At 72.3% G+C, this 113,102-nt stretch carries 102 protein-coding genes, 1 tRNA gene and 2 pseudogenes (2 of these 105 running past the window's edge); 43 read left to right on the top strand and 62 right to left on the bottom strand.

All coding sequences use genetic code 11. The annotated features are described in order from the left end of the window. Positions 1-1,414, bottom strand: partial view of a LuxR C-terminal-related transcriptional regulator gene (locus AB0E62_RS06410; protein WP_362188918.1) — the 5' portion only. It extends 1,385 nt beyond the left edge of the window; the window shows 1,414 of its 2,799 coding nt (coding positions 1-1,414); the start codon lies at positions 1,412-1,414; its stop codon lies off the left edge, out of view. A 195-nt stretch (positions 1,415-1,609) separates the two neighbouring features. Between AB0E62_RS06410 and AB0E62_RS06405 the strand changes: the two genes are divergently transcribed. Beyond that, positions 1,610-2,296, top strand: a complete 687-nt coding sequence (locus AB0E62_RS06405) for an alpha/beta fold hydrolase (protein ID WP_362188916.1) — start codon at positions 1,610-1,612, stop codon at positions 2,294-2,296. A gap of 272 nt (positions 2,297-2,568) precedes the next feature. On the opposite strand, the gene AB0E62_RS06400 is transcribed toward AB0E62_RS06405, so the two are convergent. Next, the gene (locus AB0E62_RS06400) at positions 2,569-2,772 is read right to left on the bottom strand and encodes a hypothetical protein (protein ID WP_362188913.1); all 204 of its coding nucleotides are present in this window, start codon (positions 2,770-2,772) and stop codon (positions 2,569-2,571) included. 654 nt (positions 2,773-3,426) lie between these two features. Between AB0E62_RS06400 and AB0E62_RS06395 the strand changes: the two genes are divergently transcribed. Next, on the top strand, positions 3,427-4,101 hold the full coding sequence (locus AB0E62_RS06395) for a lytic polysaccharide monooxygenase (RefSeq protein WP_362188911.1): 675 nt from the start codon (positions 3,427-3,429) through the stop codon (positions 4,099-4,101). Between the two features lie 119 nt (positions 4,102-4,220). Beyond that, on the top strand, positions 4,221-5,414 hold the full coding sequence (locus AB0E62_RS06390) for a cellulose-binding domain-containing protein (protein ID WP_362188908.1): 1,194 nt from the start codon (positions 4,221-4,223) through the stop codon (positions 5,412-5,414). A 160-nt stretch (positions 5,415-5,574) separates the two neighbouring features. Here the strand turns inward: AB0E62_RS06390 and AB0E62_RS06385 are convergent, their stop codons facing one another. The 4 genes from AB0E62_RS06385 to AB0E62_RS06370 form a co-directional block, all read right to left on the bottom strand. Next, positions 5,575-6,966 carry a TQXA domain-containing protein gene (locus AB0E62_RS06385; protein WP_362189179.1) on the bottom strand — a complete coding sequence of 464 codons (1,392 nt, stop codon included), beginning with the start codon at positions 6,964-6,966 and terminating at the stop codon, positions 5,575-5,577. A 287-nt stretch (positions 6,967-7,253) separates the two neighbouring features. After that, complete coding sequence (locus AB0E62_RS06380) at positions 7,254-7,730, bottom strand: single-stranded DNA-binding protein (protein ID WP_362188905.1); 477 nt, start codon at positions 7,728-7,730, stop codon at positions 7,254-7,256. A gap of 399 nt (positions 7,731-8,129) precedes the next feature. Then, complete coding sequence (locus AB0E62_RS06375; protein WP_362188902.1) at positions 8,130-10,637, bottom strand: GTPase; 2,508 nt, start codon at positions 10,635-10,637, stop codon at positions 8,130-8,132. A 3-nt stretch (positions 10,638-10,640) separates the two neighbouring features. Continuing rightward, the gene (locus tag AB0E62_RS06370; protein ID WP_362188899.1) at positions 10,641-12,248 is read right to left on the bottom strand and encodes a dynamin family protein; all 1,608 of its coding nucleotides are present in this window, start codon (positions 12,246-12,248) and stop codon (positions 10,641-10,643) included. A gap of 321 nt (positions 12,249-12,569) precedes the next feature. Here AB0E62_RS06370 and AB0E62_RS06365 point away from each other — a divergent pair. Continuing rightward, positions 12,570-12,645, top strand: a tRNA-Arg gene (locus AB0E62_RS06365). A gap of 177 nt (positions 12,646-12,822) precedes the next feature. Here the strand turns inward: AB0E62_RS06365 and AB0E62_RS06360 are convergent. Further along, positions 12,823-13,038, bottom strand: coding sequence for a hypothetical protein (locus tag AB0E62_RS06360; RefSeq protein ID WP_362188896.1), 216 nt, complete (start codon positions 13,036-13,038; stop codon positions 12,823-12,825). A 307-nt stretch (positions 13,039-13,345) separates the two neighbouring features. Continuing rightward, positions 13,346-13,738, bottom strand: a complete 393-nt coding sequence (locus AB0E62_RS06355) for a hypothetical protein (RefSeq protein WP_362188893.1) — start codon at positions 13,736-13,738, stop codon at positions 13,346-13,348. A 124-nt stretch (positions 13,739-13,862) separates the two neighbouring features. Between AB0E62_RS06355 and AB0E62_RS06350 the strand changes: the two genes are divergently transcribed. Continuing rightward, positions 13,863-14,486, top strand: a complete 624-nt coding sequence (locus AB0E62_RS06350) for a hypothetical protein (protein WP_362188889.1) — start codon at positions 13,863-13,865, stop codon at positions 14,484-14,486. A gap of 320 nt (positions 14,487-14,806) precedes the next feature. Here the strand turns inward: AB0E62_RS06350 and AB0E62_RS06345 are convergent, their stop codons facing one another. The 3 genes from AB0E62_RS06345 to AB0E62_RS06335 form a co-directional block, all read right to left on the bottom strand. Beyond that, positions 14,807-15,001: a hypothetical protein gene (locus tag AB0E62_RS06345; protein ID WP_362188886.1), complete on the bottom strand. Its 195-nt coding sequence runs from the start codon at positions 14,999-15,001 to the stop codon at positions 14,807-14,809. 60 nt (positions 15,002-15,061) lie between these two features. After that, positions 15,062-15,457, bottom strand: a complete 396-nt coding sequence (locus tag AB0E62_RS06340) for a hypothetical protein (RefSeq protein WP_362188883.1) — start codon at positions 15,455-15,457, stop codon at positions 15,062-15,064. 106 nt (positions 15,458-15,563) lie between these two features. Continuing rightward, on the bottom strand, positions 15,564-16,043 hold the full coding sequence (locus tag AB0E62_RS06335) for a hypothetical protein (protein ID WP_362188880.1): 480 nt from the start codon (positions 16,041-16,043) through the stop codon (positions 15,564-15,566). A 354-nt stretch (positions 16,044-16,397) separates the two neighbouring features. Between AB0E62_RS06335 and AB0E62_RS06330 the strand changes: the two genes are divergently transcribed. Further along, positions 16,398-16,709, top strand: a complete 312-nt coding sequence (locus AB0E62_RS06330; protein WP_362188877.1) for a chaplin — start codon at positions 16,398-16,400, stop codon at positions 16,707-16,709. Positions 16,710-16,784: 75 nt separating this feature from the next. Here AB0E62_RS06330 and AB0E62_RS06325 read toward each other — a convergent pair whose 3' ends face one another. From AB0E62_RS06325 to AB0E62_RS06295, 7 genes are all read right to left on the bottom strand, one after another. Further along, complete coding sequence (locus AB0E62_RS06325; RefSeq protein ID WP_362188874.1) at positions 16,785-17,651, bottom strand: tyrosinase family protein; 867 nt, start codon at positions 17,649-17,651, stop codon at positions 16,785-16,787. Further along, positions 17,635-18,129, bottom strand: coding sequence for a tyrosinase family oxidase copper chaperone (locus AB0E62_RS06320; RefSeq protein WP_362188871.1), 495 nt, complete (start codon positions 18,127-18,129; stop codon positions 17,635-17,637). Before AB0E62_RS06320 ends, AB0E62_RS06325 begins: the two co-directional genes overlap by 17 nt. A 126-nt stretch (positions 18,130-18,255) precedes the next feature. Further along, positions 18,256-18,774 carry a hypothetical protein gene (locus AB0E62_RS06315; protein WP_362188868.1) on the bottom strand — a complete coding sequence of 173 codons (519 nt, stop codon included), beginning with the start codon at positions 18,772-18,774 and terminating at the stop codon, positions 18,256-18,258. Positions 18,775-18,950: 176 nt separating this feature from the next. Beyond that, positions 18,951-19,454, bottom strand: coding sequence for a DUF5949 family protein (locus tag AB0E62_RS06310; RefSeq protein WP_362188865.1), 504 nt, complete (start codon positions 19,452-19,454; stop codon positions 18,951-18,953). 137 nt (positions 19,455-19,591) lie between these two features. Continuing rightward, complete coding sequence (locus tag AB0E62_RS06305) at positions 19,592-19,876, bottom strand: hypothetical protein (protein ID WP_362188862.1); 285 nt, start codon at positions 19,874-19,876, stop codon at positions 19,592-19,594. A 129-nt stretch (positions 19,877-20,005) separates the two neighbouring features. Next, entirely contained in the window at positions 20,006-20,728 is a 723-nt protein-coding gene (locus tag AB0E62_RS06300; protein WP_362188859.1) for a hypothetical protein, read from the bottom strand. A 172-nt stretch (positions 20,729-20,900) separates the two neighbouring features. After that, positions 20,901-21,140: a chaplin gene (locus AB0E62_RS06295; protein ID WP_362188856.1), complete on the bottom strand. Its 240-nt coding sequence runs from the start codon at positions 21,138-21,140 to the stop codon at positions 20,901-20,903. A 443-nt stretch (positions 21,141-21,583) separates the two neighbouring features. Between AB0E62_RS06295 and AB0E62_RS06290 the strand changes: the two genes are divergently transcribed. Genes AB0E62_RS06290 through AB0E62_RS06255 form a run of 8 tightly spaced genes read left to right on the top strand, consistent with a single transcriptional unit; the run spans position 21,584 to position 31,134 of the window. Next, positions 21,584-22,861 carry a glycosyltransferase gene (locus AB0E62_RS06290; protein WP_362188853.1) on the top strand — a complete coding sequence of 426 codons (1,278 nt, stop codon included), beginning with the start codon at positions 21,584-21,586 and terminating at the stop codon, positions 22,859-22,861. Then, a complete protein-coding gene (locus AB0E62_RS06285) occupies positions 22,858-24,285 on the top strand; it encodes a sugar transferase (protein ID WP_362188850.1) in 1,428 nt (475 codons plus the stop codon). The genes AB0E62_RS06290 and AB0E62_RS06285 overlap by 4 nt, the downstream gene beginning before the upstream one ends. A gap of 3 nt (positions 24,286-24,288) precedes the next feature. Then, on the top strand, positions 24,289-25,650 hold the full coding sequence (locus AB0E62_RS06280; protein ID WP_362188847.1) for an O-antigen ligase family protein: 1,362 nt from the start codon (positions 24,289-24,291) through the stop codon (positions 25,648-25,650). After that, a complete protein-coding gene (locus AB0E62_RS06275; RefSeq protein WP_362188844.1) occupies positions 25,647-27,476 on the top strand; it encodes a lipid II flippase MurJ in 1,830 nt (609 codons plus the stop codon). Before AB0E62_RS06280 ends, AB0E62_RS06275 begins: the two co-directional genes overlap by 4 nt. After that, complete coding sequence (locus AB0E62_RS06270; RefSeq protein ID WP_362188841.1) at positions 27,460-28,203, top strand: polysaccharide deacetylase family protein; 744 nt, start codon at positions 27,460-27,462, stop codon at positions 28,201-28,203. Before AB0E62_RS06275 ends, AB0E62_RS06270 begins: the two co-directional genes overlap by 17 nt. Continuing rightward, the gene (locus AB0E62_RS06265; protein ID WP_362188838.1) at positions 28,200-29,357 is read left to right on the top strand and encodes a glycosyltransferase; all 1,158 of its coding nucleotides are present in this window, start codon (positions 28,200-28,202) and stop codon (positions 29,355-29,357) included. Before AB0E62_RS06270 ends, AB0E62_RS06265 begins: the two co-directional genes overlap by 4 nt. Beyond that, the gene (locus AB0E62_RS06260) at positions 29,354-30,010 is read left to right on the top strand and encodes a lipopolysaccharide biosynthesis protein (RefSeq protein WP_362188835.1); all 657 of its coding nucleotides are present in this window, start codon (positions 29,354-29,356) and stop codon (positions 30,008-30,010) included. Before AB0E62_RS06265 ends, AB0E62_RS06260 begins: the two co-directional genes overlap by 4 nt. Beyond that, positions 30,007-31,134: a GNAT family N-acetyltransferase gene (locus AB0E62_RS06255; RefSeq protein ID WP_362188832.1), complete on the top strand. Its 1,128-nt coding sequence runs from the start codon at positions 30,007-30,009 to the stop codon at positions 31,132-31,134. The genes AB0E62_RS06260 and AB0E62_RS06255 overlap by 4 nt, the downstream gene beginning before the upstream one ends. Before the next feature lie 23 nt (positions 31,135-31,157). Here AB0E62_RS06255 and AB0E62_RS06250 read toward each other — a convergent pair whose 3' ends face one another. Continuing rightward, positions 31,158-32,267, bottom strand: coding sequence for a glycosyl hydrolase (locus tag AB0E62_RS06250; protein ID WP_362188829.1), 1,110 nt, complete (start codon positions 32,265-32,267; stop codon positions 31,158-31,160). Between the two features lie 145 nt (positions 32,268-32,412). On the opposite strand from AB0E62_RS06250, the gene AB0E62_RS06245 reads away from it, so the two are divergent. Next, positions 32,413-33,669, top strand: coding sequence for an FAD-dependent oxidoreductase (locus AB0E62_RS06245; RefSeq protein ID WP_362188826.1), 1,257 nt, complete (start codon positions 32,413-32,415; stop codon positions 33,667-33,669). A 58-nt stretch (positions 33,670-33,727) separates the two neighbouring features. Here the strand turns inward: AB0E62_RS06245 and AB0E62_RS06240 are convergent, their stop codons facing one another. The 3 genes from AB0E62_RS06240 to AB0E62_RS06230 all read right to left on the bottom strand — a co-directional run bounded on the left by AB0E62_RS06240 (position 33,728) and on the right by AB0E62_RS06230 (position 35,505). Beyond that, the gene (locus tag AB0E62_RS06240) at positions 33,728-34,531 is read right to left on the bottom strand and encodes a chaplin family protein (protein ID WP_362188823.1); all 804 of its coding nucleotides are present in this window, start codon (positions 34,529-34,531) and stop codon (positions 33,728-33,730) included. 114 nt (positions 34,532-34,645) lie between these two features. After that, positions 34,646-34,873, bottom strand: coding sequence for a chaplin (locus AB0E62_RS06235; protein ID WP_362188821.1), 228 nt, complete (start codon positions 34,871-34,873; stop codon positions 34,646-34,648). Positions 34,874-35,112: 239 nt separating this feature from the next. After that, a complete protein-coding gene (locus AB0E62_RS06230) occupies positions 35,113-35,505 on the bottom strand; it encodes a rodlin (protein WP_362188818.1) in 393 nt (130 codons plus the stop codon). A gap of 246 nt (positions 35,506-35,751) precedes the next feature. On the opposite strand from AB0E62_RS06230, the gene AB0E62_RS06225 reads away from it, so the two are divergent. Further along, positions 35,752-36,150 carry a rodlin gene (locus AB0E62_RS06225; protein ID WP_362188815.1) on the top strand — a complete coding sequence of 133 codons (399 nt, stop codon included), beginning with the start codon at positions 35,752-35,754 and terminating at the stop codon, positions 36,148-36,150. A 67-nt stretch (positions 36,151-36,217) separates the two neighbouring features. Here the strand turns inward: AB0E62_RS06225 and AB0E62_RS06220 are convergent, their stop codons facing one another. From AB0E62_RS06220 to iolC, 15 genes and pseudogenes are all read right to left on the bottom strand, one after another. Then, positions 36,218-37,072, bottom strand: coding sequence for an ABC transporter permease (locus AB0E62_RS06220; protein ID WP_362188812.1), 855 nt, complete (start codon positions 37,070-37,072; stop codon positions 36,218-36,220). Further along, a complete protein-coding gene (locus AB0E62_RS06215; RefSeq protein ID WP_362188809.1) occupies positions 37,069-39,720 on the bottom strand; it encodes an alpha/beta fold hydrolase in 2,652 nt (883 codons plus the stop codon). Before AB0E62_RS06215 ends, AB0E62_RS06220 begins: the two co-directional genes overlap by 4 nt. Positions 39,721-39,933: 213 nt before the next feature. After that, a complete protein-coding gene (locus AB0E62_RS06210) occupies positions 39,934-41,415 on the bottom strand; it encodes an APC family permease (protein ID WP_362188806.1) in 1,482 nt (493 codons plus the stop codon). Between the two features lie 399 nt (positions 41,416-41,814). After that, positions 41,815-42,117 (bottom strand): annotated as a pseudogene (locus AB0E62_RS06205) (aldehyde dehydrogenase family protein); the annotation flags it as partial. Positions 42,118-42,132: 15 nt separating this feature from the next. Continuing rightward, on the bottom strand, positions 42,133-42,879 hold the full coding sequence (locus tag AB0E62_RS06200) for a SprT family zinc-dependent metalloprotease (RefSeq protein ID WP_362188803.1): 747 nt from the start codon (positions 42,877-42,879) through the stop codon (positions 42,133-42,135). Between the two features lie 7 nt (positions 42,880-42,886). Continuing rightward, a complete protein-coding gene (locus AB0E62_RS06195; protein ID WP_362188800.1) occupies positions 42,887-46,240 on the bottom strand; it encodes an HsdR family type I site-specific deoxyribonuclease in 3,354 nt (1,117 codons plus the stop codon). A gap of 54 nt (positions 46,241-46,294) precedes the next feature. Next, positions 46,295-47,554 carry a restriction endonuclease subunit S gene (locus tag AB0E62_RS06190; protein ID WP_362188797.1) on the bottom strand — a complete coding sequence of 420 codons (1,260 nt, stop codon included), beginning with the start codon at positions 47,552-47,554 and terminating at the stop codon, positions 46,295-46,297. After that, entirely contained in the window at positions 47,547-50,027 is a 2,481-nt protein-coding gene (locus AB0E62_RS06185; RefSeq protein WP_362188794.1) for a class I SAM-dependent DNA methyltransferase, read from the bottom strand. The genes AB0E62_RS06190 and AB0E62_RS06185 overlap by 8 nt, the downstream gene beginning before the upstream one ends. A 71-nt stretch (positions 50,028-50,098) precedes the next feature. Further along, the gene (locus AB0E62_RS06180; protein ID WP_362188791.1) at positions 50,099-50,773 is read right to left on the bottom strand and encodes a restriction endonuclease subunit S; all 675 of its coding nucleotides are present in this window, start codon (positions 50,771-50,773) and stop codon (positions 50,099-50,101) included. Continuing rightward, entirely contained in the window at positions 50,770-51,453 is a 684-nt protein-coding gene (locus AB0E62_RS06175; RefSeq protein WP_362188789.1) for a hypothetical protein, read from the bottom strand. The genes AB0E62_RS06180 and AB0E62_RS06175 overlap by 4 nt, the downstream gene beginning before the upstream one ends. 334 nt (positions 51,454-51,787) lie before the next feature. After that, on the bottom strand, positions 51,788-53,290 hold the full coding sequence (gene mmsA, locus AB0E62_RS06170; protein ID WP_362188786.1) for a CoA-acylating methylmalonate-semialdehyde dehydrogenase: 1,503 nt from the start codon (positions 53,288-53,290) through the stop codon (positions 51,788-51,790). 16 nt (positions 53,291-53,306) lie between these two features. Then, positions 53,307-55,187 carry a 3D-(3,5/4)-trihydroxycyclohexane-1,2-dione acylhydrolase (decyclizing) gene (gene iolD / locus AB0E62_RS06165; RefSeq protein WP_362188784.1) on the bottom strand — a complete coding sequence of 627 codons (1,881 nt, stop codon included), beginning with the start codon at positions 55,185-55,187 and terminating at the stop codon, positions 53,307-53,309. Further along, positions 55,184-56,002: a 5-deoxy-glucuronate isomerase gene (gene iolB, locus AB0E62_RS06160; RefSeq protein WP_362188781.1), complete on the bottom strand. Its 819-nt coding sequence runs from the start codon at positions 56,000-56,002 to the stop codon at positions 55,184-55,186. Before iolB ends, iolD begins: the two co-directional genes overlap by 4 nt. A gap of 7 nt (positions 56,003-56,009) precedes the next feature. Further along, on the bottom strand, positions 56,010-56,879 hold the full coding sequence (locus AB0E62_RS06155) for a deoxyribose-phosphate aldolase (RefSeq protein WP_362189176.1): 870 nt from the start codon (positions 56,877-56,879) through the stop codon (positions 56,010-56,012). A 92-nt stretch (positions 56,880-56,971) separates the two neighbouring features. Further along, positions 56,972-57,922: a 5-dehydro-2-deoxygluconokinase gene (gene iolC, locus AB0E62_RS06150; protein WP_362188778.1), complete on the bottom strand. Its 951-nt coding sequence runs from the start codon at positions 57,920-57,922 to the stop codon at positions 56,972-56,974. A 327-nt stretch (positions 57,923-58,249) separates the two neighbouring features. On the opposite strand from iolC, the gene AB0E62_RS06145 reads away from it, so the two are divergent. Then, positions 58,250-58,450, top strand: a complete 201-nt coding sequence (locus tag AB0E62_RS06145) for a MerR family transcriptional regulator (RefSeq protein ID WP_344351723.1) — start codon at positions 58,250-58,252, stop codon at positions 58,448-58,450. A 12-nt stretch (positions 58,451-58,462) separates the two neighbouring features. Here the strand turns inward: AB0E62_RS06145 and AB0E62_RS06140 are convergent, their stop codons facing one another. Next, positions 58,463-59,506 (bottom strand): zinc-dependent alcohol dehydrogenase family protein, encoded by a 1,044-nt coding sequence (locus AB0E62_RS06140; protein ID WP_362188775.1) that lies wholly within the window; start codon positions 59,504-59,506, stop codon positions 58,463-58,465. A 147-nt stretch (positions 59,507-59,653) separates the two neighbouring features. Between AB0E62_RS06140 and AB0E62_RS06135 the strand changes: the two genes are divergently transcribed. Both AB0E62_RS06135 and AB0E62_RS06130 read left to right on the top strand, forming a co-directional pair. Next, complete coding sequence (locus AB0E62_RS06135; protein ID WP_362188772.1) at positions 59,654-59,872, top strand: heavy-metal-associated domain-containing protein; 219 nt, start codon at positions 59,654-59,656, stop codon at positions 59,870-59,872. Positions 59,873-59,958: 86 nt separating this feature from the next. Then, the gene (locus tag AB0E62_RS06130; RefSeq protein WP_362188769.1) at positions 59,959-62,211 is read left to right on the top strand and encodes a heavy metal translocating P-type ATPase; all 2,253 of its coding nucleotides are present in this window, start codon (positions 59,959-59,961) and stop codon (positions 62,209-62,211) included. A gap of 655 nt (positions 62,212-62,866) precedes the next feature. On the opposite strand, the gene AB0E62_RS06125 is transcribed toward AB0E62_RS06130, so the two are convergent. From AB0E62_RS06125 to AB0E62_RS06115, 3 genes are all read right to left on the bottom strand, one after another. Beyond that, entirely contained in the window at positions 62,867-64,156 is a 1,290-nt protein-coding gene (locus AB0E62_RS06125; RefSeq protein WP_362188766.1) for a citrate synthase, read from the bottom strand. A gap of 197 nt (positions 64,157-64,353) precedes the next feature. Then, complete coding sequence (locus tag AB0E62_RS06120) at positions 64,354-66,609, bottom strand: ATP-dependent RecD-like DNA helicase (protein ID WP_362188763.1); 2,256 nt, start codon at positions 66,607-66,609, stop codon at positions 64,354-64,356. A gap of 55 nt (positions 66,610-66,664) precedes the next feature. After that, entirely contained in the window at positions 66,665-66,904 is a 240-nt protein-coding gene (locus AB0E62_RS06115; protein ID WP_362188761.1) for a hypothetical protein, read from the bottom strand. A 303-nt stretch (positions 66,905-67,207) separates the two neighbouring features. Here AB0E62_RS06115 and AB0E62_RS06110 point away from each other — a divergent pair, with 303 nt between their 5' ends. The 3 genes from AB0E62_RS06110 (at position 67,208) to AB0E62_RS06100 (ending at position 69,347) form a co-directional block, all read left to right on the top strand. Then, positions 67,208-67,996 (top strand): GAF domain-containing protein, encoded by a 789-nt coding sequence (locus AB0E62_RS06110; protein WP_362188758.1) that lies wholly within the window; start codon positions 67,208-67,210, stop codon positions 67,994-67,996. A gap of 60 nt (positions 67,997-68,056) precedes the next feature. Beyond that, a complete protein-coding gene (locus tag AB0E62_RS06105; RefSeq protein ID WP_362188755.1) occupies positions 68,057-68,965 on the top strand; it encodes a hypothetical protein in 909 nt (302 codons plus the stop codon). Between the two features lie 103 nt (positions 68,966-69,068). Continuing rightward, entirely contained in the window at positions 69,069-69,347 is a 279-nt protein-coding gene (locus AB0E62_RS06100) for a hypothetical protein (protein ID WP_362188752.1), read from the top strand. A gap of 811 nt (positions 69,348-70,158) precedes the next feature. On the opposite strand, the gene AB0E62_RS06095 is transcribed toward AB0E62_RS06100, so the two are convergent. Next, positions 70,159-70,935 (bottom strand): DUF2637 domain-containing protein, encoded by a 777-nt coding sequence (locus tag AB0E62_RS06095; protein WP_362188749.1) that lies wholly within the window; start codon positions 70,933-70,935, stop codon positions 70,159-70,161. Between the two features lie 579 nt (positions 70,936-71,514). Here AB0E62_RS06095 and AB0E62_RS06090 point away from each other — a divergent pair. The 7 genes and pseudogenes from AB0E62_RS06090 (at position 71,515) to AB0E62_RS06060 (ending at position 78,669) form a co-directional block, all read left to right on the top strand. Further along, a complete protein-coding gene (locus AB0E62_RS06090; protein ID WP_362188746.1) occupies positions 71,515-72,540 on the top strand; it encodes a LacI family DNA-binding transcriptional regulator in 1,026 nt (341 codons plus the stop codon). Further along, a complete protein-coding gene (locus AB0E62_RS06085) occupies positions 72,537-74,108 on the top strand; it encodes a sugar ABC transporter ATP-binding protein (protein WP_362188743.1) in 1,572 nt (523 codons plus the stop codon). Before AB0E62_RS06090 ends, AB0E62_RS06085 begins: the two co-directional genes overlap by 4 nt. Beyond that, on the top strand, positions 74,098-76,047 hold the full coding sequence (locus AB0E62_RS06080; RefSeq protein WP_362188740.1) for a substrate-binding domain-containing protein: 1,950 nt from the start codon (positions 74,098-74,100) through the stop codon (positions 76,045-76,047). The genes AB0E62_RS06085 and AB0E62_RS06080 overlap by 11 nt, the downstream gene beginning before the upstream one ends. A gap of 87 nt (positions 76,048-76,134) precedes the next feature. Next, complete coding sequence (locus tag AB0E62_RS06075; protein WP_362188737.1) at positions 76,135-77,037, top strand: ribokinase; 903 nt, start codon at positions 76,135-76,137, stop codon at positions 77,035-77,037. Further along, positions 77,034-77,423 (top strand): D-ribose pyranase, encoded by a 390-nt coding sequence (gene rbsD / locus AB0E62_RS06070; protein WP_362188734.1) that lies wholly within the window; start codon positions 77,034-77,036, stop codon positions 77,421-77,423. The genes AB0E62_RS06075 and rbsD overlap by 4 nt, the downstream gene beginning before the upstream one ends. 14 nt (positions 77,424-77,437) lie before the next feature. Beyond that, positions 77,438-77,578, top strand: a pseudogene (locus AB0E62_RS06065) (RbsD/FucU domain-containing protein); the annotation flags it as partial. Between the two features lie 224 nt (positions 77,579-77,802). After that, positions 77,803-78,669: an alpha/beta fold hydrolase gene (locus tag AB0E62_RS06060; RefSeq protein ID WP_362188731.1), complete on the top strand. Its 867-nt coding sequence runs from the start codon at positions 77,803-77,805 to the stop codon at positions 78,667-78,669. 12 nt (positions 78,670-78,681) lie between these two features. Here AB0E62_RS06060 and AB0E62_RS06055 read toward each other — a convergent pair whose 3' ends face one another. Next, the gene (locus AB0E62_RS06055; protein ID WP_362188729.1) at positions 78,682-78,984 is read right to left on the bottom strand and encodes a hypothetical protein; all 303 of its coding nucleotides are present in this window, start codon (positions 78,982-78,984) and stop codon (positions 78,682-78,684) included. Further along, positions 78,981-79,202 carry a hypothetical protein gene (locus AB0E62_RS06050; RefSeq protein ID WP_362188726.1) on the bottom strand — a complete coding sequence of 74 codons (222 nt, stop codon included), beginning with the start codon at positions 79,200-79,202 and terminating at the stop codon, positions 78,981-78,983. The genes AB0E62_RS06055 and AB0E62_RS06050 overlap by 4 nt, the downstream gene beginning before the upstream one ends. A 110-nt stretch (positions 79,203-79,312) precedes the next feature. On the opposite strand from AB0E62_RS06050, the gene AB0E62_RS06045 reads away from it, so the two are divergent. Both AB0E62_RS06045 and AB0E62_RS06040 read left to right on the top strand, forming a co-directional pair. Beyond that, positions 79,313-80,140, top strand: a complete 828-nt coding sequence (locus AB0E62_RS06045; protein WP_362188723.1) for a helix-turn-helix transcriptional regulator — start codon at positions 79,313-79,315, stop codon at positions 80,138-80,140. Continuing rightward, positions 80,127-80,357 carry a DUF397 domain-containing protein gene (locus AB0E62_RS06040; protein ID WP_362188720.1) on the top strand — a complete coding sequence of 77 codons (231 nt, stop codon included), beginning with the start codon at positions 80,127-80,129 and terminating at the stop codon, positions 80,355-80,357. The genes AB0E62_RS06045 and AB0E62_RS06040 overlap by 14 nt, the downstream gene beginning before the upstream one ends. A gap of 16 nt (positions 80,358-80,373) precedes the next feature. Here the strand turns inward: AB0E62_RS06040 and AB0E62_RS06035 are convergent, their stop codons facing one another. Continuing rightward, positions 80,374-80,808 carry an Rrf2 family transcriptional regulator gene (locus tag AB0E62_RS06035; RefSeq protein WP_362188717.1) on the bottom strand — a complete coding sequence of 145 codons (435 nt, stop codon included), beginning with the start codon at positions 80,806-80,808 and terminating at the stop codon, positions 80,374-80,376. Positions 80,809-80,935: 127 nt separating this feature from the next. Between AB0E62_RS06035 and AB0E62_RS06030 the strand changes: the two genes are divergently transcribed. Then, complete coding sequence (locus AB0E62_RS06030) at positions 80,936-81,691, top strand: SDR family oxidoreductase (RefSeq protein ID WP_362188714.1); 756 nt, start codon at positions 80,936-80,938, stop codon at positions 81,689-81,691. 3 nt (positions 81,692-81,694) lie between these two features. On the opposite strand, the gene AB0E62_RS06025 is transcribed toward AB0E62_RS06030, so the two are convergent. Then, entirely contained in the window at positions 81,695-82,123 is a 429-nt protein-coding gene (locus tag AB0E62_RS06025) for an ArsI/CadI family heavy metal resistance metalloenzyme (RefSeq protein ID WP_362188711.1), read from the bottom strand. A 79-nt stretch (positions 82,124-82,202) separates the two neighbouring features. On the opposite strand from AB0E62_RS06025, the gene AB0E62_RS06020 reads away from it, so the two are divergent. The 3 genes from AB0E62_RS06020 to AB0E62_RS06010 are packed head-to-tail and all read left to right on the top strand — an operon-like array spanning position 82,203 to position 84,119. Next, the gene (locus AB0E62_RS06020; protein WP_362188709.1) at positions 82,203-82,610 is read left to right on the top strand and encodes a metalloregulator ArsR/SmtB family transcription factor; all 408 of its coding nucleotides are present in this window, start codon (positions 82,203-82,205) and stop codon (positions 82,608-82,610) included. Next, the gene (gene arsB / locus AB0E62_RS06015; protein ID WP_362188706.1) at positions 82,607-83,704 is read left to right on the top strand and encodes an ACR3 family arsenite efflux transporter; all 1,098 of its coding nucleotides are present in this window, start codon (positions 82,607-82,609) and stop codon (positions 83,702-83,704) included. Before AB0E62_RS06020 ends, arsB begins: the two co-directional genes overlap by 4 nt. Then, positions 83,697-84,119: an arsenate reductase ArsC gene (locus AB0E62_RS06010; protein WP_362188703.1), complete on the top strand. Its 423-nt coding sequence runs from the start codon at positions 83,697-83,699 to the stop codon at positions 84,117-84,119. The genes arsB and AB0E62_RS06010 overlap by 8 nt, the downstream gene beginning before the upstream one ends. 24 nt (positions 84,120-84,143) lie before the next feature. Here AB0E62_RS06010 and AB0E62_RS06005 read toward each other — a convergent pair whose 3' ends face one another. The 4 genes from AB0E62_RS06005 to AB0E62_RS05990 are packed head-to-tail and all read right to left on the bottom strand — an operon-like array spanning position 84,144 to position 87,800. Continuing rightward, a complete protein-coding gene (locus AB0E62_RS06005; protein WP_362188700.1) occupies positions 84,144-84,662 on the bottom strand; it encodes a hypothetical protein in 519 nt (172 codons plus the stop codon). A gap of 8 nt (positions 84,663-84,670) precedes the next feature. After that, positions 84,671-85,504 carry a sugar phosphate isomerase/epimerase family protein gene (locus AB0E62_RS06000; protein WP_362188697.1) on the bottom strand — a complete coding sequence of 278 codons (834 nt, stop codon included), beginning with the start codon at positions 85,502-85,504 and terminating at the stop codon, positions 84,671-84,673. After that, complete coding sequence (locus tag AB0E62_RS05995) at positions 85,501-86,652, bottom strand: dihydrodipicolinate synthase family protein (RefSeq protein ID WP_362188694.1); 1,152 nt, start codon at positions 86,650-86,652, stop codon at positions 85,501-85,503. The genes AB0E62_RS06000 and AB0E62_RS05995 overlap by 4 nt, the downstream gene beginning before the upstream one ends. Then, positions 86,649-87,800, bottom strand: coding sequence for a Gfo/Idh/MocA family oxidoreductase (locus AB0E62_RS05990; RefSeq protein ID WP_362188691.1), 1,152 nt, complete (start codon positions 87,798-87,800; stop codon positions 86,649-86,651). The genes AB0E62_RS05995 and AB0E62_RS05990 overlap by 4 nt, the downstream gene beginning before the upstream one ends. A gap of 214 nt (positions 87,801-88,014) precedes the next feature. Between AB0E62_RS05990 and AB0E62_RS05985 the strand changes: the two genes are divergently transcribed. From AB0E62_RS05985 to AB0E62_RS05975, 3 genes are all read left to right on the top strand, one after another. Beyond that, positions 88,015-89,064 (top strand): LacI family DNA-binding transcriptional regulator, encoded by a 1,050-nt coding sequence (locus tag AB0E62_RS05985; RefSeq protein WP_362188688.1) that lies wholly within the window; start codon positions 88,015-88,017, stop codon positions 89,062-89,064. Between the two features lie 1,181 nt (positions 89,065-90,245). Next, entirely contained in the window at positions 90,246-91,046 is an 801-nt protein-coding gene (locus AB0E62_RS05980; RefSeq protein ID WP_362189174.1) for a sugar phosphate isomerase/epimerase family protein, read from the top strand. 87 nt (positions 91,047-91,133) lie between these two features. After that, positions 91,134-92,381, top strand: coding sequence for an MFS transporter (locus AB0E62_RS05975; RefSeq protein WP_362188685.1), 1,248 nt, complete (start codon positions 91,134-91,136; stop codon positions 92,379-92,381). Between the two features lie 262 nt (positions 92,382-92,643). On the opposite strand, the gene AB0E62_RS05970 is transcribed toward AB0E62_RS05975, so the two are convergent. Beyond that, on the bottom strand, positions 92,644-93,237 hold the full coding sequence (locus AB0E62_RS05970; protein ID WP_362188682.1) for an alpha/beta hydrolase: 594 nt from the start codon (positions 93,235-93,237) through the stop codon (positions 92,644-92,646). Positions 93,238-93,288: 51 nt separating this feature from the next. Between AB0E62_RS05970 and AB0E62_RS05965 the strand changes: the two genes are divergently transcribed. Together AB0E62_RS05965 and AB0E62_RS05960 are read left to right on the top strand one after the other, a co-directional pair. After that, positions 93,289-94,212: a LysR substrate-binding domain-containing protein gene (locus tag AB0E62_RS05965; protein ID WP_362188679.1), complete on the top strand. Its 924-nt coding sequence runs from the start codon at positions 93,289-93,291 to the stop codon at positions 94,210-94,212. Positions 94,213-94,597: 385 nt separating this feature from the next. Continuing rightward, a complete protein-coding gene (locus AB0E62_RS05960) occupies positions 94,598-96,445 on the top strand; it encodes a glycoside hydrolase family 3 protein (protein WP_362188676.1) in 1,848 nt (615 codons plus the stop codon). Here AB0E62_RS05960 and AB0E62_RS05955 read toward each other — a convergent pair. The 5 genes from AB0E62_RS05955 to AB0E62_RS05935 form a co-directional block, all read right to left on the bottom strand. Next, on the bottom strand, positions 96,442-97,863 hold the full coding sequence (locus AB0E62_RS05955; RefSeq protein ID WP_362188673.1) for an aminopeptidase: 1,422 nt from the start codon (positions 97,861-97,863) through the stop codon (positions 96,442-96,444). The genes AB0E62_RS05960 and AB0E62_RS05955 overlap by 4 nt on opposite strands. A 105-nt stretch (positions 97,864-97,968) precedes the next feature. Continuing rightward, the gene (locus AB0E62_RS05950) at positions 97,969-98,358 is read right to left on the bottom strand and encodes a hypothetical protein (protein ID WP_362188670.1); all 390 of its coding nucleotides are present in this window, start codon (positions 98,356-98,358) and stop codon (positions 97,969-97,971) included. A gap of 109 nt (positions 98,359-98,467) precedes the next feature. After that, a complete protein-coding gene (locus tag AB0E62_RS05945) occupies positions 98,468-102,187 on the bottom strand; it encodes an ABC transporter ATP-binding protein (protein WP_362188667.1) in 3,720 nt (1,239 codons plus the stop codon). Positions 102,188-102,309: 122 nt separating this feature from the next. Then, positions 102,310-103,335, bottom strand: a complete 1,026-nt coding sequence (locus AB0E62_RS05940; RefSeq protein ID WP_362188666.1) for an esterase-like activity of phytase family protein — start codon at positions 103,333-103,335, stop codon at positions 102,310-102,312. A 52-nt stretch (positions 103,336-103,387) separates the two neighbouring features. Next, positions 103,388-104,311, bottom strand: a complete 924-nt coding sequence (locus AB0E62_RS05935) for a serine hydrolase (RefSeq protein ID WP_362188663.1) — start codon at positions 104,309-104,311, stop codon at positions 103,388-103,390. Between the two features lie 272 nt (positions 104,312-104,583). Between AB0E62_RS05935 and AB0E62_RS05930 the strand changes: the two genes are divergently transcribed. Further along, positions 104,584-104,940: a peptidase inhibitor family I36 protein gene (locus AB0E62_RS05930; protein ID WP_362188660.1), complete on the top strand. Its 357-nt coding sequence runs from the start codon at positions 104,584-104,586 to the stop codon at positions 104,938-104,940. A gap of 277 nt (positions 104,941-105,217) precedes the next feature. On the opposite strand, the gene AB0E62_RS05925 is transcribed toward AB0E62_RS05930, so the two are convergent. The 5 genes from AB0E62_RS05925 to AB0E62_RS05905 all read right to left on the bottom strand — a co-directional run bounded on the left by AB0E62_RS05925 (position 105,218) and on the right by AB0E62_RS05905 (position 110,376). Further along, the gene (locus AB0E62_RS05925; protein WP_362188658.1) at positions 105,218-105,349 is read right to left on the bottom strand and encodes a hypothetical protein; all 132 of its coding nucleotides are present in this window, start codon (positions 105,347-105,349) and stop codon (positions 105,218-105,220) included. Positions 105,350-105,530: 181 nt separating this feature from the next. Then, the gene (locus AB0E62_RS05920; protein WP_362189171.1) at positions 105,531-106,106 is read right to left on the bottom strand and encodes a UTRA domain-containing protein; all 576 of its coding nucleotides are present in this window, start codon (positions 106,104-106,106) and stop codon (positions 105,531-105,533) included. A gap of 90 nt (positions 106,107-106,196) precedes the next feature. After that, a complete protein-coding gene (locus AB0E62_RS05915) occupies positions 106,197-107,882 on the bottom strand; it encodes a thiamine pyrophosphate-binding protein (protein ID WP_362188655.1) in 1,686 nt (561 codons plus the stop codon). Further along, a complete protein-coding gene (gene speB, locus AB0E62_RS05910; RefSeq protein ID WP_318203416.1) occupies positions 107,879-108,859 on the bottom strand; it encodes an agmatinase in 981 nt (326 codons plus the stop codon). The genes AB0E62_RS05915 and speB overlap by 4 nt, the downstream gene beginning before the upstream one ends. A gap of 56 nt (positions 108,860-108,915) precedes the next feature. Continuing rightward, positions 108,916-110,376, bottom strand: a complete 1,461-nt coding sequence (locus AB0E62_RS05905) for a sodium:solute symporter (protein WP_362188652.1) — start codon at positions 110,374-110,376, stop codon at positions 108,916-108,918. 175 nt (positions 110,377-110,551) lie between these two features. Between AB0E62_RS05905 and AB0E62_RS05900 the strand changes: the two genes are divergently transcribed. Further along, positions 110,552-112,081 carry a PucR family transcriptional regulator gene (locus AB0E62_RS05900; protein WP_362188649.1) on the top strand — a complete coding sequence of 510 codons (1,530 nt, stop codon included), beginning with the start codon at positions 110,552-110,554 and terminating at the stop codon, positions 112,079-112,081. A gap of 78 nt (positions 112,082-112,159) precedes the next feature. Next, a complete protein-coding gene (locus AB0E62_RS05895; RefSeq protein WP_362188647.1) occupies positions 112,160-112,948 on the top strand; it encodes a phosphatase in 789 nt (262 codons plus the stop codon). A 116-nt stretch (positions 112,949-113,064) separates the two neighbouring features. Here the strand turns inward: AB0E62_RS05895 and AB0E62_RS05890 are convergent, their stop codons facing one another. Next, a protein-coding gene (locus tag AB0E62_RS05890; protein WP_362188644.1) for a hypothetical protein crosses the window boundary here: on the bottom strand, positions 113,065-113,102 show its end. Its footprint extends 346 nt past the window's final position; 38 of the gene's 384 nt are visible here — the last part of the coding sequence; the start codon falls outside the window, past its right edge — the gene reads right to left on this strand; its stop codon occupies positions 113,065-113,067.

Below are 113,102 nucleotides of genomic sequence, written 5' to 3'. Positions count from 1 at the left end.
GGCACGCCTGCGCCGGCGCACCGTCGCGCAGCAGGCGTTCTCCCTCGACCAGGTTCCACAACGCACGCGTCCCCTCGGGCACGCCGTGCGGTGACACGCGGCACAGCAGGCTCCGGGCACGGATGTCCTCCCCGGCGAGGAAGGCGTGCCGGGCCGCCAGCGTCAGCCACCGCTCGCGAAGGTGTCGCCGTGGCGCGAAGTCGGCCGCCTCCTCCAGCACTTCCCCGGCCGCGTGATGGCCGGCATCACCGACCGCCCGCTCCAGGTCCGCCGCGCCCTGCTCAGCGGGACCCGTACCGCAGGCCAGCCGGTGCAGCGCCCGGCACAGACCGGCCCGGCCGGGGTCGAGCACTTCGGCCAGCAGCCGGTGCGCGGCGTGGTGTGCCGCCAGCGGAATCTCCGCGCGCAGCACCTGGCGCAACAGCCGACCCGCGACCGCCGCCGTTCCGTCGTCGCTCAGCACGATCAGCCCGCCGGCGGACGCCGTGTCGACCGCGCCCGGGTGCCATCCCGCCCGGCGGGCGGCCGTACGCAGCACATCCGGGGCGAGGGGGCCGCCGACGAGGACGGTGGTGATCACCGCTCGGGCCCCGTCCGGCAGCTGCCGGAAACGGCGGGCGTGGTCGGCCCGCCACCTGCTGCCCGGTGGCAGGACGAGGGGGCCGCACCGGTCGTCCGCATGGGCAGCGGCCGCGAGTTCGGTCAGTGCCAGGGGATTGCCGGCCGCGAGAGCGAGCGCTTCCGCCTCGGTCTCCGGGCGCAGGCCGACCGCCCGGCCCGGGGGCGCCGCGTCCGCCAGCAGCCGGCGGGCCGCCGCGTCGTCCAGCGGCGACAGTGGCAGCGTGTCGATCCCGTCCAGTACCGCGAGGGCCGGATGCCCGGTGACCACGGTGAGCAGCAGGCCGACCCGCAGGGCCTCCACCCGACGGGCCAACAGCCCCAGTACGCACAGCGAGAGGTGGTCCAGCCGATGCGCGTCGTCCACGCACAACAGCACCGGCCGCCCGGCACCCGAGGCCTCCAGCGTCCGGCGCAGCGCCGATGCGACGGCGAGGACCGCCTCAGGCGGACACCGGCCCGCGAGGATCCCGGCCAGGATCTCCGCATCTCCCGCGGAGGGCGTCGGCGGGTCCGCGGTCAGTCGCAGCACCAGCCGCTGGCACCAAGCCCACGGCACCGCGCCCTCCGAGTCGACACCGTCGACGTGGTGCACGGTGCACCCGGCAGCCGCGCGCGCGGCAGCGGCCAGGAGCGCGGACCGCCCGCTGCCGAACTCACCCGACACCACCACGGCGGCTCCCCGCCCGGCGCCCAGCCCCTCGACCGCGTCGCGCAGTGTCCGTTGCGCCTGGGAACGGCCATGGAGGCGGCCCGGAACGCGGGACGCCGCGTCGCTGTCGCTGTCGCTGTCCATGACGGCAGTGTGGAACGGGAGTTGTCGAAACGGAAGGGAGTTGCCCACGTCCGCCGCCCCGCCACGGCGGTGTGCGACGCCACCGCGCCACGTGGATGACTGGTGGTTCCACCGGTCCACGACCGGTCCGGCCCGCGCACACTCCTTCCCGATCGTTCCCCTCAACCAGGGGAGCACGGAGAAGGGACTCACCCCATGCGACGCCTGCGCACCCTCTTGCTCGCCGTGCTCTCGGCCGTGGCGCTCGCCGCGTTCGGGACGTCAGGCGCCAGTGCCGCCGACGCGGCGACCAGCGCCCGCACCCCAGTGGTCTTCGTCCACGGCTTCACCGGCAACGCCACCCACTGGATCACCGCCGAGGCCGTGTTCCGGGCCGACGGCTACTCCGACAGAGAGCTGTTCGCCTACGAGTACAACTGGACGCAGTCCAACGCGATCAGCGCCGGCGGCCTGGCCGCGTACGTGCGGCAGGTCCTCGCCACCACCGGCGCACACCAGGTCGACATCGTCAACCACTCCATGGGCGGCCTGGTCAGCAACTGGTACGTCAAGAAGCTCGGCGGCCAGCCCTACGTCCGCCACCTCGCCTCCATCGCGGGCGCCAACCACGGCACCACCGCGGCAGGTGCCTGCCTGGTGAACCTGTCCTGCGTGGAGATGTTCCCCGGGTCCGCCTTCCTCGCCGCGCTCAACGCGGGCGACGAAACCCCGGGCAACACCCAGTACGCCACGTGGTACTCCCCGTGCGACGGCGTCATCCTCCCCTTCACCAGCACCCCGCTCGCAGGCGCCGCCAACCATCTGGTCCCCTGCCAGACCCACCTCGGATTCCTGGCCGACATACCGACCCTCCAGTCCGTCGAACGCTTCCTCATGAGCTGAGCCACCCGTCCCGGCGTCCGGTGGATCCCCGCGACGGGCCCAGCCGTACGAGGCCCTGTCGCCGCGGCCCGCGGGAGCTGCCCGGTGGCGACAGCACGGGAAAGGACATCAGGGCGTCGCCGTCGACGAGCCGGGACCCGGCGAGCCAGGACCCGGCGAGGCGGGGGTCAGCGAGGGCGTCTTGCGTCGACGGGCCGAGCAGCGCGAGCGACCCGCCGCCGCTGTCCGTCGCCGCCCGTACGAGCAGCGTGCGCAACTCGTCGAGGCGGTACTCACTCCCGCCGAGGCGGACAGGGGCGTCGGTTCAGCTCGCCGAAGTCGGAGCCAGCGTCGAAGTCGGAGCCGGAGCCGGAGCCGGCGTCGGCGCCGAGCGGCACGTGCCCGTCGACATTGCGGGCGTACAGGTGCACGAGCAGCGGTTGACATCGCTCACCGACCTCGAGGCACTGACCGACGAACACACCGAAGCCGGACAAGCCCCCGGGCAACCCCGTGGCCGGCAGCGCCGGGCACGGACAGGACTCCAGCCCAGCCCCTCGGGCGGGGAGCCGGGTGACAGGCGCCGGAGACGAACGGCCGCCCGCACCCGATCCGGTCGGGGCCGACCGGCCGTCGCTCAACAACCGCGTCACCCGCGCCGGGCCATCGTTCCTCGCGCCTCGTCCTGGCCGCTCGCACGGCGCGCAGCGGACGGATGAACGACGACGCGACCGTCCCCCACCGGAACATGCGGTAGCACTTCGCCGCAGGTGCCGAGCGACGCCACCTTCCTCTCCGACAGTTCTCGTCTTGACGTGACGCCGTTCGTACGGAGCTACCGGGTCCCTTCTCTCCCGTCTCCCCCTCGGCGTGGCACCCCCTGATGCGCCTTCGCCCCCTCCCAACCGAAGCTGATTTCGCCACTTGTCTCCCACAGGCGGTCACCGACGGCTTACGGGCATCCGGCGGGGGCCGTGGCGTGCGGTTCGACGCTGTTTGTCGGCATTTGATCCACAGGTCGAACCTTCAGGTTTGGCGGAAACAAGGCGTTGCCGCCTTGTTCGGGGCCGCGCAGCCTGGAGGGCGCGGGAGCGCTCCCACGCATCCGGCACCCGCAGAGCGAAGACGTCCCCCACAGGAAGAAACCCGCAATGAATTGTCATGAGCATGTACATCGCCGCACCGGTCGTCGGCCGGCGCTCGTCCTGAGCACCCTCGTCGGCGTGCTGATCAGCCTGATCACCTGGGGCGGCACGGCCTCCGCGCACGGTTCGGTGATCGACCCCGCCTCCCGCAACTACGGCTGCTGGCAGCGCTGGGGCAGCGACTTCCAGAACCCGGCGATGGCCCAGCAGGACCCCATGTGCTGGCAGGCCTGGCAGGCCAACCCCAACGCCATGTGGAACTGGAACGGCCTGTACCGCAACGGTTCGGCCGGCAACTTCCAGGCCGTGATCCCCAACGGACAGCTGTGCAGCGGCGGCCAGACGGAAAGCGGCCGCTACAACGCCCTCGACGCCGTCGGCCCCTGGAAGACCACCGACATCAGCTCCAACTTCACCGTGAAGCTGTACGACCAGGCGAGCCACGGCGCCGACTACTTCCTGGTCTACGTCACCCGGCAGGGTTTCGACCCCACCACCCAGCCGCTGACCTGGCAGGACCTCCAGCTGGTCACCAAGACCGGCAAGTACGCGCCCAGCCAGAACTACTCGATCCCCGTCAGCACGTCCGGCTACACCGGCCGCCACGTCGTCTACACCATCTGGCAGGCCTCGCACATGGACCAGACCTACTTCCTGTGCAGTGACGTGAACTTCCGCTGACCCCGGCCGTCACCCGCCCGACCGCCCACCGGACGCGACCCGACGCCGACCGGGTCGCGCCCCCCATTTGGGAGCGCTCCCATACGAGAGGGGCCGCTCCCCTTCCCCAGGAGGCGTACATGCCCCTACTGCCCGCGCGGTGCCCGCGATGGGTGCGCACACCCTGGACGGCAGCCGTGGCCCTACTCGGGCTGGCGGTGTCCCTCCTGGCCGCCGCGCCCGCCAGCGGCGCCGGTACCGGGTCCGCCGCCGGATGCCGGGTCGACTACACCGTCAACGAGTGGTCCGGCGGCTACACCGCCCAGATCCGCGTGACCAACCTGGGCGCCGCGCTGAGCGCCTGGCGGCTGACCTGGACCTACGGCGGCGACCAGCACATCACCTCCGCCTGGAACGCCACCGTCACCCAGACCGGCCGCTCCGTGACCGCCGCCGGAACGGACTGGAACGCCGCCCTGCCCAGCGGCGGCGCCGCCGACTTCGGCGTGCAGGGCACCTGGCAGTCCGCCGACCCGGCACCCACCGACTTCAGCCTCAACGGCGTCTCCTGCGGCGGCGACGCCACCGAGCCCCCGACCACTCCGCCCACCACTCCGGGCACCCCCACACCCACCCAGCCGCCGGCCGGCTGCGGCGGCGCCGTCCTGTGCAGCGACTTCGAGAACCAGACCGGCACCTCCCCGTCCGGCGACTGGCGCTTCACCGCGCCCGACTGCCAGGGCACGGGCGCGGCCACCGTGGACACGGCCGTCGCGCACAGCGGCACCAAGTCGCTCCGGGTGGACGGCCGGGCCGGTTACTGCAACCACGCCTTCGTCGCCGCCACCACCGACCTGTCGACGGTCGGCCCGGTGCTGTACGTCCGTATGTGGGTGCGGCACACCACCGCGCTCCCCTCCTCCCATGTCACCTTCGTCTCCATGCCGGACAGCTCCCAGGGCGGCCGGGCGCTCAGGGTGGGCGGCCAGAACGGCGCCCTCCAGTGGAACCGGGAGAGCGACGACGCCACGCTCCCCGCCCAGAGCCCGGCCGGAGTGGCGCTGAGCAAGCCGCTGCCGACGGGCAGCTGGCAGTGCCTGCGGTTCGCCATCGACACCTCCGCGCCCAAACTGGACACCTGGCTGGGCGATCAGCAGGTGCCCGGCCTGCACGCCGACGGCGTACCGACGCAGGACATCGACCAGCAGTGGCTCTCCCGCACCACCCCGCCCCGGCCGACCGCGCTCCGGCTCGGCTGGGAGAGCTACGGCTCGGGTGACGACACCCTGTGGTTCGACGACGTGGCCGTCGGCTCGGCACCGATCGGCTGCTGAGAGGGGCGCCGGGTTCTCTCTTTCACCGGGAGCCCGGCCGCCGGGCTCCCAGCGGCCGGGCTCCCGGCGGTCGTTTCCCCGGCGGCCGGCTTCCCTGTCCGCCGTCCCTCTGCCGCCATCCCGGCCGCCATCCCTCGACCGCCGTCCTCACCCGGCGCTCTCACGCGTCCGGTGTCGTGTCCTTTCGGCGCAGGACGACCAGGACCCCGCCGCCGATCACGACCAGGCCTATGGCCACTCCGGTGATCAGGGGGGTGAGGGCGGAGGCGCCGGTCGCGGCCAGGTCGGTGGTCTGCGCGGCGCTGCCGCCGACCGAGGCGGGGCTGGGCGCGTTGGGAAGCTGGGCCACCGTCTGTGTCGTGACCGCGCCCTGGGTCTTGCAGTCCAGGACGCCGGTGAAGCGGTGGCTGAAGCCTTGGGAGCCGGTGATCGTGAAATCGTAGGCCTGGTCCTCCTGGAGCGGCACGGTCACCGTGCGGGTGGCGCCCGCGGGGATCGTGTGGCCGGCGCCCATCAGCTGGAAGGCGAACGGCTGGTCGCCGTTGTTGACGGCGGTGATGTCCACCCTGCCCTTGGCGCAGTTCTCGCGGGCCGACACCGCCGGTATCGGACCCTGGGAGGCCCAGCCGGCCGTCGCGGTGGCGGAGACGGTCGACTCGCTGGAGCCGGCCAGGATCTGCGTCTGGCTGCGGCTCTCGGAGGCGAAGGCCCGGCCCACGGGTACGGTCGTGGACGCCTGCACGGTCAGCTCGGCCGTGCTCGCCCCGCTGCCGAACGCGTCGGCCGAGTCCCCGGCCGGGTCCTCGGGGATGTCGAAGTACAGCCGGCTGCCGTTCTTCGCCGAGGTGATCGCCTTGCCCTTCTTGTCGACGATCCGCACTCCGCTGGTGGCCGCGTCGGCAGGCGGGCTCACCGTGACCGCGTTCGCGGTGGTGTGCACGGTGACCGGGCCGAGCCGGTGCCCCGGCCGGCCGGAGACCGCGGGCGGGTCCAGGGTGAGCGAGGCACGCGGCTCGCCGGCACCGCGGGCGCTCTTCTCCAGATAGTCGGCGAGCTTCTCGGCCTGCGGGTCGACGGCGTTCACGTCGGCGCCGTCGGAGTAGCGCCAGATGGCCACCTGGGTGCCGGCCGCGGCGTCCTGCTCGGTCAGCCCGTGCGTGCCCGCCTTCCGCGCCAGTGCGGCGAGATCGTTGACCTGGGGGTAGGAGTGCCGCAGTATCCAGCGGATCCGGCCCGCGTTCTTGTTGGTGCCCAGCGAGGTGCCGCTCCAGGGCGTCTCCTCGTATCTGGCGTCCCGCTGGGCCGGGTTGTGCAGGTCGACGCCGTACGTCTGGAGGGTGCCGCCGCCGTCCACGGACATCTCGAACAGGCCCGCCGAGACCCGCAGGTCGCCGCCGTCCTCGTGGATCACGGCCTCGCCGTAGGTCTTCAGACCGTTGTTCGTGGCCGTCGCCCCGCCCTCGGTCAGCGGTGTCCCGTCGGCCACCGCCGTACCGGCGCCGGACAGCACGCCGGCCGCCACGAGGCCGGACACCGTGGTGACGGCGGCCAGGCGGGCCGTACCGGTGGACCGGCGCAGCCCAGAGAGCGCAGCAAGCACAGAATTCCCCTTCGAGCAGGACCCGTTGGACGTGGGGGACGGTCCCACCAGCAGAAATCGGCAGCCCCTAGGGGCACGCCCGGCATCCTATGGATCATCGGGAGCCCGACCCGCCGGTCGGATGATCGGACGGCCGATCCGATCCGTAATCGTTATCGCGAAGGCCGTCCGTGAGCTGGTCATATCGACAAATCCACCGGTTGAGGCCACTGGCGGCTCGCCATCGGCAGCGTGTGACGTCACGTCACGGACGCCGCGTGCGGGGCCTGTTGGTCCGCTTCGTCGTCGGAGGGTGCCGGTGGGCGCGGTGTCTCCCAGTCGGGTTCCGGGCGGGCCGCCGCGGGTGGTGCGTCCGGCCTGGCCGCGCGCTGGAAGAGTGCCGTACCACGGGCCAGGTCATGGCCGATCGCCACCGCGTCGATGTCGGCGGAGGCCCACGGCTGCTGCCCCTCCCGTGTCTCCGTGCGGACCTTCAGCCGGCCCTGGACGAGGACCGGCTGGCCCACCTCCACGCATGCCGCCACGTTCACCGCGAGCTGGCGGTTGGCCCACACCGTGAAGAAGTTGGTGTGCCCGTCGGTCCAGGCGCTCTTCTCCCGGTCCCAGTAACGCGCGGTCACCGCCAGCCGGAACCGGGCCGACGGACCCGCCACCGACTCCCGGTAGACCGGCTGGGTCGCCACGTTGCCCACCACACAGACGATGGTCTCGTTCATGACTCGCTCCCCTCCCCCGCCCGCGCGCTACCGGCCGGGCGGACACACGTACGGGCCCGTCCCGTACGGCTGCGTCTGCCGTGCCGGTGCGTACGTCCGCCGTACGCACCGGCACCTGCCGCCGACCGCTCGCGCCGCCCGCCGCCTGTGCGGCCGGGCCCCGCGGTGCGATCGCCGTGGCCTCAGACTGCCTCCGCCGGGCCGAGCCCGCTGAGCGCTGTGGACGGCCGCCCGCCTGTGAACAACTCCGTCACCCGCGCGGGTGAACCCCGCCCCCGCCCCCCGGTCCACCCCTGGCCCCCCGGTCCGCCTCCGTCCCCGGTCCATCCTCGGCCCCCGGTCCACCCTCGACCCCCGGTCCGCCCCCGTCCCCCGGTCCGCCCCCGTCCCCCGGTCCGCTCACACCACCCCGGCCCTGCTCCGGGCGACCCTCCCGTACTGCTCCCGTACCTCCCGGTACCGCAGCAGCTCCGCCGCCACCGGATCGAGCACCCGGGCCCGGCCGCAGCTCGCCGCCGCCTCCCGCAGCCGCCGTTCCGCCTCCTGGCCGTAGCGCCGTGCGGGCCCCCGGGCGGCCATCCGGCACCCCCACTCCACCAGTGGCCCGCCGACGATCCCGCACACCATCAACAGCACCGGTACGCCCAGGTTGGGCGCCATCAGCCCGGCGATCTGCCCCGCGAGCCAGCCGCCGCCCACGATCTGCAGCAGGGTCATCGCGGCCTGGACCAGTACCGCCACCGGCCACCAGCCCGGCCGGGGCGGGCGGCCCGGCGGCAGCCCGGCCCGCGCGGACAGCGCGTCCAGCGCCTCGGACAGCCCCTGCGAGCCGCGTGCGGCCGCCTCGCGCACCGCCTGCGCCCAGGGCGCGGGCAGCCCGGCCGAGGCCCGGTCGGCGACCGTGCGGACCGCCTGTTCCACCCGCTGGCGAGCCGTGGCCTCCTCGTCGGCCTGGGTACGGACCGCGTGCCGGCCCGTCGTGGAGTCGCCACGGCCCTGGTACCAGCGCCACAGCCGCAGCCAGGGCGTGCCGCAGGCCCGGTTGGCGTTGCGCAGCCAGGCGCGTTCGGCGGCCTCCCCCGCCGCGGTGGCGCCCACCGCGTCCGCGAGCCGCGCGGCGAACTCCTCGCGCGCCTGCTCGGTGAGGCCGGCCCGCCGCCGGGTGGCGTACACGGGCCGCAGTCCGGCCGCGGCGGCGTCCAGGTCGGCCGCCACCCGGCGGGCCGCCGCGCCGCGCTCCGCGACGAACTGACCGAGCGAATCGCGGAGTTCGTCGACTCCCTCGCCGGTGAGCGCGGAGATCGCGAGGACGGTGGCGCCCGGCTCGCCGTGCTCGCCCAGCGCGATGCCGTCCTCGTCGAGCAGCCGCCGCAGGTCGTCCAGGACCTGGTCGGCGGCGTCCCCGGGCAGCCGGTCCACCTGGTTGAGGACGATGAACATGACCTCCGCGTGACCGGCCATGGGCCGCAGATAGCGCTCGTGCAGCATGGCGTCGGCGTACTTCTCGGGGTCGACCACCCAGATGACCGCGTCGACCAGCTTCAGGATCCGGTCGACCTGTTCACGGTGCTGTACGGCGGCGGAGTCGTGATCGGGCAGGTCGACCAGGACCAGCCCGCGCAACTGCCCCTCGTTGTCCGGGCCGTGCAGAGGACGGCGGCGCAGCCGGCCGGGGATGCCCAGCCGGTCGATGAGGCTCGCCGCGCCGTCGCTCCAACTGCACGCGATGGGCGCGGCGGTGGTGGGGCGGCGTACGCCGGTCTCCGAGATGGCCACCCCGGCGAGCGCGTTGAACAGCTGGGACTTGCCGCTGCCGGTCGCGCCGGCCAGGGCGACGACGGTGTGCCGGCCGGACAGCTTGCGGCGGGCGGCGGCCTCGTCCAGGACCCGGCCCGCCTCGGCCAGCGTGTGACGGTCCAGCCGGGTGCGGGAGAGCCCGACGAGTTCCCGCAGGGCGTTCAGCCGGGAGCGCAGCGGGCCGTCGTACGCCAGCGGGACAGGCACGTGAGCGCCCGGCCCGCGGTGCGGCTGCTCCCCCGTGGAGCCGCGTTCGGCGGCGGAGGCGGATTCGCTGACGCGGCGGGCGATGAGTCCGTCGTCCCACGCCTCCTGGGCGGCGCCGCCGGGTTCACCGTCCGGGACGGGGGCGGTGGCGGCGGTCGTCCTGGGGGGCGTGGCACCGGACGTGGGGTGGGGCTTCGGGGACTGGGCGGCGTGGGGGTGGGGGCGGGGTACCGAGACGGCTTGCGCGGCGCCACGCTCGCGTGCGGAACGATCGGCATCACGCTCGCGTGCGGAACGATCGGCGCCACGCTCGCGTGCGGAGCGATCGGCGTCACGGTCGCGTGCGGAGCGATCGGCGTCACGCTCGCGTGCGGAACGATCGGCATCACGCTCGCGTGCGGTGTCACGGTTGTGCTCGCGGCCACGGTTGTGCTCGGGGTCGGTGTCATGGCCCCGGCCCCGGTCACGGTCGCCGTCCTCGTCGCGTACGCGCGCGGGACGCTCGCGGCCGGTGTCCGGGCTGCCCTCGGCGTTCCCGGCCGGCACGCGCGCGTGCAGGACACCGGTATCGTCCCTGCCGCCGTGCTTCTGGCGCCCGGCACCGTCGCCGCCACCGCCCTGCTCATGACCGGTGCCGTCGCCGCCGCCGTCCCCGGCACCCGTGTCGTCGCCCCGTCCCTCGGGGCGGCCACCGCTGCCGGAGCCGTCGTCCCCGGGGCCCTCCTTGTCGGGGCCCGGACGCGCGTGCGCGAGGCCGCCGGCGCGTTCGGTGCCGTCCAGGGCGCCCGCGCCGGCGCGTCCGCCGTGCTCCAGGGTCCCGGTGTCGCCGCTCCCGCTGCCGCTGCCGGTGCGCCTCATGTGGTCGGTGTGCTCCGTGTGGTCCTGGTCAGTGACGGCGGTCACCGGTCACCTCTCCTTCTGCAGTACGGACAGCGCGGCGATGAGTTCGGCCTGGGGTTCCGGATGGACGTCCAGGGCGTCGAGCGGGGCGAGGCGCCGTTCGCGTTCGGTGTGCATGACACGGTCCACGTGCTCGGTGAGCAGCCGTCCGGCCCGGTCGCGCAGCCGCAGTACGCCGTGGGCGCCGAGCCGTTCGGCGAGCCCCTCTCCGGCGGTGCGCGCCCGGCGCCCGCCCAGCACCGCCGTGGCGACGAGGGCGGCGACGACCTCGGGGTCGGGGGCGCCGGTGCGCTCCAGGACCCGTACCTCGTCCTCTGCGTACTCCTCCAGCTCGCGCCGCCAGCGCCGGGCCGCGAGCCCGATGCGGTGCTCGGCGCTCTCCAGGGAGGTGTCGCGGGCGGCCAGCTCGGGGGCGCGGGCGGCGGGCTCGCGCCGCCAGGCGTCGTCCACGCGCTCGTCGGCGGCGGTCACGGCGCACAGCAGCAGGGCGGCCAGGCTCTCCACGAGGGCGTCGAGGAGTTCGGCGGCGGTGCAGTCCAGCGGGAAGGCGCGCCACCGCTTGAGGGCGTCCCCGGCGAGGACGGCGCCGGACTGCAGGCGGCTGCGCACGCGCGCGTGCTCGCTGTCGTAGGCGGCGTCCACGGCGGAGGTGAGCCGGAGGGCCGCCGCGTACTGGGCCGCGGCGGCGCCGGCCAGCTCGGGCATGCGGGACTTCAGCGAGTCGAGCAGGCCGTAGGCGGTACGGGCCATGACGTGCTGGCGGGCGGCGGGGTCCTGGGCGTGCTGGACCAGCCAGCTTTTCAGGGGCGCGACGGCGGTGGCGGGCAGCAGACCGGCGCCCCAGGCGGACTCCGGCAGCTCGGGCACGGTGAAGCGGGGTACGTCCCCCAGCCCGGCCTTGGTCAGCAGGGCGCCGTACTGCCGGGACACCTCGGAGACGACCTGGTGGGGCACCCGGTCCAGGACGGTGACGAGGGTCGCGTCGTACTCCTTGGCGGTGCGCAGCAGGTGCCAGGGGACGGCGTCGGCGTAGCGGGCGGCCGTGGTGACCATGATCCAGATGTCGGCGGCGCAGATCAGTTCCGCGGCGAGGACGCGGTTGTCCGCGATCAGTGAGTCGACGTCGGGGGCGTCGAGGAGGGCGAGGCCGCGCGGGAGGGTGTCGGCCGTCTCGACGCGCAGCACGCGCGCGTGCTCGTCGTCGGTGGGCGGGAACTCCTCGGCGGTGTCGCGGTCCGGGTCCCACACGCGGGTGAGGGCGGGGAGCACGCGCATGCCGCTGAACCAGTGATGATCCTCCGGATGGCAGACGAGGACCGGTGTCCGGGTGGTCGGCCGGAGCACGCCCGCCTCGCTCACCCGTCGGCCGACGAGGGAGTTGACCAGCGTGGACTTCCCCGCGCCGGTGGAGCCGCCGACGACGGCGAGCAACGGCGCCTCGGGGTGCCGCAATCGGGGCACGAGATAGTCGTCGAGCTGCGCGAGGAGTTCGTCGCGGTTGGCACGCGCGCGTGGGGCCCCGGCCAGGGGCAGCGGAAAGCGTGCGGCGGCGACACGGTCGCGCAGAGCGGAGAGTGTGTCGAGCAGCTGAGGCCGTACGTCCAAGGTCACCACATGCGAAGAATGCCCAATTTTAGGGGAATTCTGAAGCATATAGACATGTCTGCGCGCCGACAGGACAGAACGGACGGAGGGGACGAGTGGGACACCGACACGGTCCAGGCATAACGAGTGCACAACACCCGGTGCGTCGGCCGCCAAAAGCGATGCACGATTCGCACCTGCCTGCGATTATCAGGACCGCTTCACCGAACCTCCACATCGAGCCACGGAGGGGAAGCGACAGGGTCAAGGAACCGGGAGCCCTATCCTTGACCCCGGCAACGTCACGGATCGGCCCCCACCAGGCCACCAGGCACGAGGCCACCCCACCCGGCCCCCGTAGCTCAGTGGATAGAGCAGGCGCCTTCTAAGCGCTTGGCCGCAGGTTCGAGTCCTGCCGGGGGCGCCAGGCTCCACCCTCCCGCTCGGGAGGGCTTTTCGCTGGTCAGAGCGGCTTTCAGCGGCACGACAAAGCCCCGAACGCCCCCTTGATGATCAAGGGCTGACTTCGGGGCCGCCCGGCTGTCACCGGGTTCTCGCGGGTGGCCGTGTCGAATACGTGTCGAAGTGCTCGACCGGTGGGAGATCAGCCGGCGCCGGGCACCTCCGCCTCCGCCTCCGCCTCGGGAAGATCACCCGCGGCCTCCAGCCGCCGCTTCAGGTCCGGCAGCTGCCCGTCGACGCACCGGGCGTACGTCGCCAGCAGCACGGCGACGCTGTTCCCGGCCCACTCGGCCACCTGGGCGGGCGGGATTCCGTCGTTGAGCCACTTCGTCAGGCGCGTGTGCCGGATGTCGTACACGCGCCGTCCAGTGGGTGACTCGAAGACGTGCGGGGGCACTACGGCCTTACGCGCGCTGCGCCACGCCCGGCGGATGACGGAGCCGGCGAGGATACCGCCGGACTCACCCTGGAAGACCAGATCACCCGGCTGGAGCTGTTCGTCCTCGATGTGCTGCCGCAGGATGCGTGTGACAGCCGACGGCAGCGGCTCTGACGGGGACAGTACGAGCCCTTCGCCCGCGCCGCCGACGGCAAACGAATCCGCAGGTCAGCGGTGGCCGGGGCGCCCTGCAGAGCCCCGACCCGCGCTGTAGAATCGGCCTGCGCTACAGCACGAAGTAGGCCCGGTTAGCCGAAAAGATGGCGCTGGCCACGGTCGTCAGCCAAGGGTCAGGTGCGGGTGTTTCCCTCTTGCATCCGTCTGCCAACTCAGCTGCGAACTCGGTGACGATCTCAGTCGATGCGGGCTTCGCAACAGTCTCACCGCTGGAGTCGTGGTCGTTATTGCGCTCGGCCTGAAGCAGTTCTCGCGCGGCCTCTCTTCGCATAGCAGTGTCGTCACTGGCCAGGTACTCGGAGCAGGGCATCGCCCCGTAATGCGGACCATCCGACGTCGCTTCCCCGTCTTGCGTGGTGAGTACGACGGCCAGTGCCGCCCCCGCCAATGCCACGGCGGCAATGCCGAGGGCTACGGGTCTCGTCATTTGAAAGGCGCGCATGAGGTTCCCTCCCCTAGAACGCGCCACCTCCCCAGGCGGCGCCGAAACATGCTAGGCGGGCACTCGGCTTTAGGCAGGGGCAGGGGCAGGGGCAGGCTACAAAGCAGATGTATCGTTCGGCGCCATGAGCGAGCCCACTCCCTGGCCTGACATAGTCAACGCGATAGCCGCCGGAGCCAGCGCCGTCGCGGCCGGCGCTGCTCTTTTTGCTGCTAAGCGCGCGAACACCGCAGCGGAGCGTGCCAACGACACAGCTGATGCCGTCGCCCGGATCGAGCGTGACCGCTGGCATACGGAACTGACTCCTCAGTTCGAGATCACCGCCACCAGGCTAGGACCGGGTTCGAACCGGGTGGCGCTACTCATGACGCTCACCGGCCAGGCAGGCCTCCCTCAGCTTGATGCTGTAACGATCACCATCCGGGACGACGGCTACACCCATCTCCCGGGTGTCGGGGTCACGCAGGAGATGCTTGATGCCACCATCTTCGGGCCCTACCAGTTTGAACCCGGCATAGACGACGCCGACCCGGACGGCCGGAGGGTAACGACCAATCCCATGCAGATCGGAGATTGGGTCAAGCACTCCCTCTCAGTGACCCCCGTGCCAGCGTGGAGCAATCTTGAGTACTGGCGTGAGCAGTACCGCAACGAGCCCATCCGACTGCGCCTCGAGTGCAAAGCTGCGGGCTTCAAGCCGTGGTACATCGCCACCGAGGTACGTGTGGCTGAACCGACGGCCGGATGAACTGGCTGACAGCCCATGGCGCGCTGGATGGAGGCACCGAACAGCCAGGGCAGAATCCTTGCCTACGGTGAACGCGCGGAGAAGTCAGGGAGCCAGAACACTGGGGCATGTAGAACACGCAGGTCAGGCACGTTGCGGATCGGTACGCAGCAGTCTCTTCTAAAAGCACTTGGCCGCAGGTTCGAGTGCTGCCCGGGGCGCGTACGGCCTCTCACCTGAGGAGACGGGAGAGAGGCTCTTTCACGTCCGGCTCGCCTTCGCTCCGAGACCAGGCCCTTTTCCTCCGGCCCATGCGATCCGGCTCCGCGGCCGGTCGCCGTTCAGGGGCGGTCGTCGGGGAAGATCAGACTCGGTGCGCTGCTGATCAGCGCCAGGGAACCCAGGCCGAGGGCCATCCGGCCGAGGGTTCCGGCGCCGTGCCAGTCGTGAGGGGGGCCGAAGACCACCCAGATGCCCAGGCCGATGCCCGCGATCATGATCGCCAGGCCGCCGAGGCGACGTAAGCCGTGACTCATGGGTGCATCCTCGGCCCTCCCGGACCGGCGCTCAAGACGGTTGTGTGCGCCGGGAACGGATCAGGCCAAGGCCGGCAGGAAGCCGCCGTGGGTCGTGCCCGAGGAGAGCAGGACGGGCCAGTCGAGGGTCTCGGGGAGCCGGTCCAGGGAGAGGACGACCGCGCCGCCGGCCCGCTCGGTGTCGTCGCACCAGTCGGCCATGTCGCCCGGTGCCGTGCCGTCAGCGGTGTCGCCGACCACCGGCGCGGCGAGCGCGGGGACGAGGATCCCGTGGTCGCCGGGGCCGTCCACGACGCACAGGGTGAGCCGGGGCACGATGCTCCAGCCCTCGCACCGGGGTATCTCCCCGCCGGGCGCGGTCAGGGGCGGCAGGGCCTCGTGGACGGGGGCTCCCGCCAGCAGCAGTACGGGGGTGGCACCGCGGACGAACAACGTGTTCTCGGGATCGAGCAGCATGGCCCCACTCTCTCAGCCCGTCGGCGCGTCGCGGCTGCCGGGCGGCGTCACCGTTCCTGGCGTGCACTACGGCTGCCGGCCGCGGCGTCACCGGGCCTGGTGTGCCCTACGGCTGCCGGCCGGCTTCCTCGGGTCTCTCCCCGCGGTTCAGTTTCCGCAGTGTCTCCCTGCTCCAGCCGGAGATGCGGGCCAGTTCCGACTGGCGGACGCCGCCCGTGGCCGCGTCGCGCAGTGAGGACTGGAGCGCCTCCGTCGCCTCCTCCAGCCGGGCCAGGGCCTCGCGGCGGCGGCCGGCGTCCCTGCGCACCTTGTGTTCCAGGACGCTCCGCAGGGTGAACGCCACGGGCCGGCCACCGGCTCCCTGGACGCGGACGAGTATGCGCAGGCCGGGGGCGTCCGGGGCGGCCAGGGCCGCCGCGGTGTGCCGGTGGTGGGCCAGGTAGCGGTCGAACGCCTGCACGGCGGCGTCGGCGGCGTGGTAGCCGTAGAACCAACTGGGTGTGACGGCCTGTGTGTTCCAGCCGTCCGCGCCCTCGCGCTGCACCTCTACGGCGAACACCAGCCGCTGCGGACGCGCCTCTTCCATGGCTTCCCCTTTTTCCGCTGGTCGGCAGGGGGCTTACCAGGATCCCTCACTTCGGTGAAACGTGCCACTGTTCGTGCGTCAACAACCCTGTCGCCCGGACCGGTTGGCACATCGATCGGGCAGATGGGCCGCGAACGGACACGGCGTCAGGCGGGTCAACACGGTGACGCGCGGGCGTCACACGAACAGTCCAGTCGCCGTCGGGGTGTCCGCGTGGGACGGCACGGCGCCCTGCCGTTGAAAGGGTGATCCGCGGCCGATCGGCGTGACCCGCCCCGCACGGCGCCGTTGAACGGGAAGTGCGGCGGCTGGCCTGCCGCCGCGCGTTTCCCCCAGCGACAAAAGGAGAACGTGATGTCTCGCATCGCGAAGGTGGCCGCTGTCGCCCTCGGCGCCGGCGCCGTGGTGGTCAGTGGGGCCGGGCTCGCCCTGGCCGACGCGGACGCCCACGGCGCGGCCGTCGGCAGCCCGGGCGTGGTGTCCGGCAACCTGATCCAGGTCCCGATCGGCATCCCGATCAACGTGTGCGGCAACACCATCGACATCGTCGGCCTGCTGAACCCGGCCTTCGGCAACACCTGCGCCAACGTCAGCGACCACACCAAGCCCGCCAAGCCGCGCCACCACGACGACGGCGGCTACGGCAACGACGGCTACGGCCACTGAGCCGCCCGGCACCCCACGGACAAGAGCCCCGGCACTCCGAGCGCCGGGGCCTTGCCGCGTCCACCGCGCACCCGCTCAGGCGTACCGGTACACCCGGCTCATGTCCTCCAGCTGGTCCGGTGTCTCGTCCCACGGCGGCAGCTTCTGGTGCCGGGCCACGACCCGGCCGTACTGGGCGTCGCCGGCGCGGGGCGGCTCGGCCGGCAGATAGCGGTGCGCTCGGTGGGCCCGCTGCCAGCGGTACCACTGGAGGTCCAGGAATGCGTGGTGCAGCCAGAACACCGGGTCGTTGACGGACGCGCCGCCGAGCATGACCCCGCCGACCCAGCGGTGCACCCGGTTGTGGTTGCGCCAGGAGGCGCTGCCGCTGCCGCTCCCCCAGCCCTCCAGCTTGTTGCGGAAGCCCTTGCGGACGGTCGAGTCCCAGGGCCAGGCGTCGTAGACCGGGTCGTCGAGCGCCCACTGCAGCTCGCTCCTGGTGGGCAGTTGGAGGGGGGCGGCCGCGCGGCCCAGGTCCCGGGTGAGGAACCGGCCGTCGGTGACACCCTCGTTGATGGTCCAGTGGCCCGCCGCGTAGGCGAACGGGCCGGTCGTCACCTGCCGGTCGGAGCGCCGCCCGTTGCCGCCGAGGAGGTCCTTCGTCCACGGCACGGACGTCGTCGTGCGGTCCCGGGTCCAGTCCCAGTACGGCACCGTCACCGCGGAGTCGACCCGGCGCAGGGCCCGTTCCAGCTCCAGCAGGAACCTGCGGTGCCAGGGCAGGAAGGACGGCGCCATGTGGGCGCTGCGCAGGCCCGCCTCGCCGTCGGCGCTGTAGTAGTGGATGTGCATCCGCACGAACTCGTCGTACTCGCCCCGCCGTTTGAGCGCCAGCAGGGCGTTCACGAACCGCCGCCGCTCCCCCGCGGTGAGCGCGCCGACGTTCTTACGCACGTACGTCATGCCGTCCCCCCGTCCGCCCGTGGCCGCCGGAGTGGCCGGTGGCGGGCCCGGGCGCCGTCAGGTCGCGCAGCCTCCGGCCGGGCCCCATCTCGTCCACGGCGGCCCGGGTCGCCTCCAGCGGCGTCCGGTACGACGTGTAGTGGTCGACCATGCTCAGCCAGGTGCCGTCGGCCCGGCGCATCAGGTGCAGCGGGCGGCCGTCCACGGTGATCCGCCAGGTGCCGCCGGCCGCCTGGCGGCCCGTCGCGGGCACCAGGACGCCCTGGATACGGCGGCCCCGGTACGTCTCGTCAAAGAGGCCGCCGTCGGCCGGTCCGGCCGGGCGCTCGGGCCGGGAGGCGGCCACGACCGGGGTCAGCGCCAGTGCGGCGGCGGAGGCCAGCAGCCCCCGCGCCACCTCTCTGCGGGACCGTCCGGCCCCTTTCTCCCCGGCCTCCCGATGGGCACCGACCGCCACTTCGCCGACACCGACGACCATGCTCGCTCCTCGTCCGGGTGCAGATGTTCCGTACCGGCTAACCGGCCGAGGGCGCGCGGGGTCACCGCCGTAGAGCCATACGAGCCATACGAGGCATACGTTTCGTGGGAGCCGTACGGGCCTCGGTCAGCGGCCGGGGCCCGTGGCCAGGTTGCCGCCGGCGACGCTGCGCAGGACCGGGGCGACGAGGCCGGCCTGGGGGAGCTTGGTGGACGGCAGGCCGAAGCGGTCCGCGTCCGGCGCGGTCAGGGGGGCGTCCAGGGCCAGGCCGGGGGTGAGGGCCCGTACGTCGCCGGCGGGCGCGTCCACGTCGAGGTGGTCGAAGTCGTCGCCCATCAGGCGCGGCAGCGGGGCCCTGCCGTCCAGTCCGGGCAGCCCGCCGCGCACCGGCAGCTGGGGCAGGGTCCGGTCGGGCAGCAGCCGGCCGGTGACGTAGCGGGGCCCGTCGGGGGCGCCGGGCCGGATCAGCGGCGCCTCGGCGCGGACCTTGGGCACCTCCATGCCGAGCGGCTGGGAGACCCCGCCCAGCGGCACGGGGACGGGGACCGTACCGGCCGCGGCGGCGGGGCCGGCGGCTCCCACGGTGGCCGCGAGGCCCGCGACGACGGCGGCGAGGGTGCCTCGGGTGAGGGTGATCGGCTTCATGACAGGTACGGGCCCTTTCGGAATGCGGGGGTTCGACGTCCGTACCGCGTAACGAGCGGAAAAGGCCCGCATTTCACATTTCCCCCGAGTGCCGTAATAGTCAGCTCGTCCAGAAGTCCCACCAGCGGTCGGTACGAGAATTCCGGCCGGGCTGCTGGGGCCCGGGGGCCGGGGTGTCAGGTGCGCAGGCCTCGGGCGGGCAGATAGACGTGCGCGGCGGCGTTCGTGGTCTCCGGGGAGCCGGCGAACGCGGCCAGTTCCGCTCCCTCGGCCGAGCGGCGGGGACCGGCCGACGGGCAGATCCGGGTGGTGAACATGAAGTAGGCGTAGCCGAGCCGCCCGACCGCCTCCAGCCAGTCCGCCGGCGGGGTGGCCTGGCGGCTGATCTGCGGCATCTGCAGGACGACCTGTCCGGCGACGACCAGCATGGTGACCTTCAGGCCGGGCCGGGCCATGCCGATCACGGGCTCGCCGCCCACGGGCAGGTCCATGTCCTCGAGGAGCCGGGCGACGGCGGCGGACGCGGCCTCCGGACCGTCGGGGCCGTCGCCCAGGGAGCAGGCCAGCAGGCAGGGGGTGTGCCCGTTGCCCTCCTCGTTCCTCGCCATCCAGGCGAGCAGCGCGAGCGTGCCGAGGTCGGCGGCGCGGAAGGGGCGGGTTTCGCTTGATGCTGAGGTCATCGCGCGACCATATCGACGGGCCGGGGCACGGCCCGTTGCCCTCTCACCCGTCCGGAGCAGCGTCCGGGACCTCGCCACACGATCGAGCGACGTGGCCCCGGACGCGCGCCGGGGGGCGGGCCGGGAGCGGGGCGTCGTCAGCGCAGGGGCAGACCGCCGAGCAGTCCCCGCTGGTTGAGCGTCGTGGTGGCGCCCTTGACGCTGCTCAGCACGGAGTCCTTGTTCTCGGTGTCGAGCGCGTCCGACTGGTGCTTGAGCGGCATCAGGTCCTTCATGCCGGGCGGGTGCTCCATCAGATGGTTGAGCCCGCCGTTGAGGCTCATGGGCGGCAGGTGCTGGGCGTCGTGGGCGAACGCGGGTGCGGTGACGCCGGCGAGGGCCACGGAACCGGCGACAACGGCGGCGGCCTTGAGGGACTTCATCGTGTTCCTTTCTTGGCAACTCACGTCACCCCGGAAATGCGGACGCCCTGCTCAACGATTTCCGGCCGGGCCGGAAACCCCGCCCCGAGAAGACATATGAGATCCCCCGCGTACCCGGGGACGCGCGCGTCAGCCGGCCGGTGTGGCCGCCGCGGGCAGGTCGGTCGCGGCGATCCGGGAACCGCCGAGGCCGAAGAGGCCCGTCAGCAGGTCGAGCAGGCCGGACAACAGGTCGTCACCGACCGGCAGCAGCTGATCGGAGTCGTCGGTGGTGGCCGCGTCAGTAGCGGTGGACGCTTCTGCGGCGGTGGACGCGTCTGCGGCGGTGGACGCGTCTGCGGCGGTGGCCGCTTCTGTGGTGCCCGCCGCGCCGGTGATGGCCTTCACCAGGTTGTCGAGGGCGGTCCGCAGCGCGTCGAGCGCGTCGTCGAGGGCGTCACGGGCCACGGGCGCACCGGCGTGCGCCTGACGCGTGGTCACCGGGGCGGCGGGGGAGGCGGTCGTCACCGCCGTGGCCGACTGGGCCGCGGCGGTCCTGGTGATCGCCTCCTTCGCCGCCTCGCCGAGCCTTCTCGCCTCGTCGGCGGGGAGCCTGCCCTCCTCCAGCGACCGGCCGAATAGATCGACGACCGGGCTCAGCCCGGGGTGGGCCCGGCCCAGGGCCCTGACCTGGGCGAGGAGATCCTCCTTCGCCGTCGCCGGGAGAGACGACGCCGGGACAGACGCCCGGGACGCGGTACGCCCGTGCTCCCCGGCCGCGTCGGCGGCGAACGCCACCGGGCCGGTGAGGCCGGCCAGAACGGCGGCGCAGAGGACGGTGGACGCGAGGCGCCGGGCGGGCAGATCACGCATGGGGGTTCCTTTCGGTGAACGGTGGGACCTGAGCCCACCGTCCGTTCACCGATGGCCCGCCGCAACCGCTCGTCCACGCGGCGTGATCCGTACGAGGGAGCGCGAACCGGCCGCCCGTCCCGCGCCACGAGCGCGGGCCGGACGGCCGGCCGAAGGGGGTGCGTTCCCGGCGTCAGTGGTTGACGCAGGTGTTGCCGAAGGCCGGGTTCAGCAGGGCGATGATGTCAATGGTGTTGCCGCACAGGTTGATCGGCACGTGAACGGGGACCTGGATGACGTTGCCGGAGATGACACCGGGCGAGCCGACAGCGGCGCCGCTCGCACCGGCGTCGGCGGAAGCCACACCGGCACCACCGGCGACGGCCGCGGCGGCGGCGGAGGTCAGGACCAGACCCTTCGCGATACGCGACATGGAGAGGTGCTCCTTGGGATCGACACAACATCCGGGCGGATACCCGGCGTTGTGTCAACGCCCGGCGCCGCCGGGAGTTGTGCCGCCGAAGGGGTGATGTCCGGCGATGCCCGGGTGACGCCGCGGGAGGTCCCGCGCCGCGGCCGGCGGTGCCCGGGCGGGCCGGGTGCTCCCCCGCACGGCGTAGCGGGCCCACGCTCGGCGCACCGGGTGCCGTACCGGTTCCTGCGGAGGCGGGCCTACGCCGACGGGCTCGGCACCGCCGGTGATCCGTCCGATCCCGGCCCGGCTCCCCGGTCCGGCGGTGACCCGCCGGGCTCCCGGCTCGTTGGCCACGCGGACGCGGCGTGGGCCCGCGCGCTTCGCGCCGCCGTGAACGCCCCGGACCGAGGGCGCGTTCACGACCGCAGTCCCGAACGCCCCGTGAGCGAGGTACCCCGCGCATGCACCAGTCAGCCCCCGCCCCGCGGCCCCGGGTCCTGCACCTCGCGCAACCCGTGGACGGCGGTGTCGCCCGGGTCGTGCTCGACCTGGTGCGGGCCCAGCTCGCGGCGGGCCTGCCGGTCACGGTCGGCTGTCCGGGCGGCGCGCTCGCCGAGGGGCTGCGGGAGCTGGGCGCCGAGGTGCGTCACTGGCCCGCGCGCCGGTCCCCCGGGCCCGGGCTGCCGGGCGAGGTACGGCGGCTGGTCCGGCTGGTCGAGGAGGTGCGGCCCGAACTGGTGCACGCGCACAGTGCCAAGGCGGGGCTGGCCGCGCGGCTCGCCGTGCGCGGGCGCGTGCCGACGGTGTACCAGCCGCACGCCTGGTCCTTCGAGGCGGCCGGCGGGCTCACCGGGGCGCTCGCCCTGCGCTGGGAGCGGTGGGGGGCGCGCTGGGCGGACCGGGTGGTGTGCGTCAGCGCGGCGGAGCGCGCGACCGGCCTGCGCGCCGGGGTACGCGCCGCGTACACGGTCGTCCCGAACGGCATCGACACCACCCGCTTCTCCCCGGGCCCCGCCCCCCGTGAAGGGGACCGGCCGCTCGTCGTCTGTGTGGGCCGCCTGTGCCGGCAGAAGGGCCAGGACGTGCTGCTGCGCGCCTGGGACACCGTCCTCGGCACGCTGCCCCGGGCCCGGCTCGCGCTGGTCGGCAACGGCCCGGACCACGAGGCGCTACGGGCGCGGGCGCACCCCTCGGTGGAGTTCGCCGGTGCCGTCGCCGATGTCGTGCCCTGGTACCGGGCCGCCGACCTGGTCGTGCTGCCCTCGCGCTGGGAGGGGATGGCGCTCGCCCCGCTGGAGGCGCTGGGCTGCGGACGGCCCGTCGTCCTCACCGATGTCGACGGCGCCCGGGAGAGCCTGCCGCCCGCGCTCGCCGCGCGCTGCCTGGTGCCGCCGGAGGATCCCGGGGCGCTGGCCCGGGCGATCACCGGCCTGCTGTCCGACCCGCCCCTGCGCGCGGCGCTCGGTGAGCAGGGGCGCCGGCACATCGCCGCCCGGCACGACGTACGGCACACCGCCACCCGGGTCACGGCCGTCTACGCCGAACTCCTCACGGGCGCCGGGCAGAACGGAACGCGTCAGCCACCGCTCCCCCGGCACGGCGAACCGCACGAGCCCTCCGAGCAGAACGCACCACACGAGCCCCCGGAGTACGACAGGACCCTCCGGCCCCCGCCCCCCGAACGCGACGCCACCGGTCGGCCCGGACCCGCGCGGAGCAGGGGGGCCGGCCGCCCGTGACCACGGAAACCACCGTTCCCTCGCCCGGTAAGCAATCGCGGGCGCCCGGGATCCCGCCCGGCCCGCGCCGCCCGGCGCGCCCGGCCGGCGGCCTCCGGTTCCCGTCGCGGCACGCGCCCGCGCCGGCCGCCCCGCCGCTGCCGCTGCTGGCCGCCGACCTGCTCGCCGCGCTGGCCGGCGCGGCCGCCCTCGGGGAGGCCGCCCGCCGGCCGGTGCCGGTCACCGCGCTGGTGGCCGGCGCGCTGCTGCTGCGTCCGCGCTCCCGGCCGCTGCCCGGCGTGCCCGGCGCGCTCGACGAACTCCCCGCCGTGTGCGGGCGGATCGCGGTGACCTGGCTGGGCCTGGCCGCGCTGCTCGCCACGTACGATCCCGCGCGCGCCCTGACCGCCCGGACCCTGGTACTGGGCTGGGTGCTGCACACGGCGGTGGCCGGGGCGGGCCGGGGCGCGGTGTACTGGCGGCGCCGGGTCGCGCTGCTGCGGCGCCCGCGGACCGCCCTGGTGATCGGGCCCGCCGCGACCGCGCAGCGGGTGGCCGCCGCGCTGCTGCGCCACCCGCGCTGCGGGGTACGCCCGGTGGCCGTGGTCGCCGAGCACCCGGCGGACGCCGCCGCGCTTCCGGTCCTCACCACCGGGGAGGAGGTGGAGCGGGCCCTCATCCGGAACGGGGTGCGGGTCGTGCTCACCGTCGACCCGGGCGTACGGACCGCGAGGGCGCCGCTGCTGCGGGCGCTCGCCGAGTCGGGCTGCGGGGTCTGGGAGCTGGACGCGGACTCCCCGGCGTACGAGACGCGCGACCAGCTCGCCGGGTTCGCCGTGCGCCGCCTGGACCCGGGTGCGCGGCGGCGCGGCAGTGCCGGCAAGCGGCTGCTGGACGTGGCCGTGTCCGGGACGCTGCTGGTGCTGGCCGGCCCGGTGCTGCTGGTGTGCGCGACGGTGCTGCGGCTCACCGGCGGGCCCGGCGTGGTGTTCCGGCAGGAGCGCGTCGGCAAGGACGGCCGCCCCTTCACGATGCTGAAGTTCCGCACCCACCGACCGGCCGACGAGCAGGAGGCGGCCACCCGGTGGAGCGTGGCCGGCGAGCAGCGGATGCGCCCCTTCTGCCGGTTGCTGCGGCAGACCTCGATGGACGAGCTGCTCCAGCTGTGGAACGTCTTCCGCGGCGACATGAGCCTGGTCGGCCCGCGTCCCGAACGCCCGTACTTCGTCGACCGGTTCAGCCGCGTCCACCCGGGCTACGCGGCCCGTCACCGCATGCGGACCGGTGTCACCGGGCTGGCCCAGGTCAACGGGTTGCGCGGGGACACCTCCATCGAGGACCGGGCCCGGTTCGACAACGCCTACATCGACAACTGGTCGATGTGGCAGGACATCTGCATCCTGCTGCGCACCGCCGCCGCGGTCGTGCGGTCCACGGGGAGCTGATCCATGGCCCTCGCCCCGCCGCCCGGCCGCCTTCTCCGGCCGATCCCCCTGCTGCCGGTGCTGGCCGTGGTGGCGCTGCTCGCGTTGCCGGTCGCGCCCGGCACGGCCGGCGGCGCGGGCCCCGCCGACGCGCTGTCCGCGCTGGTGGTCGTCTTCTGCGCGGTACGGCTGCTGCGCGCGCGCCGCCGCCCACTCACCCCGGCCGCCGCGGTGATCCTCGGTCTGCCGGTGGCCGGACTGGTGCCGGCCGCGCTGCACGCGGTCCCGGCCGACGCCGCGGTCACCGGCCTGGGCCGGTACCTCCAGGTGTTCGTCCTGGTCCCGGCCGCCGTCCTGCTCCTGCTCCGCGACCGGTCCGACTTCCGGCTCCTGGCCTGGTCGTTCGTGGCGCTCGCGCTCTGGCAGGGCGCGGTCGGCGTGCACCAGTACGCGACCGGGACCGGGGCGTCCTACCAGGGCCGGGACGTCCGGGCGGTCGGCACCTTCGGGGTGGCGGACGTGATGGGCATGGCCACGGTGGTCTCCTTGGGGCTGGTGTGCGCGGTGGGGCTGGCGCTGGGCCGTGGCACGCCCCGGGAACGGGCCGTGGCCCTCGCCTGCGCGCTCGCCCTGCCGGTGCCGCTCGCCCTGTCCTTCAGCCGGGGCGCCTGGATCGCCACCGCCGTCACCCTCACCGTCCAGCTGCTGCTGGCCGGGGTGCGCCGGGCGGCGCGGGTCGTGGCGGCCGTGCTGGCGGCGGGGGTGGTGCTGGTGGGCGGACTGGGGGTGGGTACGACGATGCTCCGGGAGCGGATCGACAGCATCACGCGGGTCGCCGATGCACCGGACCGGTCGGTCACCGACCGGTACACGATGTGGGCGGCGGCGGTCGACATGTGGCGGGACCGGCCGCTGACCGGAGTCGGGCTGAAGGCGTTCCCCGAGTACCGCGACGGGCACGCCTCGCTCGCGCTGTCCTCGGGCAGCGACACCGAGGGCGCGGGCGCCGCCTTCCGCAGGCAGCCGCTGTTGTCCCCGCACAACATGTACCTGCTGGTCCTCGGCGAACAGGGGCTGACCGGGCTGCTGTGCCTGGCGGGCGGCTGGCTGGCCCTGCTGGTGTGCGCGCTGCGCGGGCTGTACCGGGACCGCGCGGCCGGCGGCCGGGGCCTGGACTGCGCGCTGGTCGCCTGCGGGCTGCTGGTCTGGCAGCTGGTGGACTTCGTGTACGCGGACATCGGCGGCCCGTCGACCGTGCTCACGGCGGTGTCCCTCGGCCTGGCCGCGTGGTGGGCCCTGCCGGCCGCCGGCCACCCCGGCCCGGCGGACTCCCCCACCGCCCCGCCCGCGCGTACGGCGGCACGGGGGGAGGCGGCCACGCGATGAGCCGTACGACCGGCGAGACCCCGGGACCGGAGACGGACCCGGCCACGTCCGCCCCGGCAGCCGTACGGGAGACAGCCACGGGCCCGGCCGCCCCCGCAGCCGTACGGGAGACAGCCACGGGCCCGGCCGCCCCCGCAGCCGTACCGAAGACAGCCATGGGCACATCCGCCCCGGCAGCCGTACCGAAGACGGGCGCGGGCCCGGCCGGCCTGGCAATCGTCTCCCCCGCCCCCGGCCCGCTCGACCGCCCCGGGCTCCCCTCCCCGGAACCCGCTCCCCCCACCTCCCGGCTCCTGGCCCGGGCCGCGCTGCTCACCGCCTGTCTCTCCGGTGTGGCGGCGCTGCTCGGGCTGGTGCGGGACCAGTCGCTGGCGCGGCTGTTCGGGGCCGGGCGGGACACGGACGCCTTTCTGGTCGCCTGGACCGTGCCGGAGTTCGCGGCCACGCTGCTCATCGAGGACGGGCTGGCCTTCGCCCTCATCCCGGCGTTCAGCGCGGCCCTGGCCCGTCGCGCGCGGGGCGCCGCCGGAAACCCGGTGCGCTCGCTGGTGGCCGGCACCCTGCCCCGGCTGGCGCTGGCGTTCGCGGCGGGCGGGGCACTGCTGGCGCTGGCCGCGCCGTGGTGTGTGGCGGTGCTGGCGCCGGGCCTGCCCGATCCGGACCTGGCCGTGGACTGCACCCGGCTGACGGCGAGTTGTGTGCTGAGCTTCGGCCTCGCCGGGTACTGCAGCGCGGCGCTGCGGGCCCACCGGCGGTTCCTGGCCCCGGCCGCCATCTACATCGTGCACAACGTCGCCATCATCGCGGCGATGTACGCGCTCGGCGGCCGGTGGGGCGTACGGTCGGCCGCGGTCGGCGTCGCGGCGGGCGGCCTGCTGATGGTGGCGCTGCAAGTCCCGTCCCTGGCCGCCCAGTTGCGGGGCGGCGGTACGGACCCGCGGCCCGCCGCCCCGGCGCCCCCGCTGGACGTGCCGCTGCTGGCCAGCGTGCTGCTGTTCGCGCTGTGCCGGCAGTCGCAGGTGCTCATCGAGCGGTTCCTGGCCTCCGGGCTGCCCGCCGGGGCGATCTCGCACCTGAACTACGCGCAGAAGGTCGCCCAGATCCCGATGACGCTGTCCATGATGCTGTCCACGGTCACCTTCCCGGTGGTGGCGCGGGCGCTGGCCGACGGCGACACCGAGCGGGCCCGCGGCCGGGTGGAGCGGGACGTGTCGGTGGCCGCCCGCCTGGTGCTGCTCGGCACGGCCGTCGTCGTGGCGTGCGCCCCGCAGCTGATCGGGCTGCTGTTCCAGCGGGGGGCGTTCACGGCCCGGGACACCGCGGCGACCGCCGGTGTCATGCGGGTCTACGCGCTCGGGCTGCTCGCCCAGACGCTGACCGGGGTCCTGGTCCGCTCGTACTTCTCGGCGGGCCGCGCCACCTGGTACCCGGTGGCCGCGATGACCGCGGGGATCGCCGCGACCTGGGGGATCGGCGTGTGCACGGCCGGTTCCCGGGGGGCCGTCGGGATCGCCGCCGCCAACGCCGCCGGGATCACCCTGACCGCCGCGCTGCTGCTCGCGGGCACCGGCCGCCGCGGTGTGCCGTTGCGGGCCGGTGCCGTGCTGCGCGGGCTGGGCCGTCCCGTGGGGGCGGCCGCCGGGGCCGCCGTCGCGGGCGGGCTGGTGGCGGCCTCGGCCGGGCCGGCCGGGCTCGCCGCCGGTGCGGCCACGGTGACCGCCGTCTTCCTCCTGCTGGGCGGCGCCCCGGGCGTCCGCGCCCTGGCCCCCGCCCTCCGCCCCGTCCGTTCCCTCCCCCAAAGGCTCGCCCATGCCCTCACCCGTTAAGTCCCCGGCGGCCGGTCCGGTCCCGTGGATCGCCATGTACCACTCGGTCGGCGACTGCTCCGACGACCCGTACCACGTCACGGTCTCCCCCGGCCGGCTGGAGCGGCAGCTGCGCTGGCTGGGCCGGCGGGGGCTGCGCGGGGTGTCGGTGGCCGAGCTGCTGGCCGCCCGGGACCGGGGCGAGGGCCGGGACCTGGTGGGCCTCACCTTCGACGACGGGTACGCCGACTTCCTCGTCCACGCCCTTCCGCTGCTGGCCCGTTGGAAGTGCACGGCCACCCTGTTCGTGCTGCCCGGCCGGCTCGGCGGCGACAACGCCTGGGACCCGCTGGGCCCGCGCAGGCCGCTGCTGACCGCCGACGGCATCCGGCGGGCCGCCGCCGAGGGCGTGGAGATCGGCTCGCACGGCCTCACCCACGTCGACCTCACCCGGGCCGACGACGCCCGGCTGAAGGCCGAGACGGTCGAGAGCCGGGCCGCGCTGGAGGAGTTGACCGGCACGGCCGTCAACGGCTTCTGCTACCCGTACGGCACGGTCGACCGGCGCGTCATGGCGGCCGTGCGGGAGGCCGGTTACGCCTACGCGTGCGCCGTCGACCCTGGTGAGCTGAGCGGCCGGCACGTGCTGCCGCGGGTGCACATCGGGCAGCGCGACACCGGCGTACGCCTGGCGCTGAAACACCGGCTGCACCGGTGGCGCCGGCGGCCGGTGGAGGGGCTGCGATGAGGGTCCTGCACATCATCACCGGGCTCGGGGTGGGCGGCGCCGAGCAGCAACTGCGGCTGCTGCTGCGGCATCTGCCGGTCGAGTGCGAGGTGCTGACGCTGACCAACCCGGGGCCGGTGGCCGCCGGGCTCGCGGCCGACGGGGTGCGGGTGACCCACCTCGGCATGACCGGCAACCGGGACCTGGCCGCGCTGCCCCGGCTGACCGGAGTCATCCGGCGCGGCCGGTACGACGTGGTGCACACCCATCTGTACCGGGCCTGCCTGTACGGACGGATCGCCGCCCGGCTGGCCGGGGTGCGCGCCGTCGTCGCCACCGAGCACTCGCTCGGGGACACCCAGACGGAGGGCCGGCCGCTCACCCCGGGCGTCCGCGCCCTGTATCTGCTGGGCGAGCGGCTGGGCCGGACCACCGTCGCGGTATCCCCGGCCGTCGCCGCGCGGCTGGCCCGCTGGGGCGTGCCCGAGCCGCGGATCACGGTCGTGCCGAACGGCATCGACCTCGCGCGGTTCGCCTTCGACCCGGCGGCCCGTCGCCGTGCCCGCGGCGAACTGGGGCTGGCCGAGGACGCGTTCGTGATCGGCGGCATCGGCCGGCTGGTCCCCGGCAAACGCTTCGACGTGCTGGTCCACGCCCTGGCCCACCTGCCCGCCGACTGCCGGCTGCTGCTGGTCGGCGGCGGCCCGCAGGAGGGCGCGCTGCGGCGGGCCGCGCACCGGGCGGGGGTCGCGGGCCGGGTGGTGTTCGCCGGGGAGCGGCCGAATCTGCCCGACGGTTCGCCCGGGCCCCCTCTGCCCGCGCTGGCCTCGGCGATGGACGTGCTCGCCGCGCCCTCCCCCGAGGAGGCGTTCGGGCTGGCGGTGGTGGAGGCGCTCGCGGCCGGGCTGCCGGTGCGCTACACCTCCTGCCCGGCCCTGGAGGACCTGCCGCCCGAGGCCGCTCCGGACGCGGTGCGGGTGCCGTGCGAGCCCGGCGCGTACGCCCGCGCGCTCGCCGGGGTCCGCGCCGCCGGCCCCGGTCCGCGCGCCCCCGCCGGGGCGGCCCGCCACTACTGCGTCACCCGCAGCGCCGCCCGGCTCCTGGCCGTCTACGCGGCGGCGCTCGCCCACCCGGCCCCGACCCCCAGACCCCCGCAGAAAGCCGTCCTCTCATGACCGAGAACCACACCCGGCGCCACCGCGGCCCCCGCCTCGCCCCGCCCCGCGCGCTCCCGCCCTGGTCGCTGGTGGCGGCCGGGGTCCTCGCGGGCGGACTGCTCGGCGGCGGCTACGGCGTGCTGCGGCCCGCCCAGTACACCGCCACCAGCTATCTGGTCGTCGTGCCCGGCGAGCGCTCCGACGCGGCCGGCGCGCTGGGCTTCGCGCAGGCCTTCGGCCGTATCACCACACAGCCCGCGGTACTCGCCGACGCGCAGGCGCTCGCCGGGGTGCCGGTGGCCGAGCTGCGCGCCGGCGTGCGCGCCGCGACCTCACCGGACGCGCCCATGGTCGCCGTCTCCGCCACCTCGGCCCGCCCGGCGGAGGCCGCCGCCATGGCCAACGCGGTCGCCGGGGCGCTGACCCGGCACGCCGAGGCCGGCCGGGCCGACACCCGGGTGTCCCTGGTCCGGTTCAGCCCCGCGGTCCGGCCGACCGAGCCGTCCTCGGCCTCGGCCGGGGTGACCGGACTGGTCGGGGCGGGCGGGGGCGGGTTGCTCGGTGCCCTCGCGCTGCTGGTGCGGCCGAGGCGCCGGCCCGAGGCGGAGGTCCCGCGCCCGGCCCCGGTACCCGGACCCGCCCTCACCGCCGATCCGCGCGGCCGACGGTGACCGCCACCGTCACGGCGCGCGCCCGGGGCGTCCGCCTCACCGCCGAACTCGTCACCGCCCCGGACGCGTTCGCCGGGCTGGGCCCCGCCTGGGGACGGCTGTTCGGGCGGTGCGCCGCCGCGACCCCGTTCCAGAGCCACGCCTGGCTGCACTCGTGGTGGCTGTCGTACGGCCGGCCGGGGCGGCTGCGGCTGCTGCTGGTACGGGCCGGCCATGATCTGGTGGCCGCCGCGCCGCTGATGCTGGTCCGCCGGCCGCTGCCCGCGCTGCTGCCGCTCGGCACGGGGATCTCCGACTACGCGGACGTGCTGCTGGACGACGCCGACGACGGGCGGGCGGCCGGCGCTCTCACCGCGGCGCTCGCCACCGCGGCCCGCACGGCGCTGGTGGACTTCCGCGAGGTGCGCCCGGGCGGGGCGGTGGAGCGGGTCTACGACCGCTGGCGCGGACCGCGCGGCGCGGTCCCCGACTCGCCGTGCCTGGAGCTGCCCGCGCTGCCCATGGACGGGCTGATCGCCCGGCTGCCGTCGGGCAAGTCCGGCCAGCGGGCGCGGGCCCAGCTGCGCAGGCTGGCCGCGCTGGGCGTGTGGCGGCGCACGGTGGGCCCGCAGGAGGTGGAGACGGCGCTGGTCCGGCTGCTGGCGCTGCACCGGTTGCAGTGGCAGGGCCGGGGGGTGACGAGCGAGCATCTGCGGCCCCGGTTCCGGGCGCATCTGCTGCGCGCGGTGGGTCCGATGGTGCGCTCGGGCAACGCGGTGGTCACCGAGTTCCGGATCGGCGACGAGGTGGTGGCCGTCGACCTGACCCTGCTCTCGGGCGGCATGGCCGGCGGCTATCTCTACGGCGCCCATCCGGGGCTGCGGGAGCGCCGGGCGGACGTGGCGGTGATGCTGCTGGACGCCTGTGCCGGGCTGACGGGCGGCGGCGGGCCCGGCACGCTGAGCCTGCTGCGCGGCGACGAGCCGTACAAGCGGCACTGGCGGCCCGAACGGGTGGTCAACCAGCGGCTGCTGATGGCGCGCCCGCACACCGCCCCGCTGCTGACGGCCGCGCTGTGCGGGGCGCGGACCCGGCAGCGGGGCAGGGAGGTGCGGCGCCGGTGGCGGGAACGCGGCCAGGGCTGAGTCCCGGCCCGCCGCGCCCCGGGTCACCAGCCCGGAAACGGGCACGGCAGGCGGCCGGACCAGTACACGGCCCAGTCACCCAGGTCCAGCGGCGTACAGGCGGGCCAGAGCGGGGTGGGCCGGCCGGTGCCGCCGGACAGGGCGGTCCGGTAGACCCGTGCCGAGCGCGGGTTGGCGGGGCACTGCCACACGCCGTGCGGGCAGTAGTCGGTCAGCGTGTGGTACACCGGCCGGTGCTCGTCGATCCAGGCGAGCATGCGCCGCATGTACGCGGCGTTGTCGCCGTTGCGGAACAGGCCCCATTCCGGGTACGACACGGGCTTGCCGTGGGCCTGGGCGAAGTCGACGTGCCGCTGGAGGCCGTAGGGCTCGCTCACCTGCTCGTCGAAGGTCACCCCGGCCGGCTGGTCGTAGGAGTCCATGCCGATGATGTCGACCGTGTCGTCGCCGGGGTAGCACTCGGTCCAGGGCACGGCGTCCCGGCCGCGGCTGGGCGCGAAGTCGAACCGGAACCGCTGGCCCGGCACCGCGCGCATGGCGGCGACGATCCTGTTCCAGTACGCCTTCCAGGCCGTGGGGTCGGGTCCGCAGCGATGGGTGTAGGTGGTGCCGTTCATCTCCCAGCCCAGCACGATCACCGTGTCCGGCACCCCGAGTGTGACCAGCCGTTCGGCCAGGGTCCTGAAGTGCCCGTCGAACGCGCCGGCCGCGCCCTGCCGCAGCAGTCCGCGCACCTCGTCGTCCGGGACGTCCTCCTCGTTGCGTTCCTGCATCGGCACGTTGAGGACGAGGGTCCGGTCCGCCCGCTCGTGCCGCCAGCCGGCCCAGGGCTCCAGGAAGCCGGGCGGGCCCTCGATGTCCTCCCAGAGACCCCCGGGCAGATAGGTGTGGCCGACCGTCAGATCGGCCCCGCCGAGCCAGTGGCTCAGCCCGGCCATCCGCGCGACGCCGTCCGCGCCGGAGTCGAGGAACGCCCCGAAGGGCGCGGCGGCCGGCGCGGACGCGGGCACGGCCGGGCCGTCCGCGGCGAACCCGGGACCGGCCGCCGGCAGGAGGCAGGCGACGGCCGCGACGACCGACGCGAGGGCCGAGGTCACGCGCCCGGCCGTCGCCCGGCACTGGTGTGAGGCCATGTTCGTCGCCCCTCTCTCGTGTCATCACACGACATGTCCATCTGACACTCAGTCATGTTCATACGAAAAACGCCAGTGCGGTCGCCGCGTCCGACCCCGGAACCCCCCGCACGGGCCAACGCGAGCGAAAGCGAGCACATCGCCGATGTACGACCTGCTGGTGGTGGGCGCCGGACCGTACGGCCTGTCCATCGCGGCACACGCCGCGGCGGCCGGACTGCGCGTCCGCGTCTTCGGACGGCCCATGGGGTTCTGGCGCGACCACATGCCCCGCGGCATGCTGCTGACATCGCGGCCGTGGGCGTCCGACCTGTCCGACCCGGAGGGCCGCTGGCGGCTCGATGTCTTCCGCGCCTTCCGCGGCCTGACCGCCGGGGACGCCGAACCGGTCCCGCTGGAGGTGTTCACCGGGTACGGCATGTGGTTCGCCCGCCACGCCGTGCCCGGGACCGACGAGCGGACCGTGACCCGGGTGGCGCCGCGCGCCGGCGGCTTCGCGGCCGTCACCGAGGACGGGGAGACGTACACCGCGAGGACGGTCGCGCTGGCGGTGGGCCTGCTGCCGTTCGCCGAGTTGCCGGCCGCCCTGCGCGGGCTGCCCCGGACCCTGGTCTCGCACAGCAGCCTGCACGCCCGGCTGGACCGGTTCCGCGACCGGGACGTCACCGTGCTCGGCGGCGGCCAGGGGGCCCTGGAGACGGCCGCGCTCCTCGCCGAACAGGGCACCCGGGTCCGCCTGCTGGTCCGCGCGGACCGGCTGCGCTGGGAGAAGGCGCCGCCGCCCCGGGAAGGTCCCTGGTGGCACTCGGCCCGCTCCCCGGACGGCGGACTCGGCCCCGGCCGGCGCGACCGGTGGTACGCGGAGCGGCCCGGGCTGTACCGGCGGCTGCCGGAGCGTGCCCGGTCCCGGATCGGGGCGCGGGCGCTCGGCCCGGCCGGCTCCTGGTGGGTGCGCGAGCGGGTGGAGCACCGGGTGGAGGTGCTGTACGGGCGGGAGGTGGCGGGAGCCCGGGAGGTGCCGGGCGGGCTGCGCCTGGAGACGGTGGTCCGGCGGGGCGGGTCCGCGGTGCTGGAGACGGGGCACGTCATCGCGGCGACCGGTTTCCGGCCCGCGCTGGACCGGCTGCGGCCGCTCTCTCCCGAGCTGCGGGCGCTGCTGGCGACCGGGGCCGACGGGGTGCCGGAGGTGGGGCCGGAGTTCGAGTCGTCGTACCCGGGGCTGTTCCTGGCCGGTCCGGTCACGGCCGGGTGCTTCGGCCCGGCGATGCGGTTCGTGCAGGGAGCGGCCTTCACGGCGGGCACGCTGGTCCGCGGGGTACGGCGGCGGCTCCGCACGGGCCCGGCCGGCTGGCCCCTCCCGGCCGCCCGCGACGGCGGGGCCCCGCACCCGGCCCGCCGCTGAGGAAGCCGCACGGTACGGGAGCGCGGGGTGCCGGGCGCTCGGTCCGGCACCCGGTGCGCTAGCGACGGCAGGCGGAGCGGCTGCGCCGGTACAGGATCGTCCCGGCGCCGATCAGTACGGCACCGGCGCCCGAGGCCGCGATCAGGGTCCGGTTCTCCCCACCGGTCTGCGCGAGCACGGGCGGCTGCCCGCCCGCCTCGGGAGGCGTGGTGCGGCCGGTGTCCGGGGGCGTGCTGTGCTCACCGCGCGGCGGGGTCGTCTCCTCACCACCGTAAGGGGGCGGCGTGGTCTCCTCACCACCGTACGGAGGCGGGGTCGTCTCCTCACCACCGTACGGAGGCGGCGTCGTCTCCCCACCACCGTACGGAGGCGGCGTCGTCTCCCCACCACCGTACGGAGGCGGCGTCGTCTCCCCACCACCGTACGGAGGCGGGGTCGTCTCCTCACCACCGTAGGGAGGGGGCGTGGTCTCGCCGCCGCCACGGGGAGGCGGGGTCGTCTCCTCGCCGCCGTACGGCGGTGTGGTGTGGGTGCCGCCGGGGCTCGGCCGGGCGCCCGAGTCGTCGGAGTCGCCGTACCCGCCGGGGTGCGGGGTGCTCTCCTGGGGCCGCGGGCTGTGGCCCACGTTGGCGCAGGAGTTGCCGAACGCCGGGTTCAACGCGGCGGCCGCGTCGACGGAGTTGCCGCAGACGTTGACCGGGACGTTCACCGGGACCTGGACGTTGTTCCCGGACAGCACCCCGGGAGAACCCTGCGTGGTGCCGTGCGCGTGGGTGTCGGCGAGCGCCGTGCCGCCGTACCAGGAGAGCACGCCGGTCGCGGCGGCGGCCACGGCCAAGCCCTTGCTCAGAGTGTGTCGCAATGTCGTGGTCTTCCTGCTCGGAGAAGTGGGAAGGCCGGCCCCGGGACGACGAGTCGACGGTCCGGGGCCGGCCAGTACACAGCCGGGGAAGCTGGTGAATCGCGCGGGCGAACGTCAGTCGTTGACGCAGGTGTTGCCGAACGCGGGGTTCAGCAGCGCGATGATGTCGATGGTGTTGCCGCAGAGGTTGATCGGCACGTGCAGCGGGACCTGGATGACGTTGCCGGAGATGACACCCGGGCTGCCGACGGCGGCTCCGTGGGCATCGGCGTCCGCGAAGGCGGGGCCGGCCAGGCCCAGTGCCAGAACTGCGCCCGTGACGGCGGCGGCGGTCTTCTTCATGATTTTTCCCTTCTCGGGGGCGACGCCCCGATGACGGCCAGTACCGTGCGAGCGCGACGTGAACGGTCGCGGCACGGAAGAGGAATTGACGCGAGAGGAGGCTGCGGAACACGGACCGCGCGATAATCACTCGATCGCACCGCTTCCTCGTGCGTTCTTCCCTCACCTGAGGTAATTGGAAAAAGGCCCGGGCGGCCCGCAGACGACACAGCGGACAGCCCGGGCCCGGCCGGTCCGGCTCAGCCTTCGCCGTTGGCCGAGAGGACCGAGAGGTCCTCCAGGATGTGCGAGAGCGCACCGTCGCGCTTGATGTTCGACGAGTTCTCGCTGCACTGCTGGACCAGCTCGTCCGACAGGATCGGGACATCGTCGATCGGAACGATGTTGATGATCGGGACGTTGATGTCGTTCAGGGCGAGGCACGGCTTGTTCAGCGAGCCCTGGACCAGGGACAGCTGCGGGCTCTGGTCACCCTTGGTGGCCGAGTTGCCCCACGACGAATTGGCGCCGTTGCCATTCGCGACGGTCGGGCCGTCGTCGTTGCCGATGGCAAGCGCCTGCGGCGCGGCCGCCACCGCCATTCCCACGACAGAAGCGGCGGTCGCGGCGGCGACCATTGCCTTCTTGAGCACTTCGCGTTCCTTTCCTCGTAGCGACGCATGCCCTACGGCCTCATCAACCCGGCGCAACGGGAATGGTTCCGCCTATTCACTCGGTTGGCTCCCATCCGTTGGAGAGGTGACGGCAGACGCCAATCGGAAAAACGCACCAGCAGTCCGGTGTATCGGCCGTCGGGGTGAACGGCAGAAACCAAGCGGTGCCGGGGGAGTTGACCAATGCGCTCCGGTGGACGGGGTTTTCTCAGAAAGGACTGGCCAGTGATCAAGAAGATTGTTGCCACCGCGGCCGTCGCCGCTTCGGCCGTGGGCGCCTCCGCTGCCGTGGCACCGCAGGCGCTGGCGATCGGCAACGACGACGGCCCGACCGCCGCCAACGGCAACGGCGCCTGGCAGAGCTACGGCAACTCGGCGACGTACGGGAACATGAGCCCGCAGATCGCCCTGATCCAGGGCTCCTTCAACAAGCCGTGCATCGGTCTGAACGACATCAACGTCCCGGTCCTGAACATCGTGCCGATCAACGACCTGCCGATCCTCTCGGACGAGATGACGCAGCAGTGCACCGAGAACTCCTCGAACATCAAGCGCGACGGCGCGCTGGCGCACCTGCTGGAGGATGTGTCGATCCTGTCCCTGAACCGGGAGTCCGGCAGCTGATCCCGCGGTACGGCACGGAGCGGGCCACCGGGTGCTCCCGGTGGCCCGCTCGGCGTGTCGGGGGATGCTAGGAGACGACGTCCTTGCGGGAGAAGGTGCGGAAGGCCAGGGCGAACAGCACCAGGGCGTACGTCACGGAGACCGCGGCGCCCTGGATCATGCCGGACCACTCGGGGGTCGGCTGGACGGCGTCCACCCAGGCGAACTGCCAGTGCGCGGGGAGGAAGTCGCGCCAGTGGCCGAGGGCGGTGACGGCGTCGAGGACGTTGCCGACGATGGTCAGGCCGACCGCGCCGCCGACCGCGCCGAGCGGGGCGTCCGTCAGCGTGGACAGCCAGAACGCCAGGCCCGCGGTGACCAGTTGGGACACGAAGAGGTACGCCACGGCCACCAGGAGCCGCTGGGCCGCCGTACCGGTGTCCAGCGCGCCGCCGGTGGGGATCCGCAGCGGTCCCCAGCCGTAGGCGGCCGTGCCGGCGGCGAGCGCCACGAGCGGCAGCAGCACCATGGTGGCGAGCGACAGCCCGAGCGCCACGACGAGCTTGGACCACAGCAGCCGGGCGCGGGGCACGGGCGCGGCGAGCAGATAGCGCAGCGAGGACCAGCTCGCCTCGGAGGCGACCGTGTCCCCGCAGAACAGGGCGACCGGGATGACCAGCAGGAAGCCCGCCGACACGAAGAGGTTCACGGCGGCGAAGTTGGCGCCGGAGGCGGTGGCCGTGTCCATCAGCGTGACGCGGTTGCTCCGGCCGCCCGGGTCGCCGCCCACCGCGAAGGCGACCAGCAGCACGAACGGCAGGACGGCCAGGACCGCGCCCATGACCAGGGTGCGGCGCCGCTTGAGCTGGCGGAGCAGTTCGACGCGCAGCGGCAGGGTGCGCCCCGCCTGATAGCCGGAGGCGACCTCGGTGAGCGTGCTCATGCGGAACCTCCGATCAGGGTGAGGAAGGCGTCTTCCAGGCGGCGGTGGGGGCCGACGGAGGCGACCGGCAGTTCCAGCCGCACCAGCTCGGCGATCAGCCGCTCGGCGGTGCCGCCGGGGGCGAGCCGGACCAGCAGCCCGTCGTCGGTGCGCACGGCGGAGGCGACGCCGGGCAGCGCGGCCACCTTCTCCGCCACCGGCTCCTCCACGGGCCGGGCGGTGCCGACCAGCAGGGTGTCGCCGGAGCCGACGATGTCCCGGACCGGTCCGGCCTGGACGAGCCGGCCGCGGTCCATCACCACCAGGTGGGTGCAGGACTGTTCGACCTCGGCGAGCAGATGGCTGGAGACGATCACCGTGCGGCCCCCGGCCGCGTAGCGGATCATCACCTCGCGCATCTCGCGGATCTGGGGCGGGTCGAGGCCGTTGGTGGGCTCGTCCAGGATGAGCAGGTCGGGCAGGCCGAGCATGGCCTGGGCGATGGCGAGGCGCTGGCGCATGCCCTGGGAGTAGGTGCGCACCGCGCGGGCCAGGGCGTCGCCGAGCCCGGCGATCTCCAGTGCCTCGTCCAGGTGGGCGTCCTCGGGCGGGCGGCCGGTGGCCCGCCAGTACAGCTCCAGGTTCTCCCGCCCGGACAGGTGGGGCAGGAAGCCCGCGCCCTCCACGAAGGCGCCGACCCGGGAGAGCACCGACGCGCCGGGCCGGACGGCGTGGCCGAAGACCCGGATCTCGCCGTCGTCGGGGCGGATCAGGCCCATCAGCATGCGCAGGGTGGTGGTCTTGCCGGCGCCGTTGGGCCCGAGCAGTCCGAGGACCTGGCCCTTCTCCACCCGGAAGGAGAGGTTCTGGACGGCGTACCTGTCCGTGGACCTGGCGTAGCGCTTGCTCAGGCCGTCGATGACGAGGGGGACCTCGGCGAGGTCCGGGTCGGGGACGGGGGCGGCCGTGCGGCGGCGGGCGGTGAGCAGCAGGGCGAGGGCGAGGGCGGCGCCGGCCGCGGGCAGCCACCACACCCAGGCGGGCAGGGGCGCGGCGGCGGTGGTGACCTCGGGGGCCGTCGGCACGCTCAGGGCCGACTTCAGGGAGACGGTGTAGCCGGCCGGGGCGACCGGTGAGGCGTAGCCGAGGTCGGTGGAGGCGAGGACGAGGCGGAGGCGGTGGCCCTTGCGCACCTCGTGGTCGATCGCCGGGAGGGTGACGGTGACGTCCTTGCCCGCCTTGGCGCCGGTCACCCGGAAGGGGGTGACCAGCTGGGCGGGCAGCACCTGGCCGGTGCCGTCGGGGCCGACGTCGTAGACCTTGCCGAACAGGACGGCGTCGTCGCGGGTGGACGTGATGTGCACGGTGGCCGTGGGGGTGCCGGTGATCCGCAGGTCGCGGGTGAGGGGCGCCGAGTCGAAGCGGGCGTACTGGCCGGGGAAGTCCATGGAGACGCCGGCGCCGAGCGCGGACAGCCGGGCGAGGCCGCCGAAGCCGCCGAGGCCGGGCAGCGCGGAGACGCCGGGCGGGCTGGCGCCGGCCGGGTTGGCGACGCGCTGGACGGGGCCGGTGAGGGCGATGGCGCGGGGGTGGCCGCGCAGGCCCGGGTAGGTGCCGGCGCTCGCGCCGCGCAGCTGGGCCGTGCCGTCGGTGGAGTCGACGCCACCGGTGCGGGTGACCCGGAAGGCCGGGCCGGTGTCGGCGTCCTCGTCGCCCTTCAGAAAGCGGTCGAACCAGGCGCGCGTGCGGGCCTCGATCCGGTCGGTCTCCATGTCGCCGCCGTCGTGTCCGCCGGCGATCCAGTCGACGGCGACGGGGGCGCCGTTCGCGCGGATGGCCCGGGCGGCGGCGTCGGCCTGGGAGAGGGGGAACAGGGAGTCCCGCTGCCCCTGCACCAGCAGGGTGGGCACCTTGACGCGGTCGGCGACGGCGGACGGCGAGCGCTCGGTCAGCAGCGCGCGGGCGGCCGCGTCGGGGGTGCCGGAGGCGGCGACCCGCTCGTACATCCGGCACAGCGCGGGCTCGAAGCGGTCGCAGCCGCCGCCGGTGTTGACGAACACGCCGGCCCACAGCTTCTTGAACACGCCGTTGGGGAACAGGGCGTCCGCGAGGTTCCAGTAGGTGATGGCCGGGGCGATGGCGTCGATCCGCCGGTCGTGTCCGGCGGCCAGCAGGGAGACCGCGCCGCCGTAGGAGCCGCCGGCCATGCCCACGCGCGGGTCGCCGGGCCGGTCGAGCCGGACCTCGGGGCGCTCGGCGAGCCAGTCGACGAGCCGGGAGACGTCGGCGACCTCGGCGCCGGGGTCGTTCAGCCCGATCTTCCCGGTGGACCGGCCGAAGCCGCGCGCGGACCAGGTGAGGACCGCGTACCCGGAGCGGGCGAGGTCCTCGGCCTGCCGGAGCATGTCGTCCTTGCTGCCGCCGAAGCCGTGCGCGAGCAGCACGGCGGGGTGGCGGCCGGTGCCGGCCGGGGTGAGGTACGAGGTGTCCAGGCGCGCCCCGCCGACCGCGAGGACGTGGTCGCTGCGGCGCACGGCGGGGGTGTCGTCGGAGGCGACGGCCGCCGTCCACGTCCCGGCACCGGCGAGGACCACGGCGGCGGCGACGGCGGCCACGAGCCGGCGCGGCCGGCGCCACGGCGTCCGCGGTGCGCGAGGTCGAAGATCCATGCGTCAACGGTACGGGGCCGCACGGACAATCGCCGCTGCCGTCGGGGGGAGGGGCGGGCCCTCCTTGCGGCGTACGGAGGCGTTCGCGCGTACCGCGCCCGTGGTACGGGGGCGCGGTGGCGGGCCGGGGGCGGTGCGGGGACGCCGTGCCGGGGGCGGGTACGTCGTGGCGTGTCGCGCGGTTGTCCGCGCGACACCCTTCGGGGTGCTCCCTCAGGCCTGTGCCTCGCCGGTGACCGGCGCGGGGGCCGGGGCCGCCGGGCCCGCCTGGGCCGGGATGGTGGCCAGGGTGTCCGCCGGGTCGGTGACCCGCGCGTCCTCGGGGATGGACACCAGCCAGCGGGTGTCGCGGCGGGGCCGCAGGTACAGGGCCCAGTAGAGGGTGGCGACGGCGGTGATGCCGCCGGTCCACAGCAGGTAGCTCGCCTCCTGCTGGGTGAGGATGTAGGCCAGGACGGCGATGAGCAGCACCGGCACCGCGGGCCACAGCGGCATCCGCCAGGCGGGCGTGTGCTTGTGGGAGCCTCGGCGGGCGAGCAGCGCGGCGACCGCGACCAGCAGGTACATGGCGGTGACCGAGACGCCGGTGACGCCGTAGAGGGTGTCCAGGTTGACGAAGCAGAGCACCGCGCCGGGGACGCCGACCGCGAGGGTGGCGACCCACGGGGAGCCGAACCGGCCGAGCCGGGAGAAGACCGTGTTGACCGGGCCGGGCCAGGCCTTGTCGCGGGCGGAGGCGAACAGCACGCGGGAGTTCTGGATGACCATGACGATGCCCGCGTTGATGATGGCGAGGGCCACGCAGAGGCTGACGAAGGTGCCGACCGCGGAGTTGGACCAGGCGGTGACCATGGAGCTGATGTCGCCGCCGGTCAGCTCGGAGAGGTCGGAGGCGCCGAGGGTGATGGCGGCGACCGGCACCAGGATGACCACGGTGGAGATGGCGAGGGTGGCGAGGACCGTGCGGGCGACGTTGCGGCGCGGGTTCTCCAGTTCCTCGGAGAGGTAGACGGCGGTGGAGAAGCCCTGGGTGATGAACAGGGCGATGGCGAGTCCGGAGACCACCAGCATGGCCGTCACGGTGTCCGTGTGGCCGTGTTCGCCGGCCACCTGCAGGGAGACCAGGCTGCCCATCCCGCGGTGGCTGTGCGAGAAGCCGAGCACGGCGACGACACCGGCGGCGATGACCTCCAGGACCAGGAAGATGCCGGTGATCCAGGCGTTGGCGCGCAGGTCGAGCAGGCCGGCGAGGGTGGCGAGCAGCATCACGCCGGCGCCGGTCATGGACGGGTCGAGGTGGACGATCGGGGCGAGGTAGTCCGCCGTGCCCATCGCGATCACCGGCGGCACGATCATGACGACCAGCAGGGAGAGCACGAAGACGAGCCAGCCCGCGAGCCGCCCGGCCATCGTGGACACCATGGCGTACTCGCCGCCCGCGCTCGGGATGAGCGTGCCCAGCTCCGAGTAGCAGAACGCCACGGCGATGCAGAGCAGGGAGCCGATGGCGATGGTCAGGGCGGTGGCGGTGCCGAGGGAGCCGAACAGGTCGGGAACCACGACGAAGAGCGTGGAGGCGGGCGTGACGCAGGACAGCGTCAGCAGAGTCCCGCCCACGACACCGATGGAGCGCTTCAGCCCGGGGGCGGGGGCCGTCGCGGCGTCGGCCACGGTCTTCTGGTGCGTGTCGGTCATGCGGCGGTTCCGATCGACTGGTGCGAGTGAGGGTGGGCTCGGGAGCGCTATCGCCTCCGGCGGATCGTCGTCTGTTCGTCTCGTCCGCTCCCGGCGCTGCATAGAACCCTGACGAAAACCCCCACGTCAATGGCCGTTTACCTTCGGAATCCGCAGCTCCGCTTTTTCGTGGGTGGGATCACTTTCCCAGGCCGTTACGCCCTACAGGTGCATCCAGCAAGCCCAGACCGGTTGTGACCTTGCTTTCAAAGGCGCTGTCGCGGCAACCCCTTCGTCACCCGTTTCGTCCGCAGTGCACGGGAACCGCAGCCAACGTTTCAAAAAAATGTCAGGCGTCCGCTATCCGGACGTGCCGGTGCCCCGCCCCCCATGGCGCGGGGAGCGGGGCACCGGGCCGGCTCAGTGGTTGCGCGGGAATCCCAGGTCCACGCCCGCCGGGGCGTCGGCCGGGTCGGGCCAGCGGGTGGTGACGACCTTGCCGCGGGTGTAGAAGTGCGTGCCGTCGTTGCCGTAGATGTGGTGGTCGCCGAAGAGGGAGTCCTTCCAGCCGCCGAAGGAGTGGTATCCCACCGGCACCGGGATCGGCACGTTCACGCCGACCATGCCCGCCTCCACCTCCAGCTGGAAGCGCCGCGCCGCACCGCCGTCCCGGGTGAACACCGCGGTGCCGTTGCCGAACGGCGAGGCGTTGATCAGCGCCACAAGACTTTTACTCCCTCACACGTCGGTCATTGAACGAACACCAACAGAAGTGGGGGGCAGCCACACCCCCGCTCCCCACTCCTCCAGCCGTTGACGCCGAGAGTCGTAGTCTGGCAACGCGCGAGCCACTGTGCGCCAGAACTCCGGTGAGTGGCTGCGGACGTACAGATGGGCCAGTTCGTGTACGAGAACGTAGTCCACGAGGGCTGGGGGCAACTGCATGACCGCCCAGTGGATGTTGAGCGCTCCCCGAGCCGAACAGGAACCCCATCGATAGCCCAGTGGGCGAACGATCAGGTCGACGGGCGGAGCGTCCAGGGTCTTCACCCAAGGGCCGACGCGTCGGGGAAGCCACTGCCTCCCCCGCTCCAGGTACCAGGCCACCAGTACGTCACTGGCGGTGTCTTTACAGTCCCGCCGCAAACGAAGCCTGCCTTGGGCCAGCGCAACCGGTCGGGGCGCCGCGTCCACGATACGCAGCCGGTGACTACGCCCGAGGTAGAAGAAGCCCTCCCCGTCCACGAACCGGCGGTATGGTCGCTGTTCCGCTTCTGCCTCACGGCTGCGGACCTTGGAGTAGAGCCAGGGTAGACGACTACGGAGAAGCTGTTCCAGGGCTGTGCGGTCCGTGCCGACGGGCACGGCCGCGATGATCCGTGCGTCACGTTCCACCGTGACCCGGACGCTCCTGCGTCCGGGTGCGGGGCGGACCTCGATGACCAGACCGCCAAGATGCAGCGGTTCAGCCAGGGTGTCGTGCATGGACGGGTCACAGATCTTTCTTGTTGTGCTGGATGATCTCCCGCACTGCCGGAGCCAGACTATCGACCGCGGGGAGTGTCCTGTCGTTGACGGCGAACAGCATCCAGATGTCGCTCTGCAGATCGTGCAACGCCGCCATATTGAAGAAGAGGTCTTTCCGCGCGCTGTAGCGCACGGCGATGGACCGCACTTCACGTGCCAGTCCGATCAGGTCCTGACGCACTTCGTCACTGACGACACCGTCCGTAAGGACAGTGGTCAGCTGTTGGTAGACGGCCTGCTCCAGCTTGCTGAGCGCGCGTACGTCCTCCGGCAGGCCAGAATCACGGCCGTACGTCACGTCCTCGACCTTCTGAGAAAATTCCTTGAAAGCCTCCACCTGACCCGTCCAGTTCTCCGCGTACTTCTTAAGGATTTCCTCCAGGCGCTGGCGGAGCTTGTCGTAGGCGACCGGGTTCTCCTGGAAGTGGAGTTCGATGTGGTTGCGCAGGGCGTGGGCCATCATTGACGCCTTGGCACGGGCACTCGGCATCTGCTCGACTTTGATGTGAAAGTCATCGGAGGTGAGTCGAGTGGGTTCTATCGCGCGTTCGACACCGAGAGCCTTGACGTGTTCGTCGATCAGTTCCGCAACTCGGGCACCGTAGGCGGCAGGGTTGAAGCCGTCGTCCTCCTCACCGAACCGCTGCTTCGCCACCTGAGCGATGAACGCGAAGAGTTTGGCCGGCTTCTGGAAGTCCCGGGTGGCCTCGCGTGGCATCAGAAGAGCAAGGGTGCTCAAGAACTGACGGAGCAGCTTGCGGTACTCGATGCGCCGCTCCTCGTCCTCCAGCGTGTCGATCACTCGATGGACAGCGGCGGTGTCGTCGGGGTCGACGAGTGTTCGGGTCAGACCGAGGTGATGCCGGAGTGCCTCGTACTGGTTCTCCAGCTTGTCCTCCTCCGTCTTGAAGTCGATGGGCTCCCCCTCGGCTTCGTCGGAGGCATAGGCATCCATGGCGTCCCGGAGCGCCTGCGCCACACCGGCATAGTCGACGACGTACCCGGCCTTCTTCGTCTCCCCATAGGTACGATTCACACGCGCCACAGCTTGAAGAAGCTCTGCCTCACGCATCCGGCGGTCCAGGTACATCACCTGCTCAATGGGCGCGTCGAAGCCGGTGAGCAGCATGGTGCGCACGATGAGCATGGCGACCGGCCTGGAGTCCGCGGTGAGCTCGGGGGGGGCCGGAAAAGGCGTACGGAACGCCTTGATCGCGTTCTTGTGTGCTGTTGCGTCGGTCCAGGACGCCCATTCCTTGTCGTTCTCCGCGTCCGGGGAGATCACCGGAACGAAGTCCATGACTCTGAGCAGCGCGAGCTGTTTGTGGGCAGAAACGAGCAGCCGCTGCCTGGGCGTGCGTTCTTCCGCAGGTGTCTCCTGTGCTTTGAGAAGCGTGCGGGCAGGTGATGCCACCGCTTTCTCCACCTCAGCGACAAGCTCGTTCCGCGCATCGCACAAGGCTTCCCGATAGCGAACGGCGATGCCCCGGGAGTGGGCGACGACCTGGGCCTTGAAACCGTCCTTCATAGCTCCTTCCACGTAGTGGCGGAGCATGTGCCGGGCCTTACGCCGGATCATGTCGTCGGCGGAGAGGACCGCCGATGAGTTGGCGTAGCGCTTCTGTAGTTCGTCGTACTGCTCGTCGGTGAGTTCCTCGAACTCCTCCTGAATCGTTTCGTCCAGTGCCTCGCCGTCGACGACCACGCCCTTCGCGACGTGCCCTTCGTAGTAGATGGGGACGATCGCCCCATCATTCTCGGCGTCCTTGATCCGGTAGGTGTCGATGAACTCACCGAAGGTCGTGGTGGTGAGCTTGCGGCGGTTCATGATGATCGGTGTGCCGGTGAAGCCGATACGGGCCGCGTTGGGCAGGGACTCCATCAGGTTCTGGTGGAGTGTGGAGCTGTGCGAGCGGTGTGCCTCATCAACGAGGATGAGGATCCCATCGCGGTCGTTGACGAGTCCCCAGCCTGGTGTGCCCTCGTGAGCAAGGGAGTCGGCGGCGTTCTGCCGAGCCTTCTCCACGTCCTGCTGCTTCTGGATCATCACGAAGACGAGGCCGGCGTTCTCCAGTCCCAGGACCTTCGGCACCTGGGAGGCACGCGTGATGACGTCCGGCTTCTCACCGGCAAGGGTGGCCGTTTCGGAGAGTTGATCCTGGAGCTGCTTTCGGTCAGTGACCACGACGACCTTGAAGTGGCCCAAGCCCGGCGTGGAGCGCAACTTCCGCACCAGGAAGACCATGGTCAGGGACTTGCCCGACCCCTGGGTGTGCCAGACGATCCCGCCGCGCTTGTCCTCCTTGCCATGGACCTTCTTGGTCTCACCGGTCCGGAGCCGCTCTATCGCCTTGTACACGGCCCGGTACTGCTGATAGCGGGGGCCAATCTTCACCCGGGCCGTACGCCCGCCAGCTGCCTCCACATCCTTGAAGACGACGAAGTTGCGCACTATGTCGAGCAGACGGTGCGGGTGAAGCACTCCTGCGGCCAACACCTTCTGAGCTTTTGCGAAGGCGTCGTCGGGGTGGTAGGTGGTGGCGATCACCTGCTTGGTGTCAAGCGGATACGCGTCCCGCCAGACCACGTAGTCCTGGGGGCGCGCGGTGAACGTGCCCAAGAGCGCGGTGTCCCCCGTGGTGGCGACCGTCAACTGAACCGTACGGAAGAGCTGTTCACTGCCCTCAGGGGTAGTCGAGTCTCGTCGCTGGTTGGCGTACCGGCGGAGCTGCTGGATGGCCCTGTGCGCATCTCCCTGACCGGCTTTGAGCTTCTTGCACTCGATGACGACCAAGGGGATGCCGTTCACGAAGAGGACGAGGTCAGCGATCAGCTTCCTGGGCTTGCCCCCGTCATCCCGCGCCCCAGGGATCGTCATCGGGAACTGAGAAACGACAAGGAAGTCGTTGTTCTCCGGAGTTTCCCAGTCGATGAACCGCACCTTCTGCGCCCGCCCACCGTTCCAGCCCTCGACACCGGGTACGGCGACACCCTCGAGCAGCGCCTCCGTCGCCGCCTCGTTGGCTGCGACGAGTCCACCGCCGGGTGAGCCACCCTTGCTGAGGGCGGCGATCGCGGTGGCCACCCGCGCGTCGTCCAGCCATGCCGCTCCACTCGGTGTCCGGTTGAGCCGGTCCAGTCGCCGCCGGAGAATTCCGGCGAGCAAAGCGGTGTCCGTCCCATGCCGGACGTACGGCTCCTCACCGGGCTCCTGCAACTCCGCGCCCTGAAGACCTACGACATGGCGCCAGCCCATGGTGGGGTGGGTGAGCTGAGCGATCAGCGGCGCCTCTACGTACTTGTACTCGGGGCCGGACATGGGCGGTGCGGTCTCCTTTGCTGAGCGGCACGCGGGTGGGGCGGGATAATGGGTTCAGAGAGCTGTAGGAATGCGGACCTGACCAGCAAAGAGGTCATCCACAAGGGCTTTCCTGACAGATTCCAGCTTGACCACCTCGCGCCGCAGCAGGTCTCGCTTTTCTTGAATCGAGACTACGGGAGCAAGGATGGAAGTTTGCACGGACGGGTCCGCCCATGGCACCACGAACTTCCGAATGGATTCCTGGCTAATATTTTTCATACTGTTACTCGTGCCAGTCGCCGCGATTTCAATCTGTCTACGCAGCGCCGACTGCCGCAGAATCGCATCCAAGAAGCGTGGGTCATCATCTCGGCACGCGAGGTTCAACCGCAGCGTCTTATCGCTCAGCATCAACCCCGGACGGACCTCGCCTACTACGCAGGACAGACCGACGAGCCCAGGGGTATTAGCCCGGGTCATCAATAGATCCCCCTTGCGCACTTCAAGCGAGGAGTCAACTAGATCAGCGGCTTCAACGCGTTTGTTTTCCAGCGGCCGGAAACCTTCGCGACCCACTGCGCTGACCTTGAGAACACCCCACTGCCCCGCACCAGCGGGCTTGTCTTCAAGATCCGGACTGTGGCCCGCATCGATGGCAGAAAGTAGAGAGCCGAGAAGAACAAACCTGAAGCACCCCATGGTCTGGTCGACACGTTCAGCCATGTGGGATACCTCGGTCGCTTCGAGGACTTCAAGAGCACCACGGAGCTTCGCATTCAACACAGACTCACGCAGGTCTCCGAGCTTCAGGTCCTCACTGCGCAACCTCTGAATTTGTGCATCGACCTCGTCGAGTACTTCAGCGATACGACGCTGCTCCAACAGCGGGGGAAGGTCGATTTCAATATCCTTGAAATCGCTGTATCGAACCGCCCCCCGACGGTCTACAGAAGCCTGATCATGCAACCCGTAAAGGGCTAGCAGACGGTCACTTTTGAGCACCCGAATCATGAACCCCTTATCCACCTCTGGGGAACACGAAAAGACTGTATAAACCGGGCTTACACATCCATCATCGACCAGATCCTGTAGGCCAATCGACCCTTCAGTCAGGTGATTCGTGGCGTATGAAAACCACCCTCTTCTGACCAGTTTGTAACCCGAGATGTCGTCACTGTAGATCTGCCGATTTTTGAAGTACTCGTCCGAGCGAACCAAACCGTGGTGTTTCGTGGACGACAAAACCACCACGCGCTCTGACAGATCACCCACACGAAGGTTCTGCTCTTGAGTCACTTCTCCGAGAGTTACTCGCCGCCAGCCCTCACGCATACCCCAGCTCCTTCAGGTAGCCCCGGAGCCGTTTCGCGGACGCTTCGCGTTTCTGCTCCAGATCCGTCAGGGTTACCGCATACTTCTCGCCCCAGTTTCGGAACGCGTCCACCAGTACCCGGCGGTCCGCGGTGACGAAACGGTTCATGCGCGCGTACAGGTCCTCGCGCAGGAAGCCGAGCACGACCTCCCGCGCCTGCTCGGAGGACAGCTCCGTCGCCGCCTCCTCCAGCTTGGTCACGAACGACGCCTTGATGCCGACGAGTTCGATCTTCGCTTCCTTCAGCTGCTTACGCAGTGCGGCCAGCTCCTTGCGCGGCAGTACCTGCGACAGGTCGATTTCTTCCTCTTCGCCCTCATCCGCACCGTCCGCGCCGGCCTTGGACGTCTTCTTCGGCGGAGAGCCCGCCTTAACTTCCGCGTCCAACTTCGCGACCAGCGCCTCGGCCTGCTCCAGCTGCTCGACATACTCCGGGATCAACGCGGGGACCAGCCGGTGTTCGCGGGCCTTCCGCATCGCGGCGCGATAGCGTGCCTTCGTCTTGGCGTCTGCCTTCTCCGAAGGCTCCTCGAACGCCGAGGCGATGCTGCGCACCCACCCGTCGATCAGGCCCTTGAAGTTCTTGGCCATCAGCACGTCAAGGTCGTTCCTCGCGTCGAACCACCAAGCGGCGACCGCGCCTGCGAGCTGGTGCTTGTCGAGGACTCCCACCGGCTCCAGCGCCGCGACGAAGGTGCTGAGCAGCTCCTGGCGGGCCTGCGCCTTCTGCCGGTGCACGGGGAGCTGTGCCAGACGCTCTTGGTGCTCGTTCCACCAGGTATGGAAAGCGCGCCCCAGGAGGGCTTCCTTCTCCTGTGCGAGGTCCGGGATCCGCGACGCCGTCGCCTCGTACCCTTCCTCAAGAAAGTCGACGTAGTCAGCGTCGCCGTCCCGCCGCTGGAAAAGCTGGCCCCCGACATCGATACCGAAGGCCTCGAACTGCCTTCTGCGCGCCGCGATCTCACTCCTCGGCACGCCCCCGTACAGGTGTGCCCGCACGTCCTGCGGCTCCGGAGCAGGAGTGTTGTCCACATAGCGGCGGATGTTGAGGTTGTAGTCGTTCTCCGCCAGTTCGTCGAACGGCACTACGCGGGCGAACCCAGGGATCTCCTCCCACCCCTCGTACGCGGAGACGATCTTCTCCGCGTGCTGAGCCTCCAGCAGGTTCTGCGTGCGGCCGGCAGTGATCTCGCGGTCGGCATTGATGAAGATCACGCCGTCGCGTCGGCCCTCGGGGGCACCGCTGCGGCCGCGCAGCACGAGGATACAGGCCGGGATACCGGTGCCGTAGAAGACGTTGGGGCCGATACCGATGACGGCCTCCAGCCGGCCTTCCTCGATGATCCGCGCGCGGATCTTCTGCTCCTCACCGCCCCGGAAGAGCACGCCGTGCGGCATGACGACCGCCGCGATACCGTCCGCCTCCAGCACAGCGAGGACATGCTGGACGAACATGAGGTCGGCCTTCTTGCCCGACTCGGGCGTCCAGTTCACCATCCGCTCGGGGAACTTCATGCCCTCACGGCGATAGTTCTGAGCGAACGGCGGGTTTGTAAGGATGCGGTCGAAGCGCTGAAGCTGTCCGTTCGTCAGCACGTGCTTGGGGTCGGCAAGTGTGTCGCCGTGGTGGATGACGCCGTCGGCCACACCGTGCAGCAGCAGGTTCATACGGGCCATAGCCCAGGCACTGCCATTGTCCTCCTGGCCGTGCACCGACAGATGCGACTCGTCGCCGCCGTGCTCCTGTACGTATTCCTTGGCCAGGATGAGCATGCCGGCCGACCCGCAGCACGGGTCGTACACCGACATGCCCGGCTCCGGCTTGACCAACTGGTTCATCATGCGGATGACGGAGCGTGGAGTGTAGAACTGGCCCCCCTTCTTGCCACCCTCATCGGCGAACTCGCCGATGATGTACTCGTAGGCGTGCCCCAGAAGGTCAGGGAACTCGAAGTCGTCGTTGCTGAGCCGGTATTCGCTGAAGTGGTCGATGAGCTGCTGGATGACCGGTTTGGTGAGTTTGGTGTTGCTGCCGCGGGGGTCGGTGAAGCTGATGTAGGAGAGAACCCCTTCGAGAGCCTGGTGGTTGCTGTTCTCCAATGCATCCAGTGCCACGTTCAGAGCCTCGGCCGGTGCGGTCCGGGACTGGCGCACGATGCTGGACCAGCGGGCCTCGTGCGGCACGTAAAACTCGTGCGCCTTGTATGCTCCGCGCGCCTCGGAGATCCGCTCGGCCTGCTCCTGACTCTTCCCTTCGGCCATGAGTCGTTTGACCAGTGCGGCCCGTGCCACGTCGAACTGGTCCGACGCACGCTTCAGGAACAGCATCGCGAAAATGTAGTCCTGGTACTGAGCGGCGTCCATCTTGCCGCGCAGAATGTCCGCGGCGGCGTACAGATGCCGTTCCAGCTGCGGCAACGTCAGCTGTGCCACTGGGTTCTCCTCTTGCTTCATGTTCCACAGGAAGTGTGTCCTGTGTGAGACCGGTCCACCTTAGGGCCGACCTATGACATCCGACTCGTGCGACGGGTTCTAGGTGCCCTTCGCTCGGGTGCGGCGCTTGGTGCCCGAGAGGTGGTCGTACCAGGCAGCTCATCGCCTAGCATCTGCGAGAAGATGCCCTGCTTGACAGCACTGAGGCGCATGAGAATGCGCTGCTGAAGATCCATCTGCAAGCTGACCTCGCCCAGGGCTTCCGCCATGATCCGCTGACGACGAGCATTGGGCAGCAGTACCGGCAGTCCTTCCAGCGACTGCGTGGTGAGAACCGGCACCGTGCCTACTTGGACATGGGACAGCAGTTCAGCCACCACAGGCGGGTGTGCAAGGTAAGCAGCGAGGTACACGGGGTCGACGCGCTCGATGTGCGGGCGAACGCGGATACAGGAAGAGTGGTACACCCACCCGTCCGCCGTGTCATCGACCAGAGCGACCTTTCCCACTCCACCGAGTCGCACGATCACCAGGTCGCCTGAGCGCAGCCGGAAGCGTTCGAGACCGGTGATCGTATCGGGCACCTGTCGCAGCGCCTCCGGGTCGATCCGCTGGGAATCCCTGATGTCCGCAGGGGTGACCACAGGGACTCCTTCCACATCGACCCCGAACTCGGTGAAGAGATCGCTGGAAGGGCTGGCGGTGACCGTGCAGATATCACCCAGTCTCACAAGCTGAGGGGTCACGATTCGCTCCCCCGGCGCTGAGCACAGACTCCGGGCCGGTTCGCCAGCAGCAGCGGCAAGGCCGTATCGGCAGCCTCAACCCGGCGGGCCACAGCCTCAGAGACATAGCCGATGGCCGTCAGTACGGACTGTCGGTCGGCCGCAAGATTCCGCCCGCCGATACGGTCCTGATGCGCCACCTTGTTCCTCAGGATGCGCAAGTGGTTCAGGCGCGTGTAGAACGGCTCCCGCCGCCCTCGATAGCCGGGGAAGCCAGCCTTCATCGGACGCCACAACTGCGTCTCGTAGTCGTTACCGCGACCCGCCAACATGACCCAGAAACCGAGCGAAACCTCACACTGAACGGCGGTGGGCGTCACCGGTACCCCCGCTCGCGACAACTTCTGCTCAGCCTTCTCAATCTTGCTCATCGTGGCGTGAGTGAGGTTGAGCCTAGGGGCATTCCACCAGTCCGCCCGACCGTAATACGTCGACAAGCGGGACGCGATGGTGCTCCGCAGTACGTTCTCCAAACCGCGGAGCATCTCGTACATCGCCTTGGCGACGTGCGTCTCCCAGTCCGACCAAACCAACGCCTGGCGGCAGTCGGGCGCACACAGGGCCTGAGGGTCCGCATACCGACCGGCATCGATCGTCTTGATGACAACAACCTCGTCGGCGGTGGCACACGACATGGACATCCCCCAAGGGTCCGTCTTGCTTGAGGTAGTGGCTAGGCACTACATTGGTGGGCGTAAGCCCCGGTGTGTGCCTCTGCTCGCAAGCGCCCCGGGGCATAGCTATGCACAAAATCCCCAGCGTGACTCGCACGCCAGTTCGATCACCGCCCTGACATGGACACCGTACCGTGGCGGTCGTCCTTGGTCAAACATAGGCACCCTCTCGCGTATGTCGATACGAAAGAGATTACGAACCACGGTATGCCGAGCGCCGTAGGGGGCGACGAGACCAGAGCACAGGCTTGTGCCCCGCCTGGGACAAGCGCCGGGCGGGGCACGGATGGATCAACGAGCGTCAGTGGTTGCGCGGGAATCCCAGGTCCACGCCCGCCGGGGCGTCGGCCGGGTCGGGCCAGCGGGTGGTGACGACCTTGCCGCGGGTGTAGAAGTGCGTGCCGTCGTTGCCGTAGATGTGGTGGTCGCCGAAGAGGGAGTCCTTCCAGCCGCCGAAGGAGTGGTATCCCACCGGCACCGGGATCGGCACGTTCACGCCGACCATGCCCGCCTCCACCTCCAGCTGGAAGCGCCGCGCCGCACCGCCGTCCCGGGTGAACACCGCGGTGCCGTTGCCGAACGGCGAGGCGTTGATCAGCGCCAGCCCCTCCTCGTAGGTGTCGGCGCGCAGCACGCACAGCACCGGGCCGAAGATCTCGTGCTGGTACGCCTTGGCGGTGGTCGGCACCCGGTCCAGCAGCGAGAGGCCGATCCAGTGGCCGTCCTCGAACCCCTCGACGGTGTACCCGGTGCCGTCGAGCACGACCTCGCAGCCCTCGGCGGCGGCGCCCGCGACGTACGAGGCCACCTTGTCCCGGTGCGCCTTGGTGATCAGCGGGCCCATCTCGGACGCCGGGTCGTTGCCCGGCCCGATCTTGATCTTCTCGGCGCGCTCGCGGATCTTCTCCACCAGGGTGTCACCGATGGAGCCGACCGCCACGACCGCCGAGATGGCCATGCAGCGCTCGCCGGCGGAGCCGTAGGCCGCGCTCACCGCCGCGTCGGCCGCCGCGTCCAGGTCGGCGTCCGGCAGCACCAGCATGTGGTTCTTGGCGCCGCCCAGGGCCTGCACCCGCTTGCCATGGGCGGAGGCGGTGGCGTGGATGTGGCGGGCGATCGGGGTGGAGCCGACGAAGGAGACGGCCTTGACGTCCGGGTGCTCCAGGAGGCGGTCGACGGCCACCTTGTCGCCGTGCACGACGTTGAAGACGCCGTCGGGCAGGCCGGCCTCGGAGAGCAGCTCGGCGATCCGGACCGACGCGGAGGGGTCCTTCTCGCTGGGCTTGAGCACGAAGGTGTTGCCGCAGGCGATGGCGATCGGGAACATCCACATCGGGACCATCGCCGGGAAGTTGAACGGCGTGATGCCCGCGACGACGCCGAGCGGCTGGCGGATCGAGGCCACGTCGACCCGGCTGGCGACCTGCGTGGACAGCTCGCCCTTGAGCTGCACGTTGATCCCGCACGCCAGGTCCACGATCTCCAGGCCGCGCGCGACCTCGCCGAGCGCGTCGGAGTGCACCTTGCCGTGCTCGGCGGTGATCAGGCCGGCGATCTCGTCGCGGTGGGCGTCCAGCAGCGCCCGGAACCGGAAGAGGATGGAGGTGCGCTGGGCCAGCGAGGACTGCCCCCAGTCGGCGAAGGCGTCCTTGGCCGCCGCGACCGCCGCGTCCACCTCCTCGGCCGACGCGAACGCGACCTTCGTGGTCACCGCACCGGTCGCCGGGTCGGTGACCGGCCCGTACGTGCCCGACGCGCCGTCGACGGACTTCCCGCCGATCCAGTGGTTGACGATCTTCGTCATGTCCGGAGACTCCTTCTCACAGATGGCGGCGTCGGGTGGAGACGTGCCGTTCGTACAGCTCGCGGGCCTTGACCGCGGACGGGCGGGTCGCGGTCGCGGCCACGGGAACATCCCACCAGGCCTGGGCCGGCGGCGCGCCCGACACAGTGTCGGACGTTTCGGTCTCCACGTAGACACATGTGGGTACGGCGGCGGCGCGCGCCTCGGCGAGCGCCGCCCGCAGCTCCCCCACGGTGCCCGCGCGCAGCACCCGCATGCCGAGGCTGGCCGCGTTGGCCGCGAGGTCGACGGGCAGCGGGGCGCCGGTGTGGGTGCCGTCCCCGGCCGGGTAGCGGTAGGCGGTGCCGAACCGTTCGCCGCCCACCGCCTCGGACAGCCCGCCGATGGAGGCGTACCCGTGGTTCTGCACCAGGACGAGCTTGACCGCGATGCCCTCCTGGACGGCGGTCACGATCTCCGTCGGCAGCATCAGGTACGTGCCGTCGCCGACCAGCGCCCATACGTTCCGCTCCGGCGCGGCGAGCTTCACCCCGAGCGCGCCCGGGATCTCGTAGCCCATGCAGGAGTAGCCGTACTCCAGGTGGTACTGGTCCGCCGACCGCGCCCGCCACAGTTTGTGCAGGTCGCCGGGGAGCGAGCCGGCCGCGTTGACGATGATGTCCGTCTCGTCCACCAGGGCGTCCAGCGCGCCGAGGACCTGCGGCTGGGTCGGGCGGGCGGCGGGGTCGGGGGCGGCGAAGCAGGCGTCGACGGTCCGCTCCCAGCTTTCCTTGGCCTCGGTGTACTCGGCGACGTACTCCCCCGCCACCCGGTGGCCGTGCATCCGCACCCGCTCGGTCAGTTCCTCCAGGCCGCTCCGCGCGTCCGCGACCAGCGGGAGCCCGGCGAGTTTGTGGCCGTCGAAGGGGGCGATGTTGAGGTTGACGAAGCGGACTTCCGGGTGCGCGAAGAGGGTGCCGGAGGCGGTGGTGAAGTCGGTGTAGCGGGTGCCGACGCCGATCACCAGGTCCGCGGTGCGGGCCAGGCCGTCGGCGGTCGCGGTGCCGGTGTGGCCGATCCCGCCGACGTCCTGCGGATGGTCGTGGCGCAGCGATCCCTTGCCGGCCTGGGTGGAGGCGACCGGGATCCCGGTGGCGGCGGCGAACTCGGCGAGGGCGGGCTCGGCGCGGCTGTGGTGCACCCCGCCGCCGGCGACGATCAACGGCCGGCGTGCCGCGCGGATCGCCTGGACCGCCCCGGTCAGCTCGGCCGCGTCAGCGCCGGGCCGCCGTACGGTCCACACCCGCTCGGCGAAGAACCGCTCCGGCCAGTCGAAGGCCTCCGCCTGCACGTCCTGCGGCAGGGCGAGGGTGACCGCGCCGGTGTCCACCGGGTCGGTGAGGACCCGCATCGCCTGGAGGGCCGACGGGATCAGGGCCTCCGGGCGGGTGATCCGGTCGAAGTACTTCGACACCGGGCGCAGGGTGTCGTTGACCGACACGTCGCCCGCGTACGGCACCTCCAGCTGTTGCAGGACCGGGTCGGCGGGGCGGGCCGCGAAGACGTCGCCGGGCAGGAGCAGCACCGGCAGGTGGTTGACGGTGGCGAGGGCGGCGCCGGTGACGAGGTTGGTCGCGCCGGGGCCGATGGAGGTGGTCACCGCGTGGGTGGACAGCCGGCCCGACTGGCGGGCGAAGCCGACGGCCGCGTGCACCGTCGCCTGCTCGTTGCGGCCCTGGTGGTACGGCATCACGTCCGCGTACTCGACCAGCGCCTGGCCGATGCCGGCGACGTTGCCGTGCCCGAAGATGCCCCAGACGGCGCCGATCAGCCGCTGCCGGGCGCCGTCCCGCTCGGTGTACTGGGCGGCGAGGAAGCGGATCAGCGCCTGGGCGACGGTGAGCCGGACCGTGGTCATCGGTACCCCCCGGTGGTGTGGCCGGGGTGGAAGCGGATGAGCCACTCCCGGCTGTCCCCCGGGCCCGCCATGACGTTCAGGTAGTACATGTCGTGCCCGGGCTGCGCGATGGACGGGCCGTGCCAGCCGTCGGGGACGAGGACGGCGTCGCCGGAGCGGACCTCGGCGAGCAGGTCCGCTCCGCCCTCGCGCGAGGGGGACACCCGTTGGTAGCCGAGGCCGCCCGGGCCGTCGATCTCGAAGTAGTAGATCTCCTCCAGTTCGGACTCCTCGCCCGGCCGGTGCTCGTCGTGCTTGTGCGGCGGGTAGGAGGACCAGTTGCCGCCGGGGGTGATCACCTCCACGGCGATCAGCCGGTCGCACGCGAAGGCGTCGGCGGCGGCGAAGTTGCGCACCCGGCGGGCGCAGGTGCCGCTGCCGCGCTCCTCGACGGGGACCTCCGGCGCGGGGCCGTAGCGGGCGGGGAGTCGTCGCTCGCACTTCGCTCCTGCCAGGGCGAAGCGGCCTCCCGCGCCGGAGGCGATCTGGACCCGGGCGTCCCGGGGGGCGTACGCGAAGTCGGTGACATCCGCGAACACGCTGTCCCGGCCCAGGAGTTGGAACTCGTCCTGCTCCGTTTGTACGGTACATCCGCCTTCCAGCGGAAGCACGATCCACTCGCTGTCACCGGTGGTGAAGGCATGGCTGCCGCCGGGCGCCAGCTCGACCACCCGCAGGCTGCTGTGCGTCCAGCCGGCCGACTCGGGGCCGATGTCGACGGCGTACCGGGCGTTCGCGGTCGCGCCCCTGGGCAGGTGCAGGTCGGTGCCGGTCATGCGCCCCTCACAGCAGTCCTACGGCGGTGTCCACGGCGGCGGCCACGTCGCCGTCCGCCGGATACAGCAGCGAGCGGCCCGCCACCAGGCCGCGCACGGTGGGCAGGCGCAGCGCGCCGCGCCACCTGGCGTAGGCGGCGGCCCGGTCCTCCGTCGCGTCCCCGACGTCCCCGCCGAGCAGGACGGCGGGCAGCGTGGAGGCCTCCATCACCCGGGCCATGTCGTCGGGGTCCTCGGTGACCGGCACCTTCAGCCAGGTGTAGGCGGAGGAGCCGCCGAGTCCGGAGGCGATGGCGAGGGACCGGGTGACCGCCTCGGCGGACAGGTCGTTCACCAGCTCGCCCCCGGGGCCGCGGCGGCTGATGAACGGCTCCACGAACACCGGGAGCCGGCGGGCCGCCATGGCGTCGATGACGCGGGCGGCGGACTCCAGGGTGGCCAGGGAGCCGGGGTCGGCGTAGTCGACGCGCAGCAGCAGCTTGCCCGCGTCGAAGCCGAGCCGCTCGATGTCCTCGGGGCGGTGGCCGGTGAACCGGTCGTCCAGTTCGAAGGCGGCCCCGTGCAGTCCGCCGCGGTTCATGGAGCCCATGACGACCTTGTGCTCCAGTGCGCCGAGCAGCAGCAGGTCGTCCAAGATGTCGGCGGTGGCGAGCACCCCGTCGACACCGGGCCGGGACAGCGCGAGGCAGAGGCGTTGCAGCAGGTCGGCCCGGTTGGCCATGGCGAGCCGCCGGTCGCCGACGTCGAGGGAGCCGCGGGCCGGGTGGTCGGCGGCGACGATCAGCAGCCGGCCGCTGTCGTCCAGCAGGGGCCGGCGCGCCCGGCGGGCGGCGGCCTCGGCGACGGCCTCGGGGTGCCGGGCGCGGATCCGGACCAGTTCGGCGACGTCGACCTCGGGACGGGGGGCGGGTGCCGGTGGTCCCGCGCCCGCGCCGCCCCCGGTGTGGGTGCCGGTGACCCGGCCGGCCCTCACCGCACCGCTCCGGCGTCGAGCGCGGCGGCCACCTCGGCGGGGGTCGGCATCGCGGAGGAGCACTCCAGGCGGGAGGCGACGATGGCGCCGGCCGCGTTGGCGTGCCGCATGACCGTCTCCAGGTCGTGGCCGGCCAGCAGGCCGTGGCACAGAGACCCGCCGAAGGCGTCGCCGGCGCCGAGTCCGTTCAGCACGGTGACGGGCAGGGGCGGGACCTCGGCGGACTCGCCCGCGCGGCTGACGGCGAGGACGCCCTTGGGGCCCTGTTTGACGACGGCCAGCTCGACCCCGGCCTCCAGCAGGGCCTGGGCGGCGGCGTGCGGCTCGCGCGTCCCGGTGGCGATCTCCACCTCGTCCAGGTTGCCGACGGCGACGGTGGCGTGCCGCAGGGCCTCGGCGTACCAGGGGCGGGCGGTGTCCGGGTCCGTCCAGAACATGGGGCGCCAGTCGAGGTCGAAGACGGTGATGCCGGCCTTGGCCCGGTGGGCGAGGGCCGCGAGGGTGGCCGTACGGCTCGGCTCCTCGCTCAGTCCGGTGCCGGTGACCCAGAGGATCCGGGTCCGCGCGAGGGCGTCCAGGTCCAGCTCGTGGGGGTGGATCTCCAGGTCGGGGGCCTTGGGCCGGCGGTAGAAGTACAGCGGGAAGTCGTCCGGCGGGAAGATCTCGCAGAAGGTGACGGGGGTGGGCAGGCCGGGGACGGGGGTGACCCAGCGGTCGTCGACGCCGAAGCCGCGCAGGGCCTCGTGGAGGAAGGTGCCGAACGGGTCGTCGCCGGTGCGGGTGATCACGGCGGTGCGGCGGCCGAGCCGGGCCGCGGCGACCGCGACGTTGGCCGCGGATCCGCCGAGGAACTTGCCGAAGGAGGAGACCTGGGCGAGCGGGACGCCGGCCTGGAGCGGGTAGAGGTCCACCCCGATCCGCCCCATGGTGATCAGGTCGTAGGCCATCGGCTTCCCTTCGTCATGGCTCTCCCGGCTTTCTAGTCCCGCACCAGGAACCGTGTCAACGTTTTGTCCGGACATACGGACTTCCGGGCTCCGGTATACGTGCGCCCCCCTGGCATGAATGCCCTCTGTGACGGATTCGTCACCGACACCACCGTCCTGTCACACATGTCACGCCTGTGTCGTGTGTTGGTCACATGTCGCCGACGGGCATCCCCCGGTGGTCACCCACCGTCGCCGTCCGGCCCAGGCTGGGTGCCCGACGCAGCGCCCGGTTCCCCCGGGCGGCCGTACGGTCGCCGCCGTGGCGCGCACAGGGAGGTGCGGCCCATGGCCGACCGGAGGCTCTGGTCGTACAAGGAGATCGCGGCGCACATCCGGGTGCGGCCGGACACCGTGCGGTCCTACCGCAAGCACGGGCACCTGCCCCCGCCCGACCACGTCGAGGGCGGCAGGCCCTACTGGTACGCCGACACCGTCCGCGCCTGGGTCGCCGCGCGCCCCGGCAACCGCCGGCGCGGGGCCGGCTGATCCCGGGGGGCGTCAGCTCCAGGGCTCGATGACGGTGACTCCCGCCTCCGTCGCCGTGCCCATCGCCGCGAGCGCCGCCGGGGCCGCTTCGAGCGGGATGCTCCGGGTCACCAGCAGGTCGGGGCGGAGTACGCCGGCGCGGACCAGGCGGAGCATGCCGGGGTAGGCATGGGCGGCCATGCCGTGGCTGCCGAGCAGCTCCAGTTCCAGGGCGACGGCGCGGGCCAGCGGGACCGGGGTGGTGCCGTCGGCCGAGGGCAGCAGGCCGACCTGGACGTGCCGGCCGCGGCGGCGCAGCCCGTTCACGGAGGCGGCGCAGGTGGCGGGCGAGCCGAGGGCGTCGAGGGAGAGGTGGGCGCCGCCGCCGGTCAGCTCCCGCACGGCGGCGGCCGGGTCGGGCACGCCGGTCGCGTCCAGGCACGCGGCGGCGCCGAACCGCCGCGCCAGCTCCAGGGCCCCGGGCGAGATGTCGACCGCCACCACCCGGGCGCCCGAGGCCGCCGCGATCATCACCGCCGACAGGCCGACCCCGCCGCAGCCGTGCACCGCGACCCACTCCCCGGCCGCCACCCGGCCCTGCTGGACCACGGCCCGGAAGGCGGTGGCGAAGCGGCAGCCGAGGGCGGCGGCGGTGGCGTACGCCATGTCGTCCGGGAGCGCGACGAGGTTGACGTCGGCGTGATCGAGGGCGGCGTACTCGGCGAAGGAGCCCCAGTGGCTGAAGCCGGGCTGGGTCTGCCGTTCGCACACCTGCTGGTCGCCCGCCGCGCACGGCCCGCAGGTGCCGCAGGCGCAGACGAACGGCACGGTGACCCGGTCGCCGGGCCGCCACCGGGTCACCCGGGCGCCCACCGCCTCGACCACCCCGGCGAGTTCGTGCCCCGGCACGTGCGGCAGCGCGATGTCCGGGTCGTGCCCCGCCCAGCCGTGCCAGTCGCTGCGGCACAGGCCGGTCGCCTCGACCCGGACGACCACGCCGTGCGCCGCCGGCTCCGGGTCGGGCACCTCCCGCATCCCGGCCGGCTTTCCGTACTCCTCGAAGACCACGGCTCGCATGCACGCTCCTTTCGGGAAACCCGGAGGAAGGCTAGACGCTCCGGGGAGTCGCTTGGCCACATACCCCATGGGGGTATACAGTACGGGTATCGGGGTTCCTCCGGGCACCCCACAGGCCCCACCCGCGCCTCGACGAGGAGTAACGACATGACCACCGTCACCACCGTCTACAAGGTCACCGGCATGAGCTGCGGCCACTGCGAGGGCTCCGTCTCCGAGGAGCTCTCCCGCATCCCCGGCGTCAGCTCGGTCAAGGCCGTCGCGTCGTCCGGCGAGGTGACCGTCGTGTCCGCGGCCCCGCTCGACGAGGAGGCCGTGCGCGCCGCCGTCGACGAGGCCGGCTACGAGCTGGCCGGCCAGGCCTGAGCACCACCTTCCCGATCCCCGACCGGGCCGCACCGACCAGCTGATACTGGATCCGTACGGCCCGGTCCGATGTCTGGAGTCCGGACATGACCAGCACCACCGCGAAGCCGACGGCCACGGAAGCCGGCACCGAGCAGGTCGAACTGCTCATCGGCGGCATGACCTGCGCCTCCTGTGCCGCCCGGGTGGAGAAGAAGCTCAACCGGATGGACGGCGTCAGCGCCACCGTCAACTTCGCCACCGAGAAGGCCAGGGTCACCATCGCCGACGGCATCCAGGTCGCCGACCTGATCGCCACCGTCGAGAAGACCGGCTACACCGCCGAGGAGCCCCGGCCGCCGCGGCCCGACGCCGAGACCGCCCCCGAGGGCCCCGAACGGGACACCGAACTCGGCGAGCTGCGGCACCGTCTGCTCGTCTCCGCGCTCCTCGCCGCGCCCGTGATCCTGCTCGCGATGATCCCCGCCCTCCAGTTCGCCAACTGGCAGTGGCTCTCGCTCACCCTCGCCGCGCCGGTCGTCGTCTGGGGCGGCGCCCCCTTCCACCGGGCCGCCTGGACCAACCTCCGGCACGGCGCCGCCACCATGGACACCCTCGTCTCGGTCGGCACGCTGGCCGCGTTCGGCTGGTCGCTGTGGGCGCTGTTCTTCGGCGACGCGGGCACGCACGGCATGCACGACGAGTTCCGCCTCACCGTCTCCCGCATGGACGGCTCCTCCACCATCTACCTGGAGGTGGCCTCCGGGGTCGTCGCGCTGATCCTGCTCGGCCGCTATCTGGAGGCCCGCTCCAAGCGCCGCGCCGGTGCCGCCCTGAAGGCCCTGATGGAGCTGGGCGCCAAGGACGTGGCGGTGCTGCGCGACGGCCGCGAGGTGCGCGTGCCGGTGTCCGAGCTGGCGGCCGGCGACCGGTTCGTCGTACGGCCCGGCGAGAAGATCGCCACCGACGGCACGGTGGTGGAGGGCATCTCCGCGGTGGACGCCGCCATGCTGACCGGCGAGTCGGTGCCGGTCGACGTCGGTCCCGGCGACCGGGTCACCGGCGCCACGGTCAACGCCGGCGGCCGGCTGGTCGTCGAGGCCACCCGGGTCGGCGCGGACACCCAGCTCGCCCGCATGGCCAAGCTGGTGGAGGACGCGCAGAACGGCAAGGCCGAGGTGCAGCGGCTCGCCGACCGGGTCTCCGCCGTCTTCGTCCCGGTGGTCATCCTGATCGCGCTCGGCACCTTCGGCGTCTGGCTCGGAGTCACCGGGGACACGGTCGCCGCGTTCACCGCCGCCGTCGCCGTGCTGATCATCGCCTGCCCCTGCGCGCTGGGCCTGGCCACGCCGACCGCGCTGATGGTCGGCACCGGGCGCGGCGCCCAGCTCGGCATCCTGATCAAGGGCCCCGAGGTGCTGGAGTCCACGCGCCGGGTGGACACGGTCGTGCTGGACAAGACCGGCACCGTCACCACCGGCCGGATGAGCCTCCAGGCCGTGTACGTCGCCGAGGGCGAGGACGAGAAGGAGCTGCTGCGCCTCGCGGGCGCCCTGGAGCACGCCTCCGAGCACCCGGTGGCCCGCGCCGTCGCCGCCGGCGCCGAGGAGCGCGCCGGGGCCCTGCCGCCGGTCGAGCACTTCGAGAACGTGCCGGGGCGGGGCGTACGCGGGCGCGTGAACGGCCGCGAGGTGGCCGTGGGGCGGCTCTACGACGAGCTGCCGCCGGAGCTGGCCCGCGCGGCCCGCGAAGCCGAGGAGCAGGGCCGTACGGCCGTCGTGGCCGGCTGGGACGGGCGGGCCCGCGGGGTGCTCGCCGTCGCCGACGCGGTCAAGGAGACCAGCGCCGAGGCCATCCGCGAGCTGCGCGGGCTGGGCCTGACGCCGGTGCTGCTCACCGGGGACAACCGCACGGTCGCCGAGGCGGTCGCGAAGACCGTCGGCATCGACCCGGGGCACGTGTACGCCGAGGTGCTGCCCGAGGACAAGGTGGACGTCGTGCGGCGGCTCCAGGGTGAGGGCCGGGCCGTGGCCATGGTCGGCGACGGCGTGAACGACGCCGCCGCGCTGGCCACCGCCGACCTGGGCCTGGCCATGGGCACCGGCACGGACGCGGCGATCGAGGCCGGCGATCTGACGCTGGTGCGCGGGGACCTGCGGGTGGCCGCGGACGCCATCCGGCTGTCCCGCCGGACGCTGGCCACCATCAAGGGCAATCTGGTGTGGGCCTTCGGCTACAACGTCGCCGCGCTGCCGCTGGCCGCCGCCGGGCTGCTCAACCCGATGATCGCCGGGGCCGCGATGGCCTTCTCCTCGGTCTTCGTGGTGACCAACAGCCTGCGGCTGCGCGCCTTCCGGTGAACGGAAGCCGAATTTCGGAATCGATCTTCCGTTCCCCCTGGAGTCCTGCGCGAGCCTCACATAAACTCTTCACAAGCCTCGCGCACATTCCTTACGCTTGGGCCCCGATTGCCATATCGGGGCTCTTGCGTACGTAAGGGACATATGCAAGAGACGCACATCACAGTGATGCGAACGTAACCATCGAAGGGGTTCGAAGGTCTAAGTTGGCGTTGTCAGATCCAGCGTCTTGGGGGGCGCTGACTGGCGTCTGGGGATGTCTTGGGGGACTTCTCCAGAAGGGGGTACCTCCCGGCTCGCACGACGTTGAGGGCTTGGGGGAGCGTTGCCGGGGCACGTACACCGGGAAGCTTTGAGCGGCCCTCCCAGCGTGCGCTGTCCCGGCAGACCGCACCGCATCACTGGAGTACGGCGAGTTCGCTCGCGCGTGCTCAGACAGCGATTCAGGCGCTGTCCTCTCCGAGCGCCCGGCCGGATCCCGTGGGGGGAATCCGCACCGGGACATGGGAAGGCGCCCTGGTCGTCGGCCCGTGGGGGGACCGGCGGCTCGGGGCGCCTTCCACCTTTTCCGACGCTTCCCCGCCTCTCGCGGGCGGTCACTTCCGAGCGCCGGACCGGGGTCCGTCCGCCTGGACGGACCCCCTGCTCAGTGCGCTCAGCGCGCCTCGACCGGGACGAAGTCGCGCTCGACCACGCCGGTGTAGATCTGGCGCGGGCGGCCGATGCGGGAACCCGGCTCCTTGATCATCTCGGTCCACTGGGCGATCCAGCCCGGCAGCCGGCCGAGGGCGAACAGGACCGTGAACATCTCGGTCGGGAAGCCCATCGCGCGGTAGATCAGACCCGTGTAGAAGTCCACGTTCGGGTAGAGCTTGCGCTCGGTGAAGTAGTCGTCGGAGAGCGCGTGCTCCTCCAGCTTCAGGGCGATGTCGAGGAGCTCGTCCTCCTTGCCCAGCGCGGAGAGGACGTCGTGCGCGGCGGCCTTGATGATCTTGGCGCGCGGGTCGAAGTTCTTGTAGACCCGGTGGCCGAAGCCCATCAGGCGGACGCCGTCCTCCTTGTTCTTCACCTTGCGGATGAAGGTGTCGACGCCGGAGCCCGAGTCGCGGATGCCCTCCAGCATCTCCAGCACCGACTGGTTGGCGCCGCCGTGCAGCGGGCCCCACAGCGCGTTGATGCCGGCCGAGATCGACGCGAACATGTTGGCCTGCGAGGAGCCGACCAGGCGGACCGTGGAGGTCGAACAGTTCTGCTCGTGGTCGGCGTGCAGGATCAGCAGCTTGTCCAGCGCCGAGACCACGACCGGGTCCAGGTCGTACTCCTGCGCGGGGACCGAGAAGGTCATGCGCAGGAAGTTCTCGACGTAGCCGAGGTCGTTGCGCGGGTAGACGAACGGGTGGCCGATCGACTTCTTGTACGCGTACGCGGCGATGGTCGGGAGCTTGGCGAGCAGCCGGATCGTGGAGAGGTCGCGCTGCTTCTCGTCGAACGGGTTGTGGCTGTCCTGGTAGAAGGTGGACAGCGCCGAGACGACCGAGGACAGCATCGCCATCGGGTGGGCGTCGCGCGGGAAGCCCTTGTAGAAGTTCTTGACGTCCTCGTGCAGCAGGGTGTGCCGCGTGATGTCGTTCTTGAACGCCGTCAGCTGGTCGACGGTGGGGAGCTCGCCGTTGATGAGCAGGTACGCCACCTCGAGGAAGGTGGAGCGCTCGGCCAGCTGCTCGATGGGGTAGCCGCGGTAGCGGAGGATGCCCGCCTCGCCGTCGAGGTAGGTGATCGCGGATTTATAGGCGGCGGTGTTGCCGTACCCGCTGTCCAGGGTCACCAGACCGGTCTGGGCGCGGAGCTTCCCGATGTCGAAGCCCTTGTCGCCGACGGTGCTGTCGACCACCGGGTAGGTGTACTCGCCGTCGCCGTACCGCAGTACTACAGAGTTGTCGCTCACGTCTTCCCTCACCGACGTAGTGCCTCATCTTCGAGGTGCCCTGACTGTCTCTACCATCCCCCATTTGGCTCAGGAGAGTGCACTCGGGGTCGACCATTGGGCCTGTTGGCGGCACTCAGTGCCGCCAGCCTGCCCATCCTGCCCCCTTCGCGGGGGTTCCGGAAGTGCTCTGTGACCTTCACGACTCGTTTGATCGATCATTTTGTGCCGAGCCTGAAGTCCAGGGCCGTACAGCGCCGTCCGGCCGACACCGTGCGCACCGCCTGGCCGATCGCCCTCCGTGAACCGACGAGGACGACCAGCTTCCGGGCCCGGGTGACCGCCGTGTACAACAGGTTCCGCTGAAGCATCATCCATGCCCCCGTCGTGACGGGAATCACCACGGCGGGATACTCGCTTCCCTGCGAACGGTGGATGGTCACCGCGTACGCGTGGGCCAGTTCGTCCAGTTCGTCGAATTCGTACGGAACCTCCTCGTCCTCGTCGGTCAGCACCGTCAGGCGCTGGTCGACCGGGTCGAGCGCGGTGACGACGCCCACGGTGCCGTTGAAGACGCCGTTCTTCCCTTTCTCGTAATTGTTCCGGATCTGGGTGACCTTGTCGCCGACGCGGAAGACCCGGCCGCCGAACCGCTTCTCCGGCAGATCGGGCCGGCCGGGCGTGATGGCCTGCTGGAGCAGTCCGTTGAGCGCGCCGGCGCCGGCCGGGCCGCGGTGCATCGGCGCGAGCACCTGTACGTCCCGGCGCGGGTCCAGCCCGAACTTGGCGGGAATTCGCCGTGCGGCGACGTCCACGGTGAGGCGGCCTGCGGCCTCGGTGTCGTCCTCCACGAACAGGAAGAAGTCCTTCATCCCGTCGGTGAGCGGGTGCTGACCGGCGTTGATCCGGTGCGCGTTGGTGACCACGCCGGACTGCTGGGCCTGCCGGAAGACCCGGGTGAGCCGGACGGCGGGCACGGGGCTGCCGTCGGCGAGCAGGTCCCGCAGCACCTCTCCGGCGCCGACGCTGGGCAACTGGTCCACGTCCCCGACGAACAGCAGATGGGCGCCCGGGGGCACGGCCTTGACCAGCTTGTTGGCGAGCAGCAGGTCCAGCATGGAGGCCTCGTCGACCACCACCAGGTCGGCGTCCAGGGGGCGCTCGCGGTCATAGGCCGCGTCCCCGCCGGGCTTCAGCTCCAGCAGGCGGTGCACGGTGGAGGCCTCGGCGCCGGTCAGTTCCGCCAGCCGCTTGGCGGCGCGGCCGGTCGGCGCGGCCAGCACCACCTTGGCGCGCCGGGCCCGGGCCAGCTCCACGATCGAGCGCACGGTGAACGACTTGCCGCAGCCCGGCCCGCCGGTGAGGACGGCGACCTTCTCCGTCAGCGCCAGCTTGACCGCCGCCTCCTGCTCGGGCGCGAGGTCGGCGCCGGTGCGGTCCTTCAGCCAGCCGAGCGCCTTCGTCCAGTCGACGTCCCGGAAGCCCGGCATCCGGTCCTCGCCGGTGCGCAGCAGCCGCAGCAGCTGGGCGGACAGGGAGAGTTCGGCGCGGTGGAAGGGCACCAGGTAGACGGCGCTGACCGGCTCGTCGTCGCCGTCCGGGCCGGGCACCTTCTCCCGTACGACGCCCGGGTCGGCGCCGTCCTCGGGCGGCTCGGCCAGCTCGGCCAGGCACTCGATGACCAGCCCGGTGTCGACCTGGAGCAGCTTGACGGCGTCGGCGATCAGCCGCTCCTCCGGCAGGAAGCAGTGCCCCTGGTCGGCGGACTGCGACAGCGCGTACTGCAGGCCCGCCTTCACGCGGGCGGGGCTGTCGTGCGGGATGCCGACCGACTGGGCGATCTTGTCGGCGGTGAGGAAGCCGATGCCCCAGACGTCGGCGGCGAGCCGGTACGGCTGCTCCTTGACGACGGCGATGGACTCGTCGCCGTACTTCTTGTAGATGCGCACGGCGATGGAGGTGGACACCTCGACGGTCTGGAGGAAGAGCATGACCTCCTTGATCGCCTTCTGCTCCTCCCAGGCGTCGGCGATCTTCTTCGTGCGCTTCGGGCCGAGGCCGGGCACCTCGATCAGGCGCTTCGGCTCCTCCTCGATGATCCGCAGGGTGTCGAGGCCGAAGTGCTGGGTGATGCGGTCGGCGAAGACCGGGCCGATGCCCTTGACCAGGCCGGAGCCCAGATAGCGGCGGATGCCCTGGACGGTGGCCGGCAGCAGGGTGGTGTAGTTCTCGACGTGGAACTGCTTGCCGTACTGGGGGTGCGAGCCCCAGCGGCCCTCCATGCGCAGGGACTCCCCCACCTGGGCACCGAGCAGCGCGCCGACCACCGTGAGAAGGTCGCCGGCGCCTCTGCCCGTGTCGACCCTGGCGACGGTGTAGCCGTTCTCCTCATTGGCGTACGTGATGCGCTCCAGCACGCCTTCGAGGACGGCGAGATGCCGTTCACCGCTGGAGTTCCCCGCCTGTCGGTCCATGATCCGACGGTACCCGCGGGGTCTGACAGCCCGCCTTCACGGCCGGCTCCGTGCTTCAGCCGGCCTTCTTCTCGTCCTTGTCACCGGACGACAGGAGCGTCTTCAGGCGCATGAACAGCGAGGCGCGCGGTTCACTGGCTCCGCTGAGGCTCGCTCGTACGCTCTCGAAGTCCACGGAGCGGAGCGCCGTCGCTTTCCGCTTCATGTACTCGGCCGGGTCTCTCTCGAACTCGCGTACCGCCGGGTCGGTGTCTAAGACGACCCCGCTCCAGACCTCACTGTGCGCTGTGCTCATGCTCGCGCTCCCCCCCGGGTTCGACTCGGAGGACGGGTGACTCCCGCCATTGTGGGTCGGCATGCGCCCTCCAAGCGTTGACGGTACAGTCTCGGCTGATGGCTTGTCAGCGTCAATCCGACGGTATGGCTTACGGATTGACAATCGGCCCGGTTCAAGAGGCTGACATCGTCCCTGAACGAGCCGTCTGCTTCTCGGTCACGGTCCGGACACCTTCCGTCACCGTATCGATACCCAGAGACACGCTCTCCGAAACGGCGGAAGCACCCACATGGCCTAACTCTGCGTGTAGGCTCCGTCGCTATGTCCTTGAGTGGATTACGGGTGGGCTGGGGCACCGCGACGATGGGGACGCTGAGCGTCGTCACGTACGTGGCGCCGATCGTCCTCGGTCTTGGCCTGAAACTGCCGATATGGATCGCGATGACGGTCATGGGTATCGGCGTACTGGCCACGGTGGCCACGGTCATCGTGTCCCGGCGGGAGGCGGTCGCCGCCCGGCGCGACCTGATCACCGCCGAACAGGCCGCGAAGGTCGCCGCGGAGCGTGCCCGCGGGGCCATGGAAGACGTGCTCACGGTGCTGGTCCACCACATCGGCGAGATCGTGAGCGCGACCAGCAAGAGCGCGCGCAATCCGCTCCAGCAGCAGATGAAGCTGGCCATCGTCTCCCTGACGGCCCAGCTCATCGGTCCGCAGAACGCGCGCGCCTGTGTCCTGGAGATCGCCCCGGCGTCCCTGGGGACCGGCGTCCGGGAGATGAAGTGCCTGGCCGGCCTGTGGATGGGGCGGGCGGAGGCGCCGCGGACAGTGTTCCGCGAGGACCAGGCGCGGGGGGCGTCCCTGCTGAAGCTGATGGACGACCGCAAGAGCAAGTTCGTCGAGAACGTCGACGCGCTCGATCCCGCGCTCCGGCCCGAGACGGACTCGTACAAGACGTACATCGCCGCCACCATCACGGCCGCCGGCAAGGACGCGTTCGGCGTCCTGTGCGTGGACGCCCCGAACCCCGGCGACCTCCGCAAGGAGGACGTCCGCCTGGTGGAGGTCCTGGCCCGCCTGCTGGGCGCGGCACTGGCGGTACGCCGCTGAGGCGGTGCGCGACCTCTCGGCGGCCTGGCTCGTTGGTCAGGTCGTACGAAAGGAGAGCTGATGGTCGGCTCGTCGCATGAGGCGCTGCACCGGATCTTCCAGAAGGACCCGGAGCTGCTGACGCGGGCGTTGCAGCGGGTGCTGCGCGTGCCGTTTCCCCGGCCCAGGGAAATCGCGGCGCTGAACGTGGACCTGACGGAGGCCGAACCGGTGGAGCGCCGGGTGGACACATTGCTGCGCGCGGAGACGGACGAGGGTACGTACCTGCTGGTCGTGGAGTCGCAGGGGAAGGCGGACGAGCGGAAGCGCGGAAGCTGGCCGTACTACCTGTCGTACCTGTACGAGAAGTACCGCTGCGAGCCCGTGCTCATCGTGATCACGCAGAGCAGCGCCACGGCGAAGTGGGCGTCGCGTCCGATCCGGCTCGGTTTCCCGGGCTGGCACTCGCTGACGGTACGGCCGTTGGTGCTGGGGCCGGACAACGTGCCGGTGATCGCGGACGAGAAGCAGGCGGAGGCGGATCCCACTCTCGCGGCGCTGTCGGCGATGACACACGGGCGTGGGCCGGGGGCGATGGCCATACTGGAATCCCTGGCATCCGCCCTGCGGACCATCGACTCCGACAGTGCCGCGGTCTTCGCGCAGTTCGTCGACTCATGCCTGGCCGATCCCCAGGCGAAGCAGATGTGGAGGGACCTGATGACGGCTGTCCAGTACTTCTGGCGACACCCGCTGGCCGAGCAGGTACGCGAGGAAGGGAGGGAGCAGGGGCTACAGCAAGGGCTGGAGCAAGGGCGCCTTCAGAAGCAGCAGGAGATGACCCTCAACGTCCTGGAGTGGCGCGGCATCCCGGTGCCCGACGCCGTCCGCGAACGAGTACTCGCCTGCACCGACCTTGATCAACTGGAAGTCTGGGCCCAGCGCGCCCTCCACGCCACCGACGCGGCGCAGCTGTTCGCCGACGAGTGAGCGAGCTTCCGCACCGCCACTTCCTGCGGCCGGCGGGGACATGCAGTACGCCGACTCACGCCTGGCCGGCCCTCAGGAGACGCAGAGGCGGAAGGACCTGACGATGGCGATCCAGTACTTCTGGCGACACCCGCTGGCCGAACAGGTACGCGAGGAAGGGAGGGAGCAGGGGCTACAGCAAGGGCTGGAGCAAGGGCTGGAGCAAGGGCGCCTTCAGAAGCAGCAGGAGATGACCCTCAACGTCCTGGAGTGGCGCGGCATCCCGGTGCCCGACGCCGTCCGCGAACGAGTACTCGCCTGCACCGACCCTGATCAACTGGAAGTCTGGGCCCAGCGCGCCCTCCACGCCACCGACGCGGCCCAGCTGTTCGCCGACGAGTGAACACGTGACCGTTGGGCCGCTCGCTTCTTGGTCAGTGTCGGGCTTCCGCGGTCCGCGTCAGAAGCGAGCGAGCGGCCCGGAGGAACGGGGGGCCGGACCGGTACCGGGCCCATGGGTGGGCTACGAGGTCCTGTCGGCAGGGGGCGCGGTCGCGTCTCGCCTGCACGCCGGGTGGGTCGAGCGGGTTCCGGGCCGGTGGCGGGTGCGCGGTCGCGTCTCGCGTGGACGCCGGGTCGGCTTGGCGGCTTGGCGGCTTGCGGCGCCAGTGGTGGGCGAGGGGTGGTGGCGTGAGGGGGGTTATTTGTGGATGGGCGTTCCAAAATGGTCCAGCGAGCACGGCCAGGGGGCCTCGGCTCCGCTGGTGGCGGATCATCCACCGCGTGTTCGTCGCGCCGCCGCCATGCCGTCTCCAGCAGAAAACCCGCCCCGAGGATTCTCGGGGCGGGTTCTCGGTCGAGCGCCGGGCAGGCCTTGCACCTGCATCTCCCCACAGGAAGTGGGGCGTCTTTCCTTGGACCACCAACGCACCGCCAGCGAGGCTGTGTTCGCCCGCTTGCTTGTGATGATCATATCCCATCCGTCGGCCGCCACGCGAGTGTGCGCGCGGCCGGGACAACTCCTGCACCGCGCCCTGTCAATGCAGTCCAGTACCGGACCGTCCCCGGGCCCGGGGACGCGGCCGCGTCTCACATGCACGCCGGGTGCGTGCGGCGACTTGCCGGTGAGTGGTCTGGTGGAGGCCCTCCTCCGGTGCGAGGGCTCCGCGGGTCCGCCTCTGATTTCGGCCCGCACCCGGTGCAACGGTTCTGCGCTACCTGCCGTGACGAGGCCTTTCGTGGCTCTGGGGCAGGGTCAGGGTGATCTGGCGGATCAGTTGCTGGAAACAGGCCAGGGACGCGAGCGCGGGGAGGGCGGCGCCGGCGATGCCGGTGACGGTCCGGTCGGCCTGGGCCACGCACAGGATCATCGCGACCGAGGAAAACAGCACCACGATGCACCACGAGTGCACGGCCCGGCGCTGATGCAGGGCATTTCGCAGGATGGAGAGGGAGGCGGCCATCCACGGGCCGTACACGAGAAGGGGCCACCAGGCGATCATTCCGCCGTTCACGCCCGGGGTGGCATTCCGCAGCGGGCCGTAGGCCGCGATTCCGCCGAATACGCTGACCATCGCCACGAGGACGGACACGAATGCGGCGATCATGAAGCTGCCGGCCCGCATCCACTTGATGTAGCTTTTCTGAACCCGCCTTTTCCGGTGCCCCGCCCCGGCGGGAGGGCGTCGGCCGGGCGAGAACCGCGTGGTGATCTGCGCGAGTTTTTCCCTCGGGTCGGCGAAGTCCACGCCGGGTACCGGCTCGCTGCGAGGTGGTGGGAGCGTGGCCGTCTGTCCGGCCGGGGCATTGCCCTGCAAAAGGCTGGCGAGTTCTTCCGCCGGGTCCCAGTAGGCGTCGGGCGGTACCAGCACATCACCCGGATCCAGACCATCGGCCGGTCCGCCGCGCCAGTCCGCGCCCGTCGGGTACGGCGCCGCGTCCGCGTACCATTCGCGACGCCCGAAAGACGAACCCGCAAACTCGTGATTCATAGAGATCCCCCCGTCAGACACGATCCAAGTGGCAGCCCGTGTTTTCCTGAGCGCTCCACCGCTCATTGAATTCCTCCTGGACCGCCTCCAGCAGGACGAGGAATTCGCGGAGCAGCGCACCCACGGCGCGTGCGTGATCTTCGCGTGCCTCGAGCGCGGCGCCGGCTCCGCCAGGCGGGTGCAATGTTGGACTGAATGTCAGCAAACTGCCCGTCGACCGGCTATCCTTCCTCGTGTCCCGGTGGAGCAAGCCGTGGAGCCTCGTCGTCGTCATATTCGGGCTAACGCCACCCCCTCTCCTCCAGATGCGCGGCAAATGAGTGAACGCGAGTCTGGAAAACTTTACGGAGAGCGTTTTTTCATTTGTTCCGTTCCGGCCGCGCGCCCGCGTCGGCGGTGCGCGTGACCGGGGCCCGGCCCCTCCGGCAGCCTCCGGCGCCGGTCGGCCCCCGCACCCCCGCCGCCACGGTCACGATTGGGTTTCGGCCATCCGCACCCCCTTGCCTCCACGTCGTGTAATCGTTTCCAATCCTCGTACCGCAAGGATGTAATCGATTCCACGAGGAGGTGGAGCCGGCGATGGCGAGCATCAAGGATGTCGCCGCTTCGGCGGGGGTGTCCGTGGCCACCGTGTCACGGGTGCTGAACGGCCACCCGTCCGTCAGCGCCGACGCGCGGGAGCGGGTGATGGCCGCCGTGGACGCCCTCGGGTACCGGCCGAACGCCGTCGCGCGGTCCTTGCGGACCGATCAGACCCATACGCTCGGGCTCGTCATCAGTGACGTGCTGAATCCTTACTTCACCGAGCTGGCGCGGTCCGTCGAGGAAGAGGCCCGGGCGCTCGGGTACAGCGTGATCATCGGGAACGCCGACGAGCGGCCCGAGTTGCAGGACCATCACGTGCGGAATCTGCTCGACCGGCGGATCGACGGGCTGCTCGTGTCGCCGACGGACGGCGGGTCGCCGCTCATGCTCGACGCCGCCCGGGCGGGGACCCCGATGGTGTTCGTCGACCGGTGGATCCCCGGTGTGGACGTGCCCGTCGTACGGTCCGACGGACGGGAAGCCGTACGGGATCTCGTGGCGCACCTGTACGCGCTCGGGCACCGGCGGCTCGCCATCATCGCCGGGCCCGCCGCCACCACCACCGGCAGTGAGCGCGTCGAGGCCTTCCGGGCCGCGCTCGCCGAGTACGGGCTGCCGTTGCCCGACGCCCTCATAGGGCAGGGCGACTTCCAGGCCGAGAGCGGGCGGCGGGTCACCGAGGGGTTCCTCGATCTGCCGGAGCCGCCCGACGTCGTCTTCGCCGCCGACAACCTGATGGCGCTCGGCGCGCTGGACGCCGTACGCGCCCGTGGGCTGCGCGTGCCCGACGACATCGCGCTGGCCGCGTTCGACGACATCCCGTGGTTCGTGCACACCGATCCGCCGGTCACCGCCATCGCCCAGCCCACCGGTGAACTGGGCCGGGCCGCCGTACGCGCGCTGGCCGACCGGATCGAGGGGCGTACCCCGCGCTCCGTCACGCTGCCCGCCCGGCTCGTCGTACGCCGCTCGTGCGGTGAGCCCATCTCCCCCTCCCCAGTGCAAAGGAGCACGACGTGAGCAACCCGGACGAGTTGCTGCGCATCGAGGGCATACGGAAGACCTTCCCCGGCGTGGTCGCGCTCGACGGCGTCGACTTCGATCTGCGCCGGGGCGAGGTCCATGTGCTGCTCGGTGAGAACGGGGCCGGCAAGAGCACGCTGATCAAGATGCTCTCCGGTGCCTACACCCCCGACGCCGGCCGGATCCTGGTGGGCGGTGAGGAGGTGCGCGTCCACGGGGCGCAGGACGCCGAACGGCTCGGGATCGCCACCATCTACCAGGAGTTCAACCTGGTGCCCGATCTGACCGTGGCCGAGAACATCTTCCTGGGGCGGCAGCCGCGCCGCTTCGGGCTGATCGACCGGAAGCGGATGGAGGACGCCGCCGCGACGCTGCTGAAGCGGGTCGGGGTCGACGTGTCGCCCCGGGCGCGGGTGCGGGAACTGGGGATCGCCCGGCTCCAGATGGTCGAGATCGCCAAGGCGCTCAGCCTGAACGCGCGCGTGCTCATCATGGACGAGCCGACCGCCGTGCTCACCTCGGAGGAGGTGGAGAAACTCTTCGCCATCGTGCGGGGGCTGCGCGCCGACGGGGTGGGGATCGTGTTCATCACCCATCACCTGGAGGAGATCGACGCCCTGGGCGACCGGGTCACCGTCATCCGGGACGGCAGGAGCGTCGGGCAGGTGCCCGCCTCCACCCCCGAGGACGAGCTGGTGCGGCTGATGGTGGGGCGGTCCATCGAGCAGCAGTATCCGCGGGAGCGGACCGGGAAGGGCGCCCCGCTGCTGTCCGTGGAGGGGCTGGGCCGGAACGGGGTCTTCCACGACGTGAGCTTCGAGGTGCACGCCGGTGAGGTCGTCGGCATCGCGGGGCTGGTGGGTGCCGGGCGGACCGAGGTCGTACGGGCCGTGTTCGGCGCCGATCCCTATGACCGCGGGGCCGTACGGGTCTCGGGCACCGAGCTGCGGCGGCATGACGTGAACGCCGCCATGGCGGCCGGGATCGGGCTGGTGCCGGAGGACCGCAAGGGACAGGGGCTGGTGCTGGACGCCTCCGTCGAGGAGAACCTGGGGCTGGTGACGCTGCGTGCGGCCACCCGGGCGGGGCTCGTGGACCGCAAGGGCCAGCGGGCCGCCGCCGAGCGGATCGCCGGGCAGCTCGGGGTGCGCATGGCGGGCCTCGGGCAGCGGGTGGGGACCCTGTCCGGCGGCAACCAGCAGAAGGTCGTCATCGGCAAGTGGCTGCTGGCCGACACCAAGGTGCTGATCCTGGACGAGCCGACGCGCGGGATCGACGTCGGCGCCAAGGTCGAGATCTACCAGCTGATCAACGAGCTGACGGCCGCCGGTGCCGCCGTGCTGATGATCTCCAGCGATCTGCCCGAGGTGCTCGGCATGAGCGACCGGGTGCTGGTGATGGCCCAGGGCCGGATCGCCGGCGAACTGACCGCCGACCAGGCCACGCAGGACGCGGTGATGTCCCTCGCCGTCTCCGCCCCCGCCACCGAGAAGACCGACACCGACAAGACCGACACCGACAAGACCGACACCGAGACCGAGAAGGAGGCCACCCGTGGCCACTGACACGCTCAAGAGCAGGTCGGACGCGAGTGGCGCCCCGGGCGGCCTGCGCCGGCTGCTGCTCGACAACGGCGCGCTGACCGCGCTGATCGTCCTCGTCATCGCCCTGTCGGCGCTGTCGGGCGACTTCCTGACGACGGACAACCTGCTGAACATCGGCGTGCAGGCCGCCGTGACGGCCATCCTCGCCTTCGGCGTGACGTTCGTGATCGTCTCGGCGGGCATCGACCTGTCCGTGGGGTCGGTGGCCGCGCTGTCGGCGACCATGCTGGGCTGGAGCGCCACCTCGCACGGGGTGCCGGTCGCGCTGGCGGTCGTCCTGGCGGTGGCCACGGGTGTCGTCGCCGGTCTGGTGAACGGTTTCCTCATCGCCTACGGCAAGCTGCCGCCGTTCATCGCGACGCTGGCCATGCTGTCGGTGGGGCGCGGTCTGGCGCTGGTGATCTCGCAGGGCTCCCCCATCGCGTTCCCCGGCTCGGTCTCCCACCTCGGGGACACTCTCGGCGGCTGGCTGCCGGTGCCGGTGCTGGTCATGGTGGTGATGGGGCTCGTCGCGGCCGTCGTGCTGGGGCGGACGTACATCGGCCGGTCCATGTACGCGATCGGCGGCAACGAGGAGGCCGCCCGGTTGTCGGGCCTGAGGGTCAAGCGGCAGAAGCTGGCCATCTACGCCCTGTCCGGGCTGTTCGCCGCCGTCGCGGGCGTGGTGCTGGCCGCCCGGCTGTCCTCGGCGCAGCCGCAGGCCGCCGACGGCTACGAGCTGGACGCCATCGCCGCCGTCGTCATCGGCGGTGCCTCGCTGGCGGGCGGCACCGGCAAGGCGTCGGGCACGCTGATCGGCGCGCTGATCCTGGCGGTGCTGAGGAACGGGCTGAACCTGCTGTCCGTCTCCGCGTTCTGGCAGCAGGTCGTCATCGGTGTGGTGATCGCGCTGGCGGTGCTGCTGGACACGGTGCGCCGCAAGGCCGGTGCCGTCCCGGTGGCCGCCGGGGCGGGCGGGCCGAAGGGCAAGCAGGCGGTGACGTACGGGCTGGCGGCCGTGGTCACCGTGGCCGTGGTCGGCGCGACCTCGCTGCTGCACGGCGGTTCGTCCTCGTCGGCGAACCCGCGGCTGGGCCTGTCCCTGTCCACGCTGAACAACCCGTTCTTCGTGCAGATCCGGTCCGGCGCGCAGGCCGAGGCGCGGAAGCTCGGCGTGGACCTGACCGTCACCGACGCCCAGAACGACGCCTCCCAGCAGGCCAACCAGCTCCAGAACTTCACCAGTACGAGCCTGGACGGGATCATCGTCAACCCGGTGGACTCGGACGCGGCGGGCAACTCGGTGAAGGCCGCCGGCAAGGCGGACATCCCGGTGGTCGCCGTGGACCGGGGCGTCAACCACGCCTCCGTGGCCACGCTGGTGGCCTCCGACAACGTCGCCGGCGGTGAGCTGGCCGCGAAGACCGTCGCCGAGAAGCTGGGCGGCCACGGGAAGATCGTCATCCTCCAGGGGCAGGCGGGCACCTCGGCGGCGCGCGAGCGGGCGGCCGGGTTCGCCAAGGGCCTGAAGTCCTACCCGGGCATCCGGGTGCTGGCCCAGCAGCCCGCCGACTTCGACCGGACGAAGGGGCTGGACGTGATGTCGAACCTGCTCCAGGCCCACCCGGACGTGCAGGGTGTCATCGCCGCCAACGACGAGATGGCGCTCGGCGCGATCAAGGCGCTCGGCTCCAAGGCGGGCAGGTCGGTGCAGGTCGTCGGCTTCGACGGCACCCCGGACGGGCTGACGGCGGTCAAGGGCGGCACGCTGTACGCGTCGGTCGCCCAGCAGCCCTCGCAGCTGGGCCGGATCGCCGTGGACAACGCCCTCAAGGCGGTCCGGGGCGAGAAGGTGGCGCCGACGGTGAAGGTGCCGGTGAAGGTGGTCACGAAGGACAACGTGGCCGGTTTCACCGGCTGACGGACCACAGCGGGCGGGCCGCCCCGGGGAGTTCCTCCGGGGCGGCCCGCCGAGGTCATCTCTCAGGGGAGTCAGGGGAGTCAACTGATGTACGACTACGACCTGCTGGTCGTGGGTTCGGCCAACGCGGACCTGGTGATCGGTGTCGAGCGGCGGCCGGCCGCGGGTGAGACGGTGCTCGGCGGTGATCTGGCCGTGCACCCGGGCGGCAAGGGCGCCAACCAGGCGGTCGCGGCGGCCCGGCTGGAGGCGCGTACGGCCCTGCTGGCGCGGGTCGGGGACGACGGCCACGGCCGGCTGCTGCTCGACTCCCTGCGCGCGGCCGGGGTGGACACGGTGGGGGTGCTGGTCGGCGGCGCCCCGACGGGCGTGGCGCTGATCACCGTGGACCCGTCCGGGGACAACAGCATCGTGGTGTCGCCGGGCGCCAACGGGCGGCTGCGCCCGGAGGACGTACGGACGGCCACGAGCCTGTTCCACGCCTCCCGGGTGGTGTCGGCCCAGCTGGAGATCCCGCTGGAGACGGTCGTGGAGGTGGTGCGGAACCTGGCGCCGGGCAGCCGCTTCGTGCTGAACCCGTCCCCGCCGCGCGAGCTGCCTGTGGAGGTGCTGGCGGCCTGTGACCCGCTGATCGTGAACGAGCACGAGGCCCGGGTGATCCTCGGGGACGCCCGGGTGGGCGACGACCCGGCGGACTGGGCCCGGCTGCTGCTGGCCAAGGGGCCGCGCTCGGTGGTGGTCACGCTGGGCGCGCGCGGGGCGCTGGTGTGCGACGGCTCGGGGACGGCCCTGGTGCCGTCGGTGAAGGTGGACGCGGTGGACACGACCGGCGCGGGCGACGCGTTCACGGCCGCGCTGGCCTGGCGGCTGGGCGCGGGCGCGGGCCTGGCGGAGGCGGCGGCGTACGCGGCCCGGGTGGGCGCGGCGGCGGTGACGCGGCGGGGCGCGCAGGAGTCGTACCCGACGGCGGCGGAGGTCGGGGCGCTGTGAAGAAGGCGGGGATCCTGAACCGGCACCTGTCGGGGGCGCTGGCCGGACTCGGGCACGGGCACGGGGTGCTGGTGTGCGACGCGGGCATGCCGATACCCGACGGGCCCCGGGTGGTGGACCTGGCGTTCCGGGCCGGGGTGCCGTCCTTCGCCGAGGTACTGGACGGCCTGCTGGCCGAGCTGGTGGTGGAGGGCGCCACGGCGGCGGAGGAGGTCCGGACGGCCAACCCGGCGGCGACGGCCCTGCTGGAAGGCCGTTTCGCCGACCTGGCCTACGTCCCGCACGAACGCCTGAAGGACCTCTCGTCCGGCGCCCGGCTGATCGTCCGCACGGGCGAGGCCCGCCCGTACGCGAACGTGCTGCTGCGGTGCGGGGTGTTCTTCTAGCGGGTGCTCATCCGGCGGGGTTCCACTTCACCGACCTGGCCTACGTCCCGCACGAACGCCTGAAGGCCCTCTCGTCCGGTGCCCGGCTGATCGTGCGGACGGGCGAGGCCCGCCCGTACGCGAACGTGCTGCTGCGGTGCGGGGTGTTCTTCTAGCGGGTGCTCATCCGGCGGGGTTCCACCGTGGCCGGACTCCTCCACGATCCCGGCCCGGGTAGTGCGGATGATCTTCGGCTGAGTACTGTGGACGATCGGACAGTGATCAGCCGTTCCCGTCTGCCCTCGCACCCCGCACTCGACATCTGGTGTCGCCATGCACGAAGACGGCTCTGCGACCGGCCGGTGCGCGCCGCAGGGGACCAGAAAGGGTGTGCAGACAGATGCGACCGACGTTCGTGCTCGTCCACGGAGCCTTCGCGAACTCCTTCTCCTTCGCACCGCTGCAGGCCGAACTCGGCCTCCTCGGACACCGCTCCGTCGCCGTCGATCTCCCGGGGCACGGGTTCGCCGCGACGTACCCGCGGGCCTATCAGGCGCCGCAGGACCTCGAAGGGCTCGCCGCCACGCCCGGGTCCCTCAAGGGCGTCACGCTCGCCGACAACGTCGCGCACCTCGTCGCGATACTGGAGCGAGCCAAGCGGAACGGTCCCGTCATCCTCGTCTCCCACAGCCGAGGCGGTCTGACGGCCACCGTCGCGGCCAACCAGCGGCCCGACCTGATCGACCGCATCGTCTACGTCTCCGCCGCCTGGTGCCCCGTCGACCTCGACGTCAGCGCCTACTACGCCGAGCCCGAGATGGCCACGGTCGACACCACGGGGCCGGCCTCGGCGATGGTCGGCAACCCCGCCGAACTCGGGCTGCTGCGCTCCAACTTCCGCACCTCCGACCCCGGGGTCCTCGCGGCCTTCAAGGCGGCCTTCCTCGCCGACGGGACGGACGACGAGTTCATGGCCTTCCTCAGCACCTTCCAGCCCGACGAGAGCCTCGACGCCGGCACACCCGACGACCGGGCGCAGCGCGACACCTGGGGGCGGATCCCCAAGACGTACGTCCGGCTGACCGAGGACACCAGCGTGCCGCTCGCCATGCAGGACCGGATGATCCGCGAGGGCGACGCGCTGACGCCCGAGAACCCCTACGACGTCCGTACGCTCACCAGCAGCCACCTGAAGTGGCTGGTCGACCCGGCACCGGCGGCCCGGGTCCTCAGCGAGACCGCCGCGCTCCTGCCTGCCGCATCCTGATCGGGACACGGCCTAACCGCTCGGCAGCCGCGCGCCCCTGCTCTCCGCGACGCGTTTGACCTCCCGCAGGGATTCGGTGAGCCGCCGGGCGAGGTAGTGCAGTTCCAGGTCCGTCAGCCGGTGCTCGGTGAGGAGTTCGGCCGCGTGGTCGATCAGCTCGCCGGCCATCCCGAGCTGCACGCTCTCCATCTGGTCCGCGAGCCGGGACACGTAGCCCGTGCCGTCGCCCAGCACATAACAGGGCTTGCCCCCCTCACCGGTCCAGGGCAGCAGGCGCCCGTCCGCCGGCGGGTCGTCGTACGTCCGGTCGCTCATGCGTAGGTCTCCACCAGGTCCAGATACGGGCGGACGAGCGGGCTGTCCTCCCCGCGCAAGGGAGCCTCGCCCCTGCGGTACGTGGTGTGGGCGCCGACGTACGGGCACGAGTACGGGGCCACGTCCGTGTACGGCGGGGGTGCGACCGGCCTGCGGCGCCGACGCGACGGCCTGACCAGCCGGGCCAGGAAGTGGAGCATGCCGACCTGCTTTCTCACCTGCGGTGACTGCGTTGTGTGCTGATTTCCTCACAGAGTGGGGTCGGACATGGCTACGCTGCCAGGGGCGGGGGGTTGACATTGCGCCTGTCACCAAGGGAGTTGGCCGGATGAGCGTGGTCCGCAGGCCGAAGACGCCGCGCGAGAAGTACGGGGAGGAGCTCAGGCTGCGCCGCATCGCCGCCGGGCTGACCCAGGAGCAACTGAGCGAGATCGTGGTCTGCTCGCCGACGCTGATCAGTCACTGGGAGGCGGGGAGGAGGCTCCCCAAGCCGGATGACGCCCGTCGGATCGACCAGGCGTTGGGGACGGATGGGTTCTTCGAGAGGTGGCTGGAGGATTTGGAGAGTCAGTTCTTCGCCCCTCGCTTCGCTGCCGCCCGCGAACTGGAGCAACACGCGTCACTGATCCAGTTGTTCGCGCTCACACTCGTTCCCGGGCTGCTTCAGACACCGGAGTACGCGCGGGCCGTGTTCACCGCCTACCACCCCAACTACACAGATGAAGATCTTGACAGGGAAGTTGTCATTCGAACAAGTCGCGCCAAAATTCTGGAGGGACCGTCAGCTCCTGTCATTTGGACGCTGCTCGATGAGGCCGTGCTGCGACGCCCTGTGGGCGGCCCTCACACCATGGCGGAACAGCTGAACAAGATTGCCGACATGGCCGAGGCACGGCGAATTCGGCTGCATGTCCTTCCATACCGGGTCGGTGCGCACTCGCTCATGACGAGCCTGCTCACTCTGATGAGTTTCGATGACTCGGCTCCAGTGGCGTATGTGGACGCGTTCGAAACCGGGCGTCTGATCGATGATCCGTCGGTGGTGAACCACTGTCAGACGTCCTACGCTCTGGCGCTGAGCGACGCCTTGTCACAGCAGGAGTCACTGGCCCTCGTCAGAGACGCAGCGAAGGAACACGCACATGGTCAGCAGTGAGCGCACCATCTCCGACTCATCCGTCCTCACCGGCTGGTACAAGTCCAGTTACAGCGACGGCAGTCAATCGGAATGCCTCGAAGTCGCCCGCGGCCACGCTCACGTACCCGTCCGCGACAGCAAGACCGTCACCGGCCCCGCCGTGCTCTTCTCCTTGGACGGCTGGACCGCGTTCGTGACCGCCGTCCAGAAGGGCCGGCTCCCCCACACCCAGTAGCGCGGCGGCCGGAGCACTAGCGAGGTGCCGCGAGTACGTCCCGGAGTACGTCCGCGAGCGTCACACGGGCCAGCTCCTGCCTCAGGGTCTCCTCGATGCCCTCGTAGATGCTCCGCATGGTCGGCTGAATGCCGCGGCCCACCACGCATTCCTGGTTCGGGGTGGTGCGGTGCATCGCGAACAGCGGGCCGGGTTCCACCGCCTCGTACACGTCGAGCAAGGTCGTCGACTCCAGCTCGCGCGCCAGCGACCAGCCCGCGCCCACGCCCCGCCGGGACTCCACGAGCCCGGCCTTGCGCAGCTCGCCGAGCAGCCGCCTGATCACCACCGGGTTGGTGTTCGCGCTGACCGCGATCTGTTCGGAGGTGGCGACCTCATGGCCCTGGCGCTGATAGAGGCCGATCCAGGCCAGCGCGTGGGCGGCGATGGTCAGCCTGCTGTTGGCGCTCATGGACCCTCCTCTCGGTCGCGACGCTTCATGCTACGACGGCATAGTCGTAACACTTAAGGTTGCGACAGCTAGTCGTAACCATTAACGTTGCGACTGTCAGGAGGGATCGATCAACGAGGTGAGAACAATGAGCAAGCCACTCATGGGCAAGGTCGCCCTGGTCACCGGAGGGTCGCGCGGACTGGGAGCCGCGACCGTACGGCTGCTGGCCGAGCAGGGCGCCGACGTCGCGTTCACCTACGTCAGCTCCGAGAAGCAGGCGCAGGCTGTCGTGGACGAGGTGCTAGGCAAGGGAGCCAAGGCCGTCGCCTTCCAGGCCGACCAGGCGGACACGAGCCGGGCGCCGGCGCTCATCGATGACGTGGTCGCGCACTTCGGCGGCCTGGACATCCTCGTCAACAACGCGGCCATCTCGGTGGAGCAGGGCCGCAGGGTGGACGACCCGGACGCCGACACCGCCGCGCTGGACCGGATGCACGCCACCAACTACCTCGGCGTGATCGCCGTCATACGGGCCGCCTCCCGGGTGCTGCGCACGGGCGGCCGCATCATCACGGTGAGTTCCGGCCTCGGCTCCCGGGTCGGCGCCCCCGGCCTCGCCGACTACGCGGCGACCAAGGCCGGGATCGAGAGGTACACCATGGGCGTCGCACGCGACCTCGGGCCCCGGAACATCACGGCCAACGTCGTGGAGGCCGGACTGATGGAGGGCGGCATGCAGCCGCCGGACCCCGAGACCCTCAACGCCCTGCTCGGCTCGCTGTCCCTGCAACGCATGGGGCACCCCGACGAGATCGCCGCGGCCATCGCCTTCCTGGCGAGCCCCGCCGCGTCGTACGTCACCGGCGCGGTGCTGGACGCCCACGGCGGCTACAACGCCTGAATCTCAGCGGACCGGGCAGCAGCCGTCGCCGCTCGCCCCGGCCCGGGCGCTCTTGCCGAGGGTGCCTGCGTCGGCCTTGACGACGTAGACCTCCCAGGGCTCCCGGCCGGGGCCGTGGACCCAGACCTTGTCCTGGAGGGCGTAGCAGCAGGACGTGTCGTTCTCCTCGAACGTGGCCAGGTCGGCGTCCTTGAGGCGGCCGGTCGCGGCGGTGACCTGGTCGGCGGACTCGACCTCGATGCCGAGATGGTCCAGGCGGGTCTCCTGGCCGGGCTCACCCTCGATGAGGACGAGTTTGAGCGGGGGTTCGGTGATGGCGAAGTTGGCGTACCCCTCGCGCCGCTTGGCCGGTTCGGTGCCGAACAGCTTCGAGTAGAAGGTGATCGACGCCTCCAGGTCGCTGACGCGCAGGGCGAGCTGAGCGCGAGGCATGGCGGTGCTCCCGTTCGGTTGTATTGATGTTTGTCGATGCAACATTGCGCGCTGGATCGAAGACTGTCAACATAGACGTATGTCAAAGCAAGAGCTTGTGGTGCTGGAGGGGACCGGCGGGGCCGACGCGTGCTGCCCGGGGCTGCTGACCGCCCCGCTGGACGAGGAACAGGCGGTCGACCTGGCGCGGGTCTTCAAGGCGCTCGGTGATCCGGTCCGGCTGCGGCTGCTGTCGATGATCGCCTCGAAGGCGGGCGGCGAGGTCTGCGTGTGCGACCTGACCCCGGCCTTCGACCTGTCGCAGCCGACCATCTCGCACCACCTCAAGCTGCTGCGGCAAGCTGGTCTGATCGACTGCGAGCGGCGTGGGACGTGGGTGTACTACTGGCTGCTGCCGGAGACGACCGACCGCCTCGCGGGCCTCCTGACCCGCCCCGCCGGCACCCCGCTGCCCGACCATGGCGTCAGGGCCGGTGCCGGCTCGTGAGCACGGCCGCACCCGAACAGAGCGTGGCCGGACGGCTGTCGTTCCTGGACCGCTACCTGGCCGTGTGGATCCTCGCCGCCATGGCCGTGGGCCTCGGCCTGGGCCGCCTGGTGCCGGGGATCGGCGGCGCGCTGGCCACCGTGACGGTGAGCGGGGTGTCCCTGCCGATCGCGCTGGGCCTGCTCGTGATGATGTACCCGGTGCTGGCCAAGGTCCGCTACGACCGGCTCGGCACCGTGACGCGGGACCGCCGCCTGCTGCTGCCCTCGCTGCTGCTGAACTGGATCGTCGGCCCGGCCCTCATGTTCGCGCTGGCCTGGCTGTTCCTGGCGGACCTGCCCGAGTACCGCACCGGGCTGATCATCGTCGGTCTCGCCCGCTGCATCGCCATGGTCGTCATCTGGAACGACCTGGCCTGCGGACACCGGGAAGCGGCCGCCGTGCTGGTCGCGCTCAACTCCGTTTTCCAGGTGATCGCGTTCTCCGCGCTCGGCTGGTTCTACCTCCAGGCCCTGCCCGGCCTGCTCGGCCTGGAACAGACCGGACTCGACGTGTCCGTGGGGGAGATCGCCCGCAGCGTGCTGGTCTTCCTCGGCATCCCGCTCGCGGCCGGCTACCTGACCCGCCGCATCGGCGAGAAGCTCAAGGGCCGTGCCTGGTACGAGGCGAAGCTGATCCCGCGCGTCGGCCCGTTCGCCCTGTACGGCCTGCTGTTCACGATCGTCGTCCTCTTCGCCCTCCAGGGTGACGCCATCACCGGCCGGCCGCTCGACGTGGCCCGCATCGCGCTGCCGCTGCTGGTCTACTTCGCGCTCATGTGGGCCGGGTCCATGCTGCTGGGCAGGGCCGTCGGCCTGGACCACCCGCGGGCCACCACGCTCGCCTTCACCGCCGCGGGCAACAACTTCGAGCTGGCCATCGCCGTCGCCATCGCCACCTTCGGCGTCTCCTCGGGGCAGGCCCTGGCCGGCGTCGTCGGACCGCTCATCGAAGTGCCCGTACTGATCGGACTGGTCCACGTGGCCCTGTACGCGCGCCGCTACTTCACCGGCCCGGCCGCCCCCGCACCACAGGAAGAACCCATCCATGCCTGACACCCCGCGGCAGCCGTCCGTGCTGTTCGTCTGCGTCCACAACGCCGGACGCTCGCAGATGGCCGCCGCCTTCCTCACCCACCTCGCCGGTGACCGCGTCCAGGTGCGGTCCGCGGGTTCCGCCCCGGCCGACACGGTCAATCCGGCCGTGGTCGAAGCGCTCGCGGAGGTCGGCATCGACATCTCCGCCGAGGTGCCCAAGGTGCTGACCGTAAACGCCGTACAGGCTTCCGACGTCGTCATCACCATGGGCTGCGGCGACGCCTGCCCCGTCTTCCCCGGCAAGCGCTACCTCGACTGGCGGCTCCCCGACCCGGCCGGCCAAGGTGTCGACGCCGTCCGTCCCATCCGCGACGAGATCGGAGAGCGCGTCCGCGCCCTGATCGCCGAGATCGCACCGCCGGCCCCCGCGTGAACGGCGCCCTGGACGTCCCGCGCCTCACCCATCGGACAGGCTGAACGCCTCCGTCACCGCCCGGCTGTACGCCTTGAACGTCCGGGGACGCAGCGGGGCCAGGTACGCGACCATCCGGGCCAGTCGGTCCGGGTCAGCCAGGCGGTGCAGCCGCTGCTCGCGTACCGCGTGCGTCAGCAGCTCCTCCAGCAGCACCACCTCGGTCAGGCTGTACAGGCCGGGGTGCATGCCGAACCGGAGGGTGAAGTCCTCGTAGGGGTGACGCAGGGTCATGTGCAGGTAGCCGTGGCCCCGGCCCTTCCAGGGGCCCGGGAGGGCGTGGGACAGAGCGGTCCCGTGGCCCTTGTACGGGTACTTCGAGCCCAGGGTGACGCGCATGCCCAGCATGATCCGGGTCCAGGGGACCAGCAGGTCCTCGGTGTCCGGCTCGTGCTGGTGGAGTCCTTCCTCCCGGAACCCCACCCACGGTCCGTCCGGCCGCCGGGCGTCCCCCAGGACCCAGCGGCCGTCGATCCGCTCCAGCGGACCCAGCGTGTCGGTCATGCCCTTTATCAGATCACATGTGCGCGGAAGCGTTCGGCCGTCTCCGCCAGGACCTCGTGGCCGTCCCTCGCCCACAACGCCTCGTTGAAAAGCTCCACTTCGATGGGGCCGGTGTAGCCGGCGGCCTCCACATAACCCCTCCATTCGCGCATGTCGATCGCGCCGTCCCCGAGCTGGCCGCGGCCGTTGAGGACGCCCTCGGGAAGGGGGGTGGTCCAGTCGGCGAGCTGGAAGGTGTGGATGCGGCCGCCCGCGCCCGCGCGGGCGATCTGGGCGGGAGCCTGGTCGTCCCACCAGATGTGGTACGTGTCGACGGTGACGCCCACCTGGTCCGCCGGGAAGCGTTCGGCCAGGTCCAGGGCCTGCGTGAGCGTGGAGACCACGCAGCGGTCGGCCGCGTACATGGGATGCAGGGGTTCGATGGCGAGGCGTACGCCGCGGTCGGCCGCGTACGGTGCCAGGACGGCGAGGGCGTCGGCGATGCGTTCGCGGGCGCCGTGCAGGTCCTTGCTGAACAGCGGGAGGCCGCCGGAGACCAGGACCAGGGTGTCCGTGCCGAGCGCGGCTGCCTCCTCGATGGCCGCGTGGTTGTCGCCCAGCGCCTCCATCCGCTCGACCGGGTCGGTCGCCGTGAGGAAGCCGCCCCGGCACAGCGTCGTCACCGTCAGGCCCGCGTCGCGGACCAGCTTGGCGGTCGCCTCCACGCCGTACGCCTGGACCGGTTCCCGCCACAGGCCCACGTTCGTGATGCCCGACCGGGCACAGCCGTCGACCAGTTCGGGGAGGGAGAGCTGCTTCACCGTCATCTGGTTGACGGAGAAGCGGGCGAGGTCGGGGTTCATCGGGTCACTCCGTACAGCGACAGCAGGGTCCTCATGCGTTCCTCGGCCAGTTTGGGGTCGGGGAACAGGCCCAGGGTGTCGGCGAGTTCGTAGGCGCGGGCGAGGTGCGGGAGGGAGCGGGCCGACTGGAGGCCGCCGACCATCGCGAAGTGGTCCTGGTGGCCCGCGAGCCAGGCCAGGAGGACCACGCCCGTCTTGTAGAAGCGGGTCGGGGGCTGGAAGAGGTGCCGGGACAGCTCCACCGTGGGGTCGAGGAGGGCGCGGAAGCCGGGGACGTCACCGGTGTCCAGGACCCGTACCGCCTGCGCCGCCAGCGGGCCCAGCGGGTCGAAGATGCCGAGCAGGGCGTGGCTGAAGCCCTGGTCGTCGCCCTCGATCAGCTCGGGGTAGTGGAAGTCGTCGCCGGTGTAGCAGCGCACGCCCCGCGGGAGGCGGCGCCTGAGGTCGATCTCGCGCTGGGCGTCCAGGAGCGAGATCTTGACGCCGTCGACCTTGTCCGGGTGAGCGGCGATGACCTCCAGGAAGGTGTCGGTGGCCGCGTCCAGGCCGGAGGAGCCCCAGTAGCCCTCCAGGGCGGGGTCGAACATCGGGCCCAGCCAGTGCAGGATCACCGGCTCGGCGGCCTGGCGCAGCAGGTGGCCGTAGACCTCCAGGTAGTCCTCGGGTCCGCGGGCGGTGGCGGCAAGGGCGCGGGAGGCCATGACGATGGCCTGGGCGCCCGCCTCCTCGACCACGGCGAGCTGCTCCTCGTAGGCCGCGCGGATGTCGGCAAGGGTGCCGGCGGGCAGTTGGTCGGTGCCGACGCCGCAGGCGATCCGGCCGCCCACGGCGCGGGCCTCCGCCGCGCTGCGCCGGATCAGTTCGGCCGCGCCCGCCCAGTCCAGGCCCATGCCGCGCTGGGCGGTGTCCATCGCCTCGGCCACGCCGAGCCCGTGGGACCACAGGTGGCGGCGGAAGGCGAGGGTCGCGTCCCAGTCGACGGCGGCGGGCGAGTCGGGCGTGACGTCCGCGAAGGGGTCGGCGACGACATGGGCCGCCGAGAAGACCGTACGGGAGGTGAAGGGGGTGCCGGGGGTGAAGGCGAGCGGCTCGGTGCGGGGTTCGTAGGCGCGCAGGGTGCCGTCGGCGGAGGGGAGGTGGAGGGTCACAGCGAGATCTCCGGGACGTCGATGCGGCGGCCCTCGGCGGCGGACCTCAGGCCCAGTTCGGCGAGCTGGACACCGCGGGCGCCGGCCAGCAGGTCCCAGTGGTAGGGGGCGTCGGCGTAGACGTGCTTGAGGAACAGCTCCCACTGGGCCTTGAAGCCGTTGTCGAACTCGGTGTTGTCGGGCACCTCCTGCCACTGGTCGCGGAAGACCTCGGTGGCGGGGACGTCCGGGTTCCACACCGGCTTGGGGGTGGCGCTGCGGTGCTGGACGCGGCAGGTGCGCAGGCCCGCCACGGCGGAGCCTTCCGTGCCGTCGACCTGGAACTCCACCAGTTCGTCGCGGTGGACGCGCACGGCCCAGGAGGAGTTGATCTGGGCGACGGCGCCGCCCTCCAGCTCGAAGATGCCGTACGCGGCGTCGTCGGCGGTGGCGTCGTAGGGCTTGCCCTGCTCGTCCCAGCGCTGGGGGATGTGGGTGGTGACCAGGGCCTGGACGGACGTCACCCGGCCGAACAGCTCGTGCAGCACGTACTCCCAGTGCGGGAACATGTCGACGACGATGCCGCCGCCGTCCTCCGTGCGGTAGTTCCAGGAGGGCCGCTGGGCGGGCTGCCAGTCGCCCTCGAAGACCCAGTACCCGAACTCGCCGCGCACGGAGAGGATGCGGCCGAAGAAGCCGCCGTCGATGAGGCGCTTCAGCTTCAGCAGGCCCGGCAGGAAAATCTTGTCCTGGACGGCACCGTGCCTGACGCCCTTCTCGTGGGCGAGCCGGGCCAGCCGCAGCGCGCCGTCCAGGCCGGTGGCGGTGGGCTTCTCGGTGTAGATGTGCTTGCCGGCCGCGATGGCCCGGGCGATGGACTCCTCGCGGGCGGAGGTGACCTGGGCGTCGAAGTAGATGTCGACGGACGGGTCGGCGAGGACGGCGTCCAGGTCGGTGGAGACGTGCTCCAGGCCGTGCCGGTCCGCGATCTCCCGCAGGGCGTGCTCACGGCGGCCGACGAGGACCGGCTCGGGCCACAGCACGGTGCCGTCGCCGAGGTCGAGACCGCCCTGGTCGCGCAGGGCGAGGATGGACCGGACGAGGTGCTGGCGGTACCCCATGCGCCCGGTCACGCCGTTCATGGCGATGCGCACCGTCTTGCGTGTCACGTGAGTCCCCTTCGCGGGTCGGTGTAGCAAGCGCTTTCTATATGTGAGGAGAAGCTAGCCTCTGCACGTGGTCTGTACAAGACCGCTGTCCGGGGGAGTTGTTCGAGCGGGCGAACAAGCGGGCGCGGTGGCCTTAAGGTCGGCTCGGAACCAGCACACAGGCCCGGCTGTCTACGAGGGCGTACGACACGACGCGTGACCGGAGGACGACGAGATGACGGTGACCCTGGCGGACGTGGCGGCCCGCGCCCAGGTCTCCCCCGCGACGGTGTCGCGCGTGCTGAACGGCAACTACCCCGTCGCCGCCGCCACCCGGGAACGGGTGCTGCGGGCGGTGGACGAGCTGGACTACGTCCTCAACGGCCCGGCCAGCGCGCTCGCCGCGGCCACCTCCGACCTGGTCGGCATCCTCGTCAACGACATCGCCGACCCCTTCTTCGGGATCATGGCCGGCGCGATCCAGGGCGAGATCGGCGGCCCGGGCGGGCGCGCGGGCGGAGAGCGGCTGGCGGTCGTCTGCAACACCGGGGGATCACCCGAACGGGAGCTGACCTACCTCACGTTGCTCCAGCGGCAGCGGGCCGCGGCCGTCGTGCTGACCGGCGGTGCGGTGGAGAACGCGCCGCACGCGGCGGCGGTGGCGGCGAAGCTGCGGAAGCTGGCGGACGCCGGGACCCGGGTGGTGCTGTGCGGGCGCCCGCCGGCGCCGGACACCGACGCGGTCGCGCTCACCTTCGACAACCGGGGCGGGGCGCGCGCCCTGACCGCCCATCTGCTCGGCCTCGGTCACCGCCGGCTGGGTTACATCGCCGGGCCCGGGGACCGTACGACCACCCGGCACCGCCTGGAGGGCCACCGGGCCGCGCTCGCGGCGGCGGGCGTCGAGGACGACCCGGACCGGACGGTGTACGGCCGCTACGACCGCCGGTCCGGCTACGAGGCCACGCTGGAGCTGCTGCGCCGGGACCCGTCCCTGACGGCGATCGTGGCCGCGAACGACTCCGTCGCCCTCGGCGCGTGCGCCGCGCTGCGCGAGTCCGGGCTGCGCGTGCCCGAGGACGTGTCGGTGGCCGGCTTCGACGACCTCCCGTTCAGCATCGACGCGGTCCCCTCGCTGACCACGGTCCGCCTCCCCCTCGCGGAGGCGGGCGCCCGGGCGGGCCGCATCGCCATGGGCCGCGAGGAGCCCCCGCCCGGCGGGATCGCCTCGATACGCGGCGAGTTGATGGTGCGGGGGTCCACGGGGGTGCCGCGCGCCTCTTGAGGGCGGGGCGCGACACCGGGGCCGGCAGGGGGGGCCGGGGGCCTCTTGAGGGCGGGGCACGACACCGGAGGTTCACGGGTGGCACGGGGCACTTGTGCGCGGTGGGGTCGATCGACGGGGGGGCTGCGGGCCGCTTGGGGGCGGTGGGGTCGACAGGGGCGCCGCGGGCTTCCTGAGGGCAGGGCATGACACGGGGCGCCGTGGGCTTCCTGGGGGCGGGCATGGCACGGGACACGGGGGACGCGGCAGGGGTGCCGCGGGCCGGTGCCTGACACCGGGGGTCCCACGGGGGTGCCGGGGGCTGCTTGATGGTGGCGGCCCCACGGAGTGCCGCCGGTGGGCTGTCTGAGGGCGGGACACGAGACCGGGGCCGGCGCAGGGGCGCCGGGGGCCTGCCGGGCCGGTCCCTCACACCGGAGGTTCACAAGGGTGGCGTGGGCCACTTGGGGGCGGTGGGGTCGACAGGGGCGCCGCGGGCTTCCTGAGGGCAGGGCATGACACGGGGCGCCGTGGGCTTCCTGGGGGCGGGCATGACACGGGACACGGGGGACGCGGCAGGGGTGCCGAGGGCCGGTGCGTGACACCGGGGGTCCCACGGGGGTGCCGGAGGCTGCTTGATGGTGGCGGCCCCACGGAGTGCCGCCGGTGGGCTGTCTGAGGGCGGGGCACGGCACCGGGGCCGGCGCAGGGGCGCCCGCTGGTCTTCTGGGCCGTGCATCGCGGCCGTAGGTCCACGGGCGCTGCCGTCCTCCCGAGGCCGGTGCATGACACCGGGGTCCACGAGGGTGCCGCGGGCCTGCTGCGGGCGATGCACCACACCGGGGCCGACAGGGGTGCCGCGGGCCTGCGGGCCGGTGCACCGCACCGGGGCCGACAGGGGTGCCGCGGGCCTGCTGCGGAACGGTGCATGACACCTGGGTGCACGGGGGTGCTGCGGGCCGGGGCGTGACCGGGGTCGGCCGGGGCGGCCGTTGGTCTGCTGAGGGCCGGGCATCACGCCGGGGGCCGGCAGGGGGCGCTGCGGCCTGCCGGGAGCCGGTGCGGCACACCCACACCGTAAGTCCACGGGGTGTGCCGCGGGTCCGCTGAGGGCGGTGTCCCGCACCAGGGACGACTGCGGCGCGACCCGTCCGCTGAGGGTGGTGCATGACACCGGGGGCCGGTGGGTACGCGGCGATGTCATGAAGCTGGCGTTCTCCACTCTCGGTGTTCCCGGGCTGCCCCTCCCGGACGTCCTCTCGCTCGCGACCGCGCACGGGTACCACGGGGTCGAGCTGCGCGCCCACCCGGAGGAACCGGTGCACCCGGGGCTGTCCCCCGCCGAACGCGCCGAGGCGGCCGCCCTGTTCCGGGCGGCCGGGGTGGAGGTGACGGGGCTGGCCGGGTACACCCGGGTCGCGGCGGCGGGCGAGGACGGGCCCGTGCTGGCGGAGATCCGGGAGCTGGTGCGGCTGGCCCACGACCTGGGCGCGCCCTTCGTCCGGGTCTTCCCCGGCGCCGACGCGGACCGGCCCCGCGAGGAGGCGGACGCGACCGCCGCGCGGCGGCTCGGTACCGCCGCCGAGGACGCCGCCGCGCTGGGCGTCCGCATCCTGCTGGAGACCCACGACTCGCACCGCACCGGCGCCGACGCCATCCGGATCCTCGGCCCGGTCGGACACCGGCACGTGGGCGCCCTGTGGGACGTCCTGCACACCTGGCTGGGCGGCGAGCAGCCCGCCGACAGCTACGCGGCCCTCGCCCCGCACCTCGGCTACGTCCAGGTCAAGGACGTAGCCTCGGCCGAGGACACCACCCCGCTGCCGCTCGGCGCGGGGGCGCTGCCGCTCGCCGAGTGCGTGGACGTGCTCGCCCGGCGGGACTGGGACGGCTGGCTGTGCTGGGAGTACGAGAAGCGCTGGTACGAGAAGGCGGCACCGCTCGCGGAACTGCTGGGCGAGGGCCGGGAGTACCTGGGCCGGCTGCTGGGGGAGGCCGCCTGAGCCGGGAAATCCGCTGGCGGGAGCCGGGGCGTGCGGTTACCCTCCCCCGGTGATACCGCCGCCAGGGCCGTGCGCCCGCCTCCGCTCATGAGCCTGTCCCGCTCCCTCCTGGACCTGCGGCCCCTGCGCGCCTCGCCCGTCTTCCGGCGGCTGCTGATCGGACGGACCGTGTCCGTGCTCGGCGGCTTCATGACCATGGTGACGGTCATGTACCAGGTGTGGGACCGGACCCACAGCACCGCCTGGACCGGCGCCGTGGGGCTCGCGCAGGCGCTGCCGCTGGTGGGATTCGGGCTGTTCGCCGGGGCCTGGGCGGACCGGGCCGACCGGCGGCGGGTGTACCTCGCGGCCACCGTCGGCCAGGCCGTCTGCTCCCTGGCGCTCGCGGTGCAGGGCTTCACCGGGCACGTCCCCGTCGCCGGGGTGCTGCTGCTGGTGGCCGTGCAATCCGCGTTCGGCGCGCTCGGTGCCCCGGCCGCCGGGGTGTTCCTGCCGCGCCTGCTGCCCAAGGACCAGGTGGCCGCCGGGCTCGCGCTGCAACAGGTCACCGCCCAGTCGATGATGCTGCTCGGGCCCGCGCTGGCCGGGGTGCTGCTCGGCTGGTTCGGCATCGGCGTCTGCTACCTGCTGGACGCGCTCAGCTTCGGCCTCGCCTTCTACGGCGCCTTCGGACTGCCCCCGCTGCCGCCCGAGGGGACGCCGGCCCGGCCGGGGCTGCGCGGGGCGCTGGACGGACTGCGGTTCCTGGCCGGGCACCGGGTGGTGCGCGGGGCGCTGATCACCGACCTGGCCGCCACCGTGCTGTCGTTCCCGGTGAGCCTGTTCCCGCTGGTCAACGCCGAGCGGTTCGGCGACGACCCGCGCACCCTGGGACTGTTCCTGTCGGCGCTGGCGGTGGGCGGGATCACGGCGACCGCGCTCTCCGGTCCGCTGACCCGGCTCGCCCGGCCGGGCCCGGTGATGCTGTGCGCGTCCGCCGGCTGGGGCGCGGCCCTGGTCCTGTTCGGCCTGTCCACCAGCCCCTGGCTGGGCCTGGCCCTGCTGGTGCTGGCCGGGGCGGCGGACGCCGTGGCGGTGGTCTCCCGGTCCACGATCGTGCAGACCCGCACCCCGGACGCGCTGCTCGGCCGGGTCACCGCGGCCGAGCAGATCGTCGGCCAGGCGGGCCCGAGCCTGGGCAACGTACGCGGCGGACTGCTGGCCGGCTGGACCTCCGGCGCGACCGCGCTGGTGGCCGGCGGGGCGCTGTGCGTCCTGGCGGTGGCGGGGGTCGCCTCGACCACCCCGGAACTGCGCGACCGGCGGACGCCCGCCACGGAGCCGGCCGTGCCGTGAGCGGTCCGGCGAGGCGGACCGCACCCGGAACGGCGTCGGCGAAACTGCCGAACGGCCCGGCGAGAACCCGGGCGTGCCCCCGCCGCGGGTACGCGGCGACCCCCGTACCGGGGCGGCCGTGCCGTGGGCGGCGGGGTCCGTTCCCGGCGCCGGTGCCGCCGCACGGCGAAGCGGGCCACGCCCCGGGGCGGCCTCGACGGGGTGGCGAACGGCCCCGCGAACAGCCCGGGCGCATCCCACCGCGCAGGCGGAAGGACGCCCGCTAACCGGCCGGACGTGCCCTGAGCGGCACGGTCGCGTCCAGGCACCAGTCAAGGACGGCCGGCCAGGGCCCGTACCCGGTCTCCAGGCTGAGGTGGCCGGCGCCCGGGAGGATGTCGGCGGGGATGCCGAGCGGCTCGGCGAACAGCGTGGCCGCGCCCTCGGGGCAGTACGGGTCGTCGTCGCCCGCGACCAGCCGGGTCGGGCAGGGCAGGGCGAAGTCGAGCGGGGGCGGGGCGAAGGCGGCCACTTCCGGATGCCGGGCGAGCACGGAACCCGACGGCGGGGCGACGAGCAGCACCCGGTGCACCCGGCGGAGTTCGCCCATGCCCCGGGCGGCGGCGTGCAGCCACAGCACGGCCGAGGCGCTGTGGGCCACCACGACCCGCTCCCCGGTGCCCTCGGACTCCTCCAGGTGCCGGGCCAGTTCACCGAGCCAGACGTCCAGGCCGGGGTCGTCGGGGTCGGGCAGACCCGGATACGTGACGTGGTGGCCGAGGGCGGTGAGCCGGTCAGCGAGCCAGTGCTGCCAGTGGTCCTTCGGGCGGTGGTTCTGCCAGCCGTGCAGGATCAGATACGAGCGCGGGGTGGTCATGGCGCCGATCATCACCTTCGCCTACGGGCCTGGTCCAGTTAACGTTTGTGCGTGGAACTGGTAAGCAAAACCTTCACCGTCGACCTGCGGCGGCTGACCGTGCTGAGAGAGCTGGAGCGCCGGGGCAGTCTGGCCCGGACCGCCGAGGCGCTGCATCTGACCCCGTCGGCGGTGTCCCAGCAGCTCGCGGCGCTGGCCCGGGAGGTGGGGGTGCCGCTGACCGAACGGGACGGGCGCGGGGTGCGGCTGACCGGCCAGGCACGGGTGCTGCTCGCCCACGCCGAGCTGATCGCCGCCCAGCTGGAGCGGGCCCGCGCCGACCTGGCGGCGTACGGCGCGGGCGGGCGCGGGCAGGTGCGGATCGGCTGCTTCGGCAGCGGCATCCTGGGACTGCTGCCGCCGGTGCTGCGCGCGCTGGCCGAGCGGCTGCCCCGGGTCCGGGTGGACGTGACGGAGGGCGAGCCGCCGGACGTGTTCACGGCGCTGGACGCGGGCCGGCTGGACGTGGTGGTGGCCGTCGACTTCGCCGCCGCTCCCCCGCACACCGACCGCCGCTACGCCCGCACCGACCTGCTGACCGACGTGCTGGACCTGGCCCTGCCCGAGGACCATCCGCTGGCCGCGCGCGACCACGTCCCGCTGCGCGGACTGGCGGCCGAGCCCTGGATCACGGGCGCGGCGAGCAGCTGCTGCGGCGCGGTGGCCCGCGCGGTGTGCGCGGCGTCCGGCTTCACCCCCGACATCCGGCACGCGGTCGACGACTGGAGCGCGCTGCTCGCCCTGGTGGAGGCGGGCGCGGGGGTGGCACTGGTTCCCCGCCTGGTGCGTCCGCTGTACACGGGCCGGCGCCTGGCGGTGGTACCGGTGGCGGGACGGCCGCCGTCCCGGAACGTGTTCGCGGCGCTCCGGGCGGGCGCCGAGGAGGACCCGGTCCTGGCGGCCGTCCGCGCCGAGCTGCTGGCCGCCGCCGGCTGACGGTCGCCGTACAGGAGACCGGGCCCCCACAGACCGGGCCCCCACAGACCGGACTCCCACAGACCGGGCTCCCATCGACCGGCCCACGAAGGTCGCGACGAAGGGGTACGGAAGAGGGCCTGCTCACTGCTCCTCCGGTCTCGGCAGGTCCTCCCGGCCGGGAGGCCGAGTGGGTGGGAGGACTGTGCGACAGCCTGGGGTCAGCCCCGCAAGTGCCGCTCCGCCCCCTGCGCGGGACGCGCCCCGTCTGCCTCCGCGTCCCGGGAATCCCCGGTCGGCGGCCGTTTCCTGGTTACTGTGCAGTCCCTTGACGGAAAGAAACTTCCCGGATATTGGTGACACCTCGGAAGTTTCCTTCAGCGGTTCTCCTCTGGAAGGAGCGCACGTGCCCGACACCAGCACGGGAAGCGACACCGGTACGGGAAGCACGCGAAGAGACACCGTACGGCCGTCCAGGCGGGCCGTCCTCGCCGCGACCGCGGGCCTCACCGCCTCGCTGACGGTCCCGACGGCCGCCCACGCGGCCGGTGACCGCCGGCTGCGCGCCCTGATCTCCCGCATGACGCTGGAGGAGAAGGTCGGCCAGCTGTTCGTGACGCGGGTCTACGGCCACTCCGCCACCGATCCCGACCAGGCCGACATCGACGCCAACCTGAAGGAACTGGGCGTCCGCACCGCCGCCGAGCTGATCGCGAGGTACCGGGTCGGCGGCGTCATCTACTTCGCCTGGGCGCACAACACCCGCGACCCGCACCAGATCGCCGCCCTGTCCGACGGCATCCAGCGGGCCTCGCTGGACCAGCCGCGCGGGCTGCCCGTGCTCATCGCCACCGACCAGGAGCACGGCGCGGTGTGCCGGATCGGCAGGCCCGCGACCCTGCTGCCCGGCGCGATGGCCATCGGCGCGGGCCGCTCCCGCTCCGACGCGCGGACCCTCGGCCGGATCTCCGGCGCCGAACTGCGCGCGATGGGCATCCACCAGGACTACTCACCCGACGCCGACGTGAACGTCAACCCGGCCAACCCGGTCATCGGGGTGCGCTCCTTCGGCGCCGACCCGGACGCGGTCGCCGCGCTGGTCGCCGCCGAGGTGCGGGGCTACCAGTCGGCCGGGGTGGCGACGAGCGCCAAGCACTTCCCGGGCCACGGGGACACCTCCGTGGACAGCCACTACGGCTTCCCGGTCATCACGCACAGCCGCCGGCTGTGGGCGGAGCTGGACGCCGTGCCGTTCCGGGCCGCGATCTCGGCGGGCGTCGACTCGGTCATGACCGGGCACATCCAGTTCCCGGCCCTGGACGGCTCCGGCGACCCGGCCACCCTGTCCCGGCCGGTGGTGACCGGCATCCTGCGCGAGGAGCTGGGCTACGACGGGGTGGTGATCACCGACTCGCTCGGCATGCAGGGCGTGCGCACCAAGTACGGCGACGACCGGGTGCCGGTGCTGGCCCTGAAGGCCGGTGTGGACCAGCTCCTCAACCCGCCCTCGCTGGACGTGGCGTGGAACGCGGTGCTGACGGCCGTACGGAACGGCGAGCTGACCGAGGCCCGCCTCGATGAATCGATCCTGCGCATCCTGCGGCTGAAGGCCCGGCGCGGGCTGCTCGACCACCCCTTCGCCCACCCGGACCGGATCGACCGCACGGTGGGCACCCCGGCCCACCTGGCCGCCGCCGACCGCATCGCCGAGCGCACCACGACCCTGCTGGTCAACGAGGACGGCACGCTGCCCTTCGACCACCGCCGGCAGCGCCGGATCCTCGTCGTCGGCGCCGACCCGGCCTCCCCGTCCGGCACCACCGGCCCGCCCACCGGCGTGCTGGCCGCCGCCCTCAGCGGGCTGGGCTTCGCCGCCACCGCGCTGTCCACCGGCACCGCGCCCTCCGCCGCCACCGTCGACAAGGCGGTCGCCGCCGCCGGGGACGCGGACGCGGTGGTCGTGGCCACGTACAACGTGACGGCGGGCAGCTCCCAGCGCACGCTGGTCGACCGCCTGCTGGCCACCGGCAGACCGGTGGCCGTGGTGGCCGTCCGCAACCCGTACGACATCGCGCAGTTCCCCGCCGTCCGGGCCGCTCTGGCCACCTACTGCTGGACGGACGTCGAACTGCGCGCCGCCGCACGGGTCCTGGCCGGGCGGGTGGCACCGCGCGGGCGGCTGCCGGTGCCGGTGCAGCGGGCGGACGACCCGGCGCGGGTGCTGTACCCGCTCGGCCACGGGCTGACGTACTAGCCGGCCGCCCGGGGCCGCAGCGCGGGCTCCCGTTCCGTCTCCCGCGCGTCGAGCCGTGCGTCGTAGCGGGCCAGCGGCTTCGCCCGGTCCACGGTGGCCTGCGGGAGGCCCGCCCAGGCCAGGACGCGGGCGGTGGCGAGATCCTTCTCGTCCGCCGTCAGCCCGGCCACGTTCGCGCCGTGGTTCATGCCGGGCGCGGTGAGGACGTAGGAGTCACGGGCGCCCGGGCCGGGCCGGAACCGCTCCGAGCCCCAGGGGTCGTTCTGGCCGTAGACGAAGAGCATGTGCGTGGCGTGGTGCCGCACCCAGGTGTCCACGTCCCGCATCGCCCGCGGCTGGAACCGCATCGGGATGGAGCGGGGCACGTAGTTCCGGGGCGGCTGGTAGCCGTAGCGGATCAGGCGCCGGTCGATGCCGGGGAAGTGGATGGTGGGCGCGCCGAGCTGGGTACCGGCCTGGTAGTAGTACGGGGTGTACGGGTCCAGGCCCTGGTCGGTGTAGGCGTCGAAGCCGGAGACGGTGTCGAGCGAGGTCCACAGGGCGTCGTCGGACGCGGTGGCCGCCGGGACCGTCGCGCAGTCCTCGAGCAGGCTGTACTGCCAGAATCCCCACGCGTAGTCCAGGACGACCGCCTCGTACGCCCGGTCCAGGCCGCCGACGGTGTCGAAGGTGTAGCCCTTGGCGGCGGCGTACTCGGCGTACTTCTTCTTCAACGGCTCGCGGCGCACCAGCGCCTCGCGCTGGACGGCGGTCAGCCGCTGCCGGCACTCCTCGGTGCCGACCCGGGCGAAGAAGCGGTCGTAGGCCGAGTCCTCGTCGTCGACGACGTCGTTGGGGGCCACGTAGGCGACGACCCCGTCCATGTCGTCCGGGTAGAACCGCTCGTAGTAGGTGGCCGTCATGCCGCCCTTGGAGGCGCCGGTGGCCAGCCAGTTGGCGGGGTAGACGGCCTTCAGCGCCCGGTACAGCCGGTGCTGGTCGCTCGCGGCCTGCCAGATGTCGAGCTTGGACCAGTCGGCCGGGTCGGGGCGCGAGGGGCTGAAGTAGCGGTACTCCAGGGAGACCTGGTTGCCGTCCACGATCTGGGTGGGCTCGCGGCGCGAGGGCTTGGTGGAGACGTTGTACCCGCCGGTGTAGAAGACGGTGGGCCGGCTCACGTCCTTGTGCAGTACGGTGATCCGCTGCCGGAAGGTGCCCCGGTCCGGGTGGCGGTGGTCGACCGGCTGGGTGTAGTTCAGGACGAAGTAGCGGAAGCCGGGGTACGGCTTCTCCTCGATCAGGCTCATGCCGGGTATCGACAGGAGCCGGTCCTTGATGTCGGCGGGCTCGTCCCCGGCGGCGGTGGCCGCTGGGGCCGCCGTGCCGAGCGTGCCGATGAGCACCGTGAGCGCGAACAGCCATCCGAGGGCCTTGCGCATGCGCACTCTCCCCTGTGAGACAGATGTGCGCCGGAAACTATCCCAGCAAGTCGCGCCCCACCAGAGGACGTTCGCCCGGTCGCCGGGCCGCCCCTGCTCAGCGGTTCAGCACAGGATCCAGCCGGAGCTGACCGAGGAGCGGCCCACCGAACCCTTGATCCAGACGCAGCGGTGCCCGGCGTGCACGGTCACCGGGCCGGCCAGCCGGGTGTAGCGGCCCTTGTCGACGACCGGCCGGTTGCCGCGCGCCTGCACGCTGACCGACATGACGCGGGCGGGGCCGGGGACGCGGGCGACGGTGACGGCACAGACGTAGCCGTCGCGCTTGTAGACGTGGGTGATGCCGGTCTTGAACGGCAGGGTCCGCACCTCGCGCCCGGCGCAGCCACCGGACGCGGCCTGCGCGGTCCCGGTCGCCGTCAGCGCGAGCGCGCCGGACGCGGCCAGCACGGCCGCGCCGAGGGCCAGCCGCCGGCGTATCCCACCACTGTCCACTTCGTCCTCCCCGTACCCTTCACACTCCCCCGTCTCCGTACTGATGTACGGACGCACGGATGTGCCGGATGGTTGCACGACCGTCAGCCAAACGCCTCGGCGGGGCCTCTCACCGGGACACCCCGACCGGCTCCTCCGGCTCGGGCCGGCCGACGAAGGTCCGCCACAGCTCGGCGTACCGGCCGCCGCGGGCCAGCAGCTCCTCGTGGGTGCCGTCCTCGGCGACCCGGCCGTGGTCCATCACCACCACCCGGTCGGCGCGGGCCGCCGTGGTCAGCCGGTGCGCCACCACCAGCGTGGTACGGCGGCCCGCCAGCCGGTCGGTGGCCTGGTTGACCTGCGCCTCGGTGGCCAGGTCCAGGGCGGCCGTGGCCTCGTCCAGCAGCAGGACGTCCGGGTCGACCAGTTCGGCGCGGGCCAGGGCGATCAGCTGGCGCTGGCCCGCCGAGAGGTTCCGGCCGCGCTCGGCCACCTCGTGCAGATAGCCGCCCGGCAGCCGGGCGATCATCTCGTGCGCGCCGACCGCCCGGGCCGCCGCCTCCACCTCGGCGTCGGTGGCGTCGGGCCGGCCGTAGGCGATGGCGTCGCGGACGGTCCCCGGGAAGAGGTACGCCTCCTGGGGCACCACCCCGAGCCGGTGCCGGTACGAGGTCAGGTCCAGGGCGCGCAGGTCCGTGCCGTCGACCGTGACCCGCCCGGCGGTCGGGTCGTAGAACCGCGCGACCAGCTTGACCAGGGTCGACTTCCCGGCGCCCGTCTCCCCGACGAAGGCGACCGTCTGCCCGGCCGGGATCGTCAGGTCGATGCCGGTGAGGGCCTCCTCCTCGTCGCCGTAGGCGAACCGGACCCCCTCGAAGGCGATGTCACCACGCAGCGAGAGTACGTCGAGCGGGGCGTCGGCGGTCTCGGTGGACGTCGGCTCGCGCAGCAGTTCCTGGATGCGGCCCAGCGAGACCGTGGCCTGCTGGTAGCCGTCGAAGACCTGGGAGAGCTGCTGGACGGGCGCGAAGAACAGGTCGATGTAGAGCAGGTAGGCCACCAGGGCGCCGGTGGTGAGCGTGGCCGCCTCCACCCGGCCCGCGCCCGCGATCAGCACGGACGCCGCCGCGACCGACGACAGCAGTTGCACGAACGGGAAGTACACCGAGATCAGCCACTGGCCGCGGATGCGGGCGCTCCGGTAGTCGGCACTGCGCTCGGCGAACCGCCGGCCGCCGTCCCGCTCCCGCCGGAAGGCCTGCACGATCCGCAGCCCGGACACGGTCTCCTGGAGGTCGGCGTTGACCGCCGAGACCCGCTCGCGGGCCAGTTCGTACGCCTTCACACTGGCCCGGCGGAAGAAGAAGGTGGCCACGGCCAGCGGGGGCAGGGTGGCGAAGACGACCAGGGCCAGCCGCACGTCGAGGACCAGCAGGGCGGCCATGATGCCGAAGAAGGTGACGACCGAGACGAACGCGGTGACCAGGCCCGTCTGGAGGAAGGTCGACAGGGCGTCGACGTCCGTGGTCATCCGCGTCATGATGCGGCCGGTCAGCTCGCGCTCGTAGTAGTCCAGGCCGAGCCGCTGGAGCTGGGCGAAGATCTTCAGCCGCAGGGTGTAGAGCACGCGCTCGCCGGTGCGGCCGGTCATCCGGGTCTCGGCGACCTGCGCGGCCCACTGCACCGCCACGGTCAGCAGGGCGAGCAGGGAGGCCGACCACACCGCGCCGATCGCCATGCGGGTCACGCCGGAGTCGATGCCGTGCCGGATCAGCACCGGCAGCAGCAGGCCCGCGCCCGCGTCCACGGCGACCAGCGCCAGGCTGACCAGCAGCGGCGGCCAGAAGCCGCGCAGCAGGCGGCGCAGGCCGTAGGAGTCCTCGGGGAGCGTCGCGCGGCCCTCGTCGATGTCCGGGGTGTCGGTGGCCGGGGGCAGCGCCTCGACCTGGGCGAGCAGCTCCGGGGTGGCCGGGGAGCCGGACAGCGCCTGGTCCTTGGGCTCGCGGTCGCCGGTCCACAGCCGGGGGGTCACGCCCCGCTCGGCGTCGAACTCGGCGTCCAGCTCGTCCCGGACGGAGGTGTCCTCGGCGGGAGCGGCCGGGCGGGCGCGGCCCGGGGAGACGCCGCCCAGCTCGTCCGGGTCGGTGAGCAGCCGGCGGTAGAGGGCCGAGCGTTCCTGGAGCTCGTCGTGCGTGCCGAGGTCGGCGAGCCGGCCGCCGTCCAGGACGGCGATGCGGTCGGCGAGGTTCAGGGTGGAGCGGCGGTGGGCGATGAGCAGGGTGGTGCGGCCGCGCATCACGTGCTTCAGCGCCTCGTGGATCTCGTGCTCCACGCGGGCGTCGACGGCCGAGGTGGCGTCGTCCAGGACCAGCAGGCGGGGGTCGGTGAGCAGGGCGCGGGCGAGCGCGAGGCGCTGGCGCTGGCCGCCGGAGAGGGTCAGGCCGTGTTCGCCGACCTTGGTGGCGTATCCGTCGGGCAGCTCGGCGATGAAACGGTCCGCCTGGGCGGCGCGGGCGGCGGCCTCGATCTCCTCGTCGGTGGCGTCGGGGCGGCCGTAGGCGATGTTGTTGCGGACGGTGTCGGAGAAGAGAAACGAATCTTCGGGGACGAGTCCGATCGCGGCCCGCAGCGAGTCCAGGGTCAGCTCGCGCACGTCGTGGCCGCCGATCAGGACGGCACCCCGGTGGACGTCGTAGAAGCGCGGCAGGAGCAGCGAGAGGGTGGACTTGCCGGAGCCCGAGGAGCCGACCACGGCGAGCGTCTCGCCCGGCCGGACCTCGAAGCTGATCCCCTCCAGGACCGGGCGCGTGTCGTCGTAGCCGAAGCTCACGTCGTCGAACTCGACGGTCGCGGGCGCGTCGGCGGGCAGCTCCTTGGTGCCGTCCTTCAGGGCCGGCTCGGTGTCGATCAGCTCCAGCACGCGCTCGGTGCCGGCCCGGGCCTGCTGGCCGACCGTGAGCACCATGGCGAGCATGCGGACCGGGCCGACGAGCTGGGCCAGGTAGGTGGAGAAGGCCACGAAGGTGCCGAGCGTGATGTGGCCGTGCACGGCGAGCCAGCCGCCGAGGGCCAGCATGGCGACCTGGCCGAGCGCCGGGACGGCCTGGAGGGCCGGGGTGTACCGGCTGTTCAGGCGGATGGTGCGCAGCCGGCCCGCGAACAGCCGGCGGCCGACCTCGCGGAGCTTGTTGGTCTCCTGCTCCTCCTGCCCGAAGCCCTTGACCACGCGCACACCGCTGACCGCGCCGTCGACCACGCCGGCCACGGCGGCGGCCTGCGCCTGGGCGTACCAGGTGGCCGGGTGCAGCCGGGTGCGGCTGCGCCGGGCGATCCAGCCGAGGGCGGGGGCGACGGCGAGGGCGACCAGGGTCAGCGGCAGCGACAGCCAGGCCATGATGACCAGGGAGATCAGGAAGAGCAGGACGTTCCCGATGGTCATCGGGAGCATGAACAGCAGGCCCTGGATCAGCTGGAGGTCGCTCGTCGCGCGGCCGATGACCTGCCCGGTGGACAGCTCGTCCTGTCGGCGGCCGTCCAGCCGGGTGATCGTGCCGTACATCTCGGTCCGCAGGTCGTGCTGGACGTCGAGGGCGAGCCGGCCGCCGTAGTAGCGGCGTATGTAGGTGAGGACGTAGACGAGGACGGCGGCGCCTACGAGGGCGCCGGCCCAGGGGGCCATGGCGCGGCTGTGGTCGCCGATCACGTCGTCGATGATCACCTTGGTGATCAGGGGGACGACGGCCATCACCGCCATGCCGGCGAGGGACGAGCCCAGGGCCAGGACGACGTCCTTCGGATACCGCCAGGCGTATCCCGCCAGCCGCCGTGCCCATCCCCGTTGCGCTGCCACGCCGGTGCCTTCCGCTCGTCCTGCCCTACCGGAAGGCACCAACGCGGCGGGGTGCGGATTTCATCCCTCCGCAACAATCGCCGACGCTGGCGCGGTGGTGGGCGGGGGTGCGGTACGCGGCGTCAGGTGCGGACCCGTAGCCAGTAGAAGCGTGTGGTCTGGGCCGGGTTCTGGTTGTCGTCGCTGACCAGGAGGACCTTCAGGCGGCCCCGGGGGTCGCGGCCGGTGATCGTCATGCCTTCGATGTTGTCCAGCAGCGGGTTGGGCTGGGGCTGCCTGGCCGTGGCGCCGAGCGACGGGCAGGCCGCGATGTCGGCGAGCAGGGTCTTCCGCACCGTCCGGACGCCGTCCTGCCCCGTCAGGTACTCGATGTCCGCGGTGTTCGTCGCGTGACGGGGATCGGCGAGGTACAGACGGACGGTGTTGCCGACGCCGGCGGTGAAGCCGCGCTCCAGGACGAGGAGGCGGCCGTCGGGGGTGGCCTGGACCTCGGGGACGCCGAGGCCGGGGTCGGTGCGGTAGGCGTACTGGGCGGCGGGCGCGAAGTGGTCGCGGTGGCGCTGCCAGGTCTGGAAGCGGACGAGGCCGGCGGGGTCGCCCGCTATCGCGTACTCCATGGAGGCCAGCAGGGTGCGGCCGCCGGGCAGCAGGGTCAGCCCCTCGAAGGTCTGGTTGGCGGTGGCCCGGCCGGCCGGGGCGACCTGGAGGGCGGCGGGCACGGGCAGCCGGTCGAGGAGGCGGCCGTCGGGGCCGTAGCGCCGGACGGACGGCTCGGTCTCGGAGGAGACGAGCCGGGTGCCGTCGCGGTCGACGGCCAGGCCCTCGGAGTCGAGGCCGGCGCCCTTCTCGTCGGTGAGGCCGACCACCCCGCGCGGGCGGAGGGTGCGGGCGTCCAGCCGGAACAGGGAGGAGCGGTCTGCGAGGGCCGCGAGCGAGCCGTCCCGGTCCACGGCGAGTGCGGAGAGGTTGCCGGTGTAGACGGACTCGTACGTCGTCTTGTCGAGCGCGTCGGAGAAGCGGTCGAGGGAGACGTACGGCGAACAGTCGTGGGTGCCGGGCGCGTGGGCGGCGGCGGGCCCGGCGGCGGTCAGGGAGGTGACCGCCGCCAGGCCGGCGGCGAGGCCGGCGCATACGGTTCTCAGGCGCATGGCGTCACCGTAGGGCCGGCCGGTGACGTGCGGGAGACCGCCTCGTGAAGCGTCAGCCCTGCGGCGGCGCGGCGACGAACGCCTCGCGCGGCTCGCTGGTCGGGGTGAAGCGGGTGACACCGGACTTGACCGGCACCAGGTCCTTGTGGATGGCCTTGGCGACGTTCTGGATGGTGGTCACGCCGTAGTTCATCGTGCTGTTGTCCTGCGTCAGCACGGTGATCATGTAGTCGTGGCCGGCGCCCTTGAAGGTGCCCAGGCTGTGCACGCGCCAGCCGTGCGTGGAGCGCTGGAGCCAGCCGTTCTTGACGTGCACGGAGACCGAGGACGGCGCGCCGGCCGGGGTGCCCCAGCGCTGCGAGGAGACGACCTGCCCCATCAGCTTCAGGATGTACTCGCGGGAGTTGTCGCTCAGCACGCTGTTCTTGACGGTGAGGAGCGACAGCAGCTTCTGCTCGTCCTTGACGTTCTCCTGGGTCAGGCCCCAGTAACCGCCCGAGCCCGGCACGGTCTTGGTCATGCCGGCGGCCTTGAGGAAGCCCTTGATCTTCGTCATGCCGAGCTGCTTCCAGAGCTTGCTGGTCGCGTTGTTGTCGGACTGGGTGATCATGGCCTTGGCGAGCGACTGCTCGGTGCTCGTCAGGTACCGGTTGTGCTTCTTGGCGTCCCACAGCAGCGTGGCGAGCACGGTGACCTTGACGGTGCTGGCCGAGTCGTACGCGCTGGTGGCCCGCAGGGTGCAGGTGGTCTTGGTGCTGCGGTCGTACAGGCCGACGGCGACGGTGCCCTTGCGGTTCGCGAGGGCGGCCGTGATGTCCTTCTTCAGCTTGGCGGCGAGGCCGGCCTTGGCCGACGTGCAGCTCACGGCCGGGGTGGCGGCGGCGGCCGGGGTGGCGGCGGTGACGGCGGGTATGAGCAGCGCGGCACTGACGACGGCCGCGAGCGCGCCGGCCCGGCCGGTGGTCCGGTGAGTCATGAAAAAAGTCCCCTTGGAGGTCCGGGCGTCCCCCTGAACGCCCTTGAGCGCACCCGTGCGCTGCCTTAGTGGACTCGCCAGCACGGTCGACGGTTGCACGTACGTTCGGAAAAGCGGGAATGCTCACCGGCCCGGTCCGACTAGTCCCACTTCTTCCCTCACATCGGGGACGGGGAGATGCCCCCCGGGCGTGTCAGATCAGCCCGCCCTCACCATGTCGATGCCCGGCGCACCGCCCTGCCGGTCATCCGACTCCCTTTCCTGGAGAGCCCATGAAGCACTTCCGCTCCTGGACGCTGGCCGCCGCCCTCGCCCTGACCGGCGTACTCCTGCCCACCCAGACCGCGACGGCCAAGGCCGCCCAGCCCTCCTGCCCGGACGGCTCCGTCTGCTTCTGGAGCGGCGAGAACTTCGGCGGCTCCTCCTGGGAGTGGACGTCCCGCAGCGGCTACCGCGACATGCCGCCGTTCCTCCACGACCACGTGGGCTCGTTCGTCGCCTCCACCCGCGCGTGTTTCATCAACTGGGGCCCGGTGGAGAAGCGCGACGTCTTCAACGGCGACTGGCGCTCGCGCTACCTGGGCGACTTCGGCGGCCGCATCGACGGGGTGGGGCCGGGGGGCTGCTGACCCGCCGGGGGCGTTCGCCTCGTACGGAAGTCCGTACAGCGCGGATGCCCGTTGGCTAGAGTTGCCGGAGACGTGGGCTGTACTGATTCGCGGCACGGGGGAAAGGACGCGGATGCGTCAGGACACGTCAGCGCGGTGTGGTCTGGCCCCGGGGGCCACCGGAGCCAGACCGCAGTGCATGCGCCGGGTGGGTCCGGCCGATCTCAGGCCGGTCGGACTCGCCTCGCCATCCGGCGAAGTCCTCCCCTTCGGCCCGAACCACATCCGCGACATCGCCCTACTTGGCGAACGCCTCCACACACACCGCGACAAGGGGGGCCAGTGGCGTCAGGATCGCGACCGTGACCCGCACCCATCGGGGAAGCGGTTCCGGCGCGCTCTCCGCGGTGCCACGCCTGCTCCTTGCCATGCCAGCGCTCCTCTCGCCGTAGCGTCCCGCGCACTGCGGGATCCGGCCCTGACGGACCGGAGCACTGGACGGCGGTCGAAGCACCAGCGACTCAGAGCATACTGGCCACCGGTCGGCCGAGTCGGCCTCTTTCGGCCATCAAGTCCCCCGAGAATCAGGGAAGTTCCGCCGCACCGGCGATTCACGCCTCGAAGTCGTACTCCAGCACATAGGCCGACGAGTCCAGCACCATCTCGTTGACCTCGACGGCGGTCCCTTCCGCGTCGAAGGCGGTGCGCGCGATCAGCACGACCGGCACGCCCACCGGCAGCTCCAGCCGCTCGGCCTCCTCCGCGCCCGGCATCCGGGACCTGACCTCCTCCCGGAACCGAACGGGCCCGCGCCCCAACTCCGCGAGCCGCGCGTACGTGCCTCCCGGCCCGGTATCCGGCCGGGTGATCGCCGTACCCGCGACGAGCCCGGCCGGCAGCCAGGACGTGGACAGCAACACCGGCTTGCCGTCGAGCACGAACCGGCGCCGCCGGACACAGACGTTGGCGTCCTCGCCGAGTCCCAGCACCGCCGCGACGGCAGCGGGCGCCGCTCCCTCGGTCACCTCGACCGAGTCCACGACCAGTTCCCGGTCCCCGATGTCGGCGGACCAGATGGAACGCCCCTCGGCCCAGCGCTCCCGCGCGAGCCGCTCGATGCCCCGGCGGCGGAGCTCCGCCGCGTTCCGCTGGTACTTGGGCTGCCGCCCCGTCTCCCGGCCGCTCATCCAGACCTCTTCTCCGGACATCTCCAGATGTTTCCCGACGTTTCCAGAGAAGAGATGCCCGATGACCGGAATGTGGATGCGTCCCCTGACTCAGCCCAGGTGAGTCGGTGCGAACATCCGCAGCACCGCCGGGAGTACGACCACCGACGGGCCCGGGGTCCTCAGGGCCCTGCCCAAGTCCTCTTGCAGGGTGTCCGGGGTCGTGTGCACCCCCGTCACGCCGAAGGACTCCGCCAGGGCCACGTAGTCCGGGCGGTGGAGTTCCGTGGCCGTCGGTTCGCCGAAGGCGTCCGTCATGTACTCGCGCAGGATGCCGTAGCCGCCGTCGTCGATGATCAGCCAGGTGACGGGGAGGTCGTACTGCTTGGCCGTAGCCAGTTCGGCGATGGAATACAGGGCTCCGCCGTCGCCGGAGACCGCGAGGACCGGGCGGCTCGGGTCGGCCGCCGCCGCGCCGAGGGCCGCCGGGAAGCCGTAGCCGAGGCCGCCCGCGCCCTGGGCGGAGTGCATCAGGTTCGGACCCTGCGCGTCGAACGCCGACCAGGCCCAGTACGCCAGGATCGTCATGTCCCAGAACGACGGGGAGTCGGTGGGCAAGGCTCGGCGGACGGATGACAGGACCTGCTGCTCCAGGGTCAGGTTCTGCCCGTCTATGCGGGCCGCGACCTTTGTCAGCAGCTCGCGGACGCGCTCCCGTGCCGACTCGTCCGGGCGGTCCTCCACCGTCTCCAGCAGGGCCTGGAGGGCCAGGCGGGCGTCCGCGTGGATGCCCACGGCCGGGTGGTTGGACTCCAGTTTGCCGAGGTCGGCCTCGATCTGGATGACCCGGCCCCGGGGGGCGAACGTGTGGTAGTTGGAGGAGAGTTCGCCGAGGCCCGAGCCGACTACCAGCAGGACGTCCGCGTCCTCCAGGAAGTCCGTCGTGTGGCGGTCCTCCAGCCAGGACTGGAGGGAGAGCGGGTGGTTCCAGGGGAACGCGCCCTTGCCGCCGAACGTCGTCACCACCGGCGCGTTCAGCTTCTCCGCCAGCAGCCGCAGCTTGCCCGAGGCGTCCGACCGTACGACCCCGCCGCCCGCGAGGATCACCGGGCGTTCGGCGTGGGACAGCAAGTGGGCCGCCAGCGCCGTCAGTTCGGGGCGCGGGGGCAGGTCGTCCGGCGTCGCGTCCGGTGCCGTCACCACCGGCAGGGAGGTCTCCGCCAGCAGGACGTCCTGCGGGATCTCCACCCACACCGGGCCGTGCGGGGCCGTCAGCGCCGACTTCCAGGCCGCCGCGATCGCCGACGGGATCTGGGACTGGCCGCGGACCGTGTGGACCGACTTCACCACGCCCCGGAACGAGGCCGCCTGGTCGGGGAGTTCGTGGAGGTAGCCCTTGCGGGCCCCGCCCAGCCCCGCGACCGGGATCTGGCTGCCGATCGCCAGTACCGGCGCGCTGGCCGCCGCCGCCTCCTGGAGCGCGGCCAGCGAGGTCAGCGCGCCCGGGCCCGTGGAGAGGAGCAGCGGCGCCGCCTCGCCGGTGACCCTGCCGTACGCGTCGGCCGCGAAGCCCGCGTTGTTCTCCACCCTCAGGCCGATGTAGCGCAGCGAAGAGCGGCGCAGGGCGTCGAACATGCCGAGGGCGTGCTGGCCGGGCAGCCCGAAGACCGTCGTCGCGCCGAGCCCGGCCAGCGTCTCCACGACCAGGTCTCCGCCGTTGCGCCCCGGGGGCGGGTTCAGGGCGGCGGTGATCTGCGCCGGCGTCGGGCGGAGTACCAGGTCGTGGTCGTGGGTCACTTCGCTTCAGCGTCCTTCCGGGCCGCGGCGATCTGGCGGCTCATGATGGTGGTCAGTTCGTAGGCCGTGTGGGAGGCCGCCACCGAGGTGATCTCCGCGTGGTCGTACGCGGGCGCCACCTCGACGACGTCGGCCGACACCAGGTTGCAGGACGCCAGGCCGCGCAGGATCTCCAGCAGCTCGCGGGAGGTCATGCCGCCCGCCTCCGGGGTGCCGGTGCCGGGCGCGTGCGCCGGGTCCAGGCAGTCGATGTCGATGGAGATGTACAGCGGGCGGTCGCCGATGCGCTGGCGCAGCTGGTCGGCCACCTCGTCGGCGCCCCGGCGGTATACGTCCGCCGAGGTGACGATGCCGAAGCCCATCTTCTCGTCGTCGGTGAGGTCCTGCTTGCCGTACAGCGGGCCGCGGGTGCCGACGTGGGAGAGGGCCGAGGTGTCGAGGATGCCCTCCTCCACCGCGCGCCGGAACGGGGTGCCGTGGGTGTACTCGGCGCCGAAGTAGGTGTCCCAGGTGTCCAGGTGGGCGTCGAAGTGCAGCAGGGCCACGGGGCCGTGCTTCTTCGCGACCGAGCGCAGCAGCGGCAGGGCGATGGTGTGGTCGCCGCCGAGGGTCATCAGGCGGGCGCCGGTGCCGAGCAGGTCGTCGGCGGCGGCCTCGACGGTCTCCACGGCCTCGTTGATGTTGAACGGGTTCACCGCGATGTCGCCGCCGTCGGCGACCTGCGCGAGGGCGAACGGGGAGGCGTCCTGCGCCGGGTTGTACGGGCGCAGCAGCCGGGACGCCTCGCGGATGGCGTTGCCGCCGAAGCGGGCGCCGGGGCGGTACGAGACGCCGGAGTCGAACGGGACGCCCACCACGGCGACATCGGCGGTGCCGACCTCGTCCAAGCGGGGCAGCCGGGCGAAGGTCGCGGGGCCGGCGTACCGCGGGACGCGGGAGGAGTCGACGGGGCCGCGGGGCGTCTCGTTGCTGCTCATACTGAAATGCCTTCTTTCTTGCGCTTCATCGCGCATGTACTGCTTTCCCGGTGACTCTACTGGTGAGCCGGGACCGGTTCGGACGGGAGTTCGGGGGAGCGTCCGGCGAGGCGCTCGCGCCAGGCGGCGAGGACGGCCTCGTCGGTGGGCCGGGTGGCCAGGGAGACGGCGACGTAGGCCGCGAGGGAGGCCAGCAGGCCGTAGTAGACGGGCTCGTTGGCGAGGATGCCGTAGCCGGCCATCAGGCCGATGACGGCCAGGCCGCCGACGGCGACGGCGGCCAGCGCGCCCTTCGCCGTGCCGCGCTTCCACAGCAGGCCGCCGAGGATGGGCACCAGCAGGCCGCCGACGAGCAGGTTGTACGCCACGGTGAGCGCCTGGACCACGTCGTTCAGCGCGATGGCGGTGCCGATCACGGCGAGGCCCATGACGAGGATGAAGGCGCGGTTGCCGGCGACCTCGTCGTGCTCCTCCCCCTCGCGCTCGGCGAGGCCGCGCAGCCGGGACCAGATGTCGTTGTTGGCGACCGTGGCGCAGGCGATCAGGGCGCCGGAGGACGTCGACATCACGGCGGCCAGGGCGGCGGCCAGCACCAGGCCGCGCACGCCGACGGGGAGTTCGTCCTTGACGATGGTGGCGAAGGCGTCGTCGGGGCTGCCCAGCTTCGGGTAGAGCACCTTGGCGGCGGTGCCGATGACCGCGCCGGCGACGGCGTAGGCCAGGCAGTAGGTTCCGGCCACCGTGCCGCCCCAGCGGGCGGTCCGGTCGCTGCGGGCGGTGAACACGCGCTGCCAGATGTCCTGGCCGATCAGCATGCCGAACGTGTAGATCAGCACGTACGTGAAGATGGTCTCGCCGCCGACGCCGAGCGGGTCGAAGTAGGAGGTCGGCAGCTTCGCCCGCATCTCGGCGAAGCCGCCCGCCTTGACCACCGCGATGGGCAGCAGCAGGAGCAGCACGCCGATCGTCTTGACGACGAACTGCACCATGTCGGTCAGCGTGATGGACCACATCCCGCCGAGGGTGGAGTACGCCACGACGATCGCGCCGCCGATGACGATCGCCACCGTGCGGTTCACGTCGAACAGCACGTCGAAGATGGTGGCGTAGGCGATGGTGGAGGTCACCGCGAGCATCAGGGTGTACGCCCACATGACCACGCCGGAGATCACCCCGGCCCGGCCGCCGTAGCGCAGGTCCAGCATCTCGGAGACGGTGTAGACCTTCAGGCGGGCGATGCGGGCGGAGAAGAACACGGACAGGGCGAGGAGTCCGAGGCCGATGGTGAGGACCATCCAGGCGCCGGACAGGCCGTACTGGTAGCCGAGCCCCACGCCGCCGATGGTGGACGCGCCGCCGAGGACGATCGCCGCCATGGTGCCGGAGTACATGGCGGGGCCCAGGCGGCGGCCCGCCACCAGGAACTCGCTCTTGGACTTGGCACGGCGCATGCCCCACCAGCCCATCGCCAGCATGCCGGCGAGATAGACGACGATCACTGTGTAGTCGACGGCCATGGGGCGGCCCTCCTTCGCGCACTGTCCGGTGGCGTGTCGTGCAGATGCTTCGGGGATGTGTCGGCAGCGGCTCGCGGGGACATCCGCCCGTACCCGCGACTGCCGTGCTCACTTGACAGTAGGTGGCCGGAAAGCGACTGCGAAGTGTACGTTTCATCCAGAGGAACGGGGCGGGATGGAGGGTGTGCACACCATGCCGGACACGACCGCACCGGCCCCGGCCCCGGCCGTCCCGCCGACACCGCCGGTGCCGCTCCAGGCGCTGCTGGCCCGGGAGGACCTCGCCCTGCGGCGGATCGCCGGGCCCGCGGACCCCGGGATCGTGATCCACGGGGCGCACACCTCGGAGATGACCGACCCCTCCCCCTATCTGCTGGGCGGCGAGCTGCTGCTCACCGCCGGTGTGCACATCCCGGCGGCGGGCCCCTCCGGTGCGTACTTCGACGGTTACGTCTCCCGGATCGTGGCGGGGGGCGGCACGGCCCTCGGCTTCGGGGTGGCCCCGGTGCACGACACGGTCCCGCCCGCCCTGGTCGCCGCCTGCGAGCGGCACGGCCTGCCGCTGCTGGAGGTACCGCCGCGGACCACGTTCTCGGCCGTGGCCCGCGCGGTCTGGCAGCTGATGGCCCAGGCCCGGCTGGCCGAGCTGCGCCGCGTCACCGAGGCCCAGCAGAGCCTCGCCGCGGCCGCCGCCCGCCCCGATCCCGTCCCCTCGGTCCTCCGCCGGCTCTCCCGGCACCTGTCCGGCCGCGCGGTCCTCTACGGGCCGGACGGCACGGAGATCGCGGGAGCGGGACGGGAGACGGAGACGGAGACGCCGCAGGACGTGCGGGCGGCCCTGGCCAGGCTGGCCGGAGTGGTCCGGCCGGCCTCCCACCCGGCCGGAGCCCCCTCGCGCCCCTCCTCCGCCACCGACACCCACGGCGGGACGCACCTCGCCGTGTACGCGCTCGGGGCCGGGGAGGGCTTCGTGCTCGGGGTGGCCAGTGCGCGGCGGGAGGCCGGGGACCACACCATCGCGTCCGTCGCCGCCGTGCTGCTCGCGCTGCTGACCGGGGAGCACCACAGCGGGGCCGGCGCGGCCCGGTCCTCCGCGCTGGTACGGCTGCTGCTCGGCGCCCCGCCCGAGGAGGTGGCCCCGCTGCTCGGCACCGGCCGGTGGCTCGTCGTGCACGCCCGGCCGGAGGCCCAGGCACCGGACCCGGTCGCCGCCGCCGCGCTCGGCACCGCCCTGGGCTCGCCGCTGGTCGACCTGGCCGGAGACGTCGTACGGGTGCTGGTGTCCGAGGACCGGACACCGCGGCCGCAGCCCGGCTGGACCCTCGGGGTGAGCGCCCCGGCCGAGCCCCGGGAGTGGCCGGCCGCCGACACCCAGGCCGCCCGCGCCCTGGCCCGGGCCCGCGCCGTCCGCGCCCCGCTGCTCAATCACGCGGCCCGGCCGGCGCTCGCCGACCTGGTGCCGGCGGCGGACGCCGAGACGCACGCCCGTACCCTGCTCGCCCCCCTCGCCGGGCAGCCCGCGCTCGCCGAGACGCTGCGCGCCTGGCTGTCGCTGCACGGCAGCTGGGACCGTACGGCGGTGGCGCTGGGCGTGCACCGCAACACCGTGCGGCAGCGCGTCGCCCGCTGCGCGGCCCTGCTGGACACCGACCTGGACGACCCGGACGTGCGCATGGAGCTGTGGTTCGCCCTGCGCCGGGGCTGACCGCGCCGGTGCGTGACCCCCGTCCCAGCGGGCGGTGTCCCGGGGACCGGCGCCGCCCGCTCCCCCACAATGGGAGCCATGCCGATACCCGGGACACCCAGCCGCGCCCAGCTCGTCGACCATCTGGTGCGCACCCGCATCGCGGGGGACGTCGCCACGCCCCGCGAGAACAACCTCTCCCACTACCGTCAGCTCGCCAACGGTGTCCGCAACTTCTGGCTCGGCCTGGAGCTGGGCGACCGCTGGACCGACGAGCAGGACGTGCTCGCGGTGATGGCCGAGCGGGTGGGCGTCAACGACGACCCGGAGTACCGCCACGGCCAGGACACCATCGATCCCGAACTGACCGTGGACGCGCTGGAGCGGATGGCGGGGCGGCTGCGCAAGGCGGCCGAGGGGCGCCAGCGGGTGCTGTTCGCGACCGGCCACCCGGGCGGGCTGCTGGACGTGCACCGGGCCACGGCCGCCGCGCTGCGCGCCGCCGGCTGCGAGATCGTGGTCATCCCGGACGGGCTGAGCACGGACGAGGGGTACGTCATGCAGTTCGCGGACGTGGCCGTGCTGGAGCACGGGGCGACGCTGTGGCACACCCACTCCGGGGAGCCGATGCGGGCCGTCCTGACCGGACTCGAGCGCGCGGGGCGCCCGCTGCCGGACCTGGTCGTCGCCGACCACGGCTGGGCCGGGTACGCGGGGCAGCACGGCGTGGACTCCGTCGGGTACGCCGACTGCAACGACCCGGCGCTCTTCCTCGCCGAGGCGGAGGGCACCGTACAGGTGGTGGTCCCGCTGGACGACCATGTGGTCAGCCCCCGTCACTACGACCCGATGACGGCGTATCTGCTGGCCGAGGCGGGACTGGCCTGACGGCTCGTCACTCCGGCCGCTCCGGCCGCTCCGGCCGCTCCCGCCGCTCCGGCCGCGGGAACGACGTGCGGCCCCGCTGAGCGGGGCCGCACACCTTGTTCGGTTGTCAGGCCGGGTCAGTGACCGCCGCCACCACCGCCGTGGCCGCCGCCGC

This window comes from Streptomyces sp. NPDC038707, from assembly GCF_040636485.1.
GTDB lineage: Bacteria > Actinomycetota > Actinomycetes > Streptomycetales > Streptomycetaceae > Streptomyces.
This window is presented reverse-complemented; position numbering and strand designations above follow the sequence as displayed.

Bases quoted from the DNA above. Each gene is read 5' to 3' on its own strand.
- AB0E62_RS06405 (WP_362188916.1), top strand. From the start codon at position 1,610: ATGCGACGCCTGCGCACCCTCTTGCTCGCCGTGCTCTCGGCCGTGGCG.
- AB0E62_RS06395 (WP_362188911.1), top strand. From the start codon at position 3,427: ATGAATTGTCATGAGCATGTACATCGCCGCACCGGTCGTCGGCCGGCG.
- AB0E62_RS06390 (WP_362188908.1), top strand. From the start codon at position 4,221: ATGCCCCTACTGCCCGCGCGGTGCCCGCGATGGGTGCGCACACCCTGG.
- AB0E62_RS06380 (WP_362188905.1), bottom strand. From the start codon at position 7,730: ATGAACGAGACCATCGTCTGTGTGGTGGGCAACGTGGCGACCCAGCCG.
- AB0E62_RS06355 (WP_362188893.1), bottom strand. From the start codon at position 13,738: ATGCGCGCCTTTCAAATGACGAGACCCGTAGCCCTCGGCATTGCCGCC.
- AB0E62_RS06350 (WP_362188889.1), top strand. From the start codon at position 13,863: ATGAGCGAGCCCACTCCCTGGCCTGACATAGTCAACGCGATAGCCGCC.
- AB0E62_RS06345 (WP_362188886.1), bottom strand. From the start codon at position 15,001: ATGAGTCACGGCTTACGTCGCCTCGGCGGCCTGGCGATCATGATCGCG.
- AB0E62_RS06340 (WP_362188883.1), bottom strand. From the start codon at position 15,457: ATGCTGCTCGATCCCGAGAACACGTTGTTCGTCCGCGGTGCCACCCCC.
- AB0E62_RS06335 (WP_362188880.1), bottom strand. From the start codon at position 16,043: ATGGAAGAGGCGCGTCCGCAGCGGCTGGTGTTCGCCGTAGAGGTGCAG.
- AB0E62_RS06330 (WP_362188877.1), top strand. From the start codon at position 16,398: ATGTCTCGCATCGCGAAGGTGGCCGCTGTCGCCCTCGGCGCCGGCGCC.
- AB0E62_RS06325 (WP_362188874.1), bottom strand. From the start codon at position 17,651: ATGACGTACGTGCGTAAGAACGTCGGCGCGCTCACCGCGGGGGAGCGG.
- AB0E62_RS06320 (WP_362188871.1), bottom strand. From the start codon at position 18,129: ATGGTCGTCGGTGTCGGCGAAGTGGCGGTCGGTGCCCATCGGGAGGCC.
- AB0E62_RS06315 (WP_362188868.1), bottom strand. From the start codon at position 18,774: ATGAAGCCGATCACCCTCACCCGAGGCACCCTCGCCGCCGTCGTCGCG.
- AB0E62_RS06310 (WP_362188865.1), bottom strand. From the start codon at position 19,454: ATGACCTCAGCATCAAGCGAAACCCGCCCCTTCCGCGCCGCCGACCTC.
- AB0E62_RS06305 (WP_362188862.1), bottom strand. From the start codon at position 19,876: ATGAAGTCCCTCAAGGCCGCCGCCGTTGTCGCCGGTTCCGTGGCCCTC.
- AB0E62_RS06300 (WP_362188859.1), bottom strand. From the start codon at position 20,728: ATGCGTGATCTGCCCGCCCGGCGCCTCGCGTCCACCGTCCTCTGCGCC.
- AB0E62_RS06295 (WP_362188856.1), bottom strand. From the start codon at position 21,140: ATGTCGCGTATCGCGAAGGGTCTGGTCCTGACCTCCGCCGCCGCCGCG.
- AB0E62_RS06290 (WP_362188853.1), top strand. From the start codon at position 21,584: ATGCACCAGTCAGCCCCCGCCCCGCGGCCCCGGGTCCTGCACCTCGCG.
- AB0E62_RS06280 (WP_362188847.1), top strand. From the start codon at position 24,289: ATGGCCCTCGCCCCGCCGCCCGGCCGCCTTCTCCGGCCGATCCCCCTG.
- AB0E62_RS06275 (WP_362188844.1), top strand. From the start codon at position 25,647: ATGAGCCGTACGACCGGCGAGACCCCGGGACCGGAGACGGACCCGGCC.
- AB0E62_RS06270 (WP_362188841.1), top strand. From the start codon at position 27,460: ATGCCCTCACCCGTTAAGTCCCCGGCGGCCGGTCCGGTCCCGTGGATC.
- AB0E62_RS06265 (WP_362188838.1), top strand. From the start codon at position 28,200: ATGAGGGTCCTGCACATCATCACCGGGCTCGGGGTGGGCGGCGCCGAG.
- AB0E62_RS06260 (WP_362188835.1), top strand. From the start codon at position 29,354: ATGACCGAGAACCACACCCGGCGCCACCGCGGCCCCCGCCTCGCCCCG.
- AB0E62_RS06250 (WP_362188829.1), bottom strand. From the start codon at position 32,267: ATGGCCTCACACCAGTGCCGGGCGACGGCCGGGCGCGTGACCTCGGCC.
- AB0E62_RS06245 (WP_362188826.1), top strand. From the start codon at position 32,413: ATGTACGACCTGCTGGTGGTGGGCGCCGGACCGTACGGCCTGTCCATC.
- AB0E62_RS06235 (WP_362188821.1), bottom strand. From the start codon at position 34,873: ATGAAGAAGACCGCCGCCGCCGTCACGGGCGCAGTTCTGGCACTGGGC.
- AB0E62_RS06220 (WP_362188812.1), bottom strand. From the start codon at position 37,072: ATGAGCACGCTCACCGAGGTCGCCTCCGGCTATCAGGCGGGGCGCACC.
- AB0E62_RS06215 (WP_362188809.1), bottom strand. From the start codon at position 39,720: ATGGATCTTCGACCTCGCGCACCGCGGACGCCGTGGCGCCGGCCGCGC.
- AB0E62_RS06210 (WP_362188806.1), bottom strand. From the start codon at position 41,415: ATGACCGACACGCACCAGAAGACCGTGGCCGACGCCGCGACGGCCCCC.
- AB0E62_RS06200 (WP_362188803.1), bottom strand. From the start codon at position 42,879: ATGCACGACACCCTGGCTGAACCGCTGCATCTTGGCGGTCTGGTCATC.
- AB0E62_RS06195 (WP_362188800.1), bottom strand. From the start codon at position 46,240: ATGTCCGGCCCCGAGTACAAGTACGTAGAGGCGCCGCTGATCGCTCAG.
- AB0E62_RS06190 (WP_362188797.1), bottom strand. From the start codon at position 47,554: ATGCGTGAGGGCTGGCGGCGAGTAACTCTCGGAGAAGTGACTCAAGAG.
- AB0E62_RS06175 (WP_362188789.1), bottom strand. From the start codon at position 51,453: ATGTCCATGTCGTGTGCCACCGCCGACGAGGTTGTTGTCATCAAGACG.
- mmsA (WP_362188786.1), bottom strand. From the start codon at position 53,290: ATGACGAAGATCGTCAACCACTGGATCGGCGGGAAGTCCGTCGACGGC.
- iolD (WP_362188784.1), bottom strand. From the start codon at position 55,187: ATGACCACGGTCCGGCTCACCGTCGCCCAGGCGCTGATCCGCTTCCTC.
- iolB (WP_362188781.1), bottom strand. From the start codon at position 56,002: ATGACCGGCACCGACCTGCACCTGCCCAGGGGCGCGACCGCGAACGCC.
- iolC (WP_362188778.1), bottom strand. From the start codon at position 57,922: ATGGCCTACGACCTGATCACCATGGGGCGGATCGGGGTGGACCTCTAC.
- AB0E62_RS06145 (WP_344351723.1), top strand. From the start codon at position 58,250: ATGGCCGACCGGAGGCTCTGGTCGTACAAGGAGATCGCGGCGCACATC.
- AB0E62_RS06140 (WP_362188775.1), bottom strand. From the start codon at position 59,506: ATGCGAGCCGTGGTCTTCGAGGAGTACGGAAAGCCGGCCGGGATGCGG.
- AB0E62_RS06135 (WP_362188772.1), top strand. From the start codon at position 59,654: ATGACCACCGTCACCACCGTCTACAAGGTCACCGGCATGAGCTGCGGC.
- AB0E62_RS06130 (WP_362188769.1), top strand. From the start codon at position 59,959: ATGACCAGCACCACCGCGAAGCCGACGGCCACGGAAGCCGGCACCGAG.
- AB0E62_RS06120 (WP_362188763.1), bottom strand. From the start codon at position 66,609: ATGGACCGACAGGCGGGGAACTCCAGCGGTGAACGGCATCTCGCCGTC.
- AB0E62_RS06115 (WP_362188761.1), bottom strand. From the start codon at position 66,904: ATGAGCACAGCGCACAGTGAGGTCTGGAGCGGGGTCGTCTTAGACACC.
- AB0E62_RS06110 (WP_362188758.1), top strand. From the start codon at position 67,208: ATGTCCTTGAGTGGATTACGGGTGGGCTGGGGCACCGCGACGATGGGG.
- AB0E62_RS06105 (WP_362188755.1), top strand. From the start codon at position 68,057: ATGGTCGGCTCGTCGCATGAGGCGCTGCACCGGATCTTCCAGAAGGAC.
- AB0E62_RS06100 (WP_362188752.1), top strand. From the start codon at position 69,069: ATGGCGATCCAGTACTTCTGGCGACACCCGCTGGCCGAACAGGTACGC.
- AB0E62_RS06095 (WP_362188749.1), bottom strand. From the start codon at position 70,935: ATGAATCACGAGTTTGCGGGTTCGTCTTTCGGGCGTCGCGAATGGTAC.
- AB0E62_RS06090 (WP_362188746.1), top strand. From the start codon at position 71,515: ATGGCGAGCATCAAGGATGTCGCCGCTTCGGCGGGGGTGTCCGTGGCC.
- AB0E62_RS06075 (WP_362188737.1), top strand. From the start codon at position 76,135: ATGTACGACTACGACCTGCTGGTCGTGGGTTCGGCCAACGCGGACCTG.
- AB0E62_RS06060 (WP_362188731.1), top strand. From the start codon at position 77,803: ATGCGACCGACGTTCGTGCTCGTCCACGGAGCCTTCGCGAACTCCTTC.
- AB0E62_RS06055 (WP_362188729.1), bottom strand. From the start codon at position 78,984: ATGAGCGACCGGACGTACGACGACCCGCCGGCGGACGGGCGCCTGCTG.
- AB0E62_RS06045 (WP_362188723.1), top strand. From the start codon at position 79,313: ATGAGCGTGGTCCGCAGGCCGAAGACGCCGCGCGAGAAGTACGGGGAG.
- AB0E62_RS06040 (WP_362188720.1), top strand. From the start codon at position 80,127: ATGGTCAGCAGTGAGCGCACCATCTCCGACTCATCCGTCCTCACCGGC.
- AB0E62_RS06035 (WP_362188717.1), bottom strand. From the start codon at position 80,808: ATGAGCGCCAACAGCAGGCTGACCATCGCCGCCCACGCGCTGGCCTGG.
- AB0E62_RS06030 (WP_362188714.1), top strand. From the start codon at position 80,936: ATGAGCAAGCCACTCATGGGCAAGGTCGCCCTGGTCACCGGAGGGTCG.
- AB0E62_RS06025 (WP_362188711.1), bottom strand. From the start codon at position 82,123: ATGCCTCGCGCTCAGCTCGCCCTGCGCGTCAGCGACCTGGAGGCGTCG.
- AB0E62_RS06020 (WP_362188709.1), top strand. From the start codon at position 82,203: ATGTCAAAGCAAGAGCTTGTGGTGCTGGAGGGGACCGGCGGGGCCGAC.
- AB0E62_RS06010 (WP_362188703.1), top strand. From the start codon at position 83,697: ATGCCTGACACCCCGCGGCAGCCGTCCGTGCTGTTCGTCTGCGTCCAC.
- AB0E62_RS06005 (WP_362188700.1), bottom strand. From the start codon at position 84,662: ATGACCGACACGCTGGGTCCGCTGGAGCGGATCGACGGCCGCTGGGTC.
- AB0E62_RS06000 (WP_362188697.1), bottom strand. From the start codon at position 85,504: ATGAACCCCGACCTCGCCCGCTTCTCCGTCAACCAGATGACGGTGAAG.
- AB0E62_RS05985 (WP_362188688.1), top strand. From the start codon at position 88,015: ATGACGGTGACCCTGGCGGACGTGGCGGCCCGCGCCCAGGTCTCCCCC.
- AB0E62_RS05980 (WP_362189174.1), top strand. From the start codon at position 90,246: ATGAAGCTGGCGTTCTCCACTCTCGGTGTTCCCGGGCTGCCCCTCCCG.
- AB0E62_RS05975 (WP_362188685.1), top strand. From the start codon at position 91,134: ATGAGCCTGTCCCGCTCCCTCCTGGACCTGCGGCCCCTGCGCGCCTCG.
- AB0E62_RS05970 (WP_362188682.1), bottom strand. From the start codon at position 93,237: ATGACCACCCCGCGCTCGTATCTGATCCTGCACGGCTGGCAGAACCAC.
- AB0E62_RS05955 (WP_362188673.1), bottom strand. From the start codon at position 97,863: ATGCGCAAGGCCCTCGGATGGCTGTTCGCGCTCACGGTGCTCATCGGC.
- AB0E62_RS05940 (WP_362188666.1), bottom strand. From the start codon at position 103,335: ATGCGCCTGAGAACCGTATGCGCCGGCCTCGCCGCCGGCCTGGCGGCG.
- AB0E62_RS05935 (WP_362188663.1), bottom strand. From the start codon at position 104,311: ATGACTCACCGGACCACCGGCCGGGCCGGCGCGCTCGCGGCCGTCGTC.
- AB0E62_RS05930 (WP_362188660.1), top strand. From the start codon at position 104,584: ATGAAGCACTTCCGCTCCTGGACGCTGGCCGCCGCCCTCGCCCTGACC.
- AB0E62_RS05925 (WP_362188658.1), bottom strand. From the start codon at position 105,349: ATGGCAAGGAGCAGGCGTGGCACCGCGGAGAGCGCGCCGGAACCGCTT.
- AB0E62_RS05920 (WP_362189171.1), bottom strand. From the start codon at position 106,106: ATGAGCGGCCGGGAGACGGGGCGGCAGCCCAAGTACCAGCGGAACGCG.
- speB (WP_318203416.1), bottom strand. From the start codon at position 108,859: ATGAGCAGCAACGAGACGCCCCGCGGCCCCGTCGACTCCTCCCGCGTC.
- AB0E62_RS05905 (WP_362188652.1), bottom strand. From the start codon at position 110,376: ATGGCCGTCGACTACACAGTGATCGTCGTCTATCTCGCCGGCATGCTG.
- AB0E62_RS05900 (WP_362188649.1), top strand. From the start codon at position 110,552: ATGGAGGGTGTGCACACCATGCCGGACACGACCGCACCGGCCCCGGCC.
- AB0E62_RS05895 (WP_362188647.1), top strand. From the start codon at position 112,160: ATGCCGATACCCGGGACACCCAGCCGCGCCCAGCTCGTCGACCATCTG.